Consider the following 115343-nt stretch of genomic DNA (forward strand, 5'->3'; position numbering starts at 1 on the left):
GACGATCCACAGCCGGTGGACGCGTGCGACGCCCACCACGAAGGAGACGGCCGCGGCCAGCAGCGCGCTGAACACCAGCAGCTGGACCGTGACCCAGATCCCCTTCAGTACGAGTTCCCAGAGTCCCGATGTCATCCGCCGCACAGCTCCTTCGCGGTCATATCGGTCATCTCGTTCTTGGTGAAGCCGAAGGGCCGCAGGATCCGCAGCAGCTCACCGCTGTCCTTCATCTTCTTCAGCTCCACGTTGAAGGCGTCCCGCAGCCTCGTCTCCGTCGGGCGGAACGCGAAGCCGCCGCCGTCCGTGTGCGGCTTGCCGTCCACGAGCGGCGCGAAGGGCTCGGTCGACTCCACCTTGCGGGACTTCTTGACGACCTCGCGGGTGGTCAGCGCCGTCCCGGCGAAGACGTCGACACGGCCCGCCTCGACGGCGTTCATACCCGCGACCTGGTCCTGGACGATCAGGATGTCGCCCTCCTTGTACCCGGCCTCGACCGCGTACTGGATCTCCGCGTAGCCCGTGCCGGTCGCGAACTTCGCTCCCGACTTCACGACGTCCTCGTAGTCGCGCAGGTTCTTCGGATTGCCCTTGCGGACGATGAAGGCGTCGAGCATCTGGTAGTCGGGGTCGGAGAAGATCACCTGGGCGCAGCGCTCGGCGTTGATGTACATCCCGGCGGCGACCACGTCGAACTGCTGGGACTTCAGACCGGGAATGAGCGAGCCGAACTCGGTCGGCACGGGCTGTACGCGGTCCACCCCCAGCCGTTTGAAGATGACCCTCGCGAGTTCCGGGGCCTCACCCGTGAGCTCGCCGTCCTTGTCGATGTAACCGAAGGGGATCTCGCCGGCGATACCGAGGCGTACGACGCCCTGGGCCTTCAGCCGGTCCAGGAGGTCACCGCCGTTCTCGCCCGACGCCGTGGCCACGCGGCTGCAGCCGGCGGCACCGAGCGCGCCGAACGCGCCGAGTGCCGTGACACCCGCCAGCAGTGACCGGCGGCTCGGGCCGCGGTTCCCGACGTCCGGCGAAGCTTCCTTCGAGTCGTTCCCAATTGGTGGAGCCATGGGCGCGCGGCTACCCCAAGAGATGTAAATTATTCGGATTGATTTGCGCCCCGATCCCCGCGGCGGCGGTATTGACCCCGGGTGGACCATGGAACCCATGGCTGATCGCTACATCGACGTGTCCCTGTCCAAGCGCGGAGTCCACTGCACGGCGAAGCTCCTCGACGACCGCGCACCGATCACCTGTGAAGCCGTCTGGAACGCGTTGCCGCTCGGCGGCGACGTCTACCACGCCAAATACGCCCGCAACGAGATCTACGCCCTGCTCCCGGCCTTCGCGCCGGCCGAGCCGCCCCTGGAGAACCCGACCGTCACACCCATCCCGGGCGACCTCTGCTACTTCTCGTTCTCCGGCACGCAGCTGGGTTCCCAGTCGTACGGGTACGGGGGCGCGTCCGGCGTCCGGGCGGGCACGCCGGTGATCGACCTGGCCCTGTTCTACGAGCGGAACAACCTGCTGCTCAACGGTGATGTGGGGTGGGTGCCGGGGATCGTGTGGGGCCAGGTGGTGGAGGGGCTCGACGCGATGGCGGAGGCGTGCAATGACCTGTGGCGGGCGGGGGCGCTGGGGGAGTCCTTGGCCTTCCGCCGCTCCTAGGGTCGGGGCCCGGGGCCGACGGGTGTGAGTCCTGCGGCCCGGTGGGGGCCGGCCGCGCAGTTCCCCGCGCCCCTAAAAGATTGCGCAGTTCCCCGCGCCCCTTGAAGGCGCCTGCGGCGCCATCGGGCGCGCCCTACAGGGGCGCGGCTGTTGAGGGGCGCGGGGAACGGCGCAGTCTTCTGGCTTTTCAGGGGCGCGGGGAACTGCGCGGCCGGCCCCCACCGGGCCCGCAGCTTCCCCGGCCTCCCTCCTACACGCGCGGAGGCGCAATCCCCCCGATTCCGGCCGCGTACAACGCGTGCGCCGTCCGCAGGACCAGCCCGTCCTGATGACGGGCACCGACCACCTGCAACCCCACCGGCAGCCCGGACCCGTCCACCCCCACAGGCACGGTGGCAGCCGGCTGCTGCGTCAGGTTGAAGGGATACGTGAACGGCGTCCACCCCGTCCACCTGCGATACCCCGACCCACGAGGCACCTCCGCCCCCGCCTCGAACGCGGTGATCGGCATCGTGGGCGTCACCAGCACGTCGTACGTGTCGTGGAAGCGCCCCATCCGCCGCCCCAGCTCCATCCGGACGTCCACCGCGGCGAGGTAGTCCAGCGCGCTGAACCGCTCACCCAGCCCGACGATCTCCCGCAGCCCCGGATCGAGCAGCTCCCGCTGCCGCGCGCCGAGCCGCTGCGTCACCCGCGCCGCCCCGCTGAACCACAGCACGTGGAACGCCTCGACGGGATCCGTGAAATCGGGGTCGGCCTCCTCGACGTACGCGCCGAGGGCCGCCAGCCCCTCCACCCCGCGCCGCACGGCCGCCGCGACCCCGGGCCGCACCGCGACCTGCCCGCCGAGGGAGGGCGAGTAGGCCACCCGCAGGCCCCGCACACCACCGCCGAGCCCGTCCACGTACGAGCCCGCCGCCGGTCCCAGCCCCGACCAGTCGCGGGTGTCCGGGCCGCTGATGACATCCATCATCAGCGCCGCGTCCGCCGCGTCGCGCGTCATCGGCCCCACGTGCGCGAGCGTCCCGAACGCGCTCGCGGGATACAGCGGCACCCTCCCGTACGTCGGCTTCAGCGCGAAGATCCCGCAGAAGGAGCCGGGGATACGGACGCTGCCGCCCCCGTCCGTGCCCAGGGACAGCGGGCCCGCGCCCAGCGCCACGGCCGCCGCGCTCCCGCCGCTCGACCCGCCCGAGGTGCGGGAGCGGTCGTACGGGTTGCGCGTCACCCCGGACACCGGCGAGTCGGTGACGCCCTTCCAGCCGAACTCGGGGGTGGTCGTCCGGCCCAGGAACACCGCCCCGTGCTCGCGCAGCCGCGCCACGGACGGAGCGTCCTCGTCCCAGGCACCGGCCTCGGACACGGTCCGCGAACCCCGCAGGGTCGGCCCGCCCCGCATCAGCAGGATGTCCTTCACCGAGACCGGCACGCCGTCCACGAGGCCGGCCGGCTCACCGCGCCGCCATCGTTCGGCGGACTCCCGGGCCCCGGCGAGCGCCGCCTCCTCGTCGAGACGTACGAACGCGTTGACCGCGGGCTGGATCTCCTCGGCCCTGCGCAGCGCGGCCCGCACCGCGTCCACGGGGCTGAATTCACCCTTGCGGTACCCCTCGACGAGTCGTACGGCCGTCAGTTCGGTGAGCTCGGTCATCCGGTCATCCGCCCCTCCAACGTGTGCCCAAGACGCGCGCCCCCGACGGGTGTCAGGGGCCGGGTACGTATCCGCGCCGCTTGTCGACGACGTTCGGCAGGGGTTCACCCGCCTCCCACAACTCGTACAACTCCACGAACTGCGTACCCAGTTCGTCCCGCCAGCCCACCGTGTCGCCGCTCATGTGCGGTGACACGATCAGACCGGGGACCTCCCACAACGGGCTGTCGGGGCCCAGCGGTTCGCGCTCGAAGACATCGAGCGCCGCCCCCGCGATCCACCGCTCCCGCAGGGCGCGGACAAGCGCGTCCTCCACGACGAGCTGCCCGCGGCCGACGTTCACGAAGCACGCCGACGGCTGCAGCAGAGCCAGCCGCCGCGCGTCGAACATCCCGTACGTCTCCTCGGTGAGCGGCGCCGCGGACACCACCCAGTCGGCCCGTGCCATCAGCCGGTCCAGCTCCTCGGGACCGTGCACGCCGTCGCGCGCGGTGCGCCCCACGAGCGCCGTCGTGATGCCGAGCGCCCCCAGAGTCCGCTCGATGGCCCGCCCGATCGGCCCGGAACCGACCACACACGCCCGTGTACCTGCGACGCGTCGCGATTCGCGGTGCCGCCACTCGCGCGCCCCCTGGAGTTCCAGAGTGCGCGGCAGATCCTTCGCCAGGGCGAGGACGAGCGCGGCCACGTACTCGGCGATCGGCTGGTCGAAGACACCGCGCGCGTTCGTCACCAGCGTCTCGGAGGCGGCCAGTTCGGGGCACATCAAGTGATCCACACCCGCGCTCGCCGTGTGCACCCAGCGCGGCCGCGGGCCCTCACCCGGCCAGGCCCGGAGCAGTGCGCGCGAGGCGAAGTCCCAGATCAGCAGCGCGTCAGCGGTGGGCAGCAGCGCGGCCAGTGTCCTGTCGTCCGCGTATGCGACGCGTACCCGCCCGGTCAGCCGGCCGAGCCGTGGCGGCGGCTCGGAGCCCAGCACCAGCAGCGTCGGCTTCTCAGCCGTGTTCGAGGGCGGGACAGCAGTCATCGGGGGGAAACCGTTTCGCAACGCGGGTCCGCTTTTCTGTATCCGGGGCACTGCTGCGGGACATCGGGCAAACCGTCTGAGATGTGCGGATTGACCACGCTCGCACCCGAACCTACCTTCGTCAACACGGGCTCTTCCGCCGGGTGTTTTTGGGAGTCCCGCCTGCTTCCTGTCCCGACGTCCCGGCCCAGCCGGCATGTGTCCCCCCGGCCCGCGGCCGGCCTCCACCACTCGCTCGATCCGAGTTTGGGGCTGCTCATGGACGTCTCCTTCCTTGGTGGACCTCCCCCACTGCCCGAAGGACGTGGGAAGGGCCCTCATCCGCAGAGGGGTGTCGGCGTCGTCGCTCCCTTCGACTTCGCCCTCGACCGCGAACTGTGGCGATGGGTGCCCGACGAGGTCTCGCTGCACCTCACCCGTACACCGTTCGTGCCCGTCGAGGTCAGCCTCGACCTGGCGCGCCTGGTCAGCGAGCACGAGACGCTCGGTGACGCGGTGCGCGCACTGAACGCCGTCCAGCCCGAGATCGTCGCCTACGCCTGCACGTCCGGCAGTTTCGTCGGCGGGATCGCCGGGGAGCGCGCCATGTGCGAGGCCATGACCCGGGCCGGCGAGCTGCCGTCCGTGACCACGTCCGGCGCCCTCCTGGAGGCCCTGGCGGAGCTGGGCGTACGCCGGCTCGCGCTCGTCACGCCGTACACCGTCTCCGTCACCCAGTCACTGGAGGAGTACGTCGCCGAGGCGGGCATCACCGTCACCGGGCGCGCCTACATGGGTCTGACCAGGCACATCTGGAAGGTCCCGTACCGCGATGTCGTCGACATGGCCCGTAGCGCGGTGTGCGGGGCGGCCGACGCGCTCTTCATCAGCTGCACCAACCTCCCGACGTACGACGTCATCCCGCAGCTGGAGGCCGAGCTGCGCATCCCGGTGATCTCGGCCAACCAGGTCACGATGTGGGCCGCACTGCGCCACCTGGGTACCCGGGCGGTAGGGCCGTACCAGGCGCTGATCGACGAGTCGGCGCGAGCGCGGCCCGTACCGCCCGCGCTACCGGAAGAACAGGAAGGTTGGGCATGACTGCTCTCGGATTCCTCTACCCGGGCCACTCGGCCGAGGACGACTACCCGCGTATCGAGCAGCTCCTCGGCAGCGACATCCGCCTCCAGGTCGTCCACACGGACATCGGCGAGGACGCCCACCGCGTGGACGCCCTCCTGGAGATGGGCTCGGCCGCCCGCCTCGCCGCCGGGGTCGAGGAGCTGCGGCTGTCCGGTGCCGAGGCGGTGGTCTGGGCCTGCACCAGCGGCAGCTTCGTGTACGGCTGGCAGGGCGCCCACGACCAGGTCCGCACCCTGGCTCTGGCGGCGGGGCTGCCTGCCTCCTCCACGTCCTTCGCGTTCGCCCACGCGGTGGGGGAACTGGGGGTGAAGCGGGTCGCGATCGGGGCGACGTATCCGGACGACGTGGCCGCGCTGTTCTCGTCGTTCCTGACGGACGGGGGCTTCGACGTCGTCTCGGTGCGCGGCTCCGGGATCATCACCGCGGCGGAGGTCGGGACCTGGGGGGAGGCGGAGGTGCTCGCGCTGGCCCGGGCGGCCGACCGTCCCGAGGCGGAGGCGGTGCTGCTGCCGGACACCGCGTTGCACACGGCGTCCTGCCTGCCCGCGCTGGAGGCGGCGCTGGGGAAGCCGGTCCTGACCGCCAACCAGGTCACGGTGTGGGAGGCCCTGCGGCTCGCCGACCGGCGGGTGAACGCGCCGGAACTGGGCGCACTCTTCACGAAGCAGCGCCCTGTGCAGGCGTAAGAAGCTTCCTCGCCCCCGCCGCCCCGTCTTCAGCCCGTCCGGCGTTCGAGGACCGGGGGTTCGGGGGCGGAGCCCCCGAGTACGTGACGGGAACGTAGGGGCGAGGGAATAAGCGGAGCCAACCTCCTGTTAGGCACACGCGGACATCGCGAGCAACAACAGGAGGCCCCCCGTGGCGGACCACACGTCCACCGAGACCAGCGAGACCGGCGACATCCGAGGCGAGGCGCGGGGCACCGCCCCCACCCCCCTCTCCGTCCTGGACCTGGTCACAGTCGGCGCAGGCCACACCGCGACCGAGTCCCTGCGGACCGCCGTCGAGCTGTCCCGCCTCGCGGAGACCCGCGGCTACCACCGCTACTGGGTGGCCGAGCACCACTCCATGCCGGGCGTCGCCTCCTCCTCACCGGCCGTGATCCTCGCCCACCTGGCCGCCCACACGAGCCGCATCCGCCTGGGCTCAGGCGGCGTGATGCTGCCGAACCACGCCCCCCTGATCATCGCGGAGCAGTTCGGCACGCTCGAAGCGATGGCTCCGGGCCGTATCGACCTCGGCCTCGGCCGGGCCCCGGGCACGGACGGCGCCACGGCCGCGGCCCTGCGCCGCTCGGACCGGCTGAACGAGGGCGCCGACGACTTCCCCCAGCAGCTCGCGGAACTGACCCGCTTCCTGGACGACGACTTCCCTGACGGCCACCCGTACGCCCGTATCCACGCGGTCCCGGGACCGATCCAGGCGACCTCGCCCGGCGGTGTCCAGTCCCCGCACCGGCCGCCCGTGTGGCTCCTCGGCTCGTCCGGCTTCAGCGCCCGCCTCGCCGGCACCCTCGGTCTGCCCTTCGCCTTCGCGCACCACTTCTCGGCGCAGAACACCGTCCCGGCGCTCGACCTCTACCGTGAGTCCTTCCGGCCGTCGGCCGTCCTCGACGAGCCCTACGCCCTCATCGGCGTCTCCGCCCTCGCGACGGACGACGAGAAGGAGGCCCGCCGGCAGGTCGAGGCCGCCGCGCTGAACATGGTCCGCCTGCGCACCGGCCGCCCCGGCCTGGTCCCCACCCCGGAGGAGGCGGAGGCGTACGACTTCAGCCCGATGGAGCGGGAGTTCGTCGACTCCTGGAACGCGAACGTCGTCCACGGCACCGCCGACGAGGTCCGCTCCGGCCTGGACGACCTGCAGAAGCGCACCGGCGCCGACGAGCTGATGCTCACCGCCAACGCCCACAGCGGCGCCGTACGCCTGCGCTCGTACGAACTGATCGCGGACGCGTACGGGCTGCCCACCCAGGACAGGTCCTAGTCCGTCCGCCCGCCCAGGACGTGTCCTGGGCCCCGGCCCGCGCCTCTACGGGCAGGCCGCCGCCGACAGGAGCGCGGAGATACGATCCGGCGCCACCGGCCGGGAGTACAGCCATCCCTGGCCGGTGTCGCAGCCGATGCGCCGCAGGCGGGCCGCCTGGCCCGCCGTCTCCACGCACTCGGCGGTGACGGTGAGGCCGAGCCGGTGCGCCAGCTGGATCATCGCCTCCACGACGACCTCGTCGGCGGGGTTGGGCGGCGCTTCCGCGCCGTCCGCGCCCTCGTGGTCCCCGCTCTCGTACTGGAAGCCCCGGACGAACGACCCGTCCAGCTTCAGCACCGAGACCGGCAGCCGGCTCAGGTAGGCGAGGTTCGAGTAACCCGTGCCGAAGTCGTCGATGGCGATACCCACGCCCATGTCGCTGAGCGCCTGAAGTGCTTGGAGGGGCCGGCCCGCGGAGCCCATCACCGCCGACTCGGTCAGCTCCAGCTGGAGCAGGTGCGGGGCGAGCCCGGTCTCCGCGAGGATCGCCGCCACGTCGGACACCAGGTCGGAGTCCCAGACCTGCCGCACCGCCACGTTCACGCTGACGAAGATCGGCTCCGCGTCCGGGTGCTCCAGCTGCCAGCGGCGGGCCTGCCGGCAGGCGGTGGCCAGCACCCAGCGGCCCAGCTGCACGATCGATCCGTCCTCCTCGGCCAGTCCGATGAACCGATTCGGCGTCAGTGTGCCGAACTGAGGATGGTTCCATCGCACCAGCGCCTCGACGCCGCGCACCACGCCGTCCTCCATGCAGACCAGCGGCTGGTACTCCAGGGTGAACTCCCCGCGCTCGACCGCGGGGCGCAGCGTGGAGGAGAGCGCCTGGCGGGTCATGCGGTGGGCGTTGCGCTCCGGGTCGAAGAGTGTCCAGCGGGCCTTGCCGTCGGCCTTCGCCCAGTACAGCGTGGTGTCGGCGGCCTGCATCAGCCCGGTCGCGGTGGTGCCGGCCGCGTGCCGCTCCACGACACCGATCGAGGCCGAGACCGACAGCCGCTGCCCGGACAGGTCGAAGGGCATCTGCAGGGACTTGAGCACGGAATCGGCCAGGTCCGCGAGCTGCTCCGTACCCGTCGAGTCCTCGACCAGCAGCGCGAACTCGTCGCCGCCGAGCCGGGCGACCAGCGGGGTGGCGGTTCTCGCGTACCCGGCCTCGTTCGCGCAGCGGGTCAGCCGTTCGGCGACGGCCGCCAGCAGCCGGTCGCCGACGCGGTGGCCGAGCGTGTCGTTGACCGCCTTGAATCCGTCCAGGTCCAGGTAGCACAGCCCGATCCGGCCGGTGCCTGACTCCTCGTACGCCTCGGCCTCCAGCGCGGCCGAGAGCCGCTCGAAGAACAGGGTGCGGTTGGGCAGCCGGGTCACCGGGTCGTGCATCTGCAGATGCCGCAGCCGGGCCTGGAGCTCCCGGCGGCCGCTGATGTCGGAGACCGAGATCAGCACAGCCCGTTCCTCCTCGGGCAGCGGACTGACCGTCACCTGCGCCCAGAGCGAGTGGCCGTCGGGGTGTTTGAGGCGTCGGGTGCAGCGCAGCCGGGCCTGCCGGCCGCGGAGCACCTCGCGGTACGCGTGCCAGGTACGGGCGTCGGTGGCGAGGTCCACCAGGTCGGCGGCGATCCGGCCGGTGAGGCCGTCCCCGTCGGCGCCCGTGCCGAGCAGCGCGGCCAGCGTGTCGTTGGCCGTGACGACCCGGCCCTCGCGGTCCACGACGGCCATCGCGAGGGGCGCGGCGGCGAAGGTGGCTCGAAACGTACGGCCTTCGACGCCCGTACCGTCCCCGGACCCGTCCTCCGTGTGCGTGGAAAGTCCGGCCGGGGCGGCGGCCGACAGCCTCGCCGGGAGTCCCGCGGCCAGGCCGACCGGGAACTTGGACGAGAGGCCGACCGGAAGTCCGGCCGACAGCTCGACCGGGGTGTCGATCAAGGGCTCTACCAGGGGCTCGACACGTCGAGCCCGCTCCTCATGAGCCTCATGAGCTTCATGAGGCTCATGAGAAAGGGTCCCGGCACGAAGAGAACTCGTGCCATGACTCTGTGTGACGGCCGACCGAACGAGGTCTGCCGTGGGCGCCGGCCCATCGGACGTTCCGCTCACCGTTCGCTCCCGCTGTGCACTCGTTCGTCGTACAGGTCTCGTCGGGGGTCGGCCGGTGGTGGACGGCCGCTCCAGCCGTGTCCGCGCAGGAAAGTGTGCCGATCATAGAGGCTGGCCGTTAGGCCTTCCAGCTACCGTCCAGTGTCCCGGAAGGGCACCCCTTTCTGACAGATCGTTTCTGCCCGCACCTGGACAGGTTCCTTCACCGGCCGATCACTTGTGACGTTCAGTGAGTGCTCGGGGTGTCGGCGCGTCCTGGCGCCCCCCTGGTGCTCCCCGATGCTCTCGGTCGGATGTCGGCCCCCTCACTCCTTTGGATCAGATAAACAGGGCATAGAAGAACAAATCGTCACAGGCTGGTTGCGGTATCCCGAATTCCGCATCCGGAGGTCGACGTGCCGCGTCTGCTCCCCCTCAAGGGGCTCACCCGTGGCGGGGTCCGGCCCCGTTGGCACGGGCGGGTGTGGACCGGTCACGGATGGCGCGCGCCCGCGGCCGTGTTCACCTCCATGGCGGCGCTCGCGGCCACCTCTCTGGCGGTCCCCACGGCCGCCGTGCCGCTCTCGATGCCGTGCGCGCTGAAACGGACCGCGGCCCACCACTCCGAGGGTGTGGACACCTGGAACGCCGCCTATCCGCGGCCCGCACGCCGCCTGGACGCGGTGATGGTGTTCCTCTCCTTCCCGGACGCCGCACCGCTGACCAGGCCCGCCGAACTGACGGCCGACTACTTCCCGGCCACCAGCCGATTCTTCGCACGGGCCTCGTACGGAAAGTTCCAGCTGCGCCCGCACCCGCTGCGGGAGTGGATCCGGATGCCGCGGCCGTCGACCGCGTACGCCATACAGCGCGACTGGAACGCGGCGTCGCGCTCCGCGTATCTGCGGGACGCCCTCGCGGCGGCGGACGGCCGGGTCGACTTCTCCCGCTACGACGTCGTCTACTTCGTCGCCGATCCCGACGCTCCGGGAGTCGACTCGGACGCGACGAAGGTGGTGAACATGGACGTGCCGTTGCGGGCCGACGGGACGGACATCCGCCGGGTCGTCACGGTGTTCGAGAAGCACCCGCCGGACCGGCTGGTCCTGGCCCACGAGACCGGCCACGTCTTCGACCTGCCCGACCTCTACCACCGGCCCGTCGACGGCAAGGGCGACTGGGACACGTACGTCGGCGACTGGGACCTCATGGGCAGCCAGTTCGGACTCGCTCCCGATCTCTTCGGCTGGCACAAATGGAAGCTCGGGTGGCTGGAACCACGTCAGGTCGCGTGTGTACGGGACGCGGGCGGGCGGGGTACGCGACTGACGCTGGAGCCGCTGGCAGCGGGGTCCGGGTTCGCCGCGGCGGGTGGCACCGCGGTGGGCGCGCCGGGGGACGAGCCGATGTCCGAGCCGGGGTGGGCGGGGTTGGGCACGGCGGGCGGGACGAAACTGGCGGTGGTGCGGACCGCACGGGACAGCGCCATCGCCTTCGAGGTGCGGGGACCGGCCGGCAACGACGAGGAGGCCTGTACACAGGGTGTACTCGTCTACCGCGTGCGCGGCGGGGCGGAGTCCGGCCGCGGGCCGATCGAGGTGGTCGACGCGCACCCCGGTACCGGAACCTGCTGGGAGGACTCGGTCTACGCCCCCCTCGCGGACGCGCCGGTCGGCCTCGGGGAGAGCTTCACCGTGCCCGGGGAGGACGTACGGGTCGAGGTGGCGGACCGGACGGCGTCGGGGGCGTGGACGGTGACGATCTCGACCGGACGGGAAGCCGACTGACGGGATGCCGACTGAGCGGTGCGGGCATGCGAGAAGCCCCCCGCTTCCGCGAGGGGCTTCCCACCGTCTGTGCGCCGCCAGGGACTCGAACCCCGGACCCGCTGATTAAGAGTCAGCTGCTCTAACCAACTGAGCTAGCGGCGCCTGCTGACGTCGTAGACCTTAGCATCCTGATCGGCGGGAGGAAAAATCGATATCGGCACCGTGGGGGAGGGCTCCGACAGCCGTCGGCGGGCCACCGACCGGGCCGCTCGTATGGCCGCCCACAGCATGATCTCCGGCCCCGGCAGCCAGGGTGCGCGGGTGTCGGGGGCGACCAGCCAGCGGGAGCCGAGGCGGGTGGCGGCGGTCGGCATCGGCGGGGCGAGGGGGGTCGGGGCGGGGACGGTCACCGCGTCACCGGTGCCGTGGCACAGCAGCGGCGGGATGGCCCGGCCCCGCTCCGAGGCGCCGCCCGATCCCCACTCCTCCCACTCCAGCAGCGAGGGCAGGCGCTGCGCCGTGCCGGGGGCGGCGAACAGGAGCATCCGGCCCCGGTGGGCGGCCACGGGACCCGAGCCCGGCCCCTCGGCCCACAGCCGGTCCAGCATGTGGCGGCCGAACAGGGCGGGGGCGTTGACGACGTCGAAGGCGGATCCGCAGGCGAGGACCACCGGAGCGGTGGGCCGGTCGTCCCAGAGGACGCGGGTACTGCGCGGGTACGTCCCTGCCGAGGCGAGCCAGGCCGCGCCCTCGGGGGTGACCCCGGTGACCTCGGGCCCGGCGTGGTTCCCATCGATGCTCATACCACCCAGGTCTACCCGGTGTGATCACCCAATTCCGCAGGGTTGCGAAATCCCAAGACAGAAGAGGAGCCGGTGGAGTATCTTGCCCACCTGGCATATGCCAGCCCCTTGAGGAGCGCGGGGAGCGGCGCGATCTTTTGCCTCTCAAGGGGCGCGGGGAACTGCGCAATCTTGTGGCCCTTCAGGGGCGCGGGGAACGGCGCGACCGGCCACATCGGACCTGCACCCGACGATCACCCCGCCGCTGATGGCGATCAGACCGGGTCCGCATACCCCTCCGCATCCGCCCCACGCAACAACTCCCGCCCGAACTCCACCATCTTCTTCGCGTAGTCCTCGGTCCACTCGGCCCGCGCAGCCACCTCCGCCGGGGTCAGCCGGTCGAACCGACGAGGGTCCGCGAGCTGCGCGGCAGCCATCGCCTGGAACTCGACGGCCCGATCGGTCGCCGCGCGGAACGCGAGCGCCAGCTCCGTGGAACGGGCCAGCAACGCCCGCGGATCGTCGATCGACTCCAGATCGAAGAAGTGCTCCGGATCGGTCGCCGCCTCCGCGGGCTCGAAGAGCAGCGGCGCGGGGCGAAGCCGCGGCTCGTTCCGACGCGGCGTGGGCTCCGCCATGACTTCTCCTCCTCGTACAGCGGTCGGCCCGTCCGTCTGGGCGGGCCACCGTCCATTGTCCCTTGACCGCGCAAGAGGGCCACCGGCCCTGACACACGCCCCCGGCCCCCGAACACGCTTACGCGCTCCCTTACGACTCCCACACCACCCGGTGTTCGAACAGACGCGAGAACACCACGTGGTTCGCCTCCCGGCAGTCCGGTGCGGGGTGCGTTCAAGGGCGCCAGAGCACCTTGTGTTCGGACCAGTGGTCCCAGGTGGACATCATTGCCTCCCAGCCGTCCGGGGCTGTGGCTATTGGCCGCCTCCGGTGGCGTGCCGGGCTCCGTCCGGCGGATGAGGGTGCGGCCGCCGGCGTCGGTGGGGCGAGCATCGGGGTGTCGGTCAAGGGCGCCAGAGCACCTTGTGTTCGGACCAGTGATCCCAGGTGGACATCATCGCCTCCCAGCCGTCCGGGAACTTGACCGTGACGCCCAGTTGCACCGGCTCCGTGGACGGGTGGTCGTCCAGGAGGTCGGTGACACCGGCGCGGCAGACGACGATGCAGGCATGCCGGTGGCGCGAGGCCAGGACGCACAGGCGGCCCGTCTCCAGATGGAAGGCCGTCGCGTCGGGGCGCCCCGACAGGGGGTGCAGGACGACGGTCACGTCGAACTCGCGGCCCTGCAGCCGGTTCGCCGTGTCGACCGTCACCTCCGGGACGCCCAGCTCGGCCAGCGCCGCTCGGACGGCCGCCGCCTGGTCGCGATGGGCCGTGCCGACGGCGATGCGGTCGGCCGTCAGCGGGGCCGCGTCGGGAGACCGCTCCGAGGTCGCGGCGCCGCCCCGGTCCAGCAGTCGGCGTACGACCAGGGCCAGCGCCCGGATCGCCTCCGGGTCCGTACGCGGGGTGTGCCGGGCAGGCAGCTCCAGCAGGCCCCAGCCCGACTCCGCCGCCTCGTCGATGACGCGGTCGGGGCCCGAACCGTCCGACGGCACCGCGAAAGCGAGCCGCCGGTCACCGTGGCCCGTACCGCTGCGGAACGGTGTGAAGGGGTAGAACGCGGCCGAGACCAGCGGCGCCGCGGAGGCGGGGAGCCGCCAGGAGACCGGCAGCCGGTGCTGCGGCAGCTCCGGATTGTGGGCGAGGAGGGTCGTCACGGCCGAGGCCGAGGGGTCGTACGACAGGCCCGCCCACTGCTCCGAACCGACGATCGCGAACGGGTCCAACTGGCCCGGGTCGCCCACGAACAGCGCCCGCTCGAACAGCCCGGCCACGGCGAGCAGCGCGTCCGAACGCATCTGGTACGCCTCGTCGACGATCGCGTGCCGCCACGGCTCGACCCCCTTGACGTGCGCCCACTTCGCGGCCGTCGAGATGACCACGTCCAGCCCGGCGAGGTCCCCCGCCTTCGCCGACTTGCGGACGTTCGGGAGGTCGTCGAGCGCCTTGTCGTACGGGTCGGAGTCGCTGCTGTGCAGCCGGCCGACGGGCAGCTCCGGGTTCTTCTCGGCGAGCCGCAGCACCAGGTCGTCCACCTGCGCGTTCGTCTGGGCGATGACCATCAGCGGGCGCCCGGCCTCGGCCAGTTCGAGCGCGGCCCGTACGACGAGGGTGGACTTGCCCGCGCCGGGCGGTGAGTCGACCACGACCCCGCGGTGCGCCCCGTGCAGGGTGTCGCGCAGGATCGCGCCGGTGGCGCGGGCGGCCTCGGCCCCCGGGTCGAACACGGTGGTCACAGAACGTCCTCCGGGGTCACGGCGTCGGGCGGCGGGGCGGCGTCGGTCTCTCCGGGCGGCCCGCCGTGCGTCCACGGCGTGTCCTCCGGCTCGGGCAGCTTCGCGCCGCCCCGCTGCTCGTGCTCGAAGAGCGTGAAGCAGAGCGGATCGCCCTTCTCCGGTACGGATCCGGGCTCGGGCTCCTTGCCGCGGCCCATCTTGTCCAGGATCCGCAGCACGACGAGGGTGCCGCCGGCCTCCCCGGTGGGGTCGTGGCCCTCGTCCCGCTCGTACCCCACGAACTCGGCCGACTGCGGCTTTCCGCCGAGCGAGCGGTAGACCTTCGCACGCTCGCCGAGCTGCGGCCGGTCGTCCGTCCGTACGGTCACCAGGGGGCGCGGGGCGGCCCGCTTCCCCTCGCTGTACGCCATCACGACATCGGTGACCTCACCCGCGAAGGCCTCGCCCCCGAGTCGGCGCCCGGCCATGACCAGCGGGTCGTCGAGGGCCTCCTGGGCCTCCAGCCGGGCCTGTTCGCGCTCGCGCGTGGCGAGTTTGTTCGCCGCCGTGACCGCGTCGTCGCGGCGCGGCTGCGGCGGCTCGCCGGCGAGGACCCGGTCCCGGTGACCGGTGAACGACCAGCGGTCGCGGGTCCAGCGGTCGGCGGCACGCGGGCCTTCGGGCAGCGCCCGCAGCAGGTCGAGGCCGTGCCACACCGCGTCCCAGGTGGGGCGGGTGCGGCCGGCCACCAGTTCGCGGATGTGCCGCTCGGCCGCGGTGACTTCACCGAGCCGGTCGTCCGCCTCGACACCGTCCTCGGCGGCGGCGAACGCCGTACGCGCGCGGTCGTAGCGTTCGATGGCGGGGGCGAGCAGCTTGTTGTCGAAGGCCGGGTCGGTGGCCGGTCCGGCGGGCGGGCAGACGAGCTGGCCCTGGGCGTCCCGCAGCAGCTCGGCCCGCAGCGCCGCCTCGGCGCCGGACTCACCCCGCGGCGGGTCGATCCAGGCGAGCAGCGCTCCGAGGTGCTGGTCCTCAAGGGAGGACTGGCCGGTGGCCCAGTGCCGGGACAGGACATCCGTGAGGGCCGCCAGGAGCGACGAACCAGGCACCCGCGCCCGCTCCCCGTAGTGCGTGAGCCACCGCCCTAGCAGCGGCACGCGCGGGGGCGCCGGATAGGGGGTCTCCGGGTCCTGCTCGGCGGTGCGCCTGAAGCGCATGGAACGCCCCAGCAGCCGTACGAGTTCGATGCCGGCCTGGCCCGGGACGATCAACTGCGGTGCGTCCGCGCACAGTTCGACCTCGACCTTGACCCGCTTGCCGGTCTCCGGGTCGGTCTCGTTGCGCTCGGCGGACTCGACGTCGTCCGCGTAGGCGTCGATGTACGGCAGGACGATGTCCGCGAGCTCGGCGAGGAACGCGAAGCGGAGGTCGCGGTCGCGGGGCTGCGCCACGACGAGGAGGCGTGGCGCGTCGCGGTCCGTGCCGACCAGTGCGCCGAGCGGGGCGCCGGCCTCTCCCGCGGTCGTGAGCGGGACGAGGACCAGGGGGTGGTCGGTGAGGTGGCGGTGGCGGACGGTGGTGAGGGGTTGGGCTCGGCCGGTGTTCACGGCCTCCAGCCTTGCGAGGGTGGTGATCAGGGTCATGCCGGCCCCGATCGCCCGGGTTGCGGCACGGCCCGCAGTGCGTCGGGTGCGGCGGCGCCGTGGCTGGGTGCGCCGTTCCCCGCGCCCCTGGAAGGGGGTGGGGGCTGAGGTTGGTCGTCGGGTGCGGCGCCGTCGTGGCTGGTCGCGCGGTTCCCCGCGCCCCTTGCGGGGCTTGGTGTGCCCAGTGCCTCCATGCGGAGCCTGGCCGCTCTGCGCAGGGTCTCGACCGTCGGGTCCGTGGGGTCGCCGGTGTGGCCGTGGGCCGCTGAGAGGACGTCGGTGACCGTGGTCAGGGCGCCGAGTTCCGCTCGTAGGGAGCGGCCCAGGGCGGTGACCGCGCCCTGGGCGCGGGAGCCGGCGCGGCAGTGGAAGGCCAGCTCGCAGGCGGCGAGGCAATCGGGGGCGTAGGTCGCCGGGACCGACTCCACCGCGGCCGTCAGTTCGGCGGCGGGGAGGTCGGGGGAGAAGCAGGTGCCCTCGGGGAGCGCGTCGGCGATGTCCTCGACACGGGTGAGGCGGTCCAATTGGCGGCGGGTCACCGAGTACTGCTTGCGGACGTCCACGGCCGACGCGGTCGGCAGGTTGGAGAAGTCCTTCGGGCAGACCAGCAGCACGGTGTGCCGGACCTCGGGCACGGGGTCGAGGTGGGCCGCGACCTGCTCCAGCGCCAGGACGTACACCGCGGACTGGCGGGCCGCCGCGCCCACCTTGGCCGCGTCCGCCGAACCGTCCAGCATCGGGAAGGACTTGATCTCGACGACCGTCCAGCCGCCGTCGGGGTGCACGACCACCGCGTCCGGCTCCAGGAAGGCGGGGGAGCCCGCCACCTCCAGGGCGAGCAGCGGGTGGTCGAGCAGCGTCCAGCCGCCCGCCGTGGTGGCCTCGCGCAGCGCCAGCGCCGTACGGGCCGTGCGCCCCTCGGGGCCGACGGCGCCGAGGTCGGGAACGGCGCCGCCCGCGGGCGGTTCGGCTCCCGCGTCCAGCTTCTCGTGCACGAGCCGCAGCAGCTCCGCGCCCCCGTCGGCCTTGACCCGCGCCTCGAAGGCGTTGCCCCGCATGAACGCGAACTGCGACTGCCCGAAGGCCGACGGCGAGCCGAGCGCGCTCGCCAGCACCGCCTTGTTCACGCCCGCGCCGTCGAGGATCGCGCGCCGGCGGCACCCCGGATTGGCCGCGAGCGCCGCGAGGGCGCGCGCGTCCAGCGGCTGCGGTGGGACGGCCGGGCCGCGCAGCTCAGCGAGCCGCTGCCGGAGTCTCGTCCCCCGCGTCGGCGGAACTGACTGCCGGTTCGGCTCCCGGCTCGGCGGCACCCGGGGTGGCTGGGACCTTGCGCTGTCGGGGAAGTCGCTCACCCGGCGAAGTCTGGCACCCTGCACTGACAATTGAGGAACCTGTGTCGTGCGAGGTGGCCGGGGGAGCGACCGGCGGACTACCCGGGGCGGGTGTGAAGGGACGGATCCCGAACCGCGTCCTGACCTTGTCCGCGAGCCGCAGCACCGGCCGGGTGAGCAGGAATCCGACGCCCATGACGGCGAAGCCCGCGACCGCGTCCAGGAAGTAGTGGTTGGCGGTGCCCATCACCACGATCGTCGTGATCAGCGGATACAGGACACCCGCGATCTTGGTGAGCCGCGTGCCGCCGTACATCCAGAGCATCACACCGCACCACAGGGCCCAGCCGCAGTGCAGGCTCGGCATCGCCGCGTACTGGTTCGTCATGCCGCCGAGTCCGCGCGGCGCGCTCGCCTCGCCGCCCCACCAGCCGTAGTCGCTGTACTGGGCCATCGTGTCGACGAACCCGTGGCTCGCCGACAGCAGCCGCGGCGGGCAGGTCGGCAGCAGGGTGAAACCGATCAGGCCCATGAACGTGGACGTCATCAGCCAGGTCCGGGCGGCCCGGTAGCGCACCGCGCGGGACCGGAACAGCCAGATCAGGACGGCGGGCGTCACCATGTAGTGCAGCGACGCGTACCAGAAGTCCGCCGGGATGCCGAGCCAGGGCTCACGGGTGAACAGGCGGTTCAGCGGGTGCTCGGCGTTCAGGAAGAAGAACTTCTCCACCCGCAGGATCGCCAGGCCGTGGTCGACGGCGTGGGTGACATCCCCGCGCGCGAGGAGCCGTCCCGCCGAGTACGCCCCGTACACCAGCAGGATCAAAGGCAGCTCGGTCCACCAGCGGAGGCGGATTCGTGGTGCCGCCTCGCTGACTGGTGCATCGGTCCGCAGCATCCGATTCCTCCCCCTCCTGCTCCCCCGCCCGCAGTGCCGCGGACCAATGTACGGTCTGTGCGCTTCCCCTGTGGGCGCGCCCCCGGTGCTCAAAGACGCTGAGATCGCCCACGGGGTTGCTTCTCGCGCACGTGCGCGATGATTGCGGTGATCCATCCCTCGTTCCTCCGCGGTTCACCGCCCGAGTTTCCCCGAAAGGCCTTTTCATGGCACCGCGCATCCTGCTGGCCCGGCACGGACAGACGCAATGGTCGCTGTCCGGCAAGCACACCGGGAGGACCGACATCCCGCTTCTGGACGAGGGCAGACGCGGCGCGAAACTCCTCGGTGAGCGCCTGCACCGGGCACCGCTGGACGGGCTCCCCGGAGTGGAGGTCCTCACCAGCCCGCTGGCACGCGCGCGTGAGACGTGCGAGATCGCCGGCTTCGCCGGCCGGGCGACCCCCTGGGACGCGCTCATGGAGTGGGACTACGGCGCGTACGAGGGCCTCACCCCGGACGAGATCCGGGCCGACCGCCCCGACTGGCTGATCTGGCGGGACGGCGTACCCGGTGGCGAGACTCTCGCCGAGGTCTCCGCGCGCGCGGACGAGGTCGTCGAGCGGGTCCGCGCCGGGGAGCGTGACGTGCTGGTCTTCGCCCACGGCCACATCCTGCGGTCGATCGGCGCCCGCTGGCTCGGCCTGGACATCGACTTCGCGGCCCGCGTCCGCCTCAACCCCACGTCCCTCTCGGTCCTGGGCTGGGCCTACGGAGAGCCCGCGATCGAGACCTGGAACGACTGCGGTCACCTCACCCCGTAGCAGGACACGGCCTAGGCCGGTCGCGGCAGCGCCCCGTGCCGTTCCAGGAAGCCCGACACCCCCGACGCGCGGCGGTGGGGCCGCAGGACCCTGGCCGTCCCCGCCAGCATGGTCCGCACCCGGGACGACTGGACCTCGTCCAGCAGGTCCAGGACGCGCAGCCCGGCCGCGGCGGCCTCGTCGGGGTACCCGGCGCGGGCCAGGTCGTCGGCGAGTTCGGCCGTGTACAGCGCGAGGTTGCGGGTGAAGTGCGGGTCCTGGAGCCGGGTCGCCCGGCGTGCCTGGTGGGCGGCGCGCTGCCAGTCGCCGAGCGTCGACCAGCACTGCGCCTCCAGGCCCGCCAGTTCGGCGTCTCCGTAGAAGCTCATCCACTCCGGATCGGCGTCACAGGGGCCCCGCCCGTACAGGGCCTGCGCCCGTGTCAGTGCCTGCTCGCAGCCCGTCCGGTCGGCCAGCCCCGCCCAGCCGCCCGCCTCGCGCAGCGCGAGCAGCGACAGGAGCCGGGCCGAGCCCAGGGGGCGCGCCGCGTACTGTGCGGCCTGCGCCGCCCGTACGGCCTCGCGAGGCCGTCCCGCGTCCCGGGCGAGGAAGGACGTGTTGCAGAAGGCGTGTGCCTCCAGGGCCGGGTCCCTGGCCACCCGGGCCGTCGCGAGCGCCTCCGCGTAGTGCGAGCGGGCGTCGTCGAACCGCCCCGAGTCGTGCGCCAGCCAGCCGACCGAGATGGCCAGTTCACCGGCCCCCGTGTGCAGCCGCTCGGTGGTCGCCCGCCGTGCGGCGCCGGCGTCCAGCAGGGCGTACGCGGCCCGCAGCGGAGCCGCCGCCCTCCGGTACAGCCCGTCGGCGCCGTGCCGGTCGTCCAGCACGCGGATCCTGCGGACGGCCTCTTCCAGCGCCCCCGCCTCGGCTTCGCCGGCGCGGCGCACGGAACGCGGCGCGGCCTCGGCCGTGCCGCCGAACGCGAGCCCCCAGGGGCCCAGTGAGGCGGTCGCCACCGTGGCGGTACCGCCGCTCATGAATGCGCGACGTTGCACGTCGCTCTCCTCGTCGTTCTGATCGCCGTGGTTCTGGTCGTCGATCTCGTGCGGGTCGTCGATCTTGTACGGGTCGTACGACGCACACGGGTCGTGTGTCGTTACACACGGCTCGTACGCCCCGTCCGTCTCGTGCGGGGCGGACAGCGGGCTCGTGGTGTGTGGAGCGGGCGCCACCTCGGCGGTGCGCGCCCCCCGCCCGCGCACCGCCGAACGGGGCACGAACCCCAGGTCGGCCAGTGTCCGGCCGGGGAACATGTGCAGGAACACCCGTTCGTACGCGTAGTTGGGACAGCGGATCTCGCCCGCCTCGACCCGCCCGATGTAGCGCGCGTCGCAGCTGACCCGTTCGTCGATCTCCCGGGCCGCCCGCCGCACCGCGGCGGCGAACTCGCCCGGCGAGCGCTGTCCGCGCAGGCGCCGGAAGACGAGATTCGGCCGTGGCGGCCGTGGCGGCCGAGGTGGCCGAGGTGACTGGGACGACGAGGTCATCGGTGACGACGCCATGGCCGGGCCCTCTCTCGCGAACCGTCGAACCATGCCGGAATCGGGCCGAGTTGATCATGTGCGCGATCGAGCCGTACCCGTGTTTCCGGCGGGCACGAACGTACTCGCTGTGATGAGTCCGTCACGCGGTGTTTGGCTACAAAACGGATATCTCATCCCTGATCTGCCATGAACTGCCATCCTTTGCGGCCGAGTTTCGCCGTAGCCGTTGACGCGGTGCGGCGTTGAACCATGCGGTGTGCTCGATCGAGGAGGGGTTCCGTGGTGGAGGCCAGGATGGAGACCAGGCAGAGCGAAGGCCGCGGGGACCCTTGCGACCTCGTCACCGTGCCCGCCCGGCAGGGGCTGGAGGCCGTCGACATCCTGCGAAGGGGCGCTCCCGCCGAGGGGGTCGGGCCCGTTCTGCACGACGACAACTGCGACACCCTGGGGTTTCTCGTGCCGCCCGGTACGGCTTCCGCCTGGGACGTCCCGGGCAGTACGTGTACGCGGACCGACGGGCGGGGGGTCCGGCCGGCGCCCGAGCCGCCCGTCGAGGGGTCGGACTGGCTGCTGCCGCCGGGGGAGGCGGAGCCGGCCACGGACCCCGCGGTGTTGCGGGCGGCGTTGGGGGAGGCGGCCCGGTTGATCGAGGCCGCGGACAACTGCCGTTGAGGTGGCCGCAACTGCCGTTGCGGTGGCCGGGAGGGGGCGGGTGGCTTGGGGTGCGTGTTGTGTGCGGGTCGGTGGGGGCTGGTCGCGCAGTTCCCCGCGCCCCTCGGGTGGGATGGTGCCGAGGCGGCTTCTTCTGCGCGGCCGACCGATAATGAGGAGATGGCCAGGGCGAAGAACAAGCGGGCGGACGACAAGCGGGCCGGGGGCGGGCGTGGGGCTGCCCCAACCGTCGTCGAAGAGGTGGACGGGGGGCTTGCCGAACTGCTGCCCGATCGGGAGCGGACGCGGGGCTGGACCCTGCTCATCGACGGGGCGCCGCAGTCGTATGTCGACCTCGACGATCCGGCGTATCTGGGCTTCGAGTACCAGCGCCGCCTCGGGCACGTCATCGACCTCGTCGCCCCGCCCGGCAGACCCGTGCACGCCGTGCACCTCGGCGGTGGCGCCCTCACCCTCGCCCGGTACGTGGCCGCGACCCGCCCCCGCTCCACCCAGCAGGTCGTCGAACGGGACGCGGCGCTCGTCCAACTGGTCCGGCGCGAACTGCCGTTGGACCCCAGCGCCCGGATCCGGGTGCGGTCCGTCGACGCACGCGAAGGGCTCGCCAAGGTGCCGGACGGCTGGGCGGACCTGGTCATCGCGGACGTGTTCAGCGGGGCGCGCACGCCCGCGCATCTGACGTCCGGGGAGTTCCTCACCGAGGTGCGCAGGGTCGTGAAGGCCGGTGGTCTGTACGCCGCCAACCTCGCCGACGGCCCGCCCCTGGCGCATCTGCGCGGCCAGGTCGCCACCGCGGCCGGCGTCTTCCCCGAACTCGCCCTCGTCGCCGACCCCACGGTCCTGCGCGGCAAACGTTTCGGCAACGCGGTCCTGGTCGCCTCCGACCAGCCACTGCCCGTCGCGGAACTGACCCGCCGCGCGGCCTCCGACCCCCACCCGGTCAGGGTCGAACACGGCAGGACGCTGCGGGACTTCACCGGGGGAGCGACCCCGGTGACGGACGCGTCGGCGGTGGCGTCCCCGGCACCCCCGCCGTCAGCTTTCCGGTAGGCAGAAACAGCCGGCCCCGCCTTTCAGGGGCGCGGGGCTTTGTCATGGTGCGGCTCCGCCGCATGGGCGCGACCAGTCCCCGCCGGATCCGCAGCCGGAGTCAGCACACGCAGCAGCCCTCAGTAGTCGTTGACTTCGACCCGCGGCGCCGAGTCATGCCACGTACAGAACACCGACACCCGATCGGCCCCGGACGAGAACTCCACCCGAATCCACGTCTCCGTCTTCCACACCTGCATCGACCACCCCGACGCGGGCGTCGCGGACACCAGCGACGCCGACGACGTCCCGAGGGCGAAGACGGCCCGCCCCCCGTCGGTGTCGTAGCTCTTCACCGCACCGGAGGCCCCCGCGCTCGGCGAGGCGGCGGTCACCGGTTTCGAACGCGACGGCGACGGCGAAGCCGAGGACGCGGCCGGAGCCGTACCGCTCGCACGCGGCGACCGGCTCTTCGACGGCGAGGCCGCCGGCCCCGGCGGGGACTCCGGGCGACTCGTCGAGGACGACAGCGGTTTCGCCCCCTGCGTCGTCCCGTCCGCCGCGATCGGCAGCGCCCGCGGCGGATCGTAGGCCGTCCCGGTCATGACCGTGTGCACCCCCCACCACGACAGCGTGACCGCCGCGCCCGTGGCGAGCGACCAAGCCAGTACGTGTACGAGTCCTCTGCGCATCGCGGGCCATCCTGCCCCACGAGCCCCGTCCGTGTCCCGTGTGCCCGCCGTCCCGGCAGTTGTCCACAGGGCCAGGACCCGGTTCCGCGGATTGGCGTACGGTGCGGGCCATGGCAAGTGTGCTCGTGGTCGAGGACGACCAGTTCGTACGCTCCGCCCTCATCCGGCATCTGACCGAGGCCACGCACACGGTGCGCAGTGTCGGTACGGCCCTTGAGGCGCTGCGCGAGGTCGCCCATTTCCGTTTCGACGTCGTGATCCTGGATCTCGGCCTGCCCGACCTGGACGGGTCGGAGGCGCTGAAGATGCTGCGCGGCATCACCGACGTGCCCGTGATCGTGGCGACCGCGCGGGACGACGAGACGGAGGTCGTCCGGCTGTTGAACGACGGCGCGGACGACTACCTGACCAAGCCGTTCTCGGTGGAGCACCTGTCCGCGAGGATGGCGGCGGTCCTGCGCCGGGCCCGGTCCTCGCCCTCGGAGCCGCCGCCCTCGCCCCAGCTCAGGGTCGGCGGCCTCGCCATCGACCCGCTGCGCCGCCAGGCCGAACTGGACGGCGTACGACTCGACCTGACCCGGCGCGAGTTCGACTTGCTGGCCTTCCTCGCGGGGCGGCCCGGTGTCGTCGTGGCGCGCAAGGAGCTGCTGGCCGAGGTGTGGCAGCAGTCCTACGGGGACGACCAGACCATCGACGTCCATCTGTCCTGGCTGCGGCGGAAGCTGGGCGAGACGGCGGCCCGGCCGCGCTATCTGCACACCCTGCGCGGGGTCGGCGTGAAGCTGGAGCCGCCGGGCCAGGGCGGGCTGCGCGGACCGGCGGGCACGGAGCCGGCGCGATGAGGTGGGCGCTGGTCAAGGTCTGCGTGGCCGTCACCACGATGGTCGTGGTGGCCTTCGCGGTCCCGCTGGGCCTGGTGATCAGGGAAATGGCGAGGGACCGCGCTTTCTCGAACGCCGAGCGGGAGGCGGCGGCCATCGCCCCCGCGCTCTCGATCACCACCGACCGGGCCGAGTTGGAGCGGGTCGTCGCCTCGGCCGCGTCGGACGCGGGCATGGCCGTGCACATACCCGCCGGCGGGAAGCAGAGGGCCGTCGACATCGGGCGGCAGCGTGCCGCCGACAAGGACATCGCCACGACCCGGAAGCTGGGCCGGGCCTCCACCACCGAAGTACCGGGCGGCTCCACGCTGTTGCAGCCCGTCGCGCTCAGCTCGGGCGAGATCGCGGTCGTCGAGGTGTACGTCCCCGAGGCGGAGGTCACCAACGGCCTGGGCACGGCCTGGGCCGTCCTCGCCGGGGTCGGGGTCGCGCTCATCGTCGGCTCGGTCGCGGTGGCCGACCGGCTCGGCGTCCGGATGGTGCAGCCCGCGCAGCGCCTCGTGGAGAGCGCGCACGAGCTGGGGGAGGGGAAACTGGGCGCGCGCGTGCCCGAGGAGGGACCGACCGAGCTGCGGCTCGCGGCGGTCGCCTTCAACTCCATGGCCGACCAGGTCGTCCAACTCCTGGCGAACGAGCGGGAGCTGGCGGCCGACCTCTCGCACCGGCTGCGTACGCCGCTCACCGTGCTGCGGCTGAACGCGGCCTCGCTCGGTGACGGGCCCGCCGCCGAGCAGACCCGGGCCGCCGTCGCCCAGCTGGAGCGCGAGGTCGACACGATCATCCGCACGGCCCGGGACGCCAAGCCGCAGACCGCGGCGGTCGGCGTGGGCGTCGGATGCGACGCGGCCGAGGTCGTCCGGGAGCGCATGGACTTCTGGTCGGCGCTCGCCGAGGACGAGGGCCGCAAGGTCCGGGTGGCCGGTGTCGACCGGCCCGTACGGATACCCGTGGCCCGCGCCGAGCTGGTCGCCGCGCTCGACGCGCTGCTCGGGAACGTGTTCCGGCACACGGCCGAGGGCACGGCCTTCGCGGTCGACGTGCACAACGGCGAGGACGCGGTGATCGTCCTCGTGTCGGACGCGGGCCCGGGGATAGCAGACCCGCGGGCCGCGATGGCGCGCGGTCGCGGCTCCGGCGCCGACGGCTCGACCGGACTCGGCCTGGACATCGTGAGCCGGCTCGCGGAGTCGACGGGCGGGGACGTGCGGATCGGCCGTTCCGTCCTGGGAGGCACCGAGGTCAGGATCTGGATCCAGCTGGACGGGCGCGAGCCCGAGCGGCGTGGTCACCGGGGCTCGGTGCGACGGCGCCGGCCCGCCCGATCGGTTGCGACCTTTAACCGTTCCCGATCCCTTCCTTAAGCGCACCCTAAGAACCACAAGCCACGTCCGGATCAGGTGTTTTGCCGGTTTCCGGCTCGCTAGCGTGCTGCCGCAACCCCACCTCGGAAGGCAGGCACGCGATGAGTACGCACCGGCGCACGGCCAGTGGCAGGAACAAGGCGGTGGGTGGCGTGGTCGCCGCGGCCGTGGTCGGCGGCGGAGCGCTCATGTTCTCCGGTACGGCTCAGGCGGCGGGCGTCGGTGCCGCGTACACAAGGACCAGCGACTGGTCGACGGGCTACACCGCCCAGTACGTCGTGGCCAACGACAGCGCCGGTGCGAAGACGGACTGGACGCTGGAGTTCGACCTGCCGTCGGGCGCCGAGCTCAGTTCGCTGTGGAACGCCGAGTCGAAGGTGACCGGTCGGCACGTCACCGTGAAGCCCCCCTCCTGGGACAAGGACGGGCTGGCCAAAGGCGAGACGGTGACCGTCGGCTTCGTGGTGCGGGGCTCGGGCGACCCGACCGGCTGTCTCGTCGACGGCGCCAAGTGCTCGGTGGACGACGGCGCGACACCGGAGCCCACCGGCCGCCCGACGCAGACCTCGCCCCCATCCCCGTCACCCGAACCGACGAAGGCCACCGCGACCCCGACGGCCACGCCGACCGCCACGGCCACCGCGACCAAGAGCCCGAGCGTGACCCCCACACCCTCCGGGACCACCGGCAGCGGCACGGCCACCACCGCCGGCTTCGCGCCCTACGTCGACACCTCGCTCTACCCCGCCTTCGACCTGCCGGCCCACTCCGCGGCCACCGGCGTGAAGGAGTACAACCTCGCCTTCGTCACCGACGGCGGTGGCTGCACCCCCAAGTGGGGCGGGGTGACGGACCTCGGCGGCGACGCGGTCGCCGCGCAGATCGGTGCGCTCCGGGCCGAGGGCGGCGACGTCCGGGTCTCCTTCGGCGGCGCGGCCGGCTCCGAACTGGCGCTGAACTGCTCGTCGGCGGACGCCCTCGCGGCGGCGTACGGCAAGGCCGTGGACGCGTACGACCTGACGAAGGTCGACTTCGACGTGGAGGGCGGCGCGCTCCCGGACAAGGCGGCCAACACCCGCAGGGCGAAGGCGATCGCGAAGCTGCAGGCCGAACACCCGGGCTTGGACGTCTCGTTCACCCTGCCCGTCATGCCGGAGGGCCTCACCCAGGACGGCGTGAGCCTGCTCGCCGACGCCAAGGGGAACGGCGTCGCCATCGACACGGTCAACATCATGGCGATGGACTACGGACCGGCCTACAGCGACGACATGGGCACCTACGCCGAGCAGGCCGCCACCGCGACCCAGGCACAGATCAAGGGAGTGCTGGGCCTCTCCGACTCCGCCGCCTGGCAGGCGGTCGCCGTCACCCCGATGATCGGCGTCAACGACGTCGCGTCGGAGATCTTCAAGGTCGAGGACGCCACGCAGCTCGTGAACTTCGCCAAGGCGAAGGGGCTCGGCCGGCTCTCCCTGTGGTCCGCCACCCGCGACAAGCAGTGCGCGGGCGGCACCAAGCCCTCCGCCGACGCCACCTGCAGCTCGATCCTCCAGGACGCGAACGCGTTCTCGAAGGCCTTCGCCGCCTACAAGTAATCGCCTGCGGGCACCTCTTGAGCGGTATCCCCGAACGCCCCCGCAGGAGGTCATGCCCGCGCGGGGGCCGCGCGCCCCGGCCGGCCTTCCCCCCACCCGGCCGGGGCGCGCGTACACGCGTACGCGGGGCACGGCACTCCCCGTGCCGCGCCGTGCCGCGCCCCGCCCCCGCCCGCTTCCCCCCGGAGGGGCCTCTACTCGGTCACTCGACCGGGCTCACCGGCGGCAGCTCGCCGCTGCGGGCCGCCTCGCGGTACCACAGGGCGCTCGACTTCGGTGTGCGCGCCTGCGTCGCGTAGTCCACGTACACCGCGCCGAAGCGCTTGCCGTAGCCGTACGCCCACTCGAAGTTGTCCATCAGCGACCAGAGGTAGTAGCCGCGTACGTCCGCGCCCTCGGCGATCGCGCGGCGGACCGCGCGCAGGTGCCCGTGCAGATACGCGATGCGCTCCGGGTCGTGGACGCGGCCGTCCGGGTCCGGCTTGTCGTCGTAGGCGGCGCCGTTCTCCGTGATGTACAGCGGCAGGCCCGGCACCTCCCGCGTGTAGCGCATGATCAGATCCTGGAGGCCCGACGGGTCGATCGTCCAGCCCATCTCGGTGCGCTCACCGGGAGTCTGGTGGAAGGCCACGTCGTCCGCGCCCGGCCAGGGGGAGGACGAACTCGCCCCGTGGCCGTCCGCGCGCGGGCCGGACGCGTCCGGCTGGACCGCACCCACCAGCGTCGGCGTGTAGTAGTTCAGGCCGAGCGCGTCCAACGGCTGCTTGATCAGGGCGAGATCGCCGTCCCGTACGTACGACCAGTCCGTCACCGAGGCCGTCGCCGCGAGCAGGGTCTGCGGGTACGCGCCGTGCAGCATCGGGCCGTGGAAGATGCCGTTGGCCAGGTCGTCGATGCGCTGGACCGCCGCCAGGTCGGCCGGGTCCCGGGTCAGCGGCCTGACCACCGAGGAGTTGAGGCTCACCGCGACGGTGTTGCGGGCGGGCATCGCGGTGCGCAGGGCCTTGGTGCCCAGACCGTGCGCCAGGTTGAGGTGGTGCGCCGACCGCAGGGAGGCCTCCGGGTCGGTGCGGCCGGGGGCGTGCACACCGGACGCGTACCCGAGGAAGGCACTGCACCAGGGCTCGTTGAGCGTGATCCACTGCTCGACGCGGTCCCCGAGGGCCTCGCCGACGATCTGCGCGTACTCGGCGAAGCGCAGCGCGGTGTCGCGCTCGGGCCAGCCGCCCGCGTCCTCCAGCTCCTGGGGGAGGTCCCAGTGGTAGAGGGTGATCGCGGGCTTGATGCCGTGGGAGAGCAGCTCGTCGACCAGGCGGCGGTAGAAGTCGAGACCGCGCTGCACGGCGGGCCCGCGGCCCGTCGGCTGCACCCGGGACCAGGACACCGAGAAGCGGTACGCGGTCAGGCCCAGGTCTGCCATCATCGCCACGTCGTCGCGGTAGCGGTGGTAGTGGTCGTTGGCGATGTCGCCGTTCTCGCCGCCCGCCGTCTTGCCGGGCGTATGGCTGAAGGTGTCCCAGATCGAGGGCGTACGGCCGTCCTCCCGCACCGCCCCCTCGATCTGGTAAGCGGAGGTCGCCGCGCCCCAGAGGAAGGCGGGCGGGAAGGTCGCGGGCGTTTCGGGCTCGGGCATGGAAGCGCTCCCATGGGAGGAAGGTCGCAGGCGACCAGGGTGATGAGACCAGGCATGTGAGGTACCGAGGCTGAGGCTTATGAGGTACCGGGGGGTTGCGAGGTACGGGGCGTACCGGGCGTACGGGATGCGGGACGGGGGCGAGGCGGCGGCTCGGCCCCCTTCGGGCGTGCGTGCGGGTGCGGGCGTGGCGGGTCAGCCCTTGATCGCGCCCTGCATGATCCCGCCCACGATCTGCTTGCCGAACAGCAGGAAGGCGATGAGCAGCGGCAGGGTGCCGAGGAGCGCGCCCGCCATGATCACCGCCTGGTCGGGCACATAGCCCGTGCCGAGCGAGTTGAGGGCGACCTGCACGGTGGGGTTCTGCTGGTTGAGCGCGATGATCGGCCACAGGAAGTCGTTCCAGGCCATCACGAACGTCAGCAGTCCGAGCACGGCCATCGCCGGCCGCGCCGCCGGGAAGACGACGTGCCACACGATGCGCAGACTGCTCGCGCCGTCGACCCGCGCCGCCTCGATCAGCTCACTGGGCAGCGCCTGGATCAGGTACTGCCGCATGAAGAACGTACCGAAGGCGCTGACCAGGGTCGGCAGGATGACCGTCTGCAGCTGGTTGGACCAGCCCAGCTCGCTCATCCACAGATACAGCGGTACGACCGCGAGCTGCGGCGGGATCATCATCGTGCCGATGGTCAGCAGCAGCAGGACGTTCGAGAACCTGAACCGCAGTTTGGCGAAGGCGAAACCGGCGAGCGTGGAGAACAGGACCGTACCGACGGTGATGGTTCCGGCGACGATCGTGCTGTTGACCATCGCCGTGCCGAGGCCCCCCTCCTCCCACGCGCTCTGCAGGTTCTTGAAGAGGTTCCCGCCGATCCACAGCGGCGGCGGCGTCTCGGCGAGCCGCTGGTTGGTGCGCGAGGCCGCGACCACGGTCCAGAGCAGCGGCGCCAGCGAGACGAGGGCGAAGACCGCCAGGACGACATAGGTGAGGGGACCCGCGTGCATCTGTTTGCCCGCGCCCATCAGCCGGCGCCGTACCGAACCGTCCCGGCCGCTCTTCTCCGCCGGGCCCGACTGCGCCTGAGGGGGCGTCAATTCGCTTGTGGTGGTCATTGGGTCTTCCTCAGCCGTCGGGTGACCAGCAGGTTGATCGCGGCGACGAGCAGCAGGATCAGGAACATCGTCCAGGCGATCGCGGACGCCTTGCCGAGGTTGCCGATGATCCAGCCCTGGTCGTACATGTACAGGCCGAGCGTCTGGTACTGGTGCTCGGAGCCGCCCTTGGAGCCGCTGACCCCGCCGAACAGGAGCGGTTCACCGAACAGCTGCGTCGCGCCGATCGTGGAGACGACCACGGTGAACAGGATGGTGGGCCGCAGCATCGGGATCGTCACATGGCGGAACTGCTGCCAGCGGCCCGCGCCGTCCAGGGCCGCCGACTCGTACAGGTCGGCGGGGATCGCCTGCATCGCGGCGAGGTAGATCAGCGCGTTGTAGCCGGTCCACCGCCAGATCACGATCGAGGAGACGGCGAACTGCGAACCCCATGTGGACTCACGCCAGTTGATCGCGTCCACCCCGACGAAGTGCAGCAGCCAGTTGATCATGCCGCCGTCCCACGAGTAGAGCAGGACGAACACCAGGGTCGCCGCCGCCACCGAGGTGGCGTACGGGGTGAGCATCACGACCCGCCACAGGGTCGAGCCCCGCAGCTTGTAGTTGAGCAGGTGCGCGATGCCGAGCGCCATGAGCAGCTGCGGCACGGTCGAGATCACACCGATGGTGAAGGTGTTCTGCAGCGCTCCCCAGAAGAAGTCCGAGGACATCAGGTTCTGGTAGTTGTCCAGGCCGACCCAGGTCTGCTGGTCCAGGTTGGACAGCTGCACGTTGTGCAGCGAGTACCAGGCCGTGTACAGCAGCGGGATGAGCCCGAAGGCACCGAAGAAGATGAAGAAGGGGGCGATGAACGCGTACGGCGACGCCTTCATGTCCCAGCGGTACAGCCGGCTGCGCCAGGAGCCGGGGCCCGGGGGCGGTGTACCGCGACCGTGAGCACGGCGCGCCGCGCCCGGCTGGGAGCCGGGCGCGGCGTCGGCGCTCTGCGCGGATCGCGCGAGAGCCTGCTTGGAGCTGGTCACTGGCCGAGCACGTCCTTGATCTCCTTGGAGGCCGCGTCCCAGCCCTGGTCCGGGGTCTTGCCCTTCTGCTCGACCTGCAGGATGCCGATGTCCGAGATGGCGGTGTTGATCGGCTGGTCCTTGACGCCGAAGATCTGCGTCGGGATGGTCTTCGCCGAGTCGGAGAAGATCTGGGTGATCGGCGCGTCCGAGAAGAACGTCGTGGTGGCGGCCTGCGGCTTCAGGCTCGCGTACGCCGACGGGGTGGACGGGAAGCTCGCCTGCTTGCCGAAGACCTTCGCCTGCTGCTCGGGGGCGGTCAGCCACTTCGCCAGCGCGACGGCCTCCTTCTGGTGCTTGCCCGCCGTGGGCACACCGATGAACGAGCCGCCCCAGTTGGCCGCGGTGGGCGCCGCCGCCACGTCCCACTTGCCCTTGCCGGAGTCACCGGACTTCTCCTGGATGTAGCCCAGCATCCACGCGGGGCAGGCCACGGTCGCGAAGCCGCCGTTCGCGAAGCCCTGGTCCCACGGCTTGTCGAACTGCTTCAGCTTCGCCGACATGTTGCTGGTCGCCACCTCCATCGAGGCGTCCCAGGCCTTCTTCACCCCCGCGGACTTGTCCCAGACGACGTTCCCGTCCTTGTCGTAGTACCGCTCGCTCTCGCCACCGAGCGCCGCGTTGTAGACCGAGGAGGCGGAGTCCACGAACTTGGTGCCCTTGGGCGCCTTCTTCATGTAGTCCTTGCCGACGTCGACGTACTTCGACCAGTCGCCCTTCCACTGCTCGGCGAGCTTGACGCGGTCCGTCTCCAGGCCCGCCGCCTTGAAGAGGTCCTTGCGGTAGCAGACCGCCATCGGACCGATGTCGGTGCCGAGCCCGATGGTCTTGCCGTCCTTGGTGGTGGCCTGCGCCGTCTTCCAGTCCAGCCACTGGGACTTGTCGACGTCCTTGCCGAGGTCGACGAACTTGTCGCCCTGCGTCTGTACGGCTTCGGCGACGTTGCCGACCTCGATGGCCTGGATGTCGTCGGTACCGGCACCGGCCTGCAGACGGGTGAGCGTCTTCGGCCAGTACACGTCCGTACGAGTGGTGACGTTCTCCTTGATCGTGATGTCGGGGTTCTGCTTCTCGTACTCGTCGTAGAGGCCGGCCTGCTTGTAGCCGAAGACCCCGAAAGTGCCGATGGTCAGCGTGGTCTTGCCACCGCCGCTGCCACCGTCGGAGTCCGACGATCCGTCGTCCGAGTCCTCGGCGCAGCCGGCGAGCAGCCCCGTCGTCAGCGCGGCCACGGCCGCTAGGGCCATCAGCCTGCGGGACCCGCGGGTACTCGTGCGCATTGCGTCCTCCTGTTGCCTGACGTGCCGACCCCCCGGCCAACTGCGTTGTTGGGCCCGTTTGTTCATGCTGCGGCTCGGGCGGGGAACGTGCGGGATGTGTATGTGTCAGGTACTGTGGGAGCGCTCCCACAGGTGATGTGTTGAAGGTTCGTCGCTCGGCGCGGGGGTGTCAAGGGAGAGGACGCAGTGACGTGTCTTCAGTTATCGGGCTGTTAGCTAACCTCGGCGGAGACGGCGAGAATAGGTCTCCGACGGTTGCGGGACGGCTTCGGGAAGGCTCCGGATCGGCTTCGGAGTGGCCCCGGCGACGCCGGGGGAGGGCGTCCGGAAAGTGGAGGCACCGTCTCCGCGAGCCCGGCCCCGATCACGGCTGTTAGATTCCAGGCCAAGCGCGGTGTCAACCGTGTCGGACGGGAGGCGGACCATGGCAGTCCACGGAGCGCGGAGCCGGAGCGGCGGGCGGCCGACCCTCGAAGAGGTCGCCGCGCGGGCCGGGGTGGGCCGCGGCACGGTCTCCCGCGTGATCAACGGCTCCCCGCGGGTCAGCGACGCCACCCGGGCGGCGGTGGAGGCGGCGGTCGCGGAACTGGGATACGTGCCGAACACGGCCGCCCGTGCCCTCGCGGCCAACCGCACCGACGCGATCGCCCTGGTCGTCCCCGAGCCCGAGACCCGCTTCTTCGCGGAGCCGTACTTCTCCGACATGCTGCGGGGGGTGGGCGCGGCGCTCTCCGACACCGAGATGCAGCTGCTGCTGATCTTCGCGGGCAGCGACCGGGAGCGGGCCCGGCTGGCCCAGTACCTGGCGGCGCACCGGGTGGACGGGGTCCTGCTGGTCTCGGTCCACGCGGACGACCCGCTGCCCGACCTGCTGGCCCAGCTGGAGATCCCGGCCGTGATCAGCGGTCGCAGGTCGGCGGACGAGACGCTGCCGTCCGTGGACTCGGACAACTTCGGCGGCGGCCGGTTCGCCGTCGAGCACCTCCTGGCCCAGGGCCGCCGCACCATAGCCCACCTCGCGGGACGCCTCGACGTGTTCGGTGCCCAGCGCCGCGTCGACGGCTACCGCGCGGCGTTGCGCGACGCGGGCCACGAGGTCGACGAACGCCTCATCGTGCCGGGGGACTTCACCGAGGAGGGCGGCCGTCGTGCGATGACGGAGCTGCTTGCCGTCTGCCCGACCCTGGACGCGGTCTTCGCCGGGTCGGACGTGATGGCGGCCGGCGCCCGGCAGGTCCTGCGCGAAGTGGGGCGCCGTATACCCGACGACGTGGCCCTCGTCGGCTACGACGACTCGGCGATCGCCCGCCACATGGACCCGCCCCTGACGAGTGTGCGCCAGCCGATCGAGGACATGGGCCGCGCGATGCTCGGCCTGCTGCTGGACGAGATCGCGGACCGCCGCCCGGCGGTCTCCCGCGGCCTGGAGCGACGGCAGCTGGTGCTTCCCACGGAGCTGGTGGCGCGGCACTCGTCGTAGAGCGGGCGCGGGCGCTGTTCCCGTGTCGTCGTTTCCCAGAGTCTCGAACGCAATCAAGGCCCGACCTGTTTCCCAGGTCGGGCCTTGATCATTCAGGGTGAGTGACGGGACTTGAACCCGCGGCATCCTGGACCACAACCAGGTGCTCTACCAGCTGAGCTACACCCACCATGACCGGCAATCCTGCGTGTGGTTCACCTGAAGTGGTGCACCGACCGGCCGAGAAAAAGTGTACAGGGTCCGAAGGGGTGCTCGCTCCCGCCTTTACGGCGGGGGCTACCGCGCGGGCAGGACGTGCTTCGAGGCGATCGAACGGGCCGTGTCCGAGTCCGGTCCGGGCTGCGGGACGAAGATCGCCTCGCGGTAGTAGCGCAGCTCGGCGATCGACTCGCGGATGTCGGCCAGCGCCCGGTGGTTGCCGTTCTTGTCGGGACTGTTGAAGTACGCCCGGGGGTACCAGCGGCGGGCCAGTTCCTTCACGGAGGAGACGTCCACGATGCGGTAGTGGAGGTACGCCTCCAGGGTCGCCATGTCCCTCAGCAGGAAGCCCCGGTCCGTGCCCACCGAGTTCCCGCACAGCGGGGCCTTGCCCGGTTCCTTGACGTGCTCACGGATGTAGGAGAGGACCTCCTCCTCCGCGGCGGCCAGGGTCGTGCCCGCGGCCAGCTCGTCGAGGAGGCCGGAGGACGTGTGCATGGTGCGCACCACCTCCGGCATCGTCTCCAGCGCGGCGTCCGGCGGACGGATCACGATGTCCACCCCCTCGCCGAGCACGTTGAGCTCCGAGTCGGTCACCAGCGCGGCCACCTCGATGAGCGCGTCCTCCGACAGCGAGAGACCGGTCATCTCGCAGTCGATCCACACCATGCGATCGTTCATGCGCTCACCCTACGGCCCGCTCACCCACCCGGGCAGGCCCGGGACCTCGGCAGTCGTGACCGGTGGGGCGCCGGGCCGGCGGGGCCGGGGGTCGCGGACGGCGCCGGCCCCGGACCGTGAAGGGTCCGGGGCCGGTGTGCGACGTTGCCGCTTGCTAGGGCGCGCTCCGCTGGCCCGGCAGGCTGTGCCGTCCGGCCGCGTACAGTTCCGCGCCCGGGCGTCCCGCGTCCGAGGAGAGGGACGACGCCGCGCCGACCGCGTGGGCGGCCGCCGTACGACGGGTCTGGAACGGCACGGGCGCCTCCTGCTGGAGCACCGGTGGCGCCGGCGGTGGCGAGCCGTCCGGGTCGCTCTGCTTCTCACCCTGCGGGCGGCGCGCCCGGTACGCGGCGCGGTACGCCGCCGGGGAGGAGCCGAGCTGGCGGCGGAAGTGCCCGCGCAGCGCAACCGGCGAACGGAAGCCGCAACGGCCCGCGACCTCGTCCACCGAGTAGTCGGACGTCTCCAGGAGCCGCTGTGCCTGGAGCACCCGCTGCGTGATCAGCCACTGCAGGGGAGCACTCCCGGTGAGCGAGCGGAACCGGCGGTCGAACGTACGCCTGCTCATGTACGCGCGGGCCGCCAGCGTCTCCACGTCGAACTGTTCGTGAAGGTGCTCCAGTGCCCAGGCGACGACCTCCGCGAGCGGGTCGGCGCCGATCTCCTCCGGTAAAGACCGGTCGAGATAGCGCTCCTGGCCGCCACTGCGCCGGGGCGGGACCACCAGGCGGCGGGCCAGCGCACCGGCCGCCTCGTTCCCGTGGTCCGTCCGCACTATGTGCAGACAGAGGTCGATCCCCGCCGCGGTGCCCGCCGACGTCAGCACGTCGCCGTCGTCCACGAACAGCTCGCGGGGATCGACATGCACCGACGGGTAGCGCTTGGCCAGCGTCGGTGCGTACATCCAGTGTGTGGTCGCCGGACGGCCGTCCAGCAGTCCGGCCGCGGCGAGCACGAAGGCGCCGGTGCACAGCCCGACTATGCGGGCGCCCTCCTCATGTGCCCGGCGCAGCGCGTCGAGTGCCTCCTCCGGTGGCGGTGAGGTGATCGACCGCCAGGCGGGCACGACAACGGTGCCTGCCCGGGAGATCGCCTCCAGCCCGTTGGGCGCGGTGAGTTCCAGGCCTCCTGTGGTCCGCAGTGGGCCATCCTCACCGGCGCACACCAGTAGTCGATACCGCGGCACGCCGGCGTCCTGGCGGTCGATGCCGAACACCGACAGCGGTATGGAACTCTCGAAGATGGGGCCGCCGCTGAACAGCAGCACCGCGACGATCTCCTTGCGGCGTCGCCCGGAAAGTTTCCGGGCCGCGGCTTCCGGCGCGGCAGTGGAGTCGTGGCTCATCCTGCTAAGCCCCCCTCGGTGGTCGCGGCTCCTCGGTTGTGTCGCTCCTGCACGTTTCCCCTCGGTCCTGCACGAGTCCCCCGCCGTAAGACGTCAAGATCGAATCTACTGTGTCGTGTGGTGCCGAGGTGGCCAGTTCAGCACTCGGCAGATTGTCGACATGGCAACTTGGCGTGAAGCATTCGATCACGAAGCGTTGCACTCGTGGGCCGCACAGGGAAGTGCGCCTCGTCCCCGTGGCCGGTCCCCGTAGGGTGCGGGCACCCTACGAGACCCTTTCGGTGCAGGTCGAACGGGGGGTGGGGGGTGGTTCGGCCAAGGGGTACGCAGGGCATGGAAGTTGGCTGAAAAGCAGCGGGCGCGTGCGCACAAACCGGTCAGTCAACCGGCGTATTTCCACCGGCGTGCCGGCCCCCGTGGCGGTCGCCGACGTAGGCCCTGCCGTGCTGCACATGATGCGGTGTCCGCTCCGCCGCGCGCAGTTGCGCCGCGCCGCGCTCGGATCGGCGCAGCAGCACCCGGCAGGCACCCGTCACCGCGGCGAGGCCCAGGGCCGTGCCGGCCGCGCCCGCCAGTGAGGTCCCGTACCCGACGAGGACGACCGGAACCAGGACGCAGCTGAAGGCCGCCCAGCGGACCACGTCCGTGGCGGTGTCCTGTGCGGTGCGCCTGCCGGCGGGAGGGTGGGGTGCGGTCGTGGGGCGTCCGGGCACGGTGGGCTCCTCCCTGGGTGGTGGGTCACCTGTTTCAACGCTTGTTCGAGCGGGCGGTCACGGGGAGGTTTTCCGGGGTTGCCCCGGGAGCTTCGGGCTCAGCCCTTTGGGATGGGGGTCGGGTGGGGGCCGGTGGGGCTTGTCGCGCCGTTCCCCGCGCCCCTGAGGGGCTGCGGCCCCTACGGATTGCGCCGTTCCCCGCGCCTCTGGAGGGCGAAAGACTGCGCCGTTCCCCGCGCCCCTTCCTGGGGGGTCGGCTGGGGGGCGTTGTGTAAAACGGCTGTACGGGGCAGCAACCATTGCGTTACGGGCATCCTCTCGGGCATGCTCCGTGGAACCCTCCCGCGGCGAGAGCGGGATCTGGGCAGAGGAGGCGTCGCGCCGTACCCTTGGGGGTATGGGGTTGGGAAGATGATTCCCGGACACAGCTCCGCAGCTCCTGTCGGCCCACCCAAGAGGATCCGAACGCCGAGACACCCATGGCCGGTCACGAATTCGAACCCGCGGACCGCAAGCGCCGCGTCGCCGATCACACGGCGGCCGAGCCCTTGGCGGCGGAAGAGACACGCCAGTCCTGCGACCCAGCCTTCAAGCACGGTGTCGTCGTGGGCTTCGACGGCTCGACATCCAGCGAGCGCGCCCTCGCGTACGCGATCGGCATGGCCTGCCGCTCCGGATCCGGCCTGATCATCGTGCACGTCGCGAATCGGCTGCCCACCACGGTGTGGGCCGGCTGCGAGCCCCCGGTCTTCGTCGACGTGCCGGACCACCGCACCGAGGTGCTCGGGCTGGAACTGGCCTGTGCGGAGTATCTGGCCGAGGTTCCGTGGATCCTCGTCGAGCGCGGTGGCGACATCTGCCACGAACTCGAAGAGGTGGGGCGTGAGTACGAGGCCGACGCGATCGTGGTGGGGTCGACCCACGGGATCGTCGGGCGCATCTTCGGGTCGGTCGCGGGGCGGCTCGCCAAGCGGGCGCAGCGGCCTGTGGTCGTCATTCCGTAACTCGGTCCGCAACTCGGCTCCGGCGCAGGTGGTGTGCGTCCCGGGCGGGGCAACTCCCTTACGTGGCACGGCAAAACTACTCATGCGTAGATGTGTTTGTGTGCTTGTGAAGGGCATATAGGCAGCAGGTTTCCCGTCGTTGTGCGGCGTGCTGCCGGCCGGAGCGTGACGGTTACCGGTGGTGGGCAGCCGGCCGGGGTTTTGGGCGGCCCCGGCGCGTGAACGGACCCCCGCGTGTCTGGTGGCGACACGTGGGGGTCCGTTCGGTTGCGTTGCGCTGGTTCTGCGGGCCGGCGGGGGCTTGTCGCGCAGTTCCCCGCGCCCCTGAAGGGCTGCGCCCCTTAAAGATCGCGCCGTTCCCCGCGCCCCTGGAGGGCGGAAGATTGCGGCGTTCCTCGCGCCCCTGGAGGGCGGAGAAGACTGCGGCGTTCCCCGCGCCCCTATGGGGGTGTCCCTTGTGGGCTACTCCACCGTTACCGACTTGGCCAGGTTCCTGGGCTTGTCGATGTCTCTGCCCAGGGCCAAGGCCGTGTGGTAGGCGAGGAGTTGGAGGGGGATGCCCATCAGGATGGGGTCCAGTTCGTCCTCGTTCTTGGGGACGACGATCGTCTGGTCGGCCTTCTCCTGGACATCGTGGGCCACGGCGAGGATCTTGCCGCTGCGGGCCTTGATCTCCTCCAGGGCCGCGCGGTTCTTCTCCAGCAGGTCGTCGTTCGGGACGATCGCGACCGTCGGCAGCGCGGGCTCGATCAGCGCGAGCGGACCGTGCTTCAACTCCGAGGCGGGGTAGGCCTCGGCGTGGATGTACGAGACCTCCTTCAGCTTCAGCGACGCCTCACGGGCCACCGGATAGCCGCGTACGCGACCGATGAAGAGCATCGAGCGGGCCTCGGCGTACTGCTCGGCCAGCTTCTTGATCTCGTCCTCCTGGGCGAGGATCTCCGTGATCTGGCCGGGCAGCCTGCGCAGGCCCTCGATGATCCGCTTGCCGTCGGAGACCGACAGGTCACGGGTGCGGCCCAGGTGCAGGGCGAGCAGCGCGAAGGCGACCGTGGTGTTGGTGAAGCACTTGGTGGAGACCACGCAGACCTCGGGTCCCGCGTGCACGTACATGCCGCCGTCCGCCTCGCGGGCGATGGCCGAACCGACCACGTTCACGATGCCCAGGACCCGGGCGCCCTTGCGCTTCAGCTCCTGCACGGCGGCCAGGACGTCGTACGTCTCACCGGACTGGGACACCGCCACGTACAGCGTGTCGGGGTCGACGACCGCGTTGCGGTAGCGGAACTCCGAGGCGGGCTCGGCGTCCGCGGGGATACGGGCCAGTTCCTCTATCATCTGGGCGCCGATCATGCCCGCGTGGTACGAGGTGCCGCAGCCCAGGATCTTCACGCGGCGGATCTTGCGCGCCTCGCGGGCGTCCAGGTTCAGCCCGCCCAGGTGCACGGTCGAGAACCGGTCGTCGATCCGGCCGCGCAGCACCCGGTCCACGGCCTCGGCCTGCTCGTGGATCTCCTTGTGCATGTACGTGTCGTGGCCGCCCATGTCGTAGGAGGCGGCCTCCCACTCCACGGTGGTCGGCTCGGCCGTCGTACGGGTGCCCTCGGTGGTGTACGTACGGAAGTCGTCGGCCTTCAGCGTCGCCATCTCGCCGTCGTCGAGGGTGACGATCTGGCGGGTGTGCGTGACCAGCGCGGCGATGTCCGAGGCGACGAACATCTCCTTCTCGCCGATGCCGAGGACGACCGGGGAGCCGTTGCGGGCCACCACGATGCGGTCCGCGTGGTCGGCGTGCATCACGGCGATGCCGTACGTGCCCTCGATCAGCCGGAGGGTCTCGCGGACCTTGTCCTCCAGCTTCTCGGCCTGGGAGCGGGCGATGAGGTGGGTGAGGACCTCGGTGTCGGTCTCGGAGAGGAACTCGACGCCCTCCGCCTCCAGCTTCTTGCGCAGGTCGGACGCGTTGTCGATGATGCCGTTGTGAACGACGGCGACCTTGTTGTCGGCCGACATGTGCGGGTGCGCGTTCTCGTCCGAGGGGGCGCCGTGGGTGGCCCAGCGGGTGTGGGCGATGCCCGTGGTGCCGGCGAAGCGCTTGGGGACGCGCGCCTCCAGATCACGCACGCGGCCCTTGGCCTTGACCATCTTCAGACCGGCCGTCTTCGGCGACGTCACGACGAGACCGGCCGAGTCGTAGCCGCGGTACTCCAGACGCTGCAGGCCCTCCAGAAGGAGCGGCGCCACGTCACGCCTGCCGATGTATCCCACGATTCCGCACATACAGAGAAGTTCCTAGCCGTAGACGATGCGGCGCACCTGCCGGAGCGTGAGCTCCGGCGGTGCGACCGCGCGGTATTCGAGATCCGCCGTGATCCGTTCGAAGATCGCCGAGTTGACCAGGCCCTGCGCCTGGAGCTCCCGGTGGCGGCGACGGACGTAGTCCTCCGTCGTCTCGTCGAAGTAGGCGAGCACGTCCTGGATCACCCGCAGTGCCTCGCCCCGGCTGAGGGCGGAGGAGCGCGTCAGGTGATCAACAAGGTCGTCGTGCACCCGTTGATCCTGAGGTAAAGCGCGGGCAATCGCAAGAATCCTGCCCGATTTCGGGCAAGAGGCTGTTGAAACTCTTATGGGAGCCTGTTCGGGGCCTGTTCACCCTGTGGTCCACGGGCAGATGGTTGCCGGGAGCACCTTTCAAGCCATGGACATTCCACGTATGGGGATCCCCGAGCGGCTCGCCGAGAAGATGAACATGGCCGAGCAGCACGAGTATCTGCACTCCAGGTTCTCCCGGCGCACGATGATCAGAGGCGGAGCCGTCACCATGGGCGCCGTCGTGGGTGGCGCGTTCCTGCCGGGGGCGAGCGCGCAGGCGGCGGGTTCGGTGACCGGTTCGGCGACCGGCCGCGGCGTCGGAGCCGCGTCCGCCGCGGAGAGGGTCGACGGGGCCCTGGTCGCGCCCTTCGGCCGGCACCTCGCGTACGGGGCCGACGCGCGGACCGAGATGACCGTGTCCTGGCAGGTACCGGTCGCGGTGCGCAAGCCGTACATCCGGATCGGTGCCCATCCCTGGGACCTCTCCCGGAAGATCGAGGCCGAGGTCCGCACCCTCTTCACCCCGGCGGGGGTGGGAGCGAGCGGCGACCACACGCAGTACTACCTGCACGCCCAGCTCAGCCGTCTGCGGCCGGGGCGCACCTACTACTACGGCGTCGGGCACGAGGGCTTCGACCCGGCGGAGCCGCGGTTCGCGGGCACGATCGGTACCTTCACCACCGCGCCCGCGCACGCCGAGCCGTTCACCTTCACCGCCTTCGGTGACCAGGGCGTCAGCTACCACGGACTCGCCAACGACAGCCTGATCCTGGCCCAGGGTCCGGCGTTCCACCTGCACGCCGGTGACATCGCGTACGCGGACCCGTCCGGCATGGGCAAGAAGGAGGACACCGGCTACGACTCGCGGACCTGGGACCAGTTCCTCGCGCAGACCGAGTCGGTCGCCAAGCAGGTGCCGTGGATGGTGTCGTACGGCAACCACGACATGGAGGCCTGGTACTCCCCGAACGGCTACGGCGGCGAGGAGGCCCGCTGGCGGCTTCCCGGGAACGGGCCCGACAAGAAGAACCTGCCCGGCGTCTACACCTTCGTGCACGGCAACACGGCGGTCATCTCGCTGGACGCCAACGACATCTCCTTCGAGATCCCGGCCAACCTCGGGATCTCCGGCGGCACGCAGACCAAGTGGCTGGAGGCGCAGCTCAAGAAGTACCGGGCCGCCGAGGGAATCGACTTCGTTGTGGTGTTCTTCCACCACTGCGCCTACTGCACGTCCACCGCGCACGCGTCCGAGGGCGGGGTGCGGCAGGAGTGGGTGCCGCTGTTCGAGAAGTACACGGTCGACCTGGTGATCAACGGGCACAACCATGTGTACGAGCGGACCGACGTCCTCAAGGGGAACGAGGTCGCCAAGGAGCTGCCGATCGGGGGGACCGCGTATCCCGAGACGGACGGGGTCGTGTACGTGACCGCGGGGGCCGCGGGGCGGAGTCTGTACGCGTTCAGCGCGGACGAGTCGTACGAGGGGCATGTGAAGGAGAACGACTCGGTGTCGTCGTTCGTGTGCCTCGCGGACGGCGGGCGGGAGAAGGAGACCGTCGCGTGGTCGCGGGTTCGGTATCTGGACTACTCGTTCCTGCGGGTGGATGTCGCTCCGGCTGCTCGGGGGCGCCTTGCGACGCTGAGGGTCACGGGGATCGCCGAGACCGGTGAGGAGGTCGACCGGTTCACCGTCGCGCGGCGGGTTCGGTGAGGGTTCGCTCCGCTGGGTGAGGTTGTTCTTCGGGTGCGGGTGCGGGTGCGGGTGCGTGGGGGTGGGCCGCGCAGTTCCCCGCGCCCCTCGGGGCGGGCTGCGCCCTGCCCTCGGGTGGGGTTGTTCTTCGGGTGCGGGTGTGTGGGGGCTGGTCGCGCAGTTCCCCGCGCCCCTTGGGGCGGGCTGGCGCCCTGCCCGCGCGGGGTTTCGGCGCGTGTGATGTCGTCCGGGGCCCCGCGCCTCTGAGCAGGGGCGCGGCCCCGCTCTCAGGGGCGCGGGGAACTGCGCGGCCAGCCCCCACCGGGCCGCACTCTGTCCCTGCCCCTGTCCCTGCCTCTGTGCCCGCTCCTACATCCCGCGCAGGATCGCCTGTTTCGCCAAGGTGAACTCCTCCTCCGTCAGGACGCCCGAGCTGCGCAGGTCGCCCAGTTCTCGGAGGCGGCGGAGCAGGGCGTCGTGGTCGACCTCCGTGAGGGCGAGTTGCGAGGGGGCCGGGGCCGGGGTCGACGGGTGGGGGAGGCGGGCCTGGACCGCTGCCGCCACCAGGGCCATCAAGGGGTCCTTCTTGAAGCCCCACAGCTCCACGGCGTTGGCGTCGTACTTCGGCGGCGCCTTCGTGGGCGCACCGCGCACGGTGAAGCGGAGATGGCCGTTCTCCAGGCCGACCGAGGGCTGCCACTCGACGCCCTCGATGTCGGCCAGGGCGAGCGTGCGGGCACCCACGGCCGACTTCGCCTCCTCCGTCTTCCAGTTCCACTCCAGCCGGACCTGCTCCCCGTCGAAGCTCGCGGTGCCGTCACCGGCGGAGACCGACAGCGGCACGGCCGGGCCCGGCAGCAGATAGCGGTCGACGGCGGCGGTCGGCACCCCGTCCAGGAGCAGCGCGTTGCGGATCTCGTCCACGAAGTACTCGGCGACGCCGTAGCGGTCCGAGTCGACGGTCAGCTGGTAGGGGTCGGAGGCATCCGTGAGTCTGCCGCCGGTCGCGTGCAGGAGCGGGTCCGCGCCGTCCCGCAGCCGCAGCCTGAGCCGGCCGGTCCGCTTGCCCTGCTCGAACGAGACGCCCGCCAACGCGCCCAGTGGTACCGCCAGTTCACCCAGGGACTTGCGCAGCACGCCCACGTTCTTGTCGCGGCCGGGCACCAGCCGCAGGGCGTCGCCGTCGAAGGTCCACGTGCCGTCCCGCTGGATGATTTCCGCCATGAGGGGGATTGTTTCACCGGCTCTGCGGGAGAGTGGTCTATACCCATTCGAAGGGAGCGCATGTGAGACAGCACAGAACGCCCCGTCTGCTCGGTACGCTGCTGCTCGTGGCAGCCGCCGGTATCTCCGTGGTCGGCGCGGCACCGTCCGCGCCCGACCGCACAGTCACTCCGCTGAGCCGGGTCGTCCCGGCGCCCGCCTCGGTCGTCCCGGGCGGTTCCCCGTACCGGATCACGAGCGGTACGCGCATCCGCGTGGACCGCTCGAAGGAGGTCCATGACGTCGGCGCGTATCTCGCCGGTGTGCTGCGGCCGTCGACCGGTTACCGGCTTCCCGTCACCGACGACCCGGGCGGCGACGGCATCCGGCTCCGGATCAGCCGGAAGGGCACCGCCGGGCTCGGCGCCGAGGGGTACCGGCTGACGAGCGGGAAGGGTGCTGTCACGATCACCGCCCGCGCGCCCGCCGGGCTGTTCCACGGCGTGCAGACCCTGCGGCAGCTTCTGCCCGCAGCCGTCGAGAGGGGCTCGGAGCAGCCGGGTCCCTGGGCCGTCGCCGGCGGCACCATCACGGACACCCCCCGCTACGGCTACCGCGGCGCGATGCTGGACGTCTCCCGGCACTTCTTCACCGTGGACCAGGTCAAGCGCTACATCGACCAGTTGGCGCTCTACAAGATCAACACGCTGCACCTGCACCTCAGCGACGACCAGGGCTGGCGCATCGCCGTCGACTCCTGGCCGCGGCTCGCCACGTACGGCGGCTCCACGCAGGTCGGCGGCGGCGGGCCCGGCGGTCACTACACGAAGGCCCAGTACAAGGACCTCGTGCGGTACGCCGCCTCGCGTCACCTCGACGTCGTGCCGGAGATCGACATGCCGGGCCACACCAACGCGGCGCTCGCCTCGTACGCGGAGCTGAACTGCGACGGTGTCGCCCCGCCGCTCTACACCGGCACCGAGGTCGGCTTCAGTTCGCTGTGCGTCGACAAGCCGGTGACGTACGACTTCGTGGACGACGTGGTGCGGGAACTGGCCGCGCTGACCCCGGGCAAGTACCTGCACATCGGCGGTGACGAGGCGCACTCCACCAGCCACGAGGACTATGTGGCCTTCATGGAGAAGGTCCAGCCGATCGTCGCCGAGTACGGGAAGAGCGTGATGGGTTGGCACCAGTTGACCGGGGCGGCCCCCGCGAAGGGCGCGCTGGCCCAGTACTGGGGTCTGGACGGTACGAGCGCCGCCGAGAAGGAGCAGGTCGCGGCGGCGGCCAGGAACGGCACCGGGATCGTCCTCTCGCCCGCCGACCGGGTCTATCTGGACATGAAGTACACCGCCGACACGCCCCTCGGCCAGGCCTGGGCCGGGCTGGTGGAAGTGCGGCGGTCCTACGACTGGGACCCGGGCGACTACCTGCCGGGCGTGCCCGGTTCGGCCGTGCGGGGGGTCGAGGCGCCGCTGTGGACGGAGACCCTGTCGACCTCGGAGCACATCGAGTACATGGCGTTCCCCCGGCTGCCGGGCGTGGCCGAGCTGGGCTGGTCGCCCGCCTCGACGCACGACTGGGACGCCTACAAGGTGCGGCTCGCCGCGCAGGCACCACGGTGGGACGCGCTGGGCATCGACTACTACCGGTCGCCGCAAGTGCCCTGGCCCACCGGCTCGTAGCCCGCTGATACGACGGCGGGCGCCCCCTGGGACCGTACGCGGGGGCGCCCGCCTGCTTGTGGGAACCGGCGGCTACAGCCCGGCTATGGGGTTCTTCAGGGTGCCGACGAGCTGGAGGGCCCCGGCCGGGTCGGCGAGGTCCACCATCTGCTCGTTGTCGCGCAACTGCAGCCGGTTGAGGCAGGACAGCGCGAACTCGGGCGCGAACATGTCGTACTGCCGGAACTTGTCCGCGAGTTCGGGCGCGGACGCCTGGTAGTCGCGTACGCAGTCGGCGACGGTCCGCCAGAAGTCGTCCTCCTCGATGACGCCCTCGGCCGCGAGGTTCGCCGCCAGGAAGCGGAAGAAGCAGTCGAAGACGTCCGTGAGGATCGACAGGAGTTTTCTGTCCTCGGGCACGTCGACGCGCAGCCGCTCGACCGTCGGCGGGAGCACCGCGTCCGGGTCCATGACGGCGATCTCCTCGGCGATGTCCTTGTAGATCGCCCGCTCGACCACCCCGTCCTTGAGGACGAGGATGACGTTCTCGCCGTGCGGCATGAACACCAGGTCGTACGCGTAGAAGCTGTGCAGCAGCGGGGTGAAGTACGCCCGGAGGTAGCGGCGCAGCCACTCCACCGGCGTCAGCCCCGAACGCTCGATGAGCGAGGCGGCGATCGAGGAGCCCTCGTGGTCCACGTGGACGAGCGAGGCCATGGTGGCCAGGGACTCGCCGTCCCCGAGCGAGGAGACCGGGCTCTCGCGCCACAGGGCGGCGAGCATCTTGCGGTACGGGGAGTAGCGGTCGGTGGCGGCCTCGTACTCCAGGTGCCGGTAGCCGACGGCCGCGCGCTCGCGGATGATCGACAGGCCGGTCGAGCGCAGCACCGGGTCGTTGTCGATGAGCTGCGCCAGCCAGTCGTTGATGGCCGGGGTCGCCTCCATGTAGGCGGCGGACAGGCCGCGCATGAAGCCCATGTTGATGACCGACAGGGCGGTTTTCACATAGTGCTTCTCGGGTTCGCTCCGGTTGAAGAACGTCCGGATCGATTGCTGGGCCAGGTACTCGTCGTCGCCCTCGCCCAGGCACACCAGGTGCCGCTGGGCGACCTCGGCGGCGAAGGTGACCGTCAGTTTGTTCCACCACTGCCAGGGGTGGACCGGGATGAAGAGGTAGTCGGCCGGGTCGAGGTCCTGGTCGCGGAGCGTGCCGTGGAAGCGGTCCACGGTCTCCGCACCCAGCTCGGCCCGCAGGAACGACTCGTACTCGATGCCCACGCCCGCCGTGAACGCGGCCCGCGAGCGGTGTGCGGCCAGCCAGACCAGCCGTACGGGGCTCGCGGTCTCGGGCGCGTACGAGAGGTACTCGTGGATCCCGAAGCCGAGCCGGCCGTTGTTGGCGACGAAGCAGGGGTGGCCCTCGGTCATCCCCGTCTCGATCTCCTGGAAGCCGCTTTTCGCCAGCTGGGGGGAGGTGAGCTGCGGCTTGGTGAGCTTGTAGCAGGTGCCGGAGAGGGTGGAGGAGATCTCCTCCAGGTAGACCGGCAGCACCTCGTCGCTCAGGCCGAGTGATTTTCTCAGCTCGATGAAGAAGTCCAGTGCGGCGAGCGGCAGTTCACCGCCGTCACGGCTGCGGGTGATCGACTCGGCGTCGACCTGCCAGTGGTCGAGGGCGCGGCGGGTGGCGGTGAAGCGGTAGCGGGTCAGCCCGTCGTCACTGCGGACGGCGTACGCGCCTTTTTTACCGCTGTAGTCGCTGGTGCTGGTGCTGGTGCTGGTGCTGGTGCTGGTGCTGTCGCCGTCGACCGGCTCGGGGGTGATCAGGCGCTCGTGGGCGAACTCGGCGAGGGCTTTGCGGATGAGGAGGCGATTGGCCCGGGCCCAGCGGTGGGGGGACAGATGCGCCACGGCGTCGGACAGGGTCACAGGGAAACTCCTCGGCTGGCCGGGCTGCGCCGGTTCAGGAACTGTTCACGCGTGCAGAAGGACAGCAGCGCGCGCTTCTCCGGCTTCTCGATCTCGCGCTCCGGGACGAAGCCGACGGCCTCGTTGAGCGCGTGCACCGCCTTGTTGGTGACGTCGGGCTCGACGACGACCCTGCGGGTGCGGGGGTCGGCGAACAGCTCGTCCATCACGGCGGTGATGACGGCACGGGTGAAGCCGTGCACGGGCCGGTCGGTGGGGGCGACCAGGAAGTGCATGCCGACGTCACCGGGCTCGGGCTCGTACAGCCCGACGAGTTCGATGTACCGGGGGTCGTACCTCTCCATCAGGAACGCGGGCCGGCCGTCGTGCAGGCCGAGATACGCGTGGTGGTGCTCGTTGGCCGCGATGGCCATGTACTCGCGCTCCACGTCCTGGAGTCTCGCGTCCTGCATCATCCAGAACGCCGCCTTGGGGTCGGTCACCCAGGAGTGCAGCAGCTCGGCGTCCTTGAGGGGGTCGAGGGGGCGCAGGCTCAGCGTGCCGACGGCGTCTTTGGCCGCGTATCCGGCTGCGGCGGCGTTCATACGCCGAACTCCTGGAACGCGATGGACTTCTCCACCGGGTAGTACTCGGTGCCGAGCAGTTCCCGGATGATGTACGCGTTGCGGTACGCGCCCATGCCGAGGTCCGGTGAGGTGACCGAGTGGGTGTGGACTCCGGCGTTCTGCAGGAAGATCCCGCGGCCGGTCGTGTCGATGGCGTAGTTGCGCGCCACGTCGTGGTTGCCGTGCTCGTCGTAGCGGATCCGGTCGCGCACGGGCTTCAGGAACGCGGGCTCCACGTACGTGTAGCCGGTCGCCAGGATCAGGCCCTCGGACTGCAGCTCGTAGTCCGTCTCCTGCTCCTCCTGGCGCAGCCCCAGGGTGTACGTGCCGTTCTCGTGACTCGCCTGCTTGAGTGCCGAGTTGGTGAGCAGGCGGGTGGGGACCGGGCCGCTGAGGTTCTTCTGGTAGAGCAGGTCGAAGATCGAGTCGATCAGCTCCCCGTCGATCCCCTTGAACAGGCCCTTCTGCTCCTTCTGGAGGCGGTAGCGGGTCCGCTCGGGCAGCGCGTGGAAGTAGTCGATGTACTCCGGGGAGGTCATCTCCAGCGTCAGCTTGGTGTACTCCAGCGGGAAGAACCGCGGGGAGCGCGTGACCCAGTTCAGCCGGTATCCGTGGACGTCGATCTCGCTCAGCAGGTCGTGGTAGATCTCGGCGGCGGACTGGCCGCTGCCGACCAGCGTGATCGATTTCTTGGCCTGCAGCTCCCGCTTGTGCTGCCGGTAGCGGGAGTTGTGGATGAAGTCCCCGCCAAGTTCCGCGCAGGCCTCCGGGATGTACGGGGGAGTGCCGGTGCCCAGGACGAGATGCCGGGCGCGGTACTCGTCACCGGCGGTCGTCCGGACGGCGTACACCTCGTTCTCCTCCTCGTACGTCACCTCCGCGACCGTCGTGCTGAAGCGGACGCTGGAGAGTTTCGAGGCGGCCCAGCGGCAGTAGTCGTCGTACTCGACGCGCAGCGGGTAGAAGTTCTCGCGTATGTAGAACGAGTACAGACGGCCCGACTCTTTCAGGTAGTTGAGGAAGGAGTACGGGGACGTCGGGTCGGCCAGGGTGACCAGGTCCGACATGAACGGCGTCTGGAGGTGCGCGCCCTCCAGGAACATCCCGGAGTGCCATTCGAAGTCCGGCTTCGACTCCAGGAAGACACCGTCGAGTTCGTCGATCGGCTCGGTGAGGCAGGCGAGGCCGAGGTTGAAGGGGCCCAGCCCGATGCCGATGAAATCGTGCGCGCGCACGGCGGATTCAGCGGGTTCAGGAAGCGCGGTCAAGGGACTCTCCAAGGTACTGCTCGGCGTGGCCGGCGATCAGGTCGAGCACGGCGGAGATGTCGTCCGTCGTGGTCTCGGGGTTGAGCAGGGTGAACTTCAGGTAGTGCCGGCCGCCGACCTTCGTACCCGCTACCACCGCGTCGCCGGAGGCGAACAGGGCCTTGCGGGCGTACAGGTTGGCGCGGTCGATCTCGGCCGGGTCGGTGACGGCGGCCGGGATGTAGCGGAAGACGAGGGTGGAGAGGGACGGGGCGACCACGACGTCGTAACGCGGGTCGGCGGCCAGCAGCTCCCAGCCCTCCTCCGCCAGGTCGCAGACCTCGTCGAAGAGCTCGCCGATGCCGTCGGCGCCCATCACCCGCAGGGTCATCCACAGTTTGAGGGCGTCGAACCGGCGGGTGGTCTGCAGGGACTTGTCGACCTGGTTGGGGATGCGCTCGTGCACCATGCGCTGCGGGTTGAGGTACTCCGCGTGATAGGTGGCGTGGCGCAGGGTGGCCGAGTCGCGGACCAGCACGGCGGACGAACTCACCGGCTGGAAGAAGGACTTGTGGTAGTCCACGGTCACGGAGTCGGCGCGCTCGATGCCGTCGATGCGGTGCCGGTTCTTGAGCGAGGCGAGCAGCCCGCAGCCGTACGCGGCGTCCACGTGCAGCCAGGCACCGAACTGCTCGCACAGTTCGGCGATCTCGGGCAGCGGGTCGATGGAGCCGAAGTCGGTGGTGCCGGCGGTGGCGACGACGGCCATGGGGACCAGGCCGTCCCGCCTGCAGCGCTCCAGCTCGTGGGCGAGCGCGACGGTCTGCATGCGCTTGTCGTTGCCGGTGGGGACGGTGACCACGGAGTCCTGGCCCAGGCCGAGCAGTTTCGCGGACTTCTTCACGCTGAAGTGGCTCGCCTCGGAGGCGAAGATCCGCAGTTCGGCGTACGAGTCGGTCTTGGCCTCCTCGCGGGCGAGCAGCAGCGCCTGGAGGTTGGACTGCGAGCCGCCGGAGGTGAACACGCCGTCGGCGGAGCGCCCGAACCCGATGCGCTCGTTGGTCCAGTCGATGAGCCTGCGCTCGATCAGGGTGCCGCCGGCCGACTGGTCCCAGGTGTCCAGGGAGGAGTTGACGGCGGAGAGGACCGCTTCGCCGACCACCGCGGGGATGACCACCGGGCAGTTGAGGTGGGCGAGGTAGCGGGGGTGGTGGAAGTAGATCGCGTCCCGGAGGTAGACGTCCTCCAGTTCGTCGAGCACCGCGGTCGTGTCGTGCAGCGGCTTGTCGAGGTCGATCCGGTCGATGCGGGGCGCGAGGGCGTCGACCGTTACACCCGTGAACGGACGGTCGGTGGTGGCGAGTTTGGCCGCCACCCGCTCTATTCCTTCGGTCACGGAACGGCGGTACCGATCCGCGGTCGTGTCATTGAGCAGGTGCGAGCGCATGGGGGAGTCCTCCGGGGGCAGGAGAGGGACGGGCGCAGATGTGTGACGTGGGGGGCTGCGATGAACTTAGGTTAGCCTAACCTAAGTTGCTGTGCGAGCACTTCTCGGCCATCACGCTGTGACGCGTGCCTCTCTTTGCGTCACGCGGCGGATCCCGCTGCCTGCGCGCGCGGTTGCTCCTCGCTCAGCCCGCGCCGCCAGTAGCCGACGAACGTGACCCGCGTGCGGTCGAGTGCGTACGAGCCAGGTGATCTCGGCGTCCACTCCGGCGGCGGTGAGGGGGGCGTGGCTGTCACCCGTGTGCGGGACCTCCAGCCAGACGCGGGCCTCGCCGGGGGCGGCGCCGGCCGCCCACTGTGAGGCCGGACCCGCGGGGGTGGCGGCGCCGGGCTCCGTGCCGTGCAGGACGAAGGCGATGTCGATCTCGGTGGTGGATCCGTGTGCGTCCTGGCGCAGGGCGCGGAGCGTGTACGAGCGCATGACCGCGCGTACGTCCTCGGGTGTGTCGATCCAGGCCTGGCGCCAGCCCTCGCCGTACTCCACGGGAGGTGAGGGCGCGGGGCGGGGTTGTGTGTTGGCTGCGGGCCGGTGGGGGTTGGCCGCGCAGTTCCCCGCGCCCCTGGGGGCGACGGCGAAAGGATCGCGCCGTTCCCCGCGCCCCTTAAAGGGCGAAGGCGGAGGGCTGCGTCGTTCCCCGCGCCCCCAGTTGCGAGAACTCAGGCGACCTTCTTGGCCTTTTCGATGGCCTCGGCGAGGTTGTCGAGCATGGGGGTGCACTTGTCGTAGGAGAGGATCGGCTCGGGGGTGCGGCCGATGACCTGGCCGGCCTTCACGGCGGGCAGCTTCTTCCAGGTCGCCTCGGTGATGTCGGCGGGCTGGATGGTCGCGGTGCGGTCGTCCATGATGATGACGTCGGCCGGGTACTTGTCGACGTTCTCCCAGCTCAGGTTCTCGAACCAACCGCCGCTGGCCTTGAGGACCTTGGCCGGCGGCTCGACGAGGTTCACGCCGAGGGCCTTGAAGTACTCCAGGTCGATGGAGAGGTTCGAGCCGGACACGTAGAAGATGTCCTGGCTCGCGGAACCGGCGAGGACCCTGATCTCCGGGCGGGCCTTGGCGGCGGCGCGCAGGCGCTCGGCGGCCTTCTCGAAGTTCTTCTTCGCCTCGACGGTCTTGGCGGCCTTCACGTCCGCGCCCAGCGACTCGGCGAGCGCGAGCATGCGTTCCAGCGGCCCCGGCAACTGACGGTCGTAGACGGAGATCCCGACGCTCGGGGCGAGCTTGGCGATCTTGTCCTTGGACTCCGCGGGGACGTACCAGAGGGTGCCGGCGTCGTCGAACATCGTGGAGAGCAGCACGTCCGGGGCGAGCGTCGCGTACTTCTCGACGTTGAACTGGCCGTACACGTTGCCGAGGACCGTCAGCTTGCTGACGTCCATGTCGCCGGCCTGGACGTCGGCCTTGCCGTCCTCGGTCCTGGTCGGGCCGAAGACGCCCTTGACCTCGATGCCGTAGTCGAACAGGGCGGCGGCCACACCGGTGAACGCGACGATGTTCGCCGGGACCTTGTCGAGCTTCACGGTCTCGTCGCGGTCGTCCTTGAACGTCCAGGGGCCGGAGGCGGCGGCCTTCGTCCCGTCCGCCGAGCCACCGCTTTTCGGGTCGTCGTCACCGCAGGCGGCCAGCACGGCACCGAGGCCGACGGCTCCGCCGGCGGCGAGGATGCCGCGTCGGGTGAGGTGGGTGGCGCGGGCGTTGGGCATGGCGTGGCTGCTTTCGAACAGGGCGGATGATCCACCGGACAGATGCGAAGGTAGGTTAGCCTAACCTCAGCTCGTGTCCAGGCGGAGGGTTCCACCTGCTGAAACGCCCGGGGCGGCCGGTTGAGGTCGCTGTGAGCAGGCTGTGCGACCGCTGCCGCCGATGAGGCGAAGCCTATGCCGAGGGCGTCACCTGCGGCGTGCGGCGGGTCAGCCCGGCAGGCCCAACTCCCGTGCGATCAGCATGCGCTGGACCTCGCTCGTGCCCTCGCCGATCTCCAGGATCTTGGAGTCCCGCCACATGCGGGCCACCGGGTACTCGTTCATGAAGCCGTAGCCGCCGTGGATCTGGGTGGCGTCGCGGGCGTTGTCGACGGCGATCGTGGAGGAGTGGAGTTTCGCCAGGGCCGCCTCCTTCTTGAACGGTTCGCCCGCCACCAGGCGGGAAGCCGCGTCGCGCCAGGCCAGGCGGGCCGTGTGGGCCCGCATCTCCATGTCCGCGATCTTGAACTGGATCGCCTGGTTCGCGCCGATCGGGCGGCCGAAGGCGTGGCGCTCCTTCGCGTACTTGAGGGATTCGTCGACGCAGCCCTGGGCCAGGCCCGTCGCCAGGGCCGCGATCGCGATGCGGCCCTCGTCCAGGATGCGGAGGAACTGCGCGTAACCGCGGCCCTCGGTGCCGAGCAGGTTCGCGGCCGGGACCCGGACGTCCGTGAAGGACAGTTCGCGGGTGTCCGAGGCGTTCCAGCCGACCTTCGAGTAGGGGGCGGCGACCGTGAAGCCGGGGGTGCCGGACGGGACGATGATCGAGGAGATGAGTGGCCCCCCGTCGGGCTTGCGGCCCGTCACCGCCGTGACCGTCACCAGGCCCGTGATGTCCGTGCCCGAGTTGGTGATGAAGCACTTGCTGCCGTTGATCACCCATTCGTCGGTCGCCTCGTCCAGGCGGGCCGTCGTGCGCGTCGCGCCCGCGTCCGAGCCGCCGTCGGGCTCGGTGAGGCCGAACGCGCCGAGCAACTCGCCCGAGCAGAGGCGGGGTAGCCATTCCGCCTTCTGCTCCGGGGTCCCGAAGAGGTGGATCGGCATCGCGCCGAGCGAGACCCCCGCCTCCAGGGTGATCGCCACCGAGGAGTCCACCCGGGCGAGTTCTTCGAGGACGATGCCCAGCGCCAGGTAGTCGCCGCCCATGCCGCCGTGCTCCTCCGGGAACGGCAGCCCGAACAGGCCCATTCGGCCCATCTCGCGGACGATCTCGTACGGGAACTCGTGCCGTTCGTAGAAGTCGCCGATCTTCGGGGCCACGACGTCGTGGGCGAAGTCCGCGACCGTGCGCCGGAGTTCGTCGAGTTCGGGGGAGAGTCGGTGGTCCAGGGGCATGCGGGTCACTCCTTGTGGGAGAGGGCGCGGACGGTGCGGGACGGGCTGGGTCGGCCCAGTTGTCCGGCCATCCACACGCTTGTGGCGGTGAGGAGGCCGAGGTCGACACCGGTGTCGATGCCGAGGCCGGTCAGCATCCACACGAGGTCTTCGGTGGCGAGGTTGCCGGTGGCGCTCTTCGCGTACGGGCAGCCGCCGAGGCCGCCCGCGGACGCGTCCACGGTCGTCACGCCGTGCTGGAGTGCGGCCAGGGTGTTGGCGAGGGCCTGGCCGTAGGTGTCGTGGAAGTGCACGCCGAGGGCCGCCGTCGGCACTCCCTCGGCGTTGAGTGCGGTGAGGAGGGCCCGTACGTGGCCCGGGGTCGCCACGCCGATCGTGTCGCCCAGGCTCAACTCGTCGCAGCCCATGTCGAGCAGGGCTCGGCAGACCCGTACGACCTGGGGGACCGGGACCGGGCCCTCCCACGGGTCGCCGAAGCACATGGAGAGGTAGCCGCGCACGTGGGCGTCCTGGGCCTTGGCCCGTGCGACCACCGGCTCGAACATGGCCAGGGCCTCGTCCACCGTGCGGTTGAGGTTGGCCTTGGCGAAGGACTCGGTGGCGCTGGCGAACACCGCGATACGGGTCGCGCCGAGGGCCAGGGCGCGGTCCAGGCCGCGGTCGTTCGGTACGAGGACGGGGAGAGCCGCTGTGCCGCTGGGGGTGCCCAGGTCCCGTACGAGGGGGAACAGCCGCTCCGCGTCCGCCAGTTGGGGGACCCACTTGGGGTGGACGAAGCTCGTCGCCTCGATGGTGGTGAGGCCCGCGGCGGCCAGGCGGTGGATGAACTCGGCCTTCGTCGCGGTCGGGACGGTCGACTTCTCGTTCTGCAGGCCGTCGCGCGGGCCGACCTCGTGGATACGGACCCGGGCGGGGAGGCCTTCGGCGGCTGCGGCCGGTACGGCCATGGGGAGGCCGACCACGGGACCGAGTTCGGGATCGAGTTCGGGGGGCGTCATGCCTGCTCCTCCTGCGCTGCCGCCGGTTCGCGCGGCGCGATCACGGCCAGGATCTGGTCCATGGCGACCGTCGTGCCCGGGGTGACGTCCAGTTCGGTGACGGTGCCGGCGTGCGGGGCGGAGATGACGTGCTCCATCTTCATCGCCTCCACGACCAGCAGGCTCTGACCGGCGGTCACCTCGTCCCCCACGGCCACCTTCACGACGGTCACCGTGCCGGGCATGGGGGCGGTGAGGGAGTCCGCGTCGGCGTGCGCGGCGCCGGTGAGGGAGGCGGTGACGGGGTCGTGGTCCTGCACGTTCCACGCGTCGCCGTCGCGGCCCAGCCAGGTGCCGGCGTGGTGGAAGGTGTGGGTCTGGCCGTCCAGGTGGAGGGTGAGGGTGGAAAGGCTTTCCTCTTCCCCGTCCCCGCCCCTTCCCGGCTGTGACATGTGCGGCTGCGCCGCGTGAGGGGGCAAGCCCTCGGACACCCGATGGCTGCGGGTCGCGGCGCCGGACCCGGGAGGAACGGTGGCGTCGCCGACGCCGCCCAGCCTGACCTCCGAACCCGAACCCGAACCCGAACCCGACCCCGTGCTCCGTACGCGGACGGTCACGGCGTCGTGGCCCGGCACCCGCACGTGGTGCACGGTCCAAGCCGCCTCGCCGCCCAGGCGCCACCCGCTCGGGACCGAGAACGGATCCGTCCACCCACCCAGCCCGTCCGGCGCTTGAGGACGAGGCCGTTCAGGCCGATCGGGGGTCCGGGGGCGGAGCCCCCAGGGGGTGAGAGCCGCCTGGCGCAGGACGCCGGCCGCCACGTACACCTCCGGTGGAACCTCCCCCGAGACCAGCCCCTCCACCTCCCGCTCCACCAACCCCGTGTCCAGCTCTCCCGCCACCACCGCCGGATGCGCCAGCAGGTTCCGGAGGAACGCCGCGTTCGTCCGCACTCCCAGCGTCACCGTCCGGGCGAGGGCTCCGCGCAGGCGGCGCAGGGCCGTCGCGCGGTCCGGGCCGTACGCGATCACCTTCGACAGCATCGGGTCGTACAGCGAGCCGACCTCCGTGCCCTCGCTGAGGCCCGAGTCGGTGCGGATGCCGTCGCCCTGGGGCTCGTACAGGCGCAGGACCGTGCCGCCGGACGGCAGGAAGCCGCGTGCGGGGTCCTCCGCGCAGATGCGGGCCTCCACGGCGTGACCGGTGAGAGTGACGTCGGACTGGGCGAAGCCCAGCCGTTCGCCCGCCGCCACCCGCAACTGCCACTCCACCAGGTCCAGGCCCGTGATCAGCTCGGTCACCGGGTGCTCCACCTGGAGGCGGGTGTTCATCTCCATGAAGCAGTACGAGGCCGGGTCGTCGCCCGGGACGATGAACTCGACCGTGCCCGCGCCCGAGTAGCCGCAGGAGCGGGCCGCCTGGACGGCCGCCTCACCCATCGCGGCCCGCGTCCTCTCGTCGAGGAACACGCTCGGCGCCTCTTCGATGATCTTCTGGTGCCGGCGCTGGAGGGAGCACTCGCGCTCGCCGAGGTGCACCACGTTCCCGTGGCCGTCCGCCAGGACCTGGATCTCGATGTGCCGGGGGCGGTCGACCCACCGCTCCACGAGGAGGGTGTCGTCGCCGAAGGAGGAGCGGGCCTCGCGGCGCGCGGCGGCGATCTCGTCGGCCAGCAGCGTCGCGTCCCGTACCAGGCGCATCCCCTTGCCGCCGCCGCCCGCCGAGGGTTTGAGGAGTACCGGCATGCCGATCTCCCCGGCCGCGGAAGCCAGTTCGGCGTCGCTCAGCCCGCTGCCCGACGAACCCGGCACCACCGGGACCCCGGCCGCCCGCACCGTCTCCTTGGCGCGGATCTTGTCGCCCATGAGGGAGATGGCGTCCGCCGGGGGGCCGATGAAGACCAGGCCGGCTTCCGTGCACGCTCGCGCGAAGTCCGCGTTCTCCGCCAGGAAGCCGTAGCCCGGGTGCACCGCCTGGGCGCCGGTTCGGGCGGCGGCCTCCAGCAGGCGCTTCGCCGAGAGGTAGCTCTCGGCGGCCGGCGCCGGGCCGATCCGTACCGCCGTGTCCGCCTCGCGTACGTGCCGGGCGTCGGCGTCCGCGTCGGAGAAGACGGCCACCGAGCGCACGCCCAGCGACCGCAGTGTCCGGATGACCCGGACGGCGATCTCGCCCCGGTTGGCCACCAATACCGTGTCGAACATTGTCCTGGGTCCCCTCACGATCCGTCCCCTTACATCCGGAAGACGCCGATTACATCCGGAAGACGCCGAACTGGGGCTGTGTCTGATCCTTCTGGCCCAGTGGCGCGTTCACACAGGCCGTCAGGGCCAGACCCAGTACCTGCCGGGTCTCCATCGGGTCGATCACGCCGTCGTCCCAGAGCCGGGCCGTGGCGTAGTAGGCGTTCCCCTGGGTCTCGTACTGAGCGCGGATCGGGTCCTTGAAGGCCTCTTCGTCCTCCGCCGGCCAGGACTCGCCGCGGCCCTCCAACTGGTCGCGTTTGACGGTCGCGAGGACCGACGCGGCCTGCTCGCCGCCCATCACGGAGATCTTGGCGTTCGGCCACATCCACAGGAAGCGCGGGGAGTACGCCCGGCCGCACATCGAGTAGTTGCCCGCGCCGTAGGACCCCCCGACCACCACCGTCAGCTTCGGTACGCGGGTGCAGGCCACCGCGGTCACCATCTTGGCGCCGTGCTTGGCGATGCCCCCGGCCTCGTACCGGCGGCCCACCATGAAGCCCGAGATGTTCTGCAGGAAGACCAGCGGGATACCGCGCTGGTCGCACAGCTCGATGAAGTGGGCGCCCTTCTGGGCGGACTCGGAGAACAGGATGCCGTTGTTGGCGACGATGCCGACCGGGTGGCCGTGGACGCGGGCGAAGCCGGTGACGAGGGTCTGGCCGAACTCGGACTTGAACTCCGCGAAGCGTGAGCCGTCCACCACGCGCGCGATGACCTCGCGTACGTCGTAGGGGGTGCGGGAGTCGACCGGCACCGCGCCGTACAGCCCGGCGGGGTCCACCTTCGGCTCGACGGCGGACGTGACCGACCAGGGCAGGGGGCCGCGGTCGGGGAGGGTGGAGACGATCGTCCGTACGATCCGCAGCGCGTGCGCGTCGTCCTCCGCCAGGTGGTCGGTGACGCCGGAGACCCGGGAGTGGACCTCGCCGCCGCCCAGCTCCTCCGCCGTGACCACCTCGCCGGTCGCGGCCTTCACCAGGGGCGGACCGCCGAGGAAGATCGTGCCCTGGCCGCGCACGATGACGGCCTCGTCGCTCATCGCCGGGACGTACGCCCCGCCGGCCGTGCACGAGCCGAGGACGGCCGCGATCTGGGGGATGCCGGCGCCGGACATCCGGGCCTGGTTGTAGAAGATCCGGCCGAAGTGGTCGCGGTCGGGGAAGACCTCGTCCTGCATCGGGAGGAAGGCGCCGCCCGAGTCCACCAGGTAGACGCAGGGGAGGCGGTTCTCAAGCGCCACCTCCTGGGCGCGCAGGTGTTTCTTCACCGTCATCGGGTAGTACGTGCCGCCCTTGACCGTGGCGTCGTTGGCGACCACCACGCACTCGCGGCCCGCGACCCGGCCGATGCCGGCGATGACGCCCGCCGCCGGGGCCTGTCCCTCGTACAGTCCGTCGGCCGCCAGCGGGGCCAGCTCCAGGAACGGTGAGCCGGGGTCGAGCAGCGTGTCCACACGGTCGCGCGGCAGCAGTTTGCCGCGGGCGGTGTGCCGGGCGCGGGCCCGCTCGCCGCCGCCGAGGCGCGCCGCGGCGAGCTTGCGCCGCAGCTCGTCGACGAGGGCGCGGTGTGCCGCCTCGTTGGTCCGCCAGGCCTCCGACGCGGGATCGGCCGCGCTGTGGAGCTCCGGTGCCTCGTGCATCCTGCGGTCCCCTCACCCGGTGTGCCCGGTCAATGAACCAAGTTAATGAGCGTTAACGCGTTTCGTTCAGGTTAACGAGCGCTAACCATCCTGTCTAGAATTGCTTCCATGGCCACCAGAACCGACGCCCCCACCCGCCGCGAGCAGATCCTCCGTGCAGCCGCCCGGCTCTTCGCCGAACGCGGCTTCCACGGGGTCGGTGTCGATGAGATAGGTGCGGCGGTCGGCATCAGCGGGCCCGGCCTGTACCGCCACTTCGCAGGCAAGGACGCGATGCTCGCCGAGCTGCTGGTGGGGATCAGTGAGCAGCTGCTGACCGGCGGCAAGCTCCGCGTGGCGGAGTCCGACGGGAGCCCGGAGGCGCTCCTCGACTCGCTCATCGAGGGGCACATCGACTTCGCGCTCGACGACCGCCCGCTGATCACCCTGCACGACCGCGAGCTGGACCGCCTCCGGGACACCGACCGCAAGCTCGTACGGCAGCTGCAGCGTCAGTACGTCGAGCTGTGGGTCGAGGTCGTGCGGGAGATCCATCCCGCGCTGGCCGAGCCGAGTGCCCGTTCGGCCGTGCACTCGGTCTTCGGGCTGCTGAATTCCACGCCGCACCTGGGGCGGTCCGGGTCGCTGCCCGGACGGGCGGGCACGGCGGAACTGTTGCACCGTATGGCGAGGGGCGCGTTCGCGGCCGCGGGGGCGTCCGGAGCGGCCGGGGCGTGACGAGCGTCTCGGGGAGCCTGCGGGTCCTGGTCTGGACGATGGTCGTGACCGGCCGGTAACGTAGGCCTGAGCAAGCGCTTAGGCAGGTGCTTGGATTTGCGCCCAGACATGCGCGTAGACACGGAAACTTGAGCCAGGCGGAGGTGGCGGCGGTGCGCCGTACGGTGTTCAGCGAGGATCACGAGGCGTTCCGGGAGACCCTGCGCGCCTTCATCGAGGCCGAGGTCGTACCGGTCTACGACGAGTGGTTCGCGGCGGGCCAGGTGCCCCGCGACTTCTACTACAAGCTCGCCGAGCTGGGCGTCTTCGGTATCCGCGTGGACGAGGAGTTCGGCGGCGCGGGCATCGACTCGTACAAGTTCGAGGCCGTGATGTACGAGGAGACGGCCCGCGCGGGTGTCTCCTTCGGCGGTTCCGGTGTGCACGTGCTGCTGGGCCTGCCCTACATCAAGGCGCTCGCCACCGACGAGCAGAAGAAGCGCTTCCTGCCGAAGTTCGTCTCCGGTGAGCAGATGTGGGCCCTCGCGATGACCGAGCCGGGCACCGGCTCCGACCTCGCGGGCATGAAGACCACCGCGAAGCTCTCCGAGGACGGCTCGCACTACGTCCTCAACGGCGCCAAGACCTTCATCACCGGTGGCGTGCACGCCGACCGCGTGATCGTCTGCGCCCGCACCTCCCCGTCCACGGCCGAGGACCGCCGCTTCGGCATCTCCCTCTTCGCCGTCGACACCAAGGCCGAGGGCTACTCGGTGGGCCGCAAGCTCGACAAGCTCGGACTGAAGACCTCCGACACCGCCGAGCTGGCGTTCGTCGACGTGAAGGTGCCCGTCGAGGACCTGCTCGGCGAGGAGAACAAGGGCTTCCACTACCTCGGCGGCAACCTGCCCTCCGAGCGCTGGGGCATCGCCTTCGGCGCGTACGCCCAGGCCGCGGCGGCCGTCCGCTTCGCCAAGGAGTACGTGCTTGAGCGCACGGTCTTCGGCAAGCCGGTCTCGCACTTCCAGAACACCAAGTTCGAGCTGGCCGCCTGCCAGGCCGAGGTGGACGCCGCGCAGGCGGTCGCCGACCGTGCCCTGGAGGCCCTCGACCAGGGCGAGCTCTCGGCGGCCGAGGCCGCGTCCGCGAAGCTGTTCTGCACCGAGGTCGCGCACCGCGTCATCGACCGCTGCCTCCAGTTGCACGGCGGCTACGGCTTCATGAACGAGTACCCGATCGCCCGCCTGTACGCGGACAACCGCGTCAACCGCATCTACGGCGGCACCAGCGAGATCATGAAGTCGATCATCGCCAAGAACATGGGCCTGTAGGGCTCGCGAAAACATCCGGGAAACGACTGCACGGTACAACTGACGCATGAGTCAGGCACTTGAGGGACTGCTCGATCTGCTCGACCTTGAGCGGATCGAGCAGGACATGTTCCGCGGCCAGTCGCGCTTCGCCGTCGTCCCGCGTGTCTTCGGCGGACAGGTCGCGGCGCAGGCGCTGGTCGCCGCGGGGCGCACGGTCCCCGCGGACCGGCCCGCCCACTCGCTGCACGCCTACTTCCTGCGTGCCGGGGACCCGGGCGCGCCCATCGTCTACACCGTCGACCGCATCCGCGACGGCCGGTCCTTCACGACCCGCCGGGTGGTCGCCGTCCAGCACGGCCAGCCGATCTTCCACCTCTCCGCGTCGTTCCAGACGTACGAGGAGGGCATGGACCACCAGGCCGACATGCCGCCCGCGCCCGACCCGGAGACCCTGGAGACCACGGCCGAGATGCTGCCGCGGTACCTGGAGGCGTACGGGGACAGGGGTGTCGCGCAGCGGATGCTGGAGGCGCGGGCCGCCGTCGACCTGCGCTATGTCGACGCGCCGCCGTTCGCCAGTGTCGGCAGGCCGCGTGAACCGCGCTCGCAGGTGTGGTTCCGCACCAACGGCAAGCTCGACGGCGCGATCGACGAGCCGCTGCTGCACGTCTGCCTCGCCACCTACGTCTCCGACATGACGCTCCTGGACTCCGTGCTGCTCGCCCACGGGCGCGGCGGCTGGGTCACCGGGGACGTCGTCGGGGCCTCCCTGGACCACGCGATGTGGTTCCACCGGCCGTTCCGCGCCGACGAATGGCTCCTGTACGACCAGGAGTCGCCGTCCGCGTCCGGGGGGCGGGGCCTTGGGCAGGCCCGTATCTACACGCGGGACGGGCGGCTGGCGATCACGGTGATCCAGGAGGGCGTGGTCCGGATCCCGCGCTAGTTCACTCGCTGCCGGTGAGGCCCGCCGCGTCCAGCAGGTACGCCGTCATCGGGTCGTAGTGGCGGGGGCTCGTGACGTGGTCGTCCATGGGGACGGTCACCTGGACCGTGCCCTCGGACTCGGCGAGGAACAGGGCCGGGTCGTTGCAGTCCGCGTAGCCCACGGAGTCCACGCCCAGCTGGCCCGCGCAGCCCGCCCAGCCGTGGTCCGCGACGACCAGGTCGGGCAGCGGGCGGCCCTCGCCCTCCAGGCCCTTCAGGATCGCCCGCATCGGCTCGCCCGAGTGGGTGTGCCACAGCGTCGCGCCGTGCTCCAGGACCGCGACGTCGGCGAACTGGAAGACGTACCCCTCGTCCGTGGTCAGCCCGTCCGGGATGACGACGATCTCGCAGCCGGCGGCGCGCAGGGCGGCGGCGGTGGCGCGGTGCACGTCGAGCAGGCCGCCCGGGTGGCCCGTCGCGAACAGCACGCGCTGTCTGCCGGCGGCGGCCTTGCGCAGGCGGCCCGCCATGCGCTCCAGCGCGTCGACGGTCAGCTCCGGGTCGATGGTGTCCTGGCCGTACCGGTACTCGGGGTCGTCGTTCACGCCGCACCGCTCGGCCATCACCGCGAGGACGTCCTGCTCGTCGGTCCAGCGGTCGCCGAGCTCCAGACCGAGCCAGTAGTTGCGGTCGCCGTTGGCCAGCTTGCGGTAGTGGGAGAGGTTGTTCTCGCGGGGGGTGGCCACATTGCCCGCGATACGCGTCTGTACGAGGTGGTCGAGGAGGTCGGCGCGGCTGGGGGTCCCGGGTATCGGCATACCCCCATTCTGCCGGTGCGCTCCGCCGGGTGGTGCCGGGTATCGAACCGTGGGATCTGAGTCACTCGGGGGTTTGGGGTCGGGTCGGGTTGTCTGCCGGCTGCGGGCGGGTGGAGGCCGGCCGCGCAGTTCCCCGCGCCCCTGGAGGGCGGGGCTGCGCCCCGGGCCCCGAGCTCGGGCGGTCGTCGGCTGCGGGCGGGTGGGGGCTGGTCGCGCAGTTCCTCGCGCCCCTGGAGGGCGGGGCCGCGGCCCCGCTGTTTTCAGCCGTCCGGCGTTTGAGGACCGGGGGTTCGGGGGCGGAGCCCCTGAGGCGGTCATGCGTGGCTCAGCGCGAACCACAGGTTCATTCGGGTGTCCGGGTCGTCCAGGTCCGTGTCCAGGAGTGCCGCGCAGCGCGCGACCCGCTGGCGGACCGTGTTGCGGTGGACCGAGAGCGCCACCGCCGTACGGTCCCAACTGCCGTGCAGGGAGAGCCAGGTGCGGAGGGTCTCCATGAGCGCGGGGTTCCCGGCGATGGGGGCCAGGACCGCACGGGCGTGGGCGGCGGCCTCGGCCGGCGGGACGAGCCCGGCCAAGCCCGGCCGGTCACCGTGGCGGACCAGGTCCGCGCGGCTCGCCCTCGCCCGGGACAGGGCCCGCGCCGCCTGGATGTCGCCGGTCCGCCACTCGCCCGGGACGACAGCCGCGCTCACCCCGCACGTCCAGCCGGGCTGGGCGACGGGTTCACGGTGACCCGCGGGGACGAGGACCCGTACGACGTCACCGTCCACGTCGACCAGCGGAGACCCGAGCGCCGCCCCGAGCGCCGACGCGGCGACGGCGTCCGGCGCGGGCCCGTCCGGCCGCGCGTGCACGACCACCCACCGCTCACCGCCGTCCAGCAGCGGCGCGACCTCTTCCGGCGCGGCCCCCAGCAGTACGCGTACGAGCGCCGAGGAGCGGGCCGCGCCCGTACCGCTCTGGTGCTCCCCGGTCAGGAGGGAGAGGAGCACCGCGCCCACGGAGGCGATCGTGTGGTCGCCCGGATCGCGGCGGGCGGCGGCCACGCCGAGGACGAAGCCCTGGCCGGTGCCGAGGGCGTACGCGGCGAGATGGACACCGGCCACGGTGTCACTGGCGGAGGACGGCGTCGGACCGGTACCGAGGCCCGGACCGCCGCCGTCCCCGCCGTCCCCGCCGTGGCCGGCGGGCCGCACCACCGCCGCCAGCCCCGCCAACGCCGCACCCACCTCCACCTCCGGCCCCGGCAACCGCCCCGCCGAAGCCACCTCCCCGCCGTCCGGCGCGTACAGCGCGGCGCGGCCCCCCGTCCGCCGGGCGAGCTGCCGAAGCACCGACGGAACCGGGTCCGGGCGCGCCGCGGCCGCGGCCAGGCTCTGCTGGGCCTCCGTGACGCGGCGCAGCTCCGTGTGCCGCGCCTGGGCCATGAGCTGCCAGACCGCCCGGGCCACGCCCGAGAAGGTCGTACGGGGCGGCACCTCCACGAGCGGCAGCCCGTAGTGGTCGCAGGCCTCGACCAGGGCCCGTGGAACCGTGTCGTGCACCGGCGCCACCCCGAAGCCGAGCGCCGAACCCCCCGCCTCGACGATCCGCGACACGTACGCGTCGAAGTACGTGCGCGATCCCGCCACCTCCGGAATGTGCACCCCCGCCGTCAGCAGCAGCTCGCCGCCGAGCAGATACGGGTACGGGTCCGCCATCTCCGAGGTGTGCGCCCAGTGGATCACCGTGGCCGGATCACGCGGCCCCGCGATCTGCCGCAACCCCAGGTCCTCCCGGGCCAGCAGGGCGGCCAGCGGGACCGGCGGGGTGGGCGGGACTGCGGGAACGGCGGCGTCCGGCATGGTGGACGTTTCCTCCATCTGATCCGGTGACGGTGGATGAAACGTACACTTCAGTGCCGCTTTCCGGCCACCTAACCTCATGGTGGCCACCGAGAGCGCGAAGTTTCCCTTCCCGCTGAACCGCTGAACCGCTGAACCGCTGAACCGCGTGAAAAGAGAGCATCGGTCCATGAACAGCAACGAGACGCCCCGCGGACCCGTCGACTCCTCCCGCGTACCGCGCTACGCGGGACCGGCTACCTTCGCCCGGCTGCCCCGCCTCGACGAGGTCGGCACCACCGATGTCGCCGTGGTCGGTGTGCCGTTCGACGCGGGCGTCTCGTACCGGCCGGGGGCCCGCTTCGGCGGGAACGCGATCCGCGAGGCGAGCCGGCTGCTGCGGCCGTACAACCCGGCGCAGGACGCCTCGCCGTTCGCCCTCGCGCAGGTCGCGGACGCCGGTGACATCGCCGCGAACCCGTTCGACATCAACGAGGCCGTCGAGACCATCGAGGGCGCCGCGGACGAACTCCTCGGCACCGGCGCCCGGCTGATGACCCTCGGCGGCGACCACACCATCGCGCTGCCGCTGCTGCGCGCGGTCGCCCGCAGGCACGGCCCGGTCGCGCTGCTCCACTTCGACGCGCACCTCGACACCTGGGACACCTACTTCGGCGCCGAGTACACCCACGGCACCCCGTTCCGGCGGGCCGTCGAGGAAGGCATCCTCGACACCGAGGCGCTCTCCCACGTCGGCACCCGCGGCCCGCTGTACGGCCGGCAGGACCTCACCGACGACGAGAAGATGGGCTTCGGCATCGTCACCTCCGCCGACATCTACCGGCGCGGCGCCGACGAGGTGGCCGACCAGCTCCGGCAGCGCATCGGCGACCGCCCGCTCTACATATCCATCGACATCGACTGCCTCGACCCGGCCCACGCGCCCGGCACGGGGACGCCGGAGGCGGGCGGCATGACCTCGCGCGAACTGCTGGAGATCCTGCGGGGCCTCGCCTCCTGCCACCTGGTCTCCGCGGACGTCGTCGAGGTCGCCCCCGCGTACGATCACGCCGAGATCACCTCGGTCGCCGCGTCCCACACGGCGTACGAGCTCACGACCATCATGTCCCGCCAGATTGCAGAGGCCCGCGCGCAGTGACCCACGACCACGACCTGGTGCTCCGCCCGACCGCGGCGCAGACGAAGGCCGCGCTCGACCCGCCGCCCGGCCGCAACGGCGGAGACCTGGTCGTGGAGACCCTCACCGGTCTCGGCGCGACCACCGTCTTCGGGCTGCCGGGACAGCACGCGCTCGGCATGTTCGACGCGCTGCGCCGCTCCGACCTCGCGTACATCGGCCTGCGGGTCGAGAACAACGCCGGGTTCGCGGCGGACGCGTACGGCCGGATCACCGGCGAGGCCGCCCCGCTGCTCCTCTCGACCGGTCCCGGCGCGCTGACCTCGCTGGCCGCGCTCCAGGAGGCGGCAGCCGCGAGCGCCCCCGTCCTCGCCATCAGCAGCCAGGTCCCGGGCCCGGGACTCGGCGGCGGCCGGCACGGCTACCTCCACGAACTCCCCGACCAGCAGGCCTCGTTCAGGGGCGTGGTGAAGTCCGTCCACCCGGTCCGTACGCAGTCGCAGATCCCCTCCGCGATCGCCGAGGCCTGGGAATCGGCGCTCACCGCCCCGCACGGGCCCGTATGGGTGGAGATTCCGCAGGACGTGCTGCTCGCCGAGACGGCCCTGCCCGCCGTCACGGCCGTCGACGCGGCGCCCCACGACCTGCCCCCGCGCCCCGAACTGACCGCCGTGGCCGCCGACCTGCTCGCCAACGCGGTCCGACCGGTGATCATCGCGGGCGGCGGAGTCGTACGCGCCGACGCGTCGGGCAAGCTGAGGCAGCTCGCCGAGCGGCTGAACGCGCCCGTCGTCACCACCTTCGGGGGCAAGGGCGCCTTCCCCTGGCACCATCCGCTCTCGCTCCAGTCCTGGCTGGAGGACCGGCACACCACGGACTTCCTGGAGGACGCCGACGTACTCCTCGTGGTCGGTTCCGGGCTCGGTGAACTCTCCTCGAACTACCACACGTTCAAGCCCCGCGGCCGGGTGATCCAGATCGAGGCCGACCTCGGGAAACTGGAGTCCAACCACCCGGCCCTCGGCATCCACGCGGACGCCCGCCTCGCCCTGTCGGCGCTGCTCGAAACCATCACGGAGCAGCGGCAGGACGCGACGGCCGCGGAGCGCGTACGGACCGTGCTCGACCTCGTCCGCGAGCGGATCGACGCGCAGGAACTCACCCTGGAGCAGCGGGTGCTGGCGGCTGTCAGGGAAGCCCTGCCGGACCGGTCGGCCAGCTTCTGGGACATGACGATCCTCGCCTACTGGGCCTGGTCCGCCTTCGACGCCCGCCGCCCCAACACCATGCACTCCGCCCAGGGCGCGGGCGGCCTCGGCTACGCCTTCCCCGCGGCCATCGGCGGCGCGGTCGCCGACCCCACCCACCCGGTCCTCGCGGTCTCGGGCGACGGCGGCGCGCTCTACTCCATCGCCGAACTCGCCACCGCCAGGCAGCACGACCTCGACGTGACCTGGCTCATCGTCGACGACGGCGGCTACGGCATCCTGCGCGAGTACATGACGGACGCCTTCGGGCAGTCCACGGCCACCGAACTGACCCGCCCGGACTACGTGGCGCTCGCGGAGTCCTTCGGCGTCCCCGGCGTACGGACCACCGCGGACACCCTCGCCGCCGACCTCGCCAAGGCCCTGGCCACCCCCGGCCCCTCGGTGGTCGTGCTGCCGGCCCTGCTGCGGATGTTCGCGCCGACGCACCTGGGCTGAACATGAGGGTGGGGCGGCACCTGGCCGCCCCACCGTCATGTCCATGGACCAGTCATGTCCGTGGACCAGTCGCTCAGCGCAGGTACGACCCGAAGTGCGCGGCCGTCGCGGGGGCGCCGAGGTCACCGGCGCCGAACGCGACGGACGAGGTGGCGGTGAGGCCGCTCGCCGTGCCGTTCAGCACCCAGACCGCGCCGTTCTGCTCGTTCTCGGCCGTGGAGCCGGCCGCGAGGTCGGCATGGCCGTCGCCGTTGAGGTCCAGCAGGGCGCTGCTCACACCGAACTCGTCGCTGTTCTCGGCGACTCCGGGAATACCGGCGGTGTTCTGGTGGAAGACCTGCGTCCCGGCACCCGTGGCGCCGGAGGCGCTGCCGGGGACCAGGGCGATCGAGCCGGCGTCGTAGAGGTCGCCGATGTCCTCGCCCGGGATGCCGAGCGCGATGTCGGCGTAGCCGTCACCCGTGACGTCCGCGACCGAGACCGAGGCGCCGATCTCGTCCTCCTCCTCCTCGACTCCGGGGAAGCCGGGGCTGTCCTGGTTGAAGGTCTGGACGCGGTCCTCGGACAGGCCGGTGGCCGAACCGAGCGCGACCTTGACGGTGCCGCTGCCCCAGTCGTTGCCGACCACGACGTCGTCGAAGCCGTCGTTGTCGACGTCCCCGATGCCGGTGCCCGTCCTGTTGCCGGCGGCCTCACCGGGCACCCAGCCGCGCTTGAAACCCGTCGCGCCGCCGCCGAGCAGCAGGCGGTTGCCCCAGACGCCGTCGCCCTGGTAATCCCAGACGACGATGTCGTCCTTTCCGTCACCGTTGACGTCGCCGGTCTCGGAGGAGGCGAACGGACCGCTGATCGAGTCGCCGTCCTCCTCGCAGCCGCCATTGGTGGCGCAGGACGCGTCGTCGGCGTCGTAGCCCCACCAGTCGGCCTTGTCCAGGACGGGCAGGGTGGAGGTGGGCTGTCCGGCGCGCGAGATCGGGCCCTTCCACACGGTGGCGGCGCTGCTGGGGGCCTCGTCGCCGAAGGAGGTCACCTGTTCGAACAGTGCGAGGTCCGTCTTGCCGTCGCCGTCGAAGTCGCCGGCGGTGGGGGACTGCCCGTACCCGGCTATCGCCGTGCCGCCGGTGAGTCCGGAGGTGGAGCCCCACAGGATGACGGAGCCGGCCTTGCCGCCCGAGATCACCAGGTCGCTGAAGCCGTCGCCGTCCAGGTCGCCCTTGGTGAAGGTGGTCCCGAAGTACTCGCTCGCGACGGCGGAACCGGGAACGCCGCTGGTGGAGCGGCTGATGAGCTTCTTGTTTGCGGTGGAGACACCACTGGCGGAGCCGTACGTGACGGCCACATAGCCCGCCTTGGCCTTGCTGGAGATCGTGGCGCTCGGGGCTCCCACGACCAGGTCGGCGTAGCCGTCGCCGTTGAAGTCGTCCTGCGCGTCCGCCACCGCGTCGGCCGCCGTGGTGGCCGCCTGGGCCGAGGCGCCGGTGAGGGCCATCGCGCCGAATCCTCCGGCGAGCAGCACGGCCGCTGCCAGGGGCGCGCTGAGCGCGGTACGAGTTCGGCGGTGTGCTCGGGACATACGTGAGCCTTTCGAGTCGGTCGTCAGTCTTCGGTCGTCGCATTCCGCTTCTGCGTGCGGAATGCCGCGTTCACTGGGTTCGACTCGATCGGGGCGTCACCGGTTGTGCGCTTCGATGTCATGGATTTGTAACCGAGAGGACAGAAGTGGCACTGAACTCCCTTTTGGTGACCGGGAGTTCAGTGCCACTCACTGTCGGTTCGGTGCTGACCGTGCCGGTCTACCAGATCGCCTCGACCCACTCCGGGTGGTCGATGAACGGGTTCCGGTTGTGCTGGTAGTTGCTGTAGATCAGTTCGTTGCGGCGCGTCTCGGAGGTGCTGGGCGGGTCCGCCTCGTTCCACTTCTTCAGCACCGAGAGCCGGCCGTGGTACGGGACGCTGCCGTTGGTGACGGCGTCGTTGGGCTCCAGGTCGGCCCAGGCGTCGTCACCCTCGTAACGGACGGCCATGTAGAGGATCATCCGGGCGACGTCGCCCTTGACCGCGGCGCGGGGCTCGAAGGAGTTCGAGTCGGTGAGGCTGCCGCCGCTGTTGGTGAAGCTGCTGCCGCCGAGGTCGAAGTCCTTGTTGCCGCGGATGCTGTTGACCTGCACGTCCTCGGGCCGCAGGTGGTGCAGGTCGGTGCCGGGTCCGGCCGAGGTGCCGAAGTCGCCGTGCGACTGGGCCCAGGTGTGCTCGCGGTTCCAGTCTCCGACGTCACCGCCGTTGAGCGTCTTGCTGCGGGAGATGCCGGAGTAGAGCAGGACCACGTTGCTGCTGTTGTTCGGGTCCTGATCGGTGACCTTGAGCGCCTCCCAGACCGCGGCGTACGAGATCTTCGTCTGGCTGCTGATGATCGTGTGCAGGGAGCCCTTCAGGGCCGTGCCGGTCTTGCCGATCGCGTTCGCGTAGTACGTGTCGTCGTACGCGGTGGTGGTGGCCGCGGCGGGGGTCGCGGCGACCGTCGGGAGGGTGAGGCCGACGAGGACGGCGGAGACGCCGGCTGCCAGCGCCTTCCACTTGCCTGCGTGCGTTACGGACATGGGGGTGCCCTTTCCCGAGAACGGCACGCGCGGGGACGCGGGGCCCGGTGTGACGGGACCGCGTTCTACGCGTGTTGACAGGTAGGTCAATCGGGAGAGTGGCATGGACATGAGGTCGGTTGCGTAACGGGGAGGAGTCTTTTGTGTGACGTTCTCGCATACGACGCAACCCCCGGCCGTTTCCGGTCCAGGGGCTGCGAAGTGCCAGGGTTTTCCCCAACTGGCTTAGGGGAGACCCTAGTTGACGCCCTTGGCGTCGAGGCGGTAGAGGGACTGGGTGTTCTGGGAGTCGGAGGACTCGGCCGAGGAGCTGTCGGAGTCGGCCGAGGAGGCGCTGCTGTACTCGCTCGCCTTCACCGCCGTCGCGTGCTTCTGCACCCAGGTGGTCACCTCGGCGCTGACGCTGTCGGAGTCGCCTCCCATGCCACCTCCGCCCATGCCGCCGCCGCCGAGCACGATGTAGTGCAGTTCGCCCTTCTTCACGAGCTCCTTCAGCTTGGCGAGGGTCATGGCCTTGTCGCTGCCGGACCAGCCCCACATCGAGATGACGGGCTGCTCCGTGCTGACGATCATCTGGGCGGCGCTCTGTGAACTGGACACCGCGACCAGCCACTTGGCGCCGTCGCGGTGCTTCTCCAGGTAGGAGGTCATGGCGCTGTCGGCGCCACCGCCCATGCCGCCGCCGCCCATGCCGCCACCCGCGCCACCGGGCTGGGCGTCGCCGCCCTGCTCGCCGGTGTCCCCGGTGCCGTTCGGCGGGGTGCCGCCCTGCTGCTGGCCGCTGCCCTGCTGCTGGCCGCTCGGGGCGCCACTGGGGGCTCCGCTGGGGGGCGTACCCGTCTGGCCGCCGCCCGGGGCCTCGCCACCGGCTTCCGCACCGCCCTGTTGCCCGCCTTGCTGCTGGCCGCCGGGTGCCTGGCCGCCGCCGGGGAAGCCGCCCCGGCCGCCACCACCGCCGCCGGGTCCGCCGCCCATGCCGCCACCCGTGGTGGGGCCGGCCGTCGGGTTCGTACCGCTCATGCCGCCGCCCGAACTCGCGGGCACGGAGGCGGCGTAGGCCGCGGGCCCGGCGAGGGAGGCGACGACGGCGGCGGCCACGGCGCCGGTGAGGAAGCGCGTCCGGCGCCCGGACCGGAAGAGAAGGAGCCCGACGATCGCCAGGACCATCACCGCCGCGACGGCCGGCCACAGCCAGGTGTTCCAGCCGGAGGCGCGCCGCAGCAGGACGACGGCCCAGATGCCGGTGGCGGCGAACGCCACGGGCAGCACCCAGGACCAGCGCTTGGCGTCACCGGTGCGGAAGGCGCGCAAAAGCATCGCCCCGCCGCCTCCGCACAGCGCCGCGATACCGGGCGCGAGGGCGGTCGTGTAGTACGGGTGCATGGTGCCTTCGGCGAGGCTGAAGGTGAAGTAGTGCAGCACGGTCCAGCCGCCCCACAGGATCAGCGCGGCGCGCGTGAGGTCCGTACGGGGGGCGCGTCCGCGCAGGACGAGGCCGCCGACGAGGGCGATCGCGGAGAAGGGGAGGAGCCAGGAGATCTGGCCGCCCAGCACCTCGTTGAACATCCGGCCGATCCCGGCGGTCCCGGAGAAGCCGCCTCCTCCGCCTCCGCCTCCACCACCACCGTTGCCCTCGCCGCCGAGGACGCGGCCGAGGCCGTTGTAGCCCATGATCAGGTCCCAGGCGGTGCCGTCCGTCGAGCCGCCGATGTACGGCCGAGACGAGGCGGGCACGAACGACACGGCGGCGGCCCACCAGAAGCTGGACACCACGAGGGCGACCGCGGCGACGGCGAGGTTGCGGACCCGGCGGACCCAGCCGCCCTGGGCCGCGTACAGGTAGACGGCGAAGACGGCGGGCAGGGCGATGTAGCCCTGGAGCATCTTGGTGTTGAAGGCGAAGCCGAAGCACACGGCCGCGCCGACCAGCGGGAGCAGCTTGCCGTTGTGGACGGCACGCAGGGCCAGGGCGGCGCCCGCGACCATCAGCAGCACGAGCAGGGTGTCGGGGTTGTTGTCGCGGTTGATGGCGACGGTGATCGGGGTGAGCGCGAGGACGAGCGCGGCGACGGCGGCTGCGCCGTGCCCCCAGACCCGCTTGACGGACGCGTGCACGATCCAGATCGTGCCGAGGGCGGCGGCGACCAGCGGCAGCATCATCTGCCAGGTGCCGTACCCGAAGACGCGGCAGGACAGGCCCATCACCATCAGTACGAAGGGCGGCTTGTCCACGGTCATGAAGTTCCCGGCGTCCAGCGAGCCGAAGAACCACGCCTTCCAGCTCTGCGTGCCGCTGAACACGGCGGCGCTGTAGAAGCTGTTCAGGCTGGAGGAGGAGAGGTTCCAGGAGTACAGCACGCCGGCCAGGACGAGGATCGCGGCCAGCACGGGCAGCGACCAGCGGGGCGCCTTGTCCGGCCGCGCGGCCGGCTCGGCGGGCGGCGGCGAGGCGACGGCCTCGGGGGCGTGGGGGTACGGATCGGTGGCAGATGTCACGAGGTCATCGTGCGCGGCCGGTTTTGGCGGGGGCTGTGCTGAACCTGGGCCTCACCTGTGAGCGGGGAAGCCTCCGGCTTTGACGGCCCAGACGAACGAGGCCCAGCCGGGCGAGGGGATGAGGAGGACGGGCCCGTACGGGTCTTTGGAGTCCCGCACGGGGACCCCGGCCGGGTGGCCGTCGCCGACCTCTAGGCAGCTGCCGCCCTCGCTGTTGCTGTACGACGACTTGCGCCAGCCTCGCGGGGGCGGGGTGCCGGTGGTTATCCGGTCAGTCATGGTGTTCGTAACCCTTCGCTGTCGCCCTCAGCAGGGCCAATGACTCCGTGAGCGGCATCGCGTCGCTCAACGCGAGAGCGTAGCGGTGGTCCAACTCGCGTACCACGGACGGCGAGTCGTGCAGCTTGCCCATGTGGAAGCCCTCGCTGTACGCCACCGGCGGCTGATCCTCGAACGACATGATGCTGAGCATGCCCTCCATCAGCGGATGGGACCCCAGGGCGAACGGCACGACATGCACGCGGACCCGCTCACTCTCCACCAGGTGGACGAGGTGGCGGAACTGCTCCGCCATGACATCCGGGCCGCCCACGACGCGGCGTAGAACGGCCTCGTCGAGCAGGACCCAGACCACCGGGCTCACCGGATCCGTGAGGATTTTGGCGCGCTCAAGGCGTGTGACAACGAGCCTGTCACATTCCTGTTCACCCACCGGAGGGAACGACGTGCCCAGAACCGCACGTGCGTACCTTTCCGTCTGGAGGATGCCCGGGACGAACGACAGGGCGAACTCCCTGATCATCACCGCCTGTTGTTCGAGCAGGCGGGCCGCCTCGAAGTAGTCGGCGACCGCCGCGTCCTCCGCGGGCAGGAAGCTGCTCAGTACATTCCCCGTGTTCAGGACCCTGTCGAGGCGCCGCGCGTCCTCTTTCGTAGGGACACGGCGGCCCGCCTCGATGTGCGAGATGTGCGAACGGGTCATAACCGCCGCGTCGGCCAACTCCTGTTGCGTCAGCCCCGCCGTCTCGCGCGTCTGTTTGAGCCAGTCGCCGTATGTGCTCGTCATCGCCAACTCCCTTTGTGACAAATGCCTGGTCACATCGCATCCCCTGGCGAGGCTAACCGAACACGCTGCACACTGTGACGAGTTCGCTACACATAGCGATACCCCCGCGACCGAGCGACCGGTCCGGGGGCGCGGTCACCAAGCAGCAAAAGGAAGTTGATGACATGAAGCATCGTATCGGCCGGATCGTCGAGCCGTTGCTGCGATTGCTCTTTCCCGGCTCGGGACGCCACCGCCTCCCGTCGGCCGACGCGGCCTCCAGGCGTGGCCGTCACCGTGCTCCCTCAGGCGCGCAGGGGGCGACCACCCACCGCGTCGGCTGCCGCCCTTTGCGGGGCGAGGACCACGTGATGGTCCGCCCCTACCTCGTGGAACACGAGCAGCACGTACAACGTGAAGAGGCACGGCAGCAACGGGCCCGCCGACGCGCCCTGTGGCTCGCCACGCGCGGCGTCGACATCGGGCCGCGCCTCATCCACGGCAAGGAGGTGCCCGCATGACCGAATACCGGGCAGGAACCGTTCGCTTGCTTCCGTGGGCCGGAGAAGGGGGCAAGCACTGCTACCTCGTGGGGGACGGGACGGGCCACCTCTCCCGCGTGGCGGACCGCGTCGAGAGCGTGCAGCTCGGCATGTCGGCCGGGCTCCTCGACCACGCCGCCGACCTGCTCAGCGACCGCCGCGCCACCGCGGACCAGCTCCACTTCCTGGCCGCGCGCCTGACGGAGGCGCTGACGGACGTGCACCGCATCGCGGTGAGCCGCGGCCTCGAACGACGGGCACCCGCCGAGAAATAGTGTCAAGCACCACGGGACCCCCAGCGGGCACCGCACACCGCGCACCACGTGTCCGCTGTCCGGAATTCACGGGCAGGCCCCTCCCTCTCCACCCGTTCCTCCTACCGTGACGCCATGCGTCTGAGATCCGTACTCGCCCCCCTCGCCGCCCCCCTCGCCGCCGCCCTCACCGTCGGCCTGACGGCAGTCACCTGCGTCACCGCCGCCGGGCCCGCCGCCGCCCAGAACGCCTCTTCCGGCAACGTCCCTGCCCGCAACGCCTGCTCGCCCGCCGTCTCCATCGAGCGCTTCTCCGACGCCCTCGACAAGACGACCTACGAGGGCACCTTCGTCGGTAACTTCTCCGCGCTGGCCGTGGACCGGGACGGGGCGATCGCCGCGCTGTCCGACCGGTCCGCCCTGTTCACCCTGGACCCGAAGACCCTGCGTCCGCGCTCCGTCGTCCCGCTGGCCGACGAGAGCGGCGCCGCCCTCGACTCCGAGGGGCTCGTCGTCGACCGCGACGGCACCCGGCTCGTGTCGTCCGAGACCGAGCCGTCGGTACGCCGTCACGGCCGCGACGGCGCCGTCCTCGACCGCCTCCCCGTGCCGGACGCCCTGCGCGTCGCCCCGGCCGGCCGCGCCACCGCGAACCAGACCTTCGAGGCGCTGACCCTCCTCCCCGGCGGTCGCACCCTGCTGGCCGGCATGGAGGGCTCCCTGTCCGGCGACACCCCCGGCGTCGTACGCCTCCAGACCTGGCAGCGCGACGGTCACCGCGACTTCCGGCTCGCCGCCCAGTACGGCTACCGCACCGACACCGGTCTCGGTGTCGTCGAGAGCGCCGCGACCCCGGACGGCCGCCTCCTCGTCCTGGAGCGCGGCTTCACCTCCGGGGTCGGCAACACCGTCCGCCTGTACCTCGCCGACCTCCGCCACGCCACGGACACCGCCCGCGTCAACACCCTGACCGGCCAGGACGGCGTACGCCTCGTCAGCAAGACCCTCCTCGCCGACCTCGCGGACTGCCCCTCCCTCGGCGCGACCGCCAAGCAGCCGCAGCCCAATCCGCTGCTCGACAACATCGAGGGCATGACGATCACCGGCATCACCGGCATCACCGGCATCACCGGCATCACCGGCACCACCGGCGGCAGCCGAGACGCCCTGCGGGTCCTCCTCGTCAGCGACGACAACCAGGGTGCCACCCAGACCACCCGCTTCTACTCCCTCCGCGTACGCCTCTGAGGGAGTACCGAGGGAGTACGAGGGAGCACCGATTGTTGCGGAGGGATGAAATCCGCTTCGATCCGTGTTGGTGCCTTCCGGACGATCAGGCCGGACGAGGGAAGGCACCAGGAGTGACAACGCAGCGGGGATGGGCACGGCGACTGACCGGGTACGCCTGGCGGTACCCGAAGGACGTCGTGCTCGCGCTGGGCGCCTCGCTCGCCGGCATGGCCGTCATGGCCCTCGTGCCGCTGATCACCAAGGTGATCATCGACGACGTCGTGGGGAACCACACCCGCGACATGGCCCCCTGGGCGGGCGCGCTGCTCGGCGCCGGCGTCGTCGTCTACGTCCTCGCCTACATCCGCCGCTACTACGGCGGCCGTCTCGCGCTCGACGTCCAGCACGACCTGCGCACCGACATGTACGAGACGATCGTCCGCCTCGACGGCAGGCGCCAGGACGAGCTGTCGACCGGCCAGGTGGTGGGCCGTGCGACCAGCGACCTCCAGCTCATCCAGGGCCTGCTCTTCATGCTCCCGATGACGGTCGGGAACGTCCTGCTCTTCGTGATCTCGCTGGGGATCATGGCCTGGCTGTCGCTGCCGCTCACCCTCGTCGCGCTTGCCGTGGCCCCCGCCCTCTGGTTCATCGCCCGGCGCAGCCGCTCCAAGCTGCACCCGGCCACCTGGTACGCGCAGGCGCAGGCCGCCGCGGTGGCCGGGGTCGTCGACGGCGCGGTCAGCGGCGTACGGGTGGTGAAGGGCTTCGGACAGGAGGACCAGGAGACCGGGAAGCTCCGGGAGATCGGGCGCCGCCTTTTCGCGGGGCGGATGCGTACGATCCGGCTGAACTCCAAGTACACCCCGGCCCTCCAGGCCGTCCCGGCGCTCGGGCAGGTCGCCATGCTGGCGCTCGGCGGCTGGCTGGCGGTCAAGGGCGAGGTCACCCTCGGTACGTTCGTCGCCTTCTCCTCCTACCTCGCCCAGCTCGTGGGGCCCGTGCGCATGCTCGCCATGGTCCTCACCGTCGGCCAGCAGGCGCGGGCCGGTGCCGAACGCGTCCTGGAACTGATCGACACCCGGCCGTCGATGGAGGACGGCACGAAGGACCTCCCGGCCGACGCCCCGGCGACCGTCGAGTTCGACGGCGTGTCCTTCGCCTACGACGACGAGCGCCCGGTCCTGGCCGGCCTCAGCCTTGAGATCCGCTCCGGCGAGACCCTGGCGGTCGTCGGCTCCTCCGGCTCGGGCAAGTCCACGGTCTCCCTGCTCCTGCCCCGCTTCTACGACGTGACCGGCGGCGCGGTCCTCATCGGCGGCCTCGACGTGCGCGAGCTGACCCTCGACTCGCTGCGGGCCGCCATCGGACTCGTCCCCGAGGACTCCTTCCTCTTCTCGGACACCGTCGAGTCCAACATCGCGTACGGCCGCCCCGAGGCCACCCGTGAGGAGATCGAGACCGCCGCCCGGGCCGCCCAGGCGCACGGCTTCGTCTCCGCGCTGCCCGACGGCTACGACACCAAGGTCGGCGAGCACGGCCTCACCCTCTCCGGCGGCCAGCGCCAGCGCGTGGCCCTGGCCCGCGCGATCCTCACCGACCCGCGCCTGCTGGTCCTCGACGACGCCACCTCCGCGGTCGACGCCGGGGTCGAGCACGAGATCCACGAGGCCCTGCGCGGCGTCATGGCGGGCCGCACCACCTTGCTGATAGCCCACCGCCGCTCCACCCTCAACCTCGCCGACCGCATCGCCGTCCTCGAAGACGGCCGCCTCGCCGACATCGGCACCCACGAGGAGCTGACCGGGCGCTCACCGCTCTACCGCCGCCTGCTCACCGACCCGGACGAACTGGGCGCGGCCTCACCCGGCCACCCCGAGAAGTCCCCTCCGCGGTCCTGTCCGCCCGAGGACACCTCCGTACGGGACGAACTGGACGCGGAGTTCGACGCCGAGCGCGGTGTCACCCCGCACCTGTGGACCGGTGACCGCGAACCCAAGGACACCGCGCTGGCCGGCATGCCCGCGACCCCCGGCCTCCTCGCCCAGGTCGACGCCCTCCCGCCCGCCACCGACACCCCCGCCATCGACGAGGCGCGCGCGGTCACCCCGGAGGAGTCGTACGGGCTGCGGCGCCTGCTGCGGGGCTTCGGGCTCCCGCTGCTCGTCAGCCTCGGCCTGGTCGCCGTCGACGCGGGCATGGGCCTGCTGCTGCCGGTCCTGATCCGGCACGGCATCGACGAGGGCGTCTCCGAGCTGGCGATCGGCGGCGTGTGGGCGGCCTCGGTGATCGCCCTGATCAGCGTGCTCGTCCAGTGGGTGGCGCAGATCGGCGAGACCCGGATGACCGGCCGCACCGGCGAACGCGTCCTGTACGCGCTCCGGCTGAAGATCTTCGCGCAGCTCCAGCGGCTCGGGCTCGACTACTACGAGCGGGAGCTGACCGGCCGGATCATGACCCGGATGACGACGGACGTCGACGCGCTCTCCACGTTCCTGCAGACCGGCCTGGTCACCGCCTTCGTCTCGGTCGTCACCTTCTTCGGCATCATGGCCGCGCTGCTGGTCATCGACGTACAGCTCGCGCTGGTCGTCTTCCTGACGCTGCCGCCGCTGATCATCGGCACGTTCTTCTTCCGCCGGTCCAGTGTGAAGGCGTACGAACTGGCCCGTGAGCGGGTTTCCGTGGTGAACGCGGACCTCCAGGAGTCGGTGTCGGGGCTGCGGATCCTCCAGGCGTTCCGCCGCGAGGGATCGGGCGGCCGGCGCTTCGCGGAGGGCAGCGACAGCTACCGTCAGGCGCGCATCCGCGGGCAGTGGCTGATCTCCCTCTACTTCCCCTTTGTGCAACTGCTGTCCTCGGTGGCCGCCGCCTCCGTGCTCGTCGTGGGCGCGGGGCGCGTCGACGCGGGCACCCTCACCACCGGCGCGCTGGTGGCGTACCTGCTCTACATCGACCTGTTCTTCGCCCCCGTGCAGCAGCTCTCGCAGGTCTTCGACGGCTACCAGCAGGCGACCGTCTCCCTCGGCCGGATCCAGGAACTGCTCCAGGAGCCGACCTCGACGAAGGCCGCCGCCGAGCCGCTGGAGGTGCGCTCCCTGCGGGGCGAGATCGCCTTCGAGGACGTGGACTTCGCGTACGGCAGGCTCGGTGGCACCGAGGCCGGCGCGGGGGAGCCGGACGAGGCGCTCAGCGGGGTGCGGCTGAGTATCCCCGCCGGGCAGACCGTCGCGTTCGTCGGCGAGACCGGCGCGGGCAAGTCGACCCTGGTCAAACTGGTCGCCCGGTTCTACGACCCCACCGGCGGCCGGGTCACGGTCGACGGCACGGACCTGCGCTCGCTGGACCTGACCTCGTACCGGCACCGGCTCGGTGTCGTCCCGCAGGAGGCGTACCTCTTCCAGGGCACCGTCCGGGACGCCATCGCGTACGGCCGCCCCGACGCCACCGACGCCGAGGTGGAGGCGGCGGCCCACGCGGTCGGCGCGCACGACATGATCGCCACGCTGGACGGCGGCTACCTCCACGAGGTCGCCGAGCGGGGCCGCAACCTCTCGGCCGGCCAGCGCCAGCTGATCGCACTGGCCCGCGCCGAACTGGTCGACCCGGACATCCTGCTCCTCGACGAGGCCACCGCCGCGCTCGACCTGGCCACCGAGGCCCAGGTCAACCAGGCCACCGACCGCATCGCGGGCCGCCGCACCGCCCACCCGTCGCCCGACCACCGCCCCTCATCGAGCGCTCACGCGCGCACGACCTTGATCGTCGCCCACCGCCTGACCACGGCCGCTCGCGCGGACCGGGTCGTGGTGATGGCCGGCGGCCGGGTCGTGGAGGACGGCACGCACGACGAACTGCTCGCGCGGGGCGGCCGGTACGCGCGACTCTGGCGGACGTTCGTGGGGGAGCCGGACCCGGTCGCCACCGCCGGCTGACCGCGAACACGCAGAAAAGCCGCAACCGACGGGTAGGGCAACCGTTCGCCGTACGTCATGCGTCCGTACAGCAGTACGTCGAAGCGGTGCGTCGGTCGCCGCATCGGCCGCCGGGGGCCGTGGAGGGACATCTGTGGACATGGGCGCGATACGCCGACACCTCACGCTCGGCACCGCCGTACTGACGGCGTCCGGGCTGCTGGCACTCGCGGGCCCGGTGGGCGAGGCCTCGGCGGCGTCACCGTGCGCCGGGCGGAAGGTGCGCACACTGCCCTTCTCCACCGGCCATGTGGACGTCCACAAGAAGCGCGGTTACGTGTGCGCGGTGACCTACCCCAAGAGGGTGGGCGCCCGCCGCTACATGATGGTCAGCGTGCAGGCCCGGGGGAGCGAGCGGGTGCCGAACGCGGGCCGGTTCGTACGGTACGCGGGGCCGGTCCGGGTGCACGCGGGCCACCGCTGCGTACGGATCAAGGGGGCGGTGGGCTCGGGCTCGGTCAGTACGGGCTGGATCCTCTGCTGAGCCACCCCAATGGTGTGATCTTCGTACCGACCTGTCCGTAATGCCCTCAACATCCCCTGGTGTGTCCGCTGTTGCTCCGCTAAGTTCCGGCGGACATCTGCGTATTCAGGGGAGAACGCATGCGCAAGACGCTCAGATGGCTGTTGTCTCTCGTGGTGCTCATAGGCACCGTGAGCACGGCCGGGGCGGCCACCGCCGCCCAGCCGGACGCCGCCACCGCAACCAACCTCGTCACGGACGGGTCGGCGGACATCAAGGACCGCCTCCTCGCGATACCGGGCATGAGCCTGATCGAGGAGAAGCCCTACACGGGATACCGCTTCTTCGTCCTCAACTACACCCAGCCGGTCGACCACCGGCGCCCGTCCAAGGGGACCTTCCAGCAGCGCATCACCGTGCTGCACAAGGACACCGCCCGCCCGACGGTCTTCTACACCGGCGGCTACAACGTCTCCACGACGCCGAGCCGCCGCGAGCCGACCCAGATCGTGGACGGCAACCAGGTCTCGATGGAGTACCGCTACTTCACCCCGTCGCGGCCCGCGCCGGCCGACTGGTCGAAGCTCGACATCTGGCAGGCGGCCAGCGACCAGCACCGCATCTTCAAGGCCCTCAAGCCCGTCTACGACAAGAAGTGGGTCTCCACCGGCGGTTCGAAGGGCGGCATGACCGCCACCTACTTCGAGCGCTTCTACCCGCGTGACATGGACGGCGTCGTCGCGTACGTCGCCCCCAACGACGTGGTGAACAAGGAGGACTCGGCGTACGACCGGTTCTTCGCGAAGGTCGGCACCAAGGAGTGCCGCACCCGGCTGAACGCGGTGCAGCGCGAGGCACTCGTCCGCCGTACCGCGCTGGAGAAGAAGTACAAGGAGCTGGCCGCCGCCGAGGGCTACACCTTCACCACCATCGGCGGCCTGGACCGGGCGTACGAGGCGGTCGTCCTCGACTACGTGTGGGGTTTCTGGCAGTACAGCCTGCTCGCCGACTGCGACACGATCCCGGCGGACGCGAAGAACGCCACGGACGACGAGATCTGGACGTCGATCGACACGATCTCCGGCTTCTCGTTCTACACGGACCAGGGCCTGTCGCCCTACACGCCGTACTTCTACCAGGCGGGTACGCAGCTCGGTGCGCCGACGATCGTCTTCCCGCACATCGAGAAGAAGTACGTCCGCTACGGCTACCAGCCGCCGCGGAACTTCGTGCCGCGTGACATCAAGATGAAGTTCCAGCCCGGCGTGATGCGCAGCGTCGACTCCTGGGTCAAGCACAACGCGAACCAGATGCTGTTCGTGTACGGGCAGAACGACCCGTGGGGCGCCGAGCCGTTCCGCCTCGGCAAGGGTGCCCGTGACTCGTACGTCTTCACGGCCCCGGGCCTGAACCACGGCGCCAACGTCGCGGGTCTCGTCCCCGACCAGAAGGCGCTCGCCACGGCCCGCATCCTGGAGTGGGCGGGCGTCGCCACGGCCGCGGTCCAGGCGGACCCGGAGAAGGCGAAGCCGCTGGCCAAGTACGACTCGAAGCTGGACAAGCGCACGGTCGAGCGTCAGCTCCGCCCGTAGCGTCCCACCCGGCGGCACCTGTGGTGCCGCCGGTGCCGCGCCCGTCCGTCGAGCCTCCGGGCTACAGAGCCTCCGGGCCACAGAGCCTCCGGGCTACAACGGGCGGGCGCAGCCCACCGGCTCCGGTCCGCCGAGCTGGACGTACAGCTCGGTGGACGCGGGGCACTCGGAGCGCTTCCCCACGGCCTCGGTCACCTTGTACTCGGGGGCCCTGCCCCCGCTCGGACCCCCGCTCGTGCCGCCACCTGTGCTGTCGCACGAGGTCTCGCGGACCTCGCCCTCGCCCGCGCTGTAGACGCAGTCGCCGACGATCGTGCGGGGGCCCGCGCCGCCGCCCGGGTCGCCGGGATGTGGGGGCTCCAGGTTGCGCATACAGGCGTACCCCTGCGGGACCGTGCCGTCGCCGTCCTCGTCGGCGGAGGGTCTCCGCTCGCTGATGTGCAGCACGAAGTCCGTGGTGGCGGGGCAGGGCTGTCCCCCGCCCGCCCTGCCGTCGTGCCGCGCGATCACGCGCGCCGCCGCCCGCTCGCTGGTGCACGGCACCTCGGTGACGGACTCGCGCCCGAACGAACTGCACTCGTCGATCCCGAGGAACACCGCCCCGTACCCCGACGCCCGGGTCAGGACCGGAGCGGGAGTCGTCTGCCACGCGTCACCGTCAGAGTCACTGTCACCGCCGCCGCCGTCGGCCCCGGACGGCTGTCGACAGCCCGTGAGAGCCGCCACCGCCACCAGCATCAGCAGTGCGCACATCAGCGCCGCCGCTGTACGGGCAGGCCCCGCGCGGTGTGCGCCCGCGCCCCGTGCGTCGCGCATGGCACCTCCCCCCGATCATCCCCAGCCCAGCGTGACCCGCCGGGGCGGGCCCCGCTGGGCGTACCGGGCGCTTTGCGTCACTTGGGGATGCGGGGAAGGGCGCACGTCGTAGGCCGGGTACGTCTGGCCGGGCGCGCGCCCCTGTGCGGGGGCCTCAGTACGTCAGGCCGTGCCCCACGGGATACAGCACCACCGCCGGATCGTCCGCGCGCTGCACCGGTACCGGCAGCCTGCCGCGCGGACCGACCCGCCCGGCGAGCACCCGTACCGCGGCGCGCAGCTCGACGTCGGTCCAGGAGTACGAGGCCAAGTAGGCCGGGACGTCAGGCAGTTGAGCCACGTCGTACGGGTTGCGGATGGCGAGCGCGACCACCGGGCGGCCGGTGGCGAGCAGTTGGTTCACGAGGGTGCGCTGACCGGAGGCGGCGGTGACGTTGTACGTCCCTACCAGGACCGCGTCCGCGTCCTGGGCCGCCGCGACGGCCTTCGCGATGGTCGCGGCCGAGGGCGCCGTGCCCGTGGACAGCACGGTCGCGGTGAACCCCAGTTCGGTGAGCGCGTCCGCCAGTACGGTCGTGGGCGGGCCCGTGGTGCCGGACGGCGAGGCCGGATCGGCGCCGACGACGAGCACCTTCGTGTGCGTACGCCGTGACAGCGGCAGCAGCCCGCCGGAGTTGACGAGCAGTGTGGTCGTCCGCTCGGCGACCCGGTCGGCGGCCTTGAGATGTGCCGGGACGCCGACGGTACGGTCGACCCCCCGCCCCGTGACGTACGGGTCCTTGAACAGCCCCAGCTTCGCCTTCAGCCGCAGGACGCGCAGGATCGATTCGTCGAGGCGGGCCTCCGTCAGTTCGCCGTCGCGGACGGCCTGCAGAACCGCGTTCCAGGCGATGTCGAGCTTCGGCGGGTTGAGGAGCTGGTCGACACCGGCCTTCAGGGCGAGTACGGGCACACGGTCGTCGCCGTACTTCGTGCGCACGCCCTGCATGCCGAGCGAGTCCGTCACCACGACCCCGTCGTAGCCGAGCCGTTCGCGCAGGATGCCGGTGAGGATCGGGCGGGAGAGGGTGGCCGGGTCGCCGGCCGGGTCGAGCGCCGGGACCATGATGTGCGCGGTCATGATCGAGTCGATGCCGGCGGCGATCGCGGCCCTGAACGGGGGCGCGTCCAGCTCGGCCCACTGCGCCTCGGTGTGCTCGATGACCGGGAAGCCGTAGTGGCTGTCGGTCTCGGTGTCGCCGTGCCCCGGGAAGTGCTTGGAGGTGGCCGCGACCCCGGCGCCCTGATAGCCCTTCACCTGGGCGGCGACCAGCCCCGCCACGGCTTCCGGGTCGGCGCCGAAGGAGCGTACGCCGATGACCGGATTGGCCGGGTTCACGTTCACGTCGGCGACCGGGGCGTAGTCCTGGAGGATGCCCATCGCGCGCAGTTCGGCGCCGCCGACGCGGCCGGCGGTGCGGGCGTCGGTACGTGAACCGCCCGCGCCGAGGGCCATCGCGCCGGGGAAGAGCGTCGCGGGCGTGCCCACCCGTGCCACTATTCCGTGCTCCTGGTCGGTGGAGATGAGCACGGGGACCCCGCGGGGCTGTGCGAGCGAGGCCTTCTGGATGCCGTTGCTCAGGTCCGCGATCTGGTGCGGTTCGCGGGTGTTGTGGGCCCACCCGAAGTAGATGATCCCGCCGACCCGGTACTTCGCGATCAGCTCGGCGGCCGTCCGTACGCCGATCTCCGCGAGGTTGGCGTCGATGTCGGCCTGGTCGGGCGCGGTCGCCGAGTGCCCGTACACCCGCATCACGAAGAGCTGGCCGACCTTCTCTTCGAGCGTCATGCGGGAGACGAGGGCGCGCAGCCGCTTGTCGTCGGGTTTCGCGGTCGGGGCGTCGGCCTGCGCGGAGGTGCCGCCTGCGGCGACGGCTGCCGCCGCGCCCGCGGTGGCCGCGAGCAGCGTACGTCTGGAGGGGTGCACATGCGCTCCTTCCGGAGAGGGCCCGAGGGGCCCGTGGAGGGGCGGGTATGAACGAATGCTTGAAGAAAACTGCCAAGGAAACACGGATATCCGGGAAATAACTGCCAGTCAAGGGTGTGGACGGGCGCGGCGCGGGTGAGGACTGAGTGAGGACCGGGTGAGGGGCCGTCACCGGCGCTGTTGGAGGAGGGCGCGCCGGTGACGGCGTGCTGTCGGCCGCAGGCGGCGGAGAGGGTGGTCAGCGTTCGCAGCCGGCAGCGAGGCCGACACCGCACTGCGGAGACTCGTCCGGCAGCATGCGCATTGGACGGGGGGGTGGGGGGGGATGGGTTCCGCGGATCCCGGAATTCCCGCAAGCCGGTACGAGGACGAACACGAGTGCACGCCGTGACGACAGGGGCCCGGGAGCGGCGCGCCCTAAAAGATTGCGCCGTTCCCCGCGCCCCAAAAAGATTGCGCAGTTCCCCGCGCCCCTAAAAACAACGGGACCGCCGCCGATCGCTTTCAGGGGCGCGGGGAACGGCGCAATCAGTCACGGCGGGGCCGTACCCGGCAGAGCCGGCCCGCCCACCCCTCGGCTCAAACCCGCGGCCCGCGGCCCGCTAAGCCGCGTCGTTCAGCAGGCGGGAGAGATAGTCGCGGCCCGCCTCCAACAACCCCTCCAGCGGCTCAGCCGCCTCGTACCACCGCTTCTCGTACTCCCAGCACAGCCACCCGTCCCACCCCTCGCGGGAGAGCAGATCGACGCACTCGGTGAGCGGAAGCACCCCCGCCCCGAGCGGCAGCGGAGTCGTGTCGTCCGCGGACGCGATGTCCTTGACCTGGACATAGCCGAGGAACGGCGACAGCGCCGCATAGCTGGCCGAGGGCTGCTCCCCGCCGAGCCAGGTGTGCATGACGTCCCAGAGGGCCCCCGCCTGCCGGTGCCCGACGGGCCCGAGCACGCGGATCGCGTCGGCGCCGGTGCGGTGCGAGTCGTGGGTCTCCAGCAGGATCCGTACACCGAGGTCGGCCGCGTACTCGGCCGCCGTGCCCAGCCGGCGGGCGGCCGTCGCGTCGGCCTCCTCGGGGGCCTGCTCGGAGGCGCCGCCGGGGAAGACCCGGATGAAGGGGGCGCCCAGGTCCCGCGCCAGGCCGAGGAGTTCGCGGATCTCGGCGAGCACGGGTTCGTCGTCGCCCGGCGCCGCCACCCGCGCGTACCCGGCCAGGCCCAGGATCTCGACGCCCGCCGTCTTGAACTCGGCGGCCACGCCGGCCCGTGCGGTGAGGTCGAGACCGGTGTGCACGGGCTCCTCGGGATGCGTACGCAACTCGACGCCGTGATAGCCGTGGGTGGCGGCGAGCCGCACCACGTCGCTGATCGGGAGTCCGGGTACACCGAGGGTGGAGAAGGCCAGTTTCACGAAATCGCACCTTCGCTGTCGATCGAGTCGGGCGAGTCAGGACTACGGGCGCGGGTATGTCCGCGGGTCGTTCCGGCCGGGAGTCCCGAGAGCCCCCGGGGGCCCCGGGACAGCACGGCACAGCACGGCACAGCACGAAACGGACCCTACCCGCCGCTCGCGTTCTCTCACTTCCGCGTCACTCCCGTCCGCGTCACTCCTGTGTTCCGAGCAGGTCCAGACGCCAGTCCTGGCCTACGAGATCGGCGCCGAAGGAGCGGTGCGGTTTCTCGTCGACGAGGACGAAACCGTGCCGCTGGTAGATGCGGCGGGCGGAGGCCAGGACGTCGTTCGTCCACAGGACCGTCTCCCGGTATCCGGCGCCCCGAGCGAATCCGACGCAGGCGCCCACCAGCCGGTCGCCGATGCCGAGGCCGCGCGCGCCCGGCTCGACGAGCAGCAGGCGCAGCCGGGCGGCGCCGGGTGCCTCGTCCCGTACGCACATCACGCAGCCCACCTGGCGGCCGTCCAGTTCCGCGATCCACACCCGCTCCAGGTGGGGGTCGTGGTCCTCGGCGAAGTCGGCGACGATCCGGGCGACCAGCCCTTCGTAGTCCGCGTTCCAGCCGTACTCGGCGGTGTAGAGCGCCGCGTTGCGCTGCACCATCCAGCCGAGGTCGCCCGGGTTGGGCTCGCGCAGCAGGACGTCCTCGCGGCGCGGGGGCCGGTGCCGCGCGTCGGAGAAGATCTCGCGGATGTCGCGCATCGCCTCGGCGAGCCGGGTCCGGTCCTCGTGCGGCACGGTCGAGAGCAGCGAGGCGACCGAGTCCCGCGAGCGCTCGTCCAGCAGTTCGGCGGTCCCCCGTCCATGGGTCGTGAGCGTGACCCTGCGGCGCCGGGTGTCCTTCTCGGAGGGCGCCCGCTCGACCAGTCCGTCCTTCTCGAACTTCGCCAGCAGCCTGCTCAAGTAGCCCGAGTCCAGGGAGAGTTCGGTACGAAGGTCGGCGGCGTCCGTACGAGGGGACCGGGCGAGCTCGTACAGCACGCGGGACTCCGTGAGCGTGTACGGCGCGTGGAGATGGCGGCTGTAGTCCAGTGCGCCGATGAGGTTCGTGTAGAAGCGGTTGAAGGCGCGGATCTCTTGGACGGTCTCGGTCATGACGCGTGGCACCTGCCTCGCAGCGACGATGGGCGAAGATAGCTGACTCAGTCAGAGATTATGCCTGCCGTGGGCCGTTTTCGACACGGCTTTCGCCGGTTTCCGGCACGACGGCCCGGATAGCCTTCCGAGGTGCTGCAGTACGACGATCTGACGCCTTGGGAACGTGCCGTCTGGGATGCCTTTCCCGAGGGCCGGCTCGTGGACCTGCGCAGCGGGGTCCCCGAGGAGGACGACGCCGTCGGCGGGCGGGCGTGGGGCCCGGAGCGCACGGTCAGGGCCGAGGTCCTGGCCGCCCTGCTGCTGGGGGCGAACTCCGCCCGGCCGGGAGCCGTCGCGGCCCTGAACCTCACGGGCGCGCGGATCGTCGGCCGCCTGGACCTGGCGGGCGGGGACATCGTCCACGCGGTCCACCTCGCGTCGTGCAGGCTGGAGGAGACCGTGAACCTGCGCGGCAGCGCCACCCGGACGATCCGGATGACGCACTGCCACGTGCGGGACGTCAACGCGCAGATGGCCCGGATCGAAGGCCGCTTCGACCTGCGCGGAACGACCCTGCGGGGCGGCCGGCTCGCGCTCACCAACGCCCATGTCTCCGGGGAGCTGGTGCTCGACGGGGCGACGCTGGAGGCCGACGGCAAGTGGGCCCTGTTCGCCGGCGGGCTCGTCGCGGAGGGCGCGGTCTTCTGCCGCGGGGGGTTCACCGCGAGGGGAGGGCTCCGGCTGCTGGGCGCCCAGCTGTCCGGCGGCCTGTTCCTCGACGGGGCGCGGCTGGAGAACCCGCAGGGCGAGGTACTGGTCGCCGACACCGCCACCGTCACGAACCTGGAGCTGACCGACGGCTTCAGCACCACCGGTGCCGTCCGGTTGCGCGGTGCGCACATCACCAACCGGCTGTCGCTGCGGGGCGCCGCCCTCGGTGAACCGGGCGCCGCCCTGGACCTCGCCCGGCTGCAGGTGGCCGAGCTCGATCTCACGCCCGCGGTCGCCCCGCCCGGCGGCATCGACCTGCGCAGCGCACGCGTCAAGGTCCTGCGCGACAACGAGACAGGCCGGACGGCACGCGTGCGACTGGAGGGCCTCGCCTACACCTCCCTGCACGCGGACGACGCGCCGCCCGCCGGACTCGGCGAACGCGTCGGGGCGGCCCGCAGGGTCGCGTGGATCCGCCGCTCGCCCGGCTACAGCCCGCAGCCGTACGAGCAACTCGCCGGCTGGTACCGCCTCATCGGCCACGACGACGACGCCCGCCTCGTGCTGCTGGAGAAGCAGCGGCACCGACGCGGCACCCTCCACCCCGTCGCCCGGATCTGGGGCCGCGTCTTCGACGCCACGGTCGGCTACGGCTACCGCCCCTGGCGGGCGGGCGGCTGGCTGATCCTGCTGTCGCTGATCGGGACGCTGGTCTTCAGGGCCCACACCCCCACACCGAACAAGGAGGGTGAGGGGCCGCCGTTCAGTGCCCTGGCCTACACGCTGGACCTGCTGATCCCGATCGGCGGGTTCGGCCAGCGCGGGGCCTGGCACTGGGACGATCCGGGCGTCATGGGGCTCTCGTACGCGCTGATCGCCGCGGGCTGGCTCCTGACCACGGCGGTGGTGGCGGGCGTGACCCGCTCCCTGAACAAGAACTGAGAGCAACACGTGGACGATCGCCGTCCCGCACGCTCGCGGCAGTGATGGCACCGCGAGCGGCGGTCCGCAGGTCCGCACCCGTGAACTCGTGAACTCGTGAACTCGTGCGGACCGTGCTCGGGCGGGTGCCCGATGCCCAGGGCGCGGCACATCGCCGGCGCCCGGGGCCGAACGGCGGGTCAGGCTGCCGGAGCTATGACCACAGCCGTTCCGTAGGCACAGACCTCGGTGCCGACGTCCTGAGCCGTCGTGACGTCGAAGCGCATGGCGAGTACGGCGTTCGCGCCGCGGGCACCGGCCGCCTCGACGAGGCGCTCCATCGCCTCGTTCCGGGTCTGCACCAGGGTCTTGGTCAGGCCCTTCAGCTCACCGCCGATCACCGACTTCAGTCCGGCGCCCAGCTGGGAACCCAGATTGCGGGAACGCACGGTGAGGCCGAACACCTCTCCGATCACCTGCTTCACCTCGTGCCCCGGCACGTCATTGGTGGTCACGACCAGAACGTCCGAACCCTGTGCCGGGCCTCCGGTGTAGTCGTCGATGGGCATGGAATCCGCCTTAAGTAGAGGAAGGAGTACTGCTTCTGCTTCTGTTTCTTCGGGACACGTGGCCGGTCCGCGAGACGCCGCCGAACCGCCCACGGCGACTACTTGCCGAGCCTGCCGTACACCTCAAGGGCGATCATCAGATGCCCGACGGCGTTGGGGTGGGCGGAGCCGGGCGTCTGCGGCAGCAGCGGATTGATCCACTGCTCGGACGAGGACCGGCACATGTCCTTGCCCTGGAACACGGAGGAAGTGCCGACGAAATCGACCTGCTTGAGGTGGGCCGCCGTCTCCAGCAGGAGATTCAACCGGTTCGTGGTCTGGTTGAGCCAGGTGACGTCGCCCTTGGCCAGGGGCACGGAGGAACCGCAGGTACTCCCGTCGGCGGGGAACAGATTCGGGTACCCGACCACGACGACACGCGCCTTGGGGCTGCGCTGCTTGATGTCGGTGAGCATGTCGGGCACGCGTGTGCTCAGCTTCGCGAAGTCCGCGTCGAGGTTCTTGCCGCCGCGGAGCAGTTCGTCGCGGCAGGGAGTGCCCTCCCTGGTCGTCAGTCCGGCCAGTACGCACGTGGTGAGCACGTCGGAGAAGCCGAGGTCGTTGCCGCCGAGCGTGACGGTCACCAGGTCGGTGTCCTTGGTGAGGGCGTTGACCTGCGGCGCGGACGATCCCTGCTTGTTCCACAGCGAACGCGTGGTGGCGCCGCTGCAGGTGACGTCCTTGAACACGGCCGGCTTGTACGTCTGGGCGATCCACGACGGGTAGCTGCCCGAGGAACGCTTGCACTCCGCGTCCGTCTGCGGGGACAGGCCCGTGCCCGCGGCGTAGGAGTCACCGAGGGCGACGTACTGCTTGACGGATATCTGTCCGGAGGCGGTGGCCGCCTCGGCCGGACCGGTCCCGGCGAACAACAGCGAGGCCGTGACGGCGCCGAGGGCGGCGGTCGTCACCGTCCTTCTGCGGAGTGTGGGGGATCGGCGGGGATGTGGCATGGGGTCACCTCGGGGTGGAAAGGGGGCGTGCAGGGGGTCGCCCTGCTGTTCGGCACGGGCGCGCCTGTCGTCTCAACGGCGTCGGGGTGCACCCGGTTCACCGCGCGCGGTGCGGGTTTCGGTTCGCGGCGTCGAAGGGTTGGCGTCGAAGGCTTCGTAGACGTGCTTGAGGTAGCAGTGCGTGCGTTCCGAGCCCAGGAGTCCGTCGCCCAGCCGGTTCATCGTGTACGCGAACGTGATGCGCCGATCGAGGTCCATCACGACGATCGAACCGCCCCGGCCGACCCAGAAGCAGACCCTTCCGGTGGGCATGTGCGGCATCGTCCTGGGGTCGGTGAGTGCGTAGCCGATGCCCCAGCGCACGGGAACGCCCAGGAACAGGTCGATTCCGTCGGCCTGTACGTCCAGGATCCTGTCCACCGTGTCAGTGGAGAGCAGCCGCAGGCCGTTCGCCTCACCGTGCCGCGAGATCACGGAGAGGGCGCGGGCCATGCCCCGTGCGTTGCCGTGCCCGTTGACGGCTCCGAGTTCGGCGCGCCGCCATCGCGGGGTGTCGACGTGCTCGTCCCGGGCGGGGCTCCCGAACAGGGTCTTGGTGAAGAGGGCCTCGGGATCGAGATCGGCCGGCATGTCGAGGAGCTGCGACGGCGGCACCAGCGGGGCGATACGCGGCCAGTCGGCCTCCCGCGCGCCGATCTGGACGTCGGCCCCAAGCGGCCCCGCGATCTCCGTGTCGACGAACTCGGTCAGGGTGCGGCCACTGACCCGCCGGACGAGCTCGCCCACAAGCTGCCCCTGCGTCTGCACGTGGTAGCCAGAGGCACTCCCCGGCTTCCACCAGGGCGCCTGTCCGGCCAGCCGGGCGCTCGCCGTCGGCCAGTCGTACAGGTCGTCCACGGTGAAGGGCTGCTGCCAGCCGGAGAGCCCCGAGGTGTGTGCCAGGACGTGCCGCACCTCGATGTCCTCCTTGCCCCGGGCGGCGAACTCGGGCCAGTAGTGCGCGACCGGGCGGTCGAGGTCGAGCGCTCCCCGGTCGACGAGGACGAGGGCCGCGAGACTGCTGAGGGTCTTGGTGGTGGACCACAGGCCGACCAGCGTGTCCCGGTGCCACGGAACGGTTCGTGCCGCGTCGGCGTGCCCGCCCCACAGGTCGACTTCCATGACGCCGTCGACGTCGATCGCGATCGACGCCCCCAGCTCCTCGCCGGATTCGAGGTGCGCTGCCAGTGCTGCCCGCACCGGCTCGAACCGGGCCGTACTTGTTCCTTCGACGGTGACCATGACTTTCCAGACTGTGGACGGCGTTCGCTCGATGGCTCAACGGGACGACAGGCACTCCGGTTCACCTCCGCGCCAGGTCGAAGGACGGTTTCCTGGAAAAATCCACCGGCCGCCGACGCTCTCGCCACGGTCTCGCGCCGCCCGCGGAATTCTCACGCTGAGTGACGACCTGCTAATGTGCCCCCTGGTGTGCGGGAGGCGGACGACGAGGTCCTCACCGCTCCGAGCCGCCCGCGCCGCTTCCCGTCCTGGGCGAACAGGGTGTCGCGACAGGGGTCGCGCGGACCTCCGGGCGGAGCGGCGCTCCGCGTCCGTCACCGCGCTCGTGGCGCAACCGTCAGGGCCCGGTATGAGTCCGGTAAGGCCTGCGGCCCGAGGCCGAAGCGGGTCGCCCACATGCCGAGGGGCCGCGCGTGTACGGGGGGCGACGCAGTTGAGCGGGTTGCTGGGGGGAACGATGACGGCTGTGGGGCATGAGTTCGACTTCGGGTTGCTGGGTCCGCTCGTGGTACGGCGGGCGAACACGGTGCTGGATCCGGGCCGGCGCAAGCAGCGGTTGCTGCTGATCCGGCTGCTGCTCGCCGACGGCCGGGCGGTCGCTCCCGAGACGCTGTGCGAGGAGCTGTGGTCGGAGCAGCCGGGGCGGGCACCGGGCGGCGCGTCGGCCTCCCTGCACGCCCACGTCAGCAAGGTCCGCGCCGTCCTGGAACCCCAGCACCTGCGCGTACGGGGGACGTTCGAGGTACTGGTCACCGAACCCGCCGGCTACGTCCTGCGTGTCCCGTCCGAGAGCCGGGACACCGTGCGCTTCGAGCGGGCCGTCGCCCGGGCGCACCGACTCTTGGACCAGGGGCGGCCCGAACAGGTTCTGCGGGAGGCCGAACAGGCCCTGGAGATGTGGCGCGGTGCCGCACTCGCCGACGCCGCGCACCATCTGTTCGCAGCCCATGAAGCCGCACGCCTGGAGGAACTGCGCCAGAGCACCCGGGAGATCCGCACCACCGCCCTGCTCCTGGCCGGCCGGACCCCGCAAGCCGTGGCGGCGGCACAGGAACTGACGGTGTGTCACCCGTTGCGGGAGACCGGCTGGGCCCTGCTGCTGCGCGCCCTGTACCTGGCGGGCCGGCACCCCGAGGCACTGCAGCGCTACGCGGACCTGCGCCGGCACCTCGCCGACGAACTCGGTCTCGAACCCGGTCCCGGACTGCGGGACCTGCACGAGGGCATCCTCCGCCACGACCTGCCCCCGCTGCCCCCGCCGGGCACGGCCGAGGCGGCGGGCCGGGTCGAGGCGGCGGGCTCGGCGGCCGGCACCGCGGGCAGCGGTGGTCCGGGCCGGTCGGCGGAGTCCGAGGCACTGGAAGGTCGATCCGGGGTACTGGAGGAGCACACCGGAACCGGAACCGGGACCGGAACCGCACCCTCACCCGCACCCGTCGGCGCGCGTCTCGCCGCCGCGGCCCACAGCGTCACGCCCTGCGGACCGCCCGCCGGCACGACGCCGGTCGACACGACGCCCGCCGGCACGACAGCCGAGACGTCGGCGGACTCGGCGGGCCCCGACGAAGCCGTCGGCCGGGCCCGCCCCGATGACCCGCTGGGAGCCGCCCCCTGCGCCGTTGGCGACGGCCCCGCCGAGGGCGGCGCCGCGAGCGGGTCGCCCTGGGTGACGCGCCCGGCGCAACTGCCGGGTGATCTGCCGGTGTTCGCGGGCCGGGCGGCCGAGGGCGCGTGGCTGTCCACCGCGAGCGGTGCGCCTGGCGGGACGGGACCGGTGGGTGTGCCTGGCCGGGCGGAACTGGCGGGTGTGCCTGGCGGGACGGGACCGGTGGGTGTGCCTGGCCAGGCGGAACTGGCGGGTGCGCCCGGCGGGACGGGACCGGTGGGTTCGCCTGGCTGGGCGGAACTGGCGGGTGTGCCCGGTGGGACGGGACCGGTCGGTGTGCCTGGCCAGGCGGAACTGGCGGGTGTGCCCGGGGGGAGGGGACCGGTGGGTTCGCCCGGCGGGACGGAGCCGGCGGGTGCGCCTGGCCGGGCGGAACCGTTGGGTTCGCCCGGCCGGACCGGACCGGTGGGTGTGCCCGTCGTTGTCATCGGCGGCCCTCCCGGTGTCGGCAAGACCACCTTCGCCGTCCACCACGCCCACCGCATCGCGCCCTCCTTCCCCGACGGACAGCTCTTCGTCAACCTGTGCGGACACCACCCGCACGCACCCGCTGTGGAACCCGGCGACGCCCTGCACGGCTTCCTCACCGCTCTCGGCGTCCCCGCCCCGCGCATCCCCGAGGACACCACCGCCCGCAGCACGCTGTTCCGCAGCCTCCTGGCCGGCCGACGCGTCCTGCTCGTCCTGGACAACGCCCGCGACGAGCAACAGGTCCGCCCCCTGCTGCCCGCGGGAACCGGCTGCCTCACCCTGGTCACCAGCCGCAACCAGCTCCCGGGCCTAGTCGCGGCGGACGGGGCCAAGCCGCTCCCCCTCCCGCTGCCCTCACCGGCCGAGGCCCACGAGACACTGGTGCGGCGGCTGGGAGCGGAGCGCCCGGCCGCGGAACCCGACGCCACGGCCGACATCATCCGGCTGTGCGGACGGCTGCCCCTGGCCCTCGCCGTGGTCGCCGCCCGCGCCGAACTCGAACCCGGCTTCCCCCTCCACGCCATCGCCGACGACCTGCGGGACGCCCACGGCGGTCTGGACGCGTTCACCGGCTTCGACACCACCACCGACGTACGGGCCGTCTTCTCCTGGTCCTACCGGTCCCTGGACGAGCCCGCCGCCCGCCTCTTCCGCCTGCTCGCCCTCCACCCCGGTCCCCACATCACCGCCCCGGCCGCCGCCGGCCTCGCCGGACTCCCCCTGTCCCGGACACGCCGCCTGCTCGCCGGACTGACCCGCTCCTGCCTCGTCGAACAACCCCTGCCCGGCCGGTTCGCCCTCCACGACCTGCTGCGCGTCTACGCCACCGAACTCACCCACACCCACGACGACGCCGACGAACGCCAGCGTGCCACCCTCCGGGTCCTGGACCACCACATGTTCACGGCCTACGAAGCCAACCGGCTGTTCAAGCAGGACTCGCTGCCCGAACTCGACCTCGGCTCCCCGGGCCCGGGCGTCACCCCGGAGGTTCTCACCACCGCGGACCAGGCGAACCGGTGGTTCACCGCCGAACACCGGGTGCTGGTCGGCCTGCTGCACACCGCCGTCAGCCGGAAGCTGGACCACCACACCACAGGACTGGCCTGGTCGCTGAAGGAGTTCCTGAACCGCCAGGAGTACTGGCCGGAGGCCATCACCGCGCTGGACCCCGTCCTGGAGGTGGCCCGACGCCGGGGGGACCGCCTGGAGGAAGGCCGCTGCCTGCGGCACATCGGCAGCATCCACGGCTACCTCGGCCATCAAGAACAGGCCCTGGACCACCTGCGGCGCGCCACCACGCTCTTCGAGGAACTCGACGCGGTCGCCGAACAGGCCCGCGCCCACTACGGCACGGCGTGTGCGCTGTACCTGTTCGGCCGGATCCCCGAGGCCGTGGCGTTCTCCGAGCGGGGACTCGCGCTGTCCCGGGCGACGGGGGACGAGCTGTGGACGGCCGAATGCCTCATCGAGCTCGCCTGGTTCCACTCCAACCTCGGACAGCTGGAGAAGAGCCTCGCGTACGGCGAGGAGGGCCTCGCCCTGTTCCAGCGCCTGGACGCCCCCTGGCAGCTGGCCCAGGGCCGGGACGTCCTGGGCTTCACCCTCCGTATGCTCGGCCGGTACGAGGAGTCGGTGGCCACCTACCGGCAGGCGATGGAGGCCTTCGGGGAGCTGGGGGACCACAGGAACGCCGTCGGCGCCCTGATGCGTCTGGGCGACACCCGCCTGGCCATGGGGGAGCGGGAGGCGGCTCGGGCGGACTGGGTCAGCGCCCTCGCCTGCGCCGAACAACGGGCGCTGTCCCGCAGCGCCCAGGAGGCCAGGGACCGGCTCGCCGCCCTGGACGTCGAAGCTGACCCCGTGCCCGTCGTGCCGGAGAGGGCCGTCGGCAGCCATCGGATGCCGACCCCGGCGAGCGGCGATCCCGCACGCGAGCTCTCTGCCGCGAGGCCGGTCTAGCGGGTCCTCGGGCTGCGCCGGGTCCTCAAGCCGTGCCGGGTCCTCAAGCCGTGCCGTGCCGGGTCCTCAAGCCGTGCCGGGCCGGCGGCCGGCCATCGCCGGTCACTTGGCCAGGAAGGCGAGCAGGGCGTCGGTGACCTCCTGGGCGTGCGTCCACAGCAGGCCGTGCGGGGCGCCCTCGACGACGACGTACTCGGCCTGCGGAAGCGCCCGGTGGAACGGCTCGGCGGTGGCCTCGATCGGCAGGATGCGGTCGGCGGTGCCGTGCAGGATGAGCGTGGGTACGTCGATCTTGGGTATGTCGGCGCGGAAGTCGGTGGTCCAGGTCGCCACGCAGGCCAGGGACGCGTACCAGGAGGCACCGGCGGCCACGTTCCAGCTGTTGCGGACGGCCTCCTCGCTGATCCGGGAGCCGAGGTTCTCGTCCAGGTTGTAGAAGTCCTGGTAGAACGCGGTGAAGTAGGCGTACCGGTCGGCGGTGACGGCCTGCTCGATGCCTTCGAAGATGCCGCCGTCGACGCCTTCGGGGTTGTCGTCGGTCCTGAGCAGGAACGGCTCAAGAGAGGCGAGGAAGGCGGCCTTGGCGATACGGGCGGACCCGTGGGTGCCCAGGTAGCGGCCGACTTCACCGGTACCCATGGAGAAGCCGACGAGGACGGCTTCGTACAGGTCCAGGGTCTCCAGGACGGTGTTCAGGTCGGCGGCGAAGGTGTCGTAGTCGTAGCCGGTGGTGGGCCGGCTGGACCGGCCGAAGCCGCGCCGGTCGTAGGTGATGACGCGGTAGCCGGCCCGGAGCAGGGCGGCGGCCTGCTTCTCCCAGGACTGGCCGTCGAGCGGGTAGCCGTGGATGAGCACGACCGGCTGCCCGGTGCCGTGGTCCTCGTAGTAGAGGTCGACGGAGGCGGAGTTCTCCTGGCCGACGGTGATGAACGGCATGGTGGTTGCTGCCTTTCGGTGGGTACGAGACCGGTGACGGTGTTTCAGGACGGTGTTTCAGGACGGTGACGGTGGTGGGTGACGCTCACGTCACGGGAGACGGCGGGACGGGGCGGGCGGGCCGCTGGTCACGCCGGCGGGCGGACCGTCCGGGCCGCCTTCTCCACGATGCGGGTCACGGCGTCGGGGCGTGAGACGGACACCGCGTGGGAGGCGTCGATCTCGGTCGTGTGCGCGTGCGCCCTGGCCGACATGAAGCGCTGGGCGGCCACGGGGATGTTCCGGTCCTCGGTGGTGACCAGCGACCAGGAGGGGATCGTCCTCCAGGCGGCCCGCGTGGACTTCTCCTCCAGCACGGCGGCGGCGACCGGACGCTGCCCCGCGGCCATGAGCAGCGCCTTGCCCGCCGGTACGTCCGCGGCGAACTGCTGGTGGAACTTGTCCGGTTTGATGTAGACGTCGGCACCCTGACTGCCGTCCGGCAGCGTGTAGTTCACCGATTCGATCGCCTCGCCGAGGGTGCTGCCGGGGAACTTGTTCGTCAGCCCGAGCGAGCTCTCGCCGGAGTCGGGCAGGAACGCCGCGATGTAGACCAGCGCTTTGACCTTGTCCTCCAGTCCGGCGGCGGCCTGGCTGATGACGGTGCCGCCGTAGGAGTGACCGACCAGGACCACGGGCCCGTCGACGTGCGCGATGACGCTGCGCAGGTAGGCGGCGTCGTTCGCCGGGCCGCGCAGCGGGTTGGCGGCGGCCACCACCGGGTAGCCGGCGAGCCGCAGGCGCTTGACGACGCCGTCCCAGCTCGCGGCGTCGGCGAACGCCCCGTGCTCCAGCACGATCGTCGGCCGCTCCTGGGGGCGGGTCGCGGCTCCGGCCGCACCGGGAAGGGTGACGGCCGTGACGGCCAGGCCCGCGGCCGCGGCCGCGGTGGCACCGAGCAGGGTGAGCCGACGGCTCGGAAGAGTCGGGCGGGTGATGCGCATCGCGAACGTCCTGATTTTCTGAAGTGTCATCGGGTGAGGGGGAGAAGGGAGGGGACTGACGGCGTGCCGGAGCCGCCGACGCCCGTCCCGCGCACCGGTGCCGGGCGGCCCAGTGCGCGGCGTCGTTCCGGACGCGACGGACCAGCGGACCAGCGGATCAGCGGATCAGCGGATCTGCAGGATGTACAGGGTGTGGTTGAGTCCCTCGACATCGACGATGCTCGACCACTTGGACATGGTCTTCACCTTGTCGCCCAGGAGCATCTCGATGTTGTTGTCGCCCGAGGTGATCCTCGTGACGTTGGGAAGCTGGGGGGCTATGACACCGGCGTTGGCGTAGCACGCCGTCTGGCTGCCGCCGTTGTACCAGACCTTGACGAAGTCCGTCCGGTTGCCGCAGCCGGTCTGATTGGTCGCGGCAGCCGGCAGGGAGGGCACAAGAGCCGTCATGGCTCCCGCTGCCACGACGAGCGCGATACGTGAGATGGAGCGCTTCATGGGTGGAACTTTCCTTCCGTGGTGGTGTGGTCGGGGGGAGGGGGGCGGTCGGATGACGGCCCCGTCCGTCGGCCCCGTCGACCGGCGCCTGCGCGTCCGGTCGATCGGTCGATCGGCCGGTCGGTTCAACGTGGCGCGACGGTCTCCGGTTCACCGTGCGGTCCGCCTTTCCCCTCGCCGGGGAGTACGTCCCGTTCCTCCAGCGCTTTGCGCAGGGCCCGCACCGCGTAGAAGGCGCGGCTCTTGACAGTGCCGGGTGGGATGCCGAGGTGTTCGGCGGCCTGGGCCACGCTGTATTCCAGGCAGTACATGAGCTGGATGACGGTCCGTTGCCGCTCGTTCAGTCCTCGGAGCGCTTCGAGCACCACGTGGGAGGTGAGGACGGAGTCCGTGCCGTCCCAGGCCGCGTCCAGTTCCTCGGTGGGCATCAGTTCCAGGGGGCGGGTCCGGCGGGCCCGGTGGTGGTCGGTGACCAGATTCTTGACCACGGTGTACAGCCATGGCCTCACGTGTTCGCCGCGGGGGCCCAGGAATCCGGCGTGTTTCCAGGCGCGGGCCGCCGCCTCCTGGAAGATGTCCTCCGCCTTGTGCCAGTCGCCGTCCAGCAGTCGGGCGGCGTACCGGAGGAGCAGGGGCTCGTACCGGTCGTAGAGGTCTTCGACGAAGGCGTCGCAGTCGGTGTTCGACGCGATGTGCCGGGCATGCACCCGGGCCGGAGCGAGAGTGGCGATTCCCGCGTCCAGGGTCCCGTTCATAGGTGGCGCTCGATCCTGTTCCAGTGTTCTGTGGCGCGTCTCCCGCACGAGCGGGAACGTGGTGCCAACACTGTTCGGATCGCCTTGGCCAAACCTTGTCGTCTTCTTGTCGCCCTCAACCGCCGCGGTCCCACCACACCCCGGCTGCCCCCGACAAGCAACAGACCCCCAGACCACACCCCCGCCCCAACCGAGCCCACAAAGCCCGCTTTTAAGGGGCGCGGGGAACGGCGCGACAAACCCTGACGGCCCGCACTGGTAAGTCGGCCCGCCGTTTAGGGGCGCGGGGAACGGCGCAACAAACCTGCACGGCCCCGCACCCGCAAGTCGGCCTGCCGTTGCAGGGGCGCGGGGAACGGCGCAACAAACCCCCACCAACCGCACCCACCCCCGCCACCCCCGGCGAAGGACGCCGTCAGGAGGACTTCGGAACCCCCGTAGACCCCCGCACCATCAACTCCCCCCGAATCATCGCGATCCCCCCAGGCGGAACCTCCTCCCGCCCCATGGCGATCCGCCCCGCCCGCGCCCCCGCGTCACTCAGCGGCAACCGCACGGTCGTCAGCGCCGGCACCGCGTCCGCGCTGAACGGGAGGTCGTCGAAGCCGACGACCGACACGTCGTCGGGGATCCGCAGCCCCGAGTCGCGAAGCGCCGCGCACGCCCCCAGCGCGACCGTGTCGTTGGCGGCGACCACGGCCGTCAACTCCGGCTCCCGGCGCAGCAGTTCGAGCGTCGCCTCGTACCCCGACCCCCGGTCGTACCGGCCGTGCACCGTACGGCCGGGATCGTCCTCGATCCCGTGCGCGGCGAGCGCGGCCCGGTGCCCCTCCAGCCGGTGACGCGTGGTCGTCCGCTCCTCGGGCCCCGTGATGTACCCCATCCGCCGGTGCCCGAGCCCGATCAGATGCTCGGTCAGCCGCTGTCCGCCACCCCGGTTGTCGAAGGTGAGCGCCACCGCGTTGGTGTCGGCCGGCGCCGGCGGACGCCCGCACAGCACCACCCGCGTCCCCGCCTCCCCCAGCTTGCGCAGCTTCGTCGCGACGGCCGCCGCGTGCGCGGTGTTCTCCACGGCCCCGCCGGTCAGCACCACCGCCGCGGCGCGCTGCCGCTGAAGCAGTGTGAGGTAGGTGAGTTCGCGCTCCGGCGAGCCGCCGGTGTTGCACACGACCGCGAGCCGCTCCCCGCCCGCCCGGCCCCCGGGACCCCCGATCTCGGACTGGATCGCCCCCGCCATGATCCCGAAGAACGGGTCGGCGATGTCGTTGACCAGGATTCCGACCAGGTCGGAGGTGGCCGCCGCGAGCGCGCTCGCGGGGCCGTTCAGTACGTAGTCCAGTTCGTCCACGGCCCGCAGCACCCGTTCGCGGGTGGAGGCCGCCACGGGGTAGTTGCCGTTCAGCACGCGCGACACCGTCGCGGGCGAGACCTGCGCGCGGGCCGCCACGTCCGCCAGGGTCACCGTCATCTCGAAGTCCTCCGGTCGCGCATCTCGTCATCGTCCTCAGAGCCGTACCACTCCAGTGCCGGCCCGCTGTCGCCGTTGTAGCCATAGCCATAGCCATAGCCATAGCCATAGCCGTAGCCATCGTCATCGCCGCCACTGCACCGCCACCGCACCGCCGCCGCCACCGTCCGCTACAAAGCCCAGTCCTGACAGCCCCGACCCGACGGCCCGTACCCGACAAGCCCGTACAGCCCGTACAGCCAAGACAGCCCTCACAGCCCTCACAGCCCGTACCGCCCTGGCCGAAAGTCACCCGAGCGGTGCGGCTGAGTGGTGCAGACCTTACGTCCGGCCGGGACGCCGCACGACCCTACGGCAGCGCCGCCCACCCCTCCCGTTCGCCCCCTCGAACAACTCACCACCCCCGCGGTCTTGTCCGATCCGCTGCACAGAGGCTAGCTTCTTCTTACATAGAAAGCGCTTGCTGCGACGCTCGCCAGTTCGTACGCGGCTCGTACGCGGCGCGGAATGCGTACGAAGGGAATGACGTGACACGCAAGACGGTGCGCATCGCCATGAACGGCGTGACGGGACGCATGGGCTACCGACAGCACCTCGTCCGCTCGATCCTCGCCCTGCGCGAGCAGGGCGGCCTCGACCTCGGCGACGGTGACGTGCTGTGGCCCGAACCGGTCCTCGTCGGCCGCCGTGAGCACGCCCTGAAGGCGCTCGCCGACCAGCACGGTATCGAGCACTGGTCCACCGACCTCGACGCCGTCCTCGCCGACCCGACCATCGACATCTACTTCGATGCCCAGGTCACCTCCGCCCGCGAGGAGGCGCTCAAGAAGGCGATCGCGGCCGGCAAGCACATCTACACGGAGAAGCCGACCGCGACCGGCCTCGACGGAGCCCTCGCACTGGCCCGACAGGCCGACGCGGCAGGCATCAAGCACGGTGTCGTCCAGGACAAGCTCTTCCTCCCCGGACTGCTCAAGCTCAAGCGGCTCATCGACGGCGGCTTCTTCGGCCGCATCCTTTCCATCCGCGGCGAGTTCGGCTACTGGGTCTTCGAGGGCGACTGGCAGTCCGCCCAGCGCCCCTCGTGGAACTACCGGACCGAGGACGGCGGCGGCATCGTCGTCGACATGTTCCCGCACTGGGAGTACGTGCTGCACGAGCTGTTCGGCCGGGTCAAGTCGGTCCAGGCGCTCACCGCCACGCACATCCCGCAGCGCTGGGACGAGGGCGACAAGCCCTACGACGCCACCGCCGACGACGCCGCGTACGGCATCTTCGAACTCGACGGCGGCGCGATCGCCCAGATCAACTCCTCCTGGGCGGTCCGTGTCAACCGCGACGAACTCGTCGAGTTCCAGGTCGACGGCACCGAGGGCTCGGCCGTCGCCGGACTGCGCGACTGCCGTGTCCAGCACCGGTCCGCGACGCCCAAGCCGGTCTGGAACCCGGACATCCCCGCCACCGAGGTCTTCCGCGACCAGTGGCAGAAGGTGCCCGACAACGCCGAGTTCGACAACGGCTTCAAGGCCCAGTGGGAGCTGTTCCTGCGGCACGTCTACGCCGACGCCCCCTACCACTGGGACCTCCTGGCCGGCGCCCGCGGCGTCCAGCTCGCCGAGCTGGGCCTGAAGTCCTCCGCCGAGGGCCGCCGCTTCGACGTCCCGGAGATCTCCCTGTGACCATCGAACTCCCGGGCGCCGACGGCAGGTCGCACACCTACACCCCGCGCGCCGAACCCCTCGCCGTCACCACCGGCGCCCCCTTCGCCGCCCGTACGGTCTTCTCGGCGGCGCACGTGGTCGCCGACCCGTACGCCGACACCACCCCCGACTCGCCCGCCGCCGTCGACTGGGACGCCACCCTCGCCTTCCGCCGCCATCTCTGGTCCCACGGACTCGGTGTCGCCGAGGCGATGGACACGGCCCAGCGAGGGATGGGCCTCGACTGGGCGGGCGCGGCCGAGCTGATCCGCCGCTCGTCGGCCGAGGCGAAGTCGGTCGGCGGCCTGATCGCCTGCGGCGTGGGCACCGACCAGCTGCCGTCCACCGGGACCGTGAATCCGTACGGGTCGTACAGCCTGGACGACGTACGGGCGGCGTACGAGGAGCAGTTGGCCCTCGTCGAGGAGTCCGGCTCCCGGGCCATCCTGATGGCCTCCCGTGCGCTGGCCTCCGTCGCCAAGGGCCCCGAGGACTATCTGGAGGTCTACGGCCATCTGCTGCGCCAGGCCGCCGAACCGGTGGTCCTGCACTGGCTGGGCCCGATGTTCGACCCGGCCCTTGAGGGCTACTGGGGCAGCACCGACCTGGACGCGGCCACCAGCACCTTCCTTGAGGTCATCGCCGCCCACCCCGACAAGGTCGACGGCATCAAGGTCTCGCTCCTGGACGCCCGGCGCGAGATCGACCTGCGCCGCAAGCTCCCCGACGGCGTGCGCTGCTACACCGGCGACGACTTCAACTACCCCGAACTGATCGCGGGCGACGACCAGGGCTTCAGCCACGCCCTGCTCGGCATCTTCGACCCGCTGGGTCCGCTGGCGGCCGAGGCGGTACGCGTCCTGGACACAGGTGACGTACGCGGCTTCCGCTCGCTCCTCGACCCCACCGTCGAACTCTCCCGCCACCTCTTCCAGAACCCGACCCGCTTCTACAAGACGGGCGTGGTGTTCCTGGCCTGGCTCGCGGGCCACCAGTCCCACTTCACGATGGTCGGCGGCCTCCAGTCGGCCCGCTCACTGCCGCACCTCGCCCGCGCGTACGAGCTCGCCGACGGCCTGGGCCTGTTCCCCGACCCGGCACTGGCCGAGGCCCGCATGAAGAACCTGCTCTCCCTGTACGGAGTGGACCAGTGACCACGAGCGCCCCGCCGACCGCAGCGGACCTCTCCCGCTTCAGCATCAACCAGATGACGGTCAAACAGCTGTCGATGCCGGAACTGGTCGACGCCTGCGTCGAGTCGGGCGTCCCGGGCGTGGGCCTGTGGCGGGACCCGGTCCAGTCGTACGGCCTGGAGCGGACGGCCAAGCTGGTCCGTGCGGCGGGCCTGACCGTCACCACCCTCTGCCGGGGCGGCTTCTTCACGGCGATCGACCCGGCCGAGCGCGCGAAGGCACTCGACGACAACCGCCTGGCGATCGACGAGGCGGCCACCCTCGGCACGGACACGCTCGTCCTGGTCTCGGGCGGTCTCCCGGCGGGCTCCAAGGACCTCCACGGCGCCCGGGAGCGGATCGCGGACGCACTGGGCGAACTGGGCCCGTACGCCGAGGAGCGCGGGGTACGGCTCGCCATCGAACCGCTCCACCCGATGTACGCCGCCGACCGCTGCGTGGTCTCCACGCTCACCCAGGCCCTGGACCTCGCGGAACGCTTCCCCGCGAACCAGGTCGGCGTGACGGTCGACACGTACCACATCTGGTGGGACGACCGGGCTCCCGAGCAGATCGCGCGGGCGGGCGCCTCCGGACGCATCCACACCTTCCAGCTCGCCGACTGGACGACCCCGCTGCCCGAGGGCGTCCTCAACGGCCGCGGCCAGCTCGGCGACGGCTCGATCGACATGCGCGAGTGGAAGGCGTACGTCGAGGCGGCGGGCTACACCGGCCCCATCGAGGTCGAGCTGTTCAACGACGGCCTGTGGGCCCGCGACGGCCGCGAGGTCCTGGCGGAGACGGCGGCACGCTTCGTGCAACACGCGGCCTGACGGACCTGACGGACCTGACGGAACACCGCACGACGCCACCGGGGCCACCGACGCCACCGGGCCCGCGCCACCGCACGGTGCGGGCCCGGCGCGGGCCCGGTGCGGGTCTCCGGTTCGGGTCCGCCCTACGGTTCGACGATGTGCCGCAGATAGGCGTGCGGGTCGGCGAGATAGCGGCGCCAGTGGTCCACGACGCCGAGCTCCTGCCAGGCGACCCTCCGCAGACCGTGTTCGCCGACCTCGACGATGTCAGCGCCCGGCAGGGCGGTCAGCAGGGGTGAGTGCGTGGCACAGATGACCTGGCCGCCCTCCTTGGCCAGCCGGTCGATGTGCCCGATCAGTTCGAGGCACGAGGAGAAGGAGAGCGCGGCCTCCGGCTCGTCGAGAACGTAGAGCCCGGTGTGCAGGAACTTCCCGCGGAAGGCCGCGAGGAAGCCCTCGCCGTGGCTGACCGAGTCCGGCGACAGCCCCTCCCTGCCCAGGGCGTCCAGCGCGGTCTCGGCCCGCAGGAAGAATCCCTTGCGGGCCGACCAGCTGGTGGCCATACGGCGCCCGCGCGGGGCCGCCTCGAACTTCATCCGCTCGCCGAGCACCGACTTGCCGCGCGGGGAGGCGTAGCGCCAGTCGTGGGAGCCGCCGTAGGAGTCCAGACCGAACCCCTCCGCCAGCGCCTCGACCAGGGTCGACTTCCCCGAGCCGTTCTCCCCGACCAGAAAGGTCACCGGCGCGGTGAACCGCAGCCCCTCCTCGATCAGCTGCCGGACGCAGGGCACGGACCAGGGCCAGGCGTCCTCGTCGTACGAGGCCAGGTGGGCATACGCGCGTTCGACAATCACTCGACCAGTGTCGCGCAGGACCCGGACGAGGTACGTGCCCCCAGGTCGTCCGCTCGTCCGCGCGGGCTCGAAAAAAGCTCAAAAAAATCTCAAGCAACCGTGCAACCCTCCCCCCACCTCGCGGGTCGTACGTGGCATCAGAACCCTTGGAGGGGGATCCGGGGGGATCGCGGGGGTTCTGATCTGGGGGAGGGGAACCGAGGGGCCCGGTCGACGGACCGGGCCCCTCGAAATATGTCCAGTGCTGTGACCGCGCCGATCCGCCGGGTTGGTGGTTGTGACGTCGTGGCGGTTGACGGCCGACCCTGAGAACCGATCCAGCCGTTGCGGGAGGCTGGTTCCATGTCGACTGATCCGAGCCTGCGTGATGTCACGTTCAGCAGTAGCCTCCTTCAGCGTTGCCTCTCCAGCGTGAGGATGGCTGCGACGATTGACGTCATTCGATGGGGCTGCACCGCGACCGGCGGCAGATGCGCCAGGACTTCAGCCGTGTCATACCGCGTTCGACGGGGGCACGGGCCTGGGCCAGTGCCCGGTTGACCGTCCGCTGTGCGCCCGGCAAGGCCGGGGAGATCCACAGCACCTGCCCGAGGTTGTGTTGTGCGATAGTCAGCCGTTCCATTCCCTTTGTGCCACGTTGATATGGCTGTGGGCACAGGATCCGACAGATCCAGCAACGCATGCGGGACTCCCACGGCTGATCCCTACGAGGTTGCCGTTGCCTCGTCCAGCAGCAGATACAGCAGGCCGACCAGGCTGCCGCTGCTGACCACCTCACGGCGGTCGATCATGTCTCGGATCTCAGAGATCGGGATCCACTCGACCCGGTCGGACTCGTTCAGCTCGGTCGGTGGGCCCGCGTACGAGGCGGCCTCGGCGCGAAAGACGAAGTGCTCTGAATCCGTGATGCCGTTCGCGGGTTGCGCGTAGACCAGCGGCTTGACGCCTTCTACCCGCCAGCCGGTCTCCTCCTCCACCTCGCGAGCGGCAGCCTGCTCGGGGGTCTCGTCGGCCTCGATGAGGCCCATCGGAAGCTCCCAGCCCCAGGTGTCGGTGATGAACCGGTGCCGCCGCATCATCAGCACACGCTTCTGGCCGTCGACCACGGCCGCCACGGCCAGGTGCCGCATTCGGACCACGTGGTGTTCCCACCGCCGACCGTCAGGCTGCTGGACGTCCACGAGCCAGAGGTTCACCCACGGGTTGTTGTAGATCTGCCGCTCGCCATGGACGGTCCACTGCATGAGACCAACTCCCTTGTTCCAGTGAGGTATCCAGCATGTCACTGTGACGAGAATCCGTCCGTCAGGTTGGGGCATCATCGCCCACCCCGACGAGTGGGAGGAATTTTGGAGTCAGCAGATATGAGCGCTGGTGCGCTTCGCCGCAGGTGGAGTAGGTGCACGGACTTGGCGAGTTTGGTGCGCCCCATTCCGCGGGTGCGCAGGTCGACGAAGCGATCCAGTCGCATGGCGAGCTGGGTGTAGGTGGCGGCGGGATCGCGGCCGGGGTCAGGGGCATCGGCCATGGCACAGGCCGCGACGATGTGCGGGTCGGTGTACTCGTCTCGTCGTCCCTTGCCGAAGAGGTAGTTGATCAGGCCGCGAGCAGAGGAGCCGGTGGAGACGTCGGGCACTCGGCGGTCTACAGGACCGGGTGCGGACAGGTAGCCGACACGACCAGCGAAACCGCAGGCCATGTCGGCCCAACCGAAGATCAAGCCTTCTTCGTCTCCAAGTAAACGCATCGGCGTCCGCCTACCGCCGGCGCCCGCCCGGCAATCCCGGAACCCCACCGCGCTCCAGGGCTTCCTCGACTGGCAGCACATTCCCCGGCCCCGGTCCTGGCGCGTCGCCACCCACCCCGCAGGCTGACATGATCGTTCTCAAGGTGGTCGCGACCACCTTGCCCCAGACCTGACGCGAAACGACGGCTGCGTCCGAGCCTGGCACACCATTTCTTCGCGGACCGTCGATTCAGCCTGATGATCTTCCACGAGGCCGTTCAACCAAGATCCGCGACAGCGTCAGGCACTGAGTCTCGCGATGGCGGAATCCTGACCTCGCGGACAGGGCCCCAAGGCGGGATTTCCAGGGCTCGTGGGGCGGTTGCTCGAGGCTAGGCGCCGGTCAGGCGGCCTTGCCGGTGGGGGTGCTGGACCCAGCACTCCCGCTGGCAGCTCCTCGTGGACGCCGGATTACCCGTTCACCTGGACGGGCCGTCACCCGGCGCCGCCCCAGCACTGTTACCTGGTCGGTTTGGCCGGCACCCCGGCCGCCCGGGGTGGCGGTGCGGTGTCGGGCGGCGGCCCCGAACCGGAGATGAGCTCTTCAATTCCGACCAGAGGCGCCGAAGACCCGCAGAACACCCATTCACGAGCGATGAGCTATTGCACGCGAAGATGGGCGCGGGTCCCCTGCGGGCCGAACAGGATGAGGAGTTCGACCGCGCGGCCGTCGGCGCTGCCCAGCCAGTGGGGCAGGGCCGTGTCGAACTCGGCCGCCTCACCGGGTGACAGGGTCAGGTCGCGCTCGCCGACCAGCAGACGCAGCCGGCCATTGAGTACGTACAGCCACTCAGAGCCCTCGTGTGTCTGCGGGGTCGGGTGGAGCGGTTTCGGCCGCGCGGGAATGATCATTTTGAAGGCCTGTGTGCCGCCCGGCTGCCGTGACAGCGGTATGAAGAGCATGCCGGACCGTCGGATCGGCTTCAGATGGATGCGGGGGTCACCTGTGCGTGGGGCGCCGACGAGGTCGTCCAGGGGAACGTCGTAGACACGGGCCAGCGGCAGCAGCAGTTCCAAGGTCACTCGGCGCTGCCCGCTTTCCAGCCGGGACAGCGTGCTCTCCGAGACCCCGGTGAGCGGCGCAAGGTCGGCGAGGGTGATGCCGCGTTCACGGCGCAGCCTACGCAGCCGGGAGCCCACGGAGCCGAGCACGTCTTCCGGTTCACTGTTCATCACGCCATCTTGCAGGAACTGCAAGATGGCGTGCCATTTCACGGAGGGCGGCCGAGGGTGGGGACTCAATCCCCGGTAGAAGGAGCCCTTGATGAGCACCACCGATGCGGTCGAGTTCTGGGACGGCCTCTACGCAGCCCGCCCCGCTTCCGTCGATCCGCGGCCGAACGCGCTACTCACCGAGATCGTCGCGGGTCTGCAGCCCGGCACCGCGTTGGACCTTGGCTGCGGCGACGGCGGCGACTCACTGTGGCTCGCCCGCCAGGGGTGGCGGGTCACTGCCGTCGATGTGTCGACTTGCCGTCGAGTGTCTTGCCGTCCTCGCAGTCACGCACGGCCTGGACGAACGGATCGCGGCCGAGAGGCACGACCTGTGTGAGTCCTTTCCCCACGGCACATTCGACCTCGTCTGTGTTCACTACCTGCACACCCCCCTCGACATGGACAGAGCGGCCGTACTGCGCGCGGCCGCGCACGCTTTGCGTCTGGGCGGACGGCTGCTGGTCGTTGACCACGGTTCCGCCGCACCCTGGTCGTGGGACCAGGACACCCAGTGCCCGGCCCCGCAGGATGTCGCTGCAGGCATCGCGTTGGACCCCTCGACGTGGAAGGTCGAGCGGGCCGACGCCTCCCGCCGCCTCGCGACCGGTCCGCAGGGACGGACTGCCGAGGTCATCGACCACGTGCTGATCATCCGTCACGCCGACCGAACCGACGCAGTCCCGGGAAAGGGCGCATGACGCCGCTCACCCACCGCCGCGACGCCCCGCACCCGGGACAGCGGGACCGAGGTTCGGCACGCCAACCGCGCGGACATCCTCCGCGAACCGAAGGACGGCGCCACCGCGTGCTGTCCCACCGCCCACATACATAGGAGACAGCACATGACCACCTCATTGTGGCCCACATGGCGCCGCTCCAGCCGTCTTGCCAGAACGGCAGCCATCCTTGCGCTCGCCTTCGCACTGACGACAGGTGCTGCCGCCTGCACCACGCAAGAAACCGACACTTCCAGTCGCACCTCCGACATTCCCGCTCATACCCTCGTCACCCGCGACGACCCGGAGTTCATGGGCACTTTCAAGCACGAGTTCGCCGATGTCGACGGCGTCCGCATGCACTACGTGAAGGGTGGAAGCGGCTCGCCGGTGGTACTGCTGCACGGCTGGCCACAGACCTGGTACAGCTGGTGGGACATCATGCCGGACCTCGCCGAGCATCACACCGTCTACGCTGTCGACCTTCCGGGACTGGGTGACAGCGCCGGCTCCCCGACCAGCTACGACAAGGCCACTCTGGCACGGTACGTGCACACCCTCGTCGCCGAGCGGCTCGGGGTGCGAGACGCCCGTGTCGTCGGACACGACCTCGGTGCCGCGGTGGCCTTCCAGTACGCGGCCCAATTCCCCGAGGACACCGAACGCCTCGGCTACCTTGACCTGCCGCTGCCCGGGCCCGCAATGGATGGGGCTACCTACCGCTCACTGAGCTGGCACATCGCCTTCCACTCCCAGCGCCGTGTCCCTGAGGCGATCGTCCGTGACAACGTCCGCGACTATCTGGAGCTGTTCTACCCTCAGGTCTCATTCAACGGATACGCGTTCGGTGGCACCTCGCAGAAGTCGCCCTTCACCGACGAGGAGATCGATGAATACGCCCGCACCTACAGCCGGCCCGACGCGCTGTCCGGCGGCTTCGATCTCTACCGCAGTCTGGATGAAGACGTCAAGGACACCGAGGCGGCAACACCGGTAGAGGTCCCGACCATACTCATGGCCGCCCAAGGACAGCTCGACGGGATACGTTCCACCGTAGATTCGCGCATGACCAACATCGTGCGAGCGGTGGATGTGCCCAAGGCAGGTCATTGGCTTGTCGAGGAGAACCCCGAGTTCGTCACCGATGAGTTGCTGCGCTTCCTCGACTGAGACCGTGAGCCCTTGCCAGGCCAGCGTCGCTGACCGCGAGTTGGACTGCCGTACGTAACCACGAAGCTCCTGGCAGGCGAACTCTCAAACAAGATCACCCGTGTCCGCCAGGAGCTTCGCGTACTTGTCTGCCGGAACCTTCACACTCCCCGCCCCGTGCCACTCGCACCTGCAACCCGAACGCCCTCGACGGCGATGTCCTGGACAGTTCGATCGGCGTTTACCCCGCTCAGCACGACTACACGGACATCGGCACCACCGGTCCGGGCCGCGGTCGGTGGTCGCAGTGGACGCCCAAGAGTTGTCCAGCTCCGCGCACCGGTGACAGCGCCACCGGCACCCGCTGTCCGCCGTCACCGACGCCCCCTTAACCCGTCCGAGCCATGCACAAACGTCATGGGAGTGGATTGACCGGCACCCGCCCGAACATCGCGATCGAGGAATGGATCACTGATGCCCGGCAGGCCGCTTTGTGCCTGCCCGGGTTCCCGGCCGATCCGCTCACCGACCTGAGGACCTTTCCGTCACCCCGCCACCGTCCGGCGCCCGCTCCAGCGCCTGGCCGACCACCTGCTGAACCACCGCCATCGGCGCGTTTCTCCAGGCCGGAGCCCGACTCGCCCTCATCGGCAATACCGGCCAAGGCATACCTCCTGCTCGACCGCCCGCAGCGACGTACGTGGTAGGTTATAGGTCAACCACTAACGCAGGAGTGAAGATGACAGTCAAGAAGGACGACGCCGGCCGCCGCGCCGCTGCCCAGCACGCCGTGGTCGAACACCTGCGCCTCACCGCCGCAGGACACACCGAGGAGTGGGTGGAGCTGTTCACCCCCGACGCGGTGCTCGAGTTCCCGTACGCCCCGGACGGCGTACCGAAGCAGGTCACGGGGCGCGACGCGCTGCTCGCCCACATGCGTGGCTTCCCTGAGACCTTTGACGTCGAGTTCGACGACGTGGTGTTCCACGACACGGTCGACCCGAGTCTGGTGATCGCCGAATTCCACTCAAAGGGCACGGCATTGCCGACCGGCAAGCCGTACGAGCAGACGTGCATCTCCGTCGTCCGAGTCGATGACGACGCGCTCATCACGCACTACCTGGACTACTGGAACCCGCTGGTGGCCATCGAGGCGCTCACACCCCGCAACGTGCCCTCCGACTCTGACCGCGGAGTGACTTTTGGAGGCTGAGGGAAGCCGTGTTTGACTCAGACCCATGCCTGCCGCCGGTACCAGCACGAAGAGTGACGAACGACGCCGAGCCATCATGGCCGGCGCGGTCGACTGCTTCGCGAAAAAGGGTTTCTACGGTACGACGACGCACGAGATCGCAGACTGGGTCGGCATCTCTCAGCCGTATCTCTACCGCCTGTACCCGAACAAGGAAGCGCTGTTCGCGGCGGTGGTCGATCACGTGTCCGTCGTCATGACTGACACGCTGATCGCGCACGCGCCGGCGGCAGGTGGGGCCGGGTCGGCGCCCGAGGGGGCATTGGACGCGGCGCGGGGCGCCTACGCCGCGCTCGTCACGGACCGGGGCATCCTGCGATTCCTCATGCACGCGAACTGTGCCACTGGTGAGCCACTGGTGGCACAGGCCGTGCGCCGGTGTTACGCCAAGCAGGTCGACACCGTGCGGCAGCTGTTGGGCGACGATGACGCCGTGCGGCGCTGGTTCGGCGCCGGAATGCTCGACAATGTGGTCGCCGTGCTGGGTCTGGCCGACATCGATGAGCCGTGGGCGCACGTCCTCACCGCTCGATGACCCGGCACCGGCAGTTCGGCGACCACTATGGCTCCGATTGTTCCTCGTATGCCGGCTCGGCCGGTAGGACTCGGCTTCTTCGCCCTGTTGGGGGCAGGCTTCTTCCGGGTCGGCCTCCTCCCGAGAGTGAGCTGGGGCGACGGTTGCGACGACCTCCCGGTCCCGCTCGGCCAGCCGGTTCAGGACCCGCTCGGCGATCCTGACAACGAGCGCACCGACCTGCGTGGTGTCAACACTCGCCCTGACCGACGCCGAAGCGGCCAACCGCCGCCAGGGCATCGCATGGATGTCATAGGACCCGGCCTGCCCAGGAATCTCTCCCAACCTGTCAGTTGTCCGTCCGGGCCGGGCACGACGACCACGTCATGGGACAGCAGCCCGCCTTGTCCTCCAGGGGCATACGCGCAAGGAGGTCCTCCACGCGGTCGGCGACGGAGGCGCTGGCGTCGCGATAGAAGGGGCGCGGCGGGGTCGGCGGTGGTGATCACCGTGCTCCTCGATTGGGGTGCTGAGCTGACCTCCGGGCCTCAGGTGTGGTTTCGAGTGGGGGCATTTCCCTCCGTGAGCGCCGCTATGCTCCCCTTCGCGCTGGCCAGGGCGCTGGAGCAGTTCCCCAGGATGACGTTCGCACCCACGGAGGCATCCTCGCCCCAGCTCGTGGACCACGTCGTTTCAAAGCGGCTGGACGTTGCGGTCGTGGCTTCCGGACCGGATCTGCCGCAGCCGGCCCTTGAAGGGCTGCGTCTTTCCCCGCTGCCGCGCAGCGAACTGGTGGGCGTGCCGCGCGGGCATCCGCTCGCCGGGACGGAAGGCACCGTCCCGGCGCGTGAACTCGCCCACGCGGCATGGATCATTGAGCCTCTTCGAGTTGGCCACCGATCGGGTGATGGGCCGTGAAGCGCAACGAGCGAGGCCCCCGAGCTGTTGATGGAGATGTCTGACGTCTCAATCACGTTGCTCGGGGGCCTCGTTGGTCATCCATCCTGCCGCACGCACTCGTGGAATGGGTGACCATGCTGATCGTCACCCGTGAGGGCGACCGGCGCTGCAAGCTCCGCCCGTCACAGCGCGCGATGGTGGCACTTGTGTACCTGCGCGAACACACCACTCTGGCGAAGATCGCTGCCGGGTTCGGGATCAGCGAGTCCACCGCGCATGCCTACACCACCGCGGTCGTGGACCTGCTCGCCGCCCGTGCACCGGGCCTGCTGAAGACGCTGCGTGAGCACGACCCCGACTTCGTCCTGCTCGACGGGACGCTCGCCGAATGCGACCGGTTCGGCGACGGTCGGGCGGACTACTCCCACAAGCACCGACGCCACGGCGTGAACGTACAGGTCCTCACCGATCCCTACGGTCGGCTGCTGTGGCTCTCGCCCGCCCTGCCGGGCCGCACCCACGACCTGACCGCCGCCCGCACCATCGGATCATCCGGATCTGCGAGCGCCAGGGAGTGCCTATCGTGGCCGATCTCGCTTACCAGGGCGCCGGCCCCGTGGCTGACCACCGGCATCAAACGCAGACCCCTGCGGGAACTCACCATCACCGAGAAGACCCGCAACCGAGCCCTGGCCGCAGCACGCGCACCCGTCGAACGCGGCGTCGCCCGCCTGAAGTCCTGGCGCATCTTCCGCAGGTCCCGCTGCAGCCCCAACCGCATGACGTCAATCGCCAAGGCCATCCTCACCCTGGAGCGGCAACGCTGAAGAGGCTCAATAATGTCACGGGCAGACAGCCGAACCGATCAACGTCACGTACCCCTCGAAGAATCGAGGTCAGTCGTCGTCTCTGGACTCCAGATTGCAAACTTCGGACGACTCCACCGGCACAAAATTATCGGGCTTATGGCCCCTTCGGCTGCGCATGCAGTGAGACGCGGAACTCTCGTGGTGACATTCCGACAACGCGCCGAAAAGCGGTACTGAAAGCACTTTCGGACTGATACCCGATGGCCCCTGCTATGGCCGTGAGGGAGTCCTCCGTGCGTAGTGCGGCACGCGCCAGCTGCATTCGCCACTCAATGAGGTAATCCAAAGGAGGTCTCCCTACTCTATTTCTGAAGTTTGCAGCGAAAGCTGACCTCGACATCATCGCAATTTTAGCAAGCTCTTCGAGAGTCCAGCGATGGCGCGGTTCAGCATGTATAGCTCGTAGTGCTGCTCCGATCCCATCGTCGGCAACCGACGCAAGCCACCCCAGGGGCTCATGGGATGAACCGGCGTGCGACCTCAGCATATGCACCAGAAGAATCTGGGCTAGATACTCAAGGACGAGAGACCGGCCCGCCTTTTGCGTCTCGATCTCATAGACGAGGATCGTCGCAATATTCCAGAGAAACTTTCCGTCAGCATCGCCTGCTCTGACAAGCATGGCCGGGGGGAGCGATGAAAACAAGGTCGATGCATCGGAATCTTGAAACTCGAAGTCGACGCTGCACGTGTACGTGACGGAGCCTTCGGAGATTTCGGGCCTGCTCGCGACGATTTCCTTGCGGAGCGGTTCGTTCGGGTTGCGAGATCGGGCTGCCTCAATCGAGCTCCCAAGGCCATAAGGGGGCGGATTTCCGAGAAGATAGAAATCGCCCGCGCTCAGGAAAAGAGGTTCCAGTCCGTCGACGCACAGCCAACACTCGCCTTCCACTATCACGCCGAGCTTGATGTGCGGGAAGGGGGAGAACTGAGCTCCCCACGGCGCCGTCGCGTGGAGCGGGACGGGAGTGACGGTCTGGGGCCGCGCCAGCGCCAGGGCACCCCGGATGGGGTCATGTGCATCGAGGGGAACCTCCGCGCTGGACGATCGATAATCTTTCCTGGACTTCATGTTATGGACTATACGCCCAGCGACGAAAATGATGGGTGTGACGGCAGGAGCTGCCAGGCGTGAGGAGCCCCCTCATGCCGGATCGACGCGAGGAGTCAAGAGACGTATGCGATACCTATTTCTTGGAAAATCGGGGCTGCGAGTATCGGAGCTTTCGCTGGGGACAGGTAATTTTGGCATGGGATGGGGGCATGGAGCTCATGCGCCCGAGGCCAGGGCGATGTATGACGCCTACAGGGAAGCGGGAGGAAACTTCATTGATACCGCTTCCAACTATCAGTCGGGGGAGGCTGAGGAATACCTCTCAGATATCATCTCCTCGGATCGCGAGGATATAGTTCTGGCGACAAAGTACACCATGGGGTCTTCAGCAAGCAGCGGCCTCCAACTGACCGGGAACAGTCGGAAAGCGATGGTCCAGTCTTTGGAGCAGAGCCTGCGTCGGCTGGGCACCGACCGGGTGGACGTACTCTGGGCCCATGTGGCCGACACATCCACACCCATCGAAGAAATATTGCGAGCCTTCGATGATTTGACGCGCGCCGGCAAGATTCTGTATGCCGGTCTCTCCAGTTTCCCCGCATGGCGTGTGGCCACGGGAGTCACCCTGGCACAGCAGCAGGGCTGGTCCCCTCTCGTGGCAATTCAGGTCGAGTACAGTCTCGTGGAGCGTAGCGCCGACCGGGATTTGGTGCCGATGGCAGAAGCCTTTGGCTTGGGCGTCCTCGGATTCTCGCCTCTCGGCGGTGGTCTTCTGACGGGAAAGTATCGGCGGGGCGCAACAGGTCGCGCCCAGAGCTCGATCAGCCAGTTCCTTCACAAGGAAGACGGCCCCGCCAAGGCGAATATTCTGGATACTATTGAGAGGATCGCCCGGGACCTCGATACGACTCCAGAGCGGGTAGCGATCAAGTGGTCGATGTCGAAAGGGGTGATCCCCATCATTGGACCGAGGAGCGTAGATCAGCTCACATCGAACCTCGCGGCCGCCGATCTGAATATCTCGACGCGTCAGCTTGAACGGCTGGATGAGGTGAGTGCGCCACAGTTGGGATACCCCCACGAAATGTGGTCAGAGCATGAACTGGTAGAGAAGAATCGATTCACCCATCCGTAAAAAGGCTATCCGTCCCACGGCTTTTGGACATCTGCGGCATGACCAGGACCCTTCACCAGGAGCATCCCGACGCCCGGCAGGTACCCCAGCGCTGTCGAAACTCGCGGACATCATCCGATCGGTGGCCCAAGCCGTGAATGGGCCACCCCCGTTCTTCACGGCAAGCAGGCACGAACCGCCCTCCGGGGCAACCAGACGGCGCCGCTCGGCCGGCGTCAGCGAATCCCAGGGGCGCCGGACCTCATTGATCAGCCCGCCCCTCGCGTCCGGCTCGCTCACCATCAGCGGTTCACCCCACCGCCGCGGCGGCCGCCAGAGTGAGCCCTCCGTCGTGGCGGCCCGGTCCAGGTCGAGATAGTCGTGAAGCCCGGCCAGGGCCTCGTAAGAGGTCCACGTGGTGCGGAACTTCTTGCCCTTGGTGATCCCGGCCGGCACTGGGAACGGGATGGGCCCCGCAGTCGGGGCCGGCGGCAGGGCGGGGATCTCCCAGGGCAGCAGATAAGTGAACTCCTGCAGCCGTATCCCGGTGGCCAGTGCGTGATCCCCGACCGCCGCGTTGCGGGTCAGCTCCCGCCCGTGGAATCCGGTGTCCTGCGAGCCGTCCGGCGCGAGCCCGCGCAGCCCTTTGCGGAACAGCTCGGTGAAGTCCGGCTCCAGGTACTTGATCGTCACGTGCGCTTTCGGGGTGCGGCGGACGGCCAGGTTCACCTTCACCTCCCGGCCGGTCCCGGCGAACAGGGCCCGTGCCGCGCGGTAGGTGAAGGGCTCAGCCGTCGCGTACTCCGCATGCATCGCCCACCGGTAGAACAACGACAGGATGCTCATGTGCTGGCCCCACGTCGTCGCCGCGAACCGGGCCTTCAACGGACCCGCCGCCCGGTGCTCGGCGTACCGGCTCAACGCGGCCTTCAACCGCACCCGCGAGTCGAACAGCCCCACCCCGTGCTCGGCCAGAAACTCCATCCACTCCTTGACCACCCGCGCGTAGTTCTCCCACGAGCTCGGCGCTGGCGCCCCGCTGGCCGGGAGCTCACGCAACCACCGGTTCACCACCACCGTCGGACGCGGCACAGCCGGGCCGTCCTCGAAGCGCAGGTCGTCGTCGACGAGCACGGGCATCCCCTCGGGGATCAACGGCCGCTGCTCGACGTCCCAGGACTGCCAGCCCCGAGACGAGAAGAAGTTCAGGATCATGAGCGCCGACAGTAGAAACACCACACGCCTCAGCGCAAAGCCCAAACCCGCAGGCCATCACCCCAGTTGGAGTCAATCGCCACAC

Annotated in this window: 93 protein-coding genes, 2 tRNA genes and 4 pseudogenes (1 of these 99 only partly in view); 38 read left to right on the forward strand and 61 right to left on the reverse strand. The window is 70.7% G+C overall.

The annotated features are described in order from the left end of the window. Both ehuC and ehuB read right to left on the reverse strand, forming a co-directional pair. Window positions 1-135, reverse strand: the 5' end (the start) of a protein-coding gene (gene ehuC, locus ACIOKD_RS26665; RefSeq protein WP_402088878.1) for an ectoine/hydroxyectoine ABC transporter permease subunit EhuC. It extends 585 nt beyond the left edge of the window; only the first 135 of its 720 coding nucleotides appear in the window; it begins with the start codon at window positions 133-135; its stop codon lies beyond the left edge, outside the window. Next, window positions 132-1067: an ectoine/hydroxyectoine ABC transporter substrate-binding protein EhuB gene (ehuB, locus tag ACIOKD_RS26670; RefSeq protein WP_402088880.1), complete on the reverse strand. Its 936-nt coding sequence runs from the start codon at window positions 1065-1067 to the stop codon at window positions 132-134. The genes ehuC and ehuB overlap by 4 nt, the downstream gene beginning before the upstream one ends. A gap of 97 nt (window positions 1068-1164) precedes the next feature. Here ehuB and ACIOKD_RS26675 point away from each other — a divergent pair, with 97 nt between their 5' ends. Then, window positions 1165-1665: a DUF3830 family protein gene (locus ACIOKD_RS26675; protein WP_402088883.1), complete on the forward strand. Its 501-nt coding sequence runs from the start codon at window positions 1165-1167 to the stop codon at window positions 1663-1665. Between the two features lie 250 nt (window positions 1666-1915). On the opposite strand, the gene ACIOKD_RS26680 is transcribed toward ACIOKD_RS26675, so the two are convergent. Together ACIOKD_RS26680 and ACIOKD_RS26685 are read right to left on the reverse strand one after the other, a co-directional pair. Then, window positions 1916-3316, reverse strand: coding sequence for an amidase (locus tag ACIOKD_RS26680; protein WP_402088886.1), 1401 nt, complete (start codon window positions 3314-3316; stop codon window positions 1916-1918). Window positions 3317-3368: 52 nt separating this feature from the next. Continuing rightward, on the reverse strand, window positions 3369-4343 hold the full coding sequence (locus tag ACIOKD_RS26685; RefSeq protein ID WP_402088888.1) for a D-2-hydroxyacid dehydrogenase: 975 nt from the start codon (window positions 4341-4343) through the stop codon (window positions 3369-3371). A gap of 258 nt (window positions 4344-4601) precedes the next feature. Between ACIOKD_RS26685 and ACIOKD_RS26690 the strand changes: the two genes are divergently transcribed. The 3 genes from ACIOKD_RS26690 to ACIOKD_RS26700 all read left to right on the forward strand — a co-directional run bounded on the left by ACIOKD_RS26690 (window position 4602) and on the right by ACIOKD_RS26700 (window position 7448). Next, on the forward strand, window positions 4602-5423 hold the full coding sequence (locus tag ACIOKD_RS26690) for a decarboxylase (RefSeq protein ID WP_402088891.1): 822 nt from the start codon (window positions 4602-4604) through the stop codon (window positions 5421-5423). Next, window positions 5420-6151, forward strand: a complete 732-nt coding sequence (locus ACIOKD_RS26695; protein WP_402088893.1) for a decarboxylase — start codon at window positions 5420-5422, stop codon at window positions 6149-6151. Before ACIOKD_RS26690 ends, ACIOKD_RS26695 begins: the two co-directional genes overlap by 4 nt. A gap of 172 nt (window positions 6152-6323) precedes the next feature. Beyond that, window positions 6324-7448 carry an LLM class flavin-dependent oxidoreductase gene (locus tag ACIOKD_RS26700; RefSeq protein WP_402088895.1) on the forward strand — a complete coding sequence of 375 codons (1125 nt, stop codon included), beginning with the start codon at window positions 6324-6326 and terminating at the stop codon, window positions 7446-7448. Between the two features lie 45 nt (window positions 7449-7493). Here ACIOKD_RS26700 and ACIOKD_RS26705 read toward each other — a convergent pair whose 3' ends face one another. Next, entirely contained in the window at window positions 7494-9578 is a 2085-nt protein-coding gene (locus ACIOKD_RS26705) for a putative bifunctional diguanylate cyclase/phosphodiesterase (protein WP_402088898.1), read from the reverse strand. A 395-nt stretch (window positions 9579-9973) separates the two neighbouring features. Between ACIOKD_RS26705 and ACIOKD_RS26710 the strand changes: the two genes are divergently transcribed. Next, window positions 9974-11344 (forward strand): M6 family metalloprotease domain-containing protein, encoded by a 1371-nt coding sequence (locus tag ACIOKD_RS26710; protein ID WP_402088901.1) that lies wholly within the window; start codon window positions 9974-9976, stop codon window positions 11342-11344. 70 nt (window positions 11345-11414) lie between these two features. On the opposite strand, the gene ACIOKD_RS26715 is transcribed toward ACIOKD_RS26710, so the two are convergent. The 7 genes from ACIOKD_RS26715 to ACIOKD_RS26745 form a co-directional block, all read right to left on the reverse strand. Continuing rightward, window positions 11415-11488: transfer RNA gene (locus tag ACIOKD_RS26715), tRNA-Lys, on the reverse strand. Beyond that, window positions 11479-12129 (reverse strand): bifunctional DNA primase/polymerase, encoded by a 651-nt coding sequence (locus ACIOKD_RS26720; protein ID WP_402088903.1) that lies wholly within the window; start codon window positions 12127-12129, stop codon window positions 11479-11481. The genes ACIOKD_RS26715 and ACIOKD_RS26720 overlap by 10 nt, the downstream gene beginning before the upstream one ends. Before the next feature lie 254 nt (window positions 12130-12383). After that, window positions 12384-12749, reverse strand: coding sequence for a hypothetical protein (locus ACIOKD_RS26725; RefSeq protein ID WP_402088905.1), 366 nt, complete (start codon window positions 12747-12749; stop codon window positions 12384-12386). A gap of 384 nt (window positions 12750-13133) precedes the next feature. After that, window positions 13134-14468 (reverse strand): AAA domain-containing protein, encoded by a 1335-nt coding sequence (locus ACIOKD_RS26730; protein WP_402088908.1) that lies wholly within the window; start codon window positions 14466-14468, stop codon window positions 13134-13136. Further along, window positions 14465-16090 (reverse strand): hypothetical protein, encoded by a 1626-nt coding sequence (locus ACIOKD_RS26735; RefSeq protein ID WP_402088910.1) that lies wholly within the window; start codon window positions 16088-16090, stop codon window positions 14465-14467. Before ACIOKD_RS26735 ends, ACIOKD_RS26730 begins: the two co-directional genes overlap by 4 nt. Continuing rightward, window positions 16087-17400, reverse strand: a complete 1314-nt coding sequence (locus ACIOKD_RS26740; protein ID WP_402089293.1) for a hypothetical protein — start codon at window positions 17398-17400, stop codon at window positions 16087-16089. Before ACIOKD_RS26740 ends, ACIOKD_RS26735 begins: the two co-directional genes overlap by 4 nt. Further along, a complete protein-coding gene (locus ACIOKD_RS26745; RefSeq protein WP_402088913.1) occupies window positions 17324-18319 on the reverse strand; it encodes a phosphatase PAP2 family protein in 996 nt (331 codons plus the stop codon). The genes ACIOKD_RS26740 and ACIOKD_RS26745 overlap by 77 nt, the downstream gene beginning before the upstream one ends. A 206-nt stretch (window positions 18320-18525) precedes the next feature. On the opposite strand from ACIOKD_RS26745, the gene ACIOKD_RS26750 reads away from it, so the two are divergent. Continuing rightward, complete coding sequence (locus ACIOKD_RS26750) at window positions 18526-19122, forward strand: histidine phosphatase family protein (RefSeq protein ID WP_402088915.1); 597 nt, start codon at window positions 18526-18528, stop codon at window positions 19120-19122. 11 nt (window positions 19123-19133) lie between these two features. Here ACIOKD_RS26750 and ACIOKD_RS26755 read toward each other — a convergent pair whose 3' ends face one another. After that, the gene (locus tag ACIOKD_RS26755; RefSeq protein WP_402088918.1) at window positions 19134-20660 is read right to left on the reverse strand and encodes a hypothetical protein; all 1527 of its coding nucleotides are present in this window, start codon (window positions 20658-20660) and stop codon (window positions 19134-19136) included. 276 nt (window positions 20661-20936) lie between these two features. On the opposite strand from ACIOKD_RS26755, the gene ACIOKD_RS26760 reads away from it, so the two are divergent. Together ACIOKD_RS26760 and ACIOKD_RS26765 are read left to right on the forward strand one after the other, a co-directional pair. Beyond that, window positions 20937-21314, forward strand: a complete 378-nt coding sequence (locus ACIOKD_RS26760) for a hypothetical protein (RefSeq protein WP_402089295.1) — start codon at window positions 20937-20939, stop codon at window positions 21312-21314. Between the two features lie 159 nt (window positions 21315-21473). Beyond that, the gene (locus ACIOKD_RS26765) at window positions 21474-22364 is read left to right on the forward strand and encodes a spermidine synthase (RefSeq protein ID WP_402088921.1); all 891 of its coding nucleotides are present in this window, start codon (window positions 21474-21476) and stop codon (window positions 22362-22364) included. Between the two features lie 119 nt (window positions 22365-22483). On the opposite strand, the gene ACIOKD_RS26770 is transcribed toward ACIOKD_RS26765, so the two are convergent. Further along, window positions 22484-23035 (reverse strand): hypothetical protein, encoded by a 552-nt coding sequence (locus ACIOKD_RS26770; RefSeq protein WP_402088923.1) that lies wholly within the window; start codon window positions 23033-23035, stop codon window positions 22484-22486. A 110-nt stretch (window positions 23036-23145) separates the two neighbouring features. Between ACIOKD_RS26770 and ACIOKD_RS26775 the strand changes: the two genes are divergently transcribed. From ACIOKD_RS26775 to ACIOKD_RS26785, 3 genes are all read left to right on the forward strand, one after another. Further along, on the forward strand, window positions 23146-23877 hold the full coding sequence (locus ACIOKD_RS26775; RefSeq protein ID WP_402088926.1) for a response regulator transcription factor: 732 nt from the start codon (window positions 23146-23148) through the stop codon (window positions 23875-23877). Then, complete coding sequence (locus tag ACIOKD_RS26780) at window positions 23874-25277, forward strand: sensor histidine kinase (RefSeq protein ID WP_402088928.1); 1404 nt, start codon at window positions 23874-23876, stop codon at window positions 25275-25277. The genes ACIOKD_RS26775 and ACIOKD_RS26780 overlap by 4 nt, the downstream gene beginning before the upstream one ends. A gap of 101 nt (window positions 25278-25378) precedes the next feature. Further along, window positions 25379-26872: a cellulose binding domain-containing protein gene (locus tag ACIOKD_RS26785; RefSeq protein ID WP_402088931.1), complete on the forward strand. Its 1494-nt coding sequence runs from the start codon at window positions 25379-25381 to the stop codon at window positions 26870-26872. Between the two features lie 202 nt (window positions 26873-27074). Here the strand turns inward: ACIOKD_RS26785 and ACIOKD_RS26790 are convergent, their stop codons facing one another. The 4 genes from ACIOKD_RS26790 to ACIOKD_RS26805 form a co-directional block, all read right to left on the reverse strand. Continuing rightward, window positions 27075-28505: a GH1 family beta-glucosidase gene (locus ACIOKD_RS26790; protein WP_402088934.1), complete on the reverse strand. Its 1431-nt coding sequence runs from the start codon at window positions 28503-28505 to the stop codon at window positions 27075-27077. 195 nt (window positions 28506-28700) lie between these two features. Beyond that, window positions 28701-29621 carry a carbohydrate ABC transporter permease gene (locus ACIOKD_RS26795; RefSeq protein ID WP_402088937.1) on the reverse strand — a complete coding sequence of 307 codons (921 nt, stop codon included), beginning with the start codon at window positions 29619-29621 and terminating at the stop codon, window positions 28701-28703. Beyond that, window positions 29618-30646: a carbohydrate ABC transporter permease gene (locus ACIOKD_RS26800; RefSeq protein WP_402088940.1), complete on the reverse strand. Its 1029-nt coding sequence runs from the start codon at window positions 30644-30646 to the stop codon at window positions 29618-29620. The genes ACIOKD_RS26795 and ACIOKD_RS26800 overlap by 4 nt, the downstream gene beginning before the upstream one ends. After that, on the reverse strand, window positions 30643-31965 hold the full coding sequence (locus ACIOKD_RS26805) for an ABC transporter substrate-binding protein (RefSeq protein WP_402088943.1): 1323 nt from the start codon (window positions 31963-31965) through the stop codon (window positions 30643-30645). Before ACIOKD_RS26805 ends, ACIOKD_RS26800 begins: the two co-directional genes overlap by 4 nt. 424 nt (window positions 31966-32389) lie before the next feature. Here ACIOKD_RS26805 and ACIOKD_RS26810 point away from each other — a divergent pair, with 424 nt between their 5' ends. Further along, a complete protein-coding gene (locus tag ACIOKD_RS26810; protein ID WP_402088945.1) occupies window positions 32390-33445 on the forward strand; it encodes a LacI family DNA-binding transcriptional regulator in 1056 nt (351 codons plus the stop codon). Window positions 33446-33541: 96 nt separating this feature from the next. Here ACIOKD_RS26810 and ACIOKD_RS26815 read toward each other — a convergent pair. The 4 genes from ACIOKD_RS26815 to ACIOKD_RS26830 all read right to left on the reverse strand — a co-directional run bounded on the left by ACIOKD_RS26815 (window position 33542) and on the right by ACIOKD_RS26830 (window position 36421). Beyond that, window positions 33542-33614 (reverse strand) — tRNA-His (locus ACIOKD_RS26815). Window positions 33615-33721: 107 nt separating this feature from the next. Then, window positions 33722-34324, reverse strand: coding sequence for an oligoribonuclease (gene orn, locus ACIOKD_RS26820; RefSeq protein WP_398285980.1), 603 nt, complete (start codon window positions 34322-34324; stop codon window positions 33722-33724). Between the two features lie 154 nt (window positions 34325-34478). Continuing rightward, entirely contained in the window at window positions 34479-35708 is a 1230-nt protein-coding gene (locus ACIOKD_RS26825; RefSeq protein ID WP_402088948.1) for a helix-turn-helix domain-containing protein, read from the reverse strand. A 377-nt stretch (window positions 35709-36085) separates the two neighbouring features. Continuing rightward, complete coding sequence (locus tag ACIOKD_RS26830; protein WP_402088951.1) at window positions 36086-36421, reverse strand: hypothetical protein; 336 nt, start codon at window positions 36419-36421, stop codon at window positions 36086-36088. Between the two features lie 479 nt (window positions 36422-36900). On the opposite strand from ACIOKD_RS26830, the gene ACIOKD_RS26835 reads away from it, so the two are divergent. Next, the gene (locus tag ACIOKD_RS26835; RefSeq protein WP_402088954.1) at window positions 36901-37425 is read left to right on the forward strand and encodes a universal stress protein; all 525 of its coding nucleotides are present in this window, start codon (window positions 36901-36903) and stop codon (window positions 37423-37425) included. Between the two features lie 462 nt (window positions 37426-37887). Here ACIOKD_RS26835 and glmS read toward each other — a convergent pair whose 3' ends face one another. Together glmS and ACIOKD_RS26845 are read right to left on the reverse strand one after the other, a co-directional pair. Then, on the reverse strand, window positions 37888-39705 hold the full coding sequence (gene glmS / locus ACIOKD_RS26840) for a glutamine--fructose-6-phosphate transaminase (isomerizing) (protein ID WP_402088957.1): 1818 nt from the start codon (window positions 39703-39705) through the stop codon (window positions 37888-37890). A 12-nt stretch (window positions 39706-39717) separates the two neighbouring features. Further along, the gene (locus ACIOKD_RS26845; protein ID WP_398285977.1) at window positions 39718-39975 is read right to left on the reverse strand and encodes a hypothetical protein; all 258 of its coding nucleotides are present in this window, start codon (window positions 39973-39975) and stop codon (window positions 39718-39720) included. Between the two features lie 163 nt (window positions 39976-40138). Between ACIOKD_RS26845 and ACIOKD_RS26850 the strand changes: the two genes are divergently transcribed. Continuing rightward, window positions 40139-41731, forward strand: a complete 1593-nt coding sequence (locus tag ACIOKD_RS26850; protein WP_402089297.1) for a fibronectin type III domain-containing protein — start codon at window positions 40139-40141, stop codon at window positions 41729-41731. 348 nt (window positions 41732-42079) lie between these two features. On the opposite strand, the gene ACIOKD_RS26855 is transcribed toward ACIOKD_RS26850, so the two are convergent. Continuing rightward, complete coding sequence (locus ACIOKD_RS26855) at window positions 42080-42934, reverse strand: DUF4429 domain-containing protein (protein WP_402088959.1); 855 nt, start codon at window positions 42932-42934, stop codon at window positions 42080-42082. Window positions 42935-42996: 62 nt separating this feature from the next. Between ACIOKD_RS26855 and ACIOKD_RS26860 the strand changes: the two genes are divergently transcribed. Further along, window positions 42997-44601: a beta-N-acetylhexosaminidase gene (locus ACIOKD_RS26860; protein ID WP_402088962.1), complete on the forward strand. Its 1605-nt coding sequence runs from the start codon at window positions 42997-42999 to the stop codon at window positions 44599-44601. 72 nt (window positions 44602-44673) lie between these two features. Here the strand turns inward: ACIOKD_RS26860 and ACIOKD_RS26865 are convergent, their stop codons facing one another. The 10 genes and pseudogenes from ACIOKD_RS26865 to ACIOKD_RS26910 all read right to left on the reverse strand — a co-directional run bounded on the left by ACIOKD_RS26865 (window position 44674) and on the right by ACIOKD_RS26910 (window position 57801). Continuing rightward, a complete protein-coding gene (locus ACIOKD_RS26865) occupies window positions 44674-46506 on the reverse strand; it encodes an IucA/IucC family protein (protein WP_402088965.1) in 1833 nt (610 codons plus the stop codon). Continuing rightward, window positions 46503-47090, reverse strand: a complete 588-nt coding sequence (locus ACIOKD_RS26870) for a GNAT family N-acetyltransferase (RefSeq protein WP_402088969.1) — start codon at window positions 47088-47090, stop codon at window positions 46503-46505. Before ACIOKD_RS26870 ends, ACIOKD_RS26865 begins: the two co-directional genes overlap by 4 nt. Then, window positions 47087-48379 carry a lysine N(6)-hydroxylase/L-ornithine N(5)-oxygenase family protein gene (locus ACIOKD_RS26875; RefSeq protein WP_402088972.1) on the reverse strand — a complete coding sequence of 431 codons (1293 nt, stop codon included), beginning with the start codon at window positions 48377-48379 and terminating at the stop codon, window positions 47087-47089. Before ACIOKD_RS26875 ends, ACIOKD_RS26870 begins: the two co-directional genes overlap by 4 nt. After that, window positions 48363-49805, reverse strand: a complete 1443-nt coding sequence (gene desA / locus ACIOKD_RS26880) for a lysine decarboxylase DesA (RefSeq protein WP_402088975.1) — start codon at window positions 49803-49805, stop codon at window positions 48363-48365. Before desA ends, ACIOKD_RS26875 begins: the two co-directional genes overlap by 17 nt. Window positions 49806-49945: 140 nt before the next feature. Further along, window positions 49946-50360 (reverse strand): annotated as a pseudogene (locus ACIOKD_RS26885) (siderophore-interacting protein); the annotation flags it as partial. Window positions 50361-50521: 161 nt separating this feature from the next. Further along, window positions 50522-51568, reverse strand: coding sequence for an ABC transporter substrate-binding protein (locus ACIOKD_RS26890; RefSeq protein ID WP_402088978.1), 1047 nt, complete (start codon window positions 51566-51568; stop codon window positions 50522-50524). 207 nt (window positions 51569-51775) lie between these two features. Next, on the reverse strand, window positions 51776-52936 hold the full coding sequence (locus tag ACIOKD_RS26895; RefSeq protein ID WP_402089299.1) for an acyl-CoA dehydrogenase family protein: 1161 nt from the start codon (window positions 52934-52936) through the stop codon (window positions 51776-51778). A gap of 11 nt (window positions 52937-52947) precedes the next feature. After that, on the reverse strand, window positions 52948-53940 hold the full coding sequence (locus tag ACIOKD_RS26900; protein ID WP_402088981.1) for a hydroxymethylglutaryl-CoA lyase: 993 nt from the start codon (window positions 53938-53940) through the stop codon (window positions 52948-52950). After that, window positions 53937-56120 carry an acetyl/propionyl/methylcrotonyl-CoA carboxylase subunit alpha gene (locus ACIOKD_RS26905; protein WP_402088984.1) on the reverse strand — a complete coding sequence of 728 codons (2184 nt, stop codon included), beginning with the start codon at window positions 56118-56120 and terminating at the stop codon, window positions 53937-53939. The genes ACIOKD_RS26900 and ACIOKD_RS26905 overlap by 4 nt, the downstream gene beginning before the upstream one ends. A 49-nt stretch (window positions 56121-56169) precedes the next feature. After that, window positions 56170-57801, reverse strand: coding sequence for a carboxyl transferase domain-containing protein (locus ACIOKD_RS26910; RefSeq protein ID WP_402088987.1), 1632 nt, complete (start codon window positions 57799-57801; stop codon window positions 56170-56172). A gap of 108 nt (window positions 57802-57909) precedes the next feature. Between ACIOKD_RS26910 and ACIOKD_RS26915 the strand changes: the two genes are divergently transcribed. The 3 genes from ACIOKD_RS26915 (at window position 57910) to ACIOKD_RS26925 (ending at window position 60756) form a co-directional block, all read left to right on the forward strand. Beyond that, window positions 57910-58518 carry a TetR/AcrR family transcriptional regulator gene (locus ACIOKD_RS26915; RefSeq protein WP_402088991.1) on the forward strand — a complete coding sequence of 203 codons (609 nt, stop codon included), beginning with the start codon at window positions 57910-57912 and terminating at the stop codon, window positions 58516-58518. 152 nt (window positions 58519-58670) lie between these two features. Beyond that, entirely contained in the window at window positions 58671-59828 is a 1158-nt protein-coding gene (locus tag ACIOKD_RS26920) for an acyl-CoA dehydrogenase family protein (protein ID WP_402089301.1), read from the forward strand. A gap of 46 nt (window positions 59829-59874) precedes the next feature. Next, the gene (locus ACIOKD_RS26925; protein ID WP_402088994.1) at window positions 59875-60756 is read left to right on the forward strand and encodes an acyl-CoA thioesterase; all 882 of its coding nucleotides are present in this window, start codon (window positions 59875-59877) and stop codon (window positions 60754-60756) included. Window position 60757: 1 nt separating this feature from the next. On the opposite strand, the gene ACIOKD_RS26930 is transcribed toward ACIOKD_RS26925, so the two are convergent. Both ACIOKD_RS26930 and ACIOKD_RS26935 read right to left on the reverse strand, forming a co-directional pair. After that, window positions 60758-61555: a phosphatase gene (locus ACIOKD_RS26930; protein ID WP_402088997.1), complete on the reverse strand. Its 798-nt coding sequence runs from the start codon at window positions 61553-61555 to the stop codon at window positions 60758-60760. 314 nt (window positions 61556-61869) lie between these two features. Continuing rightward, the gene (locus tag ACIOKD_RS26935; RefSeq protein WP_402089001.1) at window positions 61870-63399 is read right to left on the reverse strand and encodes a PucR family transcriptional regulator; all 1530 of its coding nucleotides are present in this window, start codon (window positions 63397-63399) and stop codon (window positions 61870-61872) included. Between the two features lie 169 nt (window positions 63400-63568). Between ACIOKD_RS26935 and speB the strand changes: the two genes are divergently transcribed. Both speB and ACIOKD_RS26945 read left to right on the forward strand, forming a co-directional pair. After that, the gene (gene speB / locus ACIOKD_RS26940) at window positions 63569-64537 is read left to right on the forward strand and encodes an agmatinase (protein ID WP_402089004.1); all 969 of its coding nucleotides are present in this window, start codon (window positions 63569-63571) and stop codon (window positions 64535-64537) included. Beyond that, window positions 64534-66222, forward strand: a complete 1689-nt coding sequence (locus ACIOKD_RS26945; protein WP_402089007.1) for a thiamine pyrophosphate-binding protein — start codon at window positions 64534-64536, stop codon at window positions 66220-66222. Before speB ends, ACIOKD_RS26945 begins: the two co-directional genes overlap by 4 nt. 73 nt (window positions 66223-66295) lie before the next feature. Here ACIOKD_RS26945 and ACIOKD_RS26950 read toward each other — a convergent pair whose 3' ends face one another. From ACIOKD_RS26950 to ACIOKD_RS26970, 5 genes are all read right to left on the reverse strand, one after another. Then, window positions 66296-67795: an FG-GAP and VCBS repeat-containing protein gene (locus tag ACIOKD_RS26950; protein ID WP_402089010.1), complete on the reverse strand. Its 1500-nt coding sequence runs from the start codon at window positions 67793-67795 to the stop codon at window positions 66296-66298. Window positions 67796-68015: 220 nt separating this feature from the next. Continuing rightward, complete coding sequence (locus ACIOKD_RS26955; RefSeq protein WP_402089013.1) at window positions 68016-68819, reverse strand: endonuclease I family protein; 804 nt, start codon at window positions 68817-68819, stop codon at window positions 68016-68018. A 237-nt stretch (window positions 68820-69056) separates the two neighbouring features. Then, window positions 69057-71315: an ArnT family glycosyltransferase gene (locus ACIOKD_RS26960; RefSeq protein ID WP_402089016.1), complete on the reverse strand. Its 2259-nt coding sequence runs from the start codon at window positions 71313-71315 to the stop codon at window positions 69057-69059. A 51-nt stretch (window positions 71316-71366) separates the two neighbouring features. Continuing rightward, window positions 71367-71594 carry a DUF397 domain-containing protein gene (locus ACIOKD_RS26965; protein ID WP_402089019.1) on the reverse strand — a complete coding sequence of 76 codons (228 nt, stop codon included), beginning with the start codon at window positions 71592-71594 and terminating at the stop codon, window positions 71367-71369. Continuing rightward, the gene (locus tag ACIOKD_RS26970; RefSeq protein ID WP_402089021.1) at window positions 71587-72381 is read right to left on the reverse strand and encodes a Scr1 family TA system antitoxin-like transcriptional regulator; all 795 of its coding nucleotides are present in this window, start codon (window positions 72379-72381) and stop codon (window positions 71587-71589) included. The genes ACIOKD_RS26965 and ACIOKD_RS26970 overlap by 8 nt, the downstream gene beginning before the upstream one ends. A gap of 164 nt (window positions 72382-72545) precedes the next feature. On the opposite strand from ACIOKD_RS26970, the gene ACIOKD_RS26975 reads away from it, so the two are divergent. The 6 genes from ACIOKD_RS26975 (at window position 72546) to ACIOKD_RS27000 (ending at window position 80415) form a co-directional block, all read left to right on the forward strand. Next, window positions 72546-72881 (forward strand): hypothetical protein, encoded by a 336-nt coding sequence (locus ACIOKD_RS26975; RefSeq protein WP_402089024.1) that lies wholly within the window; start codon window positions 72546-72548, stop codon window positions 72879-72881. Next, window positions 72878-73177: a hypothetical protein gene (locus ACIOKD_RS26980; RefSeq protein ID WP_402089027.1), complete on the forward strand. Its 300-nt coding sequence runs from the start codon at window positions 72878-72880 to the stop codon at window positions 73175-73177. Before ACIOKD_RS26975 ends, ACIOKD_RS26980 begins: the two co-directional genes overlap by 4 nt. Window positions 73178-73291: 114 nt before the next feature. Continuing rightward, a complete protein-coding gene (locus ACIOKD_RS26985; protein WP_402089028.1) occupies window positions 73292-74404 on the forward strand; it encodes an esterase-like activity of phytase family protein in 1113 nt (370 codons plus the stop codon). A gap of 113 nt (window positions 74405-74517) precedes the next feature. Continuing rightward, window positions 74518-78321 (forward strand): ABC transporter ATP-binding protein, encoded by a 3804-nt coding sequence (locus ACIOKD_RS26990; protein WP_402089031.1) that lies wholly within the window; start codon window positions 74518-74520, stop codon window positions 78319-78321. A gap of 139 nt (window positions 78322-78460) precedes the next feature. Beyond that, on the forward strand, window positions 78461-78844 hold the full coding sequence (locus tag ACIOKD_RS26995) for a hypothetical protein (RefSeq protein WP_402089034.1): 384 nt from the start codon (window positions 78461-78463) through the stop codon (window positions 78842-78844). 119 nt (window positions 78845-78963) lie between these two features. Then, a complete protein-coding gene (locus tag ACIOKD_RS27000) occupies window positions 78964-80415 on the forward strand; it encodes a S28 family serine protease (protein WP_402089037.1) in 1452 nt (483 codons plus the stop codon). 93 nt (window positions 80416-80508) lie between these two features. On the opposite strand, the gene ACIOKD_RS27005 is transcribed toward ACIOKD_RS27000, so the two are convergent. From ACIOKD_RS27005 to ACIOKD_RS27020, 4 genes are all read right to left on the reverse strand, one after another. Continuing rightward, window positions 80509-81231, reverse strand: coding sequence for a hypothetical protein (locus ACIOKD_RS27005; protein WP_402089038.1), 723 nt, complete (start codon window positions 81229-81231; stop codon window positions 80509-80511). Between the two features lie 154 nt (window positions 81232-81385). Beyond that, window positions 81386-83197: a glycoside hydrolase family 3 protein gene (locus ACIOKD_RS27010; RefSeq protein ID WP_402089040.1), complete on the reverse strand. Its 1812-nt coding sequence runs from the start codon at window positions 83195-83197 to the stop codon at window positions 81386-81388. Window positions 83198-83799: 602 nt separating this feature from the next. Beyond that, the gene (locus ACIOKD_RS27015) at window positions 83800-84600 is read right to left on the reverse strand and encodes a sugar phosphate isomerase/epimerase family protein (protein WP_402089043.1); all 801 of its coding nucleotides are present in this window, start codon (window positions 84598-84600) and stop codon (window positions 83800-83802) included. A 193-nt stretch (window positions 84601-84793) separates the two neighbouring features. Next, a complete protein-coding gene (locus ACIOKD_RS27020; RefSeq protein ID WP_402089046.1) occupies window positions 84794-85738 on the reverse strand; it encodes a GNAT family N-acetyltransferase in 945 nt (314 codons plus the stop codon). Window positions 85739-85870: 132 nt separating this feature from the next. Between ACIOKD_RS27020 and ACIOKD_RS27025 the strand changes: the two genes are divergently transcribed. Further along, entirely contained in the window at window positions 85871-87373 is a 1503-nt protein-coding gene (locus ACIOKD_RS27025; protein ID WP_402089049.1) for an oxidoreductase, read from the forward strand. A gap of 179 nt (window positions 87374-87552) precedes the next feature. Here ACIOKD_RS27025 and ACIOKD_RS27030 read toward each other — a convergent pair whose 3' ends face one another. From ACIOKD_RS27030 to ACIOKD_RS27040, 3 genes are all read right to left on the reverse strand, one after another. Further along, the gene (locus tag ACIOKD_RS27030; RefSeq protein WP_402089052.1) at window positions 87553-87921 is read right to left on the reverse strand and encodes a YbjQ family protein; all 369 of its coding nucleotides are present in this window, start codon (window positions 87919-87921) and stop codon (window positions 87553-87555) included. Window positions 87922-88019: 98 nt separating this feature from the next. Further along, window positions 88020-88871: an SGNH/GDSL hydrolase family protein gene (locus ACIOKD_RS27035; RefSeq protein ID WP_402089055.1), complete on the reverse strand. Its 852-nt coding sequence runs from the start codon at window positions 88869-88871 to the stop codon at window positions 88020-88022. Between the two features lie 114 nt (window positions 88872-88985). Then, the gene (locus ACIOKD_RS27040; RefSeq protein WP_402089058.1) at window positions 88986-90194 is read right to left on the reverse strand and encodes a serine hydrolase domain-containing protein; all 1209 of its coding nucleotides are present in this window, start codon (window positions 90192-90194) and stop codon (window positions 88986-88988) included. A gap of 457 nt (window positions 90195-90651) precedes the next feature. Here ACIOKD_RS27040 and ACIOKD_RS27045 point away from each other — a divergent pair, with 457 nt between their 5' ends. Next, entirely contained in the window at window positions 90652-94293 is a 3642-nt protein-coding gene (locus ACIOKD_RS27045; protein WP_402089060.1) for a BTAD domain-containing putative transcriptional regulator, read from the forward strand. A gap of 102 nt (window positions 94294-94395) precedes the next feature. On the opposite strand, the gene ACIOKD_RS27050 is transcribed toward ACIOKD_RS27045, so the two are convergent. From ACIOKD_RS27050 to ACIOKD_RS27070, 5 genes are all read right to left on the reverse strand, one after another. After that, on the reverse strand, window positions 94396-95229 hold the full coding sequence (locus ACIOKD_RS27050) for an alpha/beta fold hydrolase (protein WP_402089063.1): 834 nt from the start codon (window positions 95227-95229) through the stop codon (window positions 94396-94398). A gap of 128 nt (window positions 95230-95357) precedes the next feature. Further along, entirely contained in the window at window positions 95358-96212 is an 855-nt protein-coding gene (locus ACIOKD_RS27055) for an alpha/beta fold hydrolase (protein WP_402089303.1), read from the reverse strand. A gap of 165 nt (window positions 96213-96377) precedes the next feature. Beyond that, complete coding sequence (locus ACIOKD_RS27060) at window positions 96378-96710, reverse strand: beta/gamma crystallin domain-containing protein (RefSeq protein ID WP_402089066.1); 333 nt, start codon at window positions 96708-96710, stop codon at window positions 96378-96380. Window positions 96711-96835: 125 nt separating this feature from the next. Continuing rightward, entirely contained in the window at window positions 96836-97465 is a 630-nt protein-coding gene (locus tag ACIOKD_RS27065; protein WP_402089069.1) for a sigma-70 family RNA polymerase sigma factor, read from the reverse strand. 415 nt (window positions 97466-97880) lie between these two features. Then, on the reverse strand, window positions 97881-98933 hold the full coding sequence (locus ACIOKD_RS27070) for a LacI family DNA-binding transcriptional regulator (RefSeq protein WP_402089072.1): 1053 nt from the start codon (window positions 98931-98933) through the stop codon (window positions 97881-97883). A gap of 527 nt (window positions 98934-99460) precedes the next feature. Between ACIOKD_RS27070 and ACIOKD_RS27075 the strand changes: the two genes are divergently transcribed. From ACIOKD_RS27075 to ACIOKD_RS27085, 3 genes are read left to right on the forward strand one after another with little or no spacing between them, the layout of a single operon-like run. Then, window positions 99461-100612, forward strand: coding sequence for a Gfo/Idh/MocA family protein (locus tag ACIOKD_RS27075; RefSeq protein WP_402089074.1), 1152 nt, complete (start codon window positions 99461-99463; stop codon window positions 100610-100612). After that, on the forward strand, window positions 100609-101787 hold the full coding sequence (locus tag ACIOKD_RS27080) for a dihydrodipicolinate synthase family protein (protein WP_402089078.1): 1179 nt from the start codon (window positions 100609-100611) through the stop codon (window positions 101785-101787). The genes ACIOKD_RS27075 and ACIOKD_RS27080 overlap by 4 nt, the downstream gene beginning before the upstream one ends. Before the next feature lie 53 nt (window positions 101788-101840). Next, window positions 101841-102638, forward strand: coding sequence for a sugar phosphate isomerase/epimerase family protein (locus ACIOKD_RS27085; protein WP_402089305.1), 798 nt, complete (start codon window positions 101841-101843; stop codon window positions 102636-102638). Between the two features lie 125 nt (window positions 102639-102763). Here the strand turns inward: ACIOKD_RS27085 and ACIOKD_RS27090 are convergent, their stop codons facing one another. From ACIOKD_RS27090 to ACIOKD_RS27110, 5 genes and pseudogenes are all read right to left on the reverse strand, one after another. Next, window positions 102764-103474, reverse strand: a complete 711-nt coding sequence (locus ACIOKD_RS27090) for an AAA family ATPase (RefSeq protein WP_402089080.1) — start codon at window positions 103472-103474, stop codon at window positions 102764-102766. A 392-nt stretch (window positions 103475-103866) separates the two neighbouring features. Continuing rightward, window positions 103867-104018: pseudogene (locus ACIOKD_RS27095) on the reverse strand (transposase family protein); the annotation flags it as partial. Between the two features lie 160 nt (window positions 104019-104178). After that, on the reverse strand, window positions 104179-104718 hold the full coding sequence (locus tag ACIOKD_RS27100) for an NUDIX hydrolase (RefSeq protein WP_402089082.1): 540 nt from the start codon (window positions 104716-104718) through the stop codon (window positions 104179-104181). A 173-nt stretch (window positions 104719-104891) separates the two neighbouring features. Then, a pseudogene (locus tag ACIOKD_RS27105) lies at window positions 104892-105110 on the reverse strand (mobilization protein); the annotation flags it as partial. A gap of 750 nt (window positions 105111-105860) precedes the next feature. Next, window positions 105861-106433 (reverse strand): helix-turn-helix domain-containing protein, encoded by a 573-nt coding sequence (locus tag ACIOKD_RS27110; protein WP_402089084.1) that lies wholly within the window; start codon window positions 106431-106433, stop codon window positions 105861-105863. A 91-nt stretch (window positions 106434-106524) separates the two neighbouring features. Here ACIOKD_RS27110 and ACIOKD_RS27115 point away from each other — a divergent pair. The 6 genes and pseudogenes from ACIOKD_RS27115 (at window position 106525) to ACIOKD_RS27140 (ending at window position 111833) form a co-directional block, all read left to right on the forward strand. Then, window positions 106525-107173 (forward strand): annotated as a pseudogene (locus ACIOKD_RS27115) (class I SAM-dependent methyltransferase). Between the two features lie 144 nt (window positions 107174-107317). Next, window positions 107318-108361: an alpha/beta fold hydrolase gene (locus ACIOKD_RS27120; RefSeq protein WP_402089086.1), complete on the forward strand. Its 1044-nt coding sequence runs from the start codon at window positions 107318-107320 to the stop codon at window positions 108359-108361. 718 nt (window positions 108362-109079) lie between these two features. Beyond that, the gene (locus tag ACIOKD_RS27125; protein ID WP_402089089.1) at window positions 109080-109553 is read left to right on the forward strand and encodes a nuclear transport factor 2 family protein; all 474 of its coding nucleotides are present in this window, start codon (window positions 109080-109082) and stop codon (window positions 109551-109553) included. 76 nt (window positions 109554-109629) lie between these two features. After that, window positions 109630-110127, forward strand: a complete 498-nt coding sequence (locus ACIOKD_RS27130; RefSeq protein ID WP_402089091.1) for a TetR/AcrR family transcriptional regulator — start codon at window positions 109630-109632, stop codon at window positions 110125-110127. A 477-nt stretch (window positions 110128-110604) separates the two neighbouring features. Beyond that, window positions 110605-111024 carry a LysR substrate-binding domain-containing protein gene (locus ACIOKD_RS27135; protein WP_402089093.1) on the forward strand — a complete coding sequence of 140 codons (420 nt, stop codon included), beginning with the start codon at window positions 110605-110607 and terminating at the stop codon, window positions 111022-111024. Window positions 111025-111125: 101 nt separating this feature from the next. After that, window positions 111126-111833: a transposase family protein gene (locus tag ACIOKD_RS27140; RefSeq protein ID WP_402089095.1), complete on the forward strand. Its 708-nt coding sequence runs from the start codon at window positions 111126-111128 to the stop codon at window positions 111831-111833. Window positions 111834-111969: 136 nt separating this feature from the next. Here the strand turns inward: ACIOKD_RS27140 and ACIOKD_RS27145 are convergent, their stop codons facing one another. Continuing rightward, window positions 111970-112947: an AraC family transcriptional regulator gene (locus ACIOKD_RS27145; protein WP_402089098.1), complete on the reverse strand. Its 978-nt coding sequence runs from the start codon at window positions 112945-112947 to the stop codon at window positions 111970-111972. Between the two features lie 106 nt (window positions 112948-113053). Here ACIOKD_RS27145 and ACIOKD_RS27150 point away from each other — a divergent pair, with 106 nt between their 5' ends. After that, entirely contained in the window at window positions 113054-114064 is a 1011-nt protein-coding gene (locus ACIOKD_RS27150) for an aldo/keto reductase (protein ID WP_402089101.1), read from the forward strand. On the opposite strand, the gene ACIOKD_RS27155 is transcribed toward ACIOKD_RS27150, so the two are convergent. Beyond that, a complete protein-coding gene (locus ACIOKD_RS27155) occupies window positions 114020-115258 on the reverse strand; it encodes a site-specific integrase (protein WP_402089103.1) in 1239 nt (412 codons plus the stop codon). The genes ACIOKD_RS27150 and ACIOKD_RS27155 overlap by 45 nt on opposite strands. Window positions 115259-115343: the final 85 nt, after the last annotated feature.

Source organism: Streptomyces sp. NPDC087844, assembly GCF_044742785.1.
Lineage (GTDB): Bacteria > Actinomycetota > Actinomycetes > Streptomycetales > Streptomycetaceae > Streptomyces.

Bases quoted from the DNA above. Each gene is read 5' to 3' on its own strand.
- ACIOKD_RS26770 (WP_402088923.1), bottom strand. From the start codon at position 23,035: ATGCGCAGAGGACTCGTACACGTACTGGCTTGGTCGCTCGCCACGGGC.
- ACIOKD_RS26965 (WP_402089019.1), bottom strand. From the start codon at position 71,594: ATGACTGACCGGATAACCACCGGCACCCCGCCCCCGCGAGGCTGGCGC.
- ACIOKD_RS27155 (WP_402089103.1), bottom strand. From the start codon at position 115,258: ATGATCCTGAACTTCTTCTCGTCTCGGGGCTGGCAGTCCTGGGACGTC.
- ACIOKD_RS26910 (WP_402088987.1), bottom strand. From the start codon at position 57,801: ATGCACGAGGCACCGGAGCTCCACAGCGCGGCCGATCCCGCGTCGGAG.
- ACIOKD_RS27045 (WP_402089060.1), top strand. From the start codon at position 90,652: ATGACGGCTGTGGGGCATGAGTTCGACTTCGGGTTGCTGGGTCCGCTC.
- ACIOKD_RS26850 (WP_402089297.1), top strand. From the start codon at position 40,139: ATGGGGATCCCCGAGCGGCTCGCCGAGAAGATGAACATGGCCGAGCAG.
- ACIOKD_RS26970 (WP_402089021.1), bottom strand. From the start codon at position 72,381: ATGACGAGCACATACGGCGACTGGCTCAAACAGACGCGCGAGACGGCG.
- ACIOKD_RS26915 (WP_402088991.1), top strand. From the start codon at position 57,910: ATGGCCACCAGAACCGACGCCCCCACCCGCCGCGAGCAGATCCTCCGT.
- ACIOKD_RS27055 (WP_402089303.1), bottom strand. From the start codon at position 96,212: ATGCGCATCACCCGCCCGACTCTTCCGAGCCGTCGGCTCACCCTGCTC.
- ACIOKD_RS26780 (WP_402088928.1), top strand. From the start codon at position 23,874: ATGAGGTGGGCGCTGGTCAAGGTCTGCGTGGCCGTCACCACGATGGTC.
- ACIOKD_RS26825 (WP_402088948.1), bottom strand. From the start codon at position 35,708: ATGAGCCACGACTCCACTGCCGCGCCGGAAGCCGCGGCCCGGAAACTT.
- ACIOKD_RS26695 (WP_402088893.1), top strand. From the start codon at position 5,420: ATGACTGCTCTCGGATTCCTCTACCCGGGCCACTCGGCCGAGGACGAC.
- ACIOKD_RS26690 (WP_402088891.1), top strand. From the start codon at position 4,602: ATGGACGTCTCCTTCCTTGGTGGACCTCCCCCACTGCCCGAAGGACGT.
- ACIOKD_RS26985 (WP_402089028.1), top strand. From the start codon at position 73,292: ATGCGTCTGAGATCCGTACTCGCCCCCCTCGCCGCCCCCCTCGCCGCC.
- ACIOKD_RS26980 (WP_402089027.1), top strand. From the start codon at position 72,878: ATGACCGAATACCGGGCAGGAACCGTTCGCTTGCTTCCGTGGGCCGGA.
- ACIOKD_RS26890 (WP_402088978.1), bottom strand. From the start codon at position 51,568: ATGCCCAACGCCCGCGCCACCCACCTCACCCGACGCGGCATCCTCGCC.
- ACIOKD_RS26760 (WP_402089295.1), top strand. From the start codon at position 20,937: ATGGAGACCAGGCAGAGCGAAGGCCGCGGGGACCCTTGCGACCTCGTC.
- ACIOKD_RS27005 (WP_402089038.1), bottom strand. From the start codon at position 81,231: ATGCGCGACGCACGGGGCGCGGGCGCACACCGCGCGGGGCCTGCCCGT.
- orn (WP_398285980.1), bottom strand. From the start codon at position 34,324: ATGAACGATCGCATGGTGTGGATCGACTGCGAGATGACCGGTCTCTCG.
- ACIOKD_RS27085 (WP_402089305.1), top strand. From the start codon at position 101,841: ATGACGGTCAAACAGCTGTCGATGCCGGAACTGGTCGACGCCTGCGTC.
- ACIOKD_RS26765 (WP_402088921.1), top strand. From the start codon at position 21,474: ATGGCCAGGGCGAAGAACAAGCGGGCGGACGACAAGCGGGCCGGGGGC.
- ACIOKD_RS26675 (WP_402088883.1), top strand. From the start codon at position 1,165: ATGGCTGATCGCTACATCGACGTGTCCCTGTCCAAGCGCGGAGTCCAC.
- ACIOKD_RS27110 (WP_402089084.1), bottom strand. From the start codon at position 106,433: ATGAACAGTGAACCGGAAGACGTGCTCGGCTCCGTGGGCTCCCGGCTG.
- ACIOKD_RS26835 (WP_402088954.1), top strand. From the start codon at position 36,901: ATGGCCGGTCACGAATTCGAACCCGCGGACCGCAAGCGCCGCGTCGCC.
- ACIOKD_RS26950 (WP_402089010.1), bottom strand. From the start codon at position 67,795: ATGTCCCGAGCACACCGCCGAACTCGTACCGCGCTCAGCGCGCCCCTG.
- ACIOKD_RS27000 (WP_402089037.1), top strand. From the start codon at position 78,964: ATGCGCAAGACGCTCAGATGGCTGTTGTCTCTCGTGGTGCTCATAGGC.
- ACIOKD_RS27030 (WP_402089052.1), bottom strand. From the start codon at position 87,921: ATGCCCATCGACGACTACACCGGAGGCCCGGCACAGGGTTCGGACGTT.
- ACIOKD_RS27120 (WP_402089086.1), top strand. From the start codon at position 107,318: ATGACCACCTCATTGTGGCCCACATGGCGCCGCTCCAGCCGTCTTGCC.
- speB (WP_402089004.1), top strand. From the start codon at position 63,569: ATGAACAGCAACGAGACGCCCCGCGGACCCGTCGACTCCTCCCGCGTA.
- ACIOKD_RS26745 (WP_402088913.1), bottom strand. From the start codon at position 18,319: ATGCTGCGGACCGATGCACCAGTCAGCGAGGCGGCACCACGAATCCGC.
- ACIOKD_RS27065 (WP_402089069.1), bottom strand. From the start codon at position 97,465: ATGAACGGGACCCTGGACGCGGGAATCGCCACTCTCGCTCCGGCCCGG.
- ACIOKD_RS27070 (WP_402089072.1), bottom strand. From the start codon at position 98,933: ATGACGGTGACCCTGGCGGACGTGGCGGCCCGCGCGCAGGTCTCGCCC.
- ACIOKD_RS26795 (WP_402088937.1), bottom strand. From the start codon at position 29,621: ATGACCACCACAAGCGAATTGACGCCCCCTCAGGCGCAGTCGGGCCCG.
- ehuB (WP_402088880.1), bottom strand. From the start codon at position 1,067: ATGGCTCCACCAATTGGGAACGACTCGAAGGAAGCTTCGCCGGACGTC.
- desA (WP_402088975.1), bottom strand. From the start codon at position 49,805: ATGCGCTCGCACCTGCTCAATGACACGACCGCGGATCGGTACCGCCGT.
- ACIOKD_RS27050 (WP_402089063.1), bottom strand. From the start codon at position 95,229: ATGCCGTTCATCACCGTCGGCCAGGAGAACTCCGCCTCCGTCGACCTC.
- ACIOKD_RS26735 (WP_402088910.1), bottom strand. From the start codon at position 16,090: ATGACCCTGATCACCACCCTCGCAAGGCTGGAGGCCGTGAACACCGGC.
- ACIOKD_RS26790 (WP_402088934.1), bottom strand. From the start codon at position 28,505: ATGCCCGAGCCCGAAACGCCCGCGACCTTCCCGCCCGCCTTCCTCTGG.
- ACIOKD_RS27150 (WP_402089101.1), top strand. From the start codon at position 113,054: ATGCGATACCTATTTCTTGGAAAATCGGGGCTGCGAGTATCGGAGCTT.
- ACIOKD_RS26935 (WP_402089001.1), bottom strand. From the start codon at position 63,399: ATGCCGGACGCCGCCGTTCCCGCAGTCCCGCCCACCCCGCCGGTCCCG.
- ACIOKD_RS27130 (WP_402089091.1), top strand. From the start codon at position 109,630: ATGGCCGGCGCGGTCGACTGCTTCGCGAAAAAGGGTTTCTACGGTACG.
- ACIOKD_RS26785 (WP_402088931.1), top strand. From the start codon at position 25,379: ATGAGTACGCACCGGCGCACGGCCAGTGGCAGGAACAAGGCGGTGGGT.
- ACIOKD_RS26680 (WP_402088886.1), bottom strand. From the start codon at position 3,316: ATGACCGAGCTCACCGAACTGACGGCCGTACGACTCGTCGAGGGGTAC.
- ACIOKD_RS26930 (WP_402088997.1), bottom strand. From the start codon at position 61,555: ATGCCGATACCCGGGACCCCCAGCCGCGCCGACCTCCTCGACCACCTC.
- ACIOKD_RS26720 (WP_402088903.1), bottom strand. From the start codon at position 12,129: ATGAGCATCGATGGGAACCACGCCGGGCCCGAGGTCACCGGGGTCACC.
- ACIOKD_RS27145 (WP_402089098.1), bottom strand. From the start codon at position 112,947: ATGAAGTCCAGGAAAGATTATCGATCGTCCAGCGCGGAGGTTCCCCTC.
- ACIOKD_RS27020 (WP_402089046.1), bottom strand. From the start codon at position 85,738: ATGACCGAGACCGTCCAAGAGATCCGCGCCTTCAACCGCTTCTACACG.
- ACIOKD_RS27100 (WP_402089082.1), bottom strand. From the start codon at position 104,718: ATGCAGTGGACCGTCCATGGCGAGCGGCAGATCTACAACAACCCGTGG.
- glmS (WP_402088957.1), bottom strand. From the start codon at position 39,705: ATGTGCGGAATCGTGGGATACATCGGCAGGCGTGACGTGGCGCCGCTC.
- ACIOKD_RS26755 (WP_402088918.1), bottom strand. From the start codon at position 20,660: ATGGCGTCGTCACCGATGACCTCGTCGTCCCAGTCACCTCGGCCACCT.
- ACIOKD_RS26725 (WP_402088905.1), bottom strand. From the start codon at position 12,749: ATGGCGGAGCCCACGCCGCGTCGGAACGAGCCGCGGCTTCGCCCCGCG.
- ACIOKD_RS27060 (WP_402089066.1), bottom strand. From the start codon at position 96,710: ATGAAGCGCTCCATCTCACGTATCGCGCTCGTCGTGGCAGCGGGAGCC.
- ACIOKD_RS26995 (WP_402089034.1), top strand. From the start codon at position 78,461: ATGGGCGCGATACGCCGACACCTCACGCTCGGCACCGCCGTACTGACG.
- ACIOKD_RS26955 (WP_402089013.1), bottom strand. From the start codon at position 68,819: ATGTCCGTAACGCACGCAGGCAAGTGGAAGGCGCTGGCAGCCGGCGTC.
- ACIOKD_RS27125 (WP_402089089.1), top strand. From the start codon at position 109,080: ATGACAGTCAAGAAGGACGACGCCGGCCGCCGCGCCGCTGCCCAGCAC.
- ACIOKD_RS26870 (WP_402088969.1), bottom strand. From the start codon at position 47,090: ATGAACGCCGCCGCAGCCGGATACGCGGCCAAAGACGCCGTCGGCACG.
- ACIOKD_RS27040 (WP_402089058.1), bottom strand. From the start codon at position 90,194: ATGGTCACCGTCGAAGGAACAAGTACGGCCCGGTTCGAGCCGGTGCGG.
- ACIOKD_RS26855 (WP_402088959.1), bottom strand. From the start codon at position 42,934: ATGGCGGAAATCATCCAGCGGGACGGCACGTGGACCTTCGACGGCGAC.
- ACIOKD_RS26975 (WP_402089024.1), top strand. From the start codon at position 72,546: ATGAAGCATCGTATCGGCCGGATCGTCGAGCCGTTGCTGCGATTGCTC.
- ACIOKD_RS26905 (WP_402088984.1), bottom strand. From the start codon at position 56,120: ATGTTCGACACGGTATTGGTGGCCAACCGGGGCGAGATCGCCGTCCGG.
- ACIOKD_RS26925 (WP_402088994.1), top strand. From the start codon at position 59,875: ATGAGTCAGGCACTTGAGGGACTGCTCGATCTGCTCGACCTTGAGCGG.
- ACIOKD_RS26750 (WP_402088915.1), top strand. From the start codon at position 18,526: ATGGCACCGCGCATCCTGCTGGCCCGGCACGGACAGACGCAATGGTCG.
- ACIOKD_RS26775 (WP_402088926.1), top strand. From the start codon at position 23,146: ATGGCAAGTGTGCTCGTGGTCGAGGACGACCAGTTCGTACGCTCCGCC.
- ACIOKD_RS26810 (WP_402088945.1), top strand. From the start codon at position 32,390: ATGGCAGTCCACGGAGCGCGGAGCCGGAGCGGCGGGCGGCCGACCCTC.
- ACIOKD_RS26805 (WP_402088943.1), bottom strand. From the start codon at position 31,965: ATGCGCACGAGTACCCGCGGGTCCCGCAGGCTGATGGCCCTAGCGGCC.
- ACIOKD_RS26685 (WP_402088888.1), bottom strand. From the start codon at position 4,343: ATGACTGCTGTCCCGCCCTCGAACACGGCTGAGAAGCCGACGCTGCTG.
- ACIOKD_RS26900 (WP_402088981.1), bottom strand. From the start codon at position 53,940: ATGACGCCCCCCGAACTCGATCCCGAACTCGGTCCCGTGGTCGGCCTC.